The sequence below is a fragment of the Bradyrhizobium viridifuturi genome (assembly GCF_001238275.1).
In the GTDB taxonomy this organism is placed as follows: Bacteria; Pseudomonadota; Alphaproteobacteria; order Rhizobiales; family Xanthobacteraceae; genus Bradyrhizobium; species Bradyrhizobium viridifuturi.
On record NZ_LGTB01000012.1, the window covers coordinates 1 to 113420 of the forward strand.

The 113420-nt window shown below is 65.1% G+C and carries 102 protein-coding genes and 12 pseudogenes (1 of these 114 running past the window's edge); 57 read left to right on the forward strand and 57 right to left on the reverse strand.

Annotated features, from left to right (window positions below; translation table 11 throughout):
* The first annotated feature begins 2 nt into the window (after positions 1-2).
* Together ALC15_RS12590 and ALC15_RS12595 are read left to right on the forward strand one after the other, a co-directional pair.
* Positions 3-929, forward strand: coding sequence for a GlxA family transcriptional regulator (locus tag ALC15_RS12590; protein ID WP_094193851.1), 927 nt, complete (start codon positions 3-5; stop codon positions 927-929).
* 88 nt (positions 930-1017) lie between these two features.
* A complete protein-coding gene (locus ALC15_RS12595) occupies positions 1018-1584 on the forward strand; it encodes a hypothetical protein (RefSeq protein WP_050627495.1) in 567 nt (188 codons plus the stop codon).
* 21 nt (positions 1585-1605) lie between these two features.
* On the opposite strand, the gene ALC15_RS12600 is transcribed toward ALC15_RS12595, so the two are convergent.
* Positions 1606-1959, reverse strand: a complete 354-nt coding sequence (locus tag ALC15_RS12600; protein WP_050627496.1) for an MmcQ/YjbR family DNA-binding protein — start codon at positions 1957-1959, stop codon at positions 1606-1608.
* Between the two features lie 190 nt (positions 1960-2149).
* On the opposite strand from ALC15_RS12600, the gene ALC15_RS12605 reads away from it, so the two are divergent.
* The 3 genes from ALC15_RS12605 to ALC15_RS12615 all read left to right on the forward strand — a co-directional run bounded on the left by ALC15_RS12605 (position 2150) and on the right by ALC15_RS12615 (position 4961).
* Positions 2150-2779: a PadR family transcriptional regulator gene (locus ALC15_RS12605; protein WP_244486045.1), complete on the forward strand. Its 630-nt coding sequence runs from the start codon at positions 2150-2152 to the stop codon at positions 2777-2779.
* 196 nt (positions 2780-2975) lie between these two features.
* The gene (locus tag ALC15_RS12610; protein ID WP_050627498.1) at positions 2976-3671 is read left to right on the forward strand and encodes a GNAT family N-acetyltransferase; all 696 of its coding nucleotides are present in this window, start codon (positions 2976-2978) and stop codon (positions 3669-3671) included.
* A 135-nt stretch (positions 3672-3806) separates the two neighbouring features.
* Entirely contained in the window at positions 3807-4961 is a 1155-nt protein-coding gene (locus ALC15_RS12615) for a serine hydrolase domain-containing protein (RefSeq protein ID WP_050627499.1), read from the forward strand.
* A gap of 18 nt (positions 4962-4979) precedes the next feature.
* On the opposite strand, the gene ALC15_RS12620 is transcribed toward ALC15_RS12615, so the two are convergent.
* From ALC15_RS12620 to ALC15_RS12635, 3 genes are all read right to left on the reverse strand, one after another.
* Entirely contained in the window at positions 4980-6893 is a 1914-nt protein-coding gene (locus tag ALC15_RS12620) for a right-handed parallel beta-helix repeat-containing protein (protein ID WP_128089508.1), read from the reverse strand.
* 222 nt (positions 6894-7115) lie between these two features.
* Positions 7116-8441: a TROVE domain-containing protein gene (locus tag ALC15_RS12625; RefSeq protein WP_050627501.1), complete on the reverse strand. Its 1326-nt coding sequence runs from the start codon at positions 8439-8441 to the stop codon at positions 7116-7118.
* Between the two features lie 1144 nt (positions 8442-9585).
* Positions 9586-10527: a LysR family transcriptional regulator gene (locus tag ALC15_RS12635; protein ID WP_050627502.1), complete on the reverse strand. Its 942-nt coding sequence runs from the start codon at positions 10525-10527 to the stop codon at positions 9586-9588.
* 96 nt (positions 10528-10623) lie between these two features.
* Here ALC15_RS12635 and ALC15_RS12640 point away from each other — a divergent pair, with 96 nt between their 5' ends.
* Positions 10624-11847 carry an MFS transporter gene (locus tag ALC15_RS12640; RefSeq protein ID WP_050627503.1) on the forward strand — a complete coding sequence of 408 codons (1224 nt, stop codon included), beginning with the start codon at positions 10624-10626 and terminating at the stop codon, positions 11845-11847.
* Between the two features lie 64 nt (positions 11848-11911).
* Complete coding sequence (locus ALC15_RS12645) at positions 11912-12256, forward strand: Lin0512 family protein (protein ID WP_050627504.1); 345 nt, start codon at positions 11912-11914, stop codon at positions 12254-12256.
* A gap of 29 nt (positions 12257-12285) precedes the next feature.
* On the opposite strand, the gene ALC15_RS12650 is transcribed toward ALC15_RS12645, so the two are convergent.
* The gene (locus tag ALC15_RS12650; RefSeq protein ID WP_050627505.1) at positions 12286-13167 is read right to left on the reverse strand and encodes an SDR family oxidoreductase; all 882 of its coding nucleotides are present in this window, start codon (positions 13165-13167) and stop codon (positions 12286-12288) included.
* 79 nt (positions 13168-13246) lie between these two features.
* Between ALC15_RS12650 and ALC15_RS12655 the strand changes: the two genes are divergently transcribed.
* Positions 13247-13951, forward strand: coding sequence for a glutathione S-transferase family protein (locus ALC15_RS12655; RefSeq protein WP_050627506.1), 705 nt, complete (start codon positions 13247-13249; stop codon positions 13949-13951).
* Between the two features lie 4 nt (positions 13952-13955).
* On the opposite strand, the gene ALC15_RS12660 is transcribed toward ALC15_RS12655, so the two are convergent.
* Both ALC15_RS12660 and ALC15_RS44805 read right to left on the reverse strand, forming a co-directional pair.
* The gene (locus ALC15_RS12660; protein WP_050627507.1) at positions 13956-14501 is read right to left on the reverse strand and encodes a disulfide bond formation protein B; all 546 of its coding nucleotides are present in this window, start codon (positions 14499-14501) and stop codon (positions 13956-13958) included.
* Positions 14502-14509: 8 nt separating this feature from the next.
* A complete protein-coding gene (locus ALC15_RS44805; protein ID WP_167350143.1) occupies positions 14510-14668 on the reverse strand; it encodes a DUF5993 family protein in 159 nt (52 codons plus the stop codon).
* Positions 14669-14813: 145 nt separating this feature from the next.
* Here ALC15_RS44805 and ALC15_RS12665 point away from each other — a divergent pair, with 145 nt between their 5' ends.
* The 3 genes from ALC15_RS12665 to ALC15_RS12675 all read left to right on the forward strand — a co-directional run bounded on the left by ALC15_RS12665 (position 14814) and on the right by ALC15_RS12675 (position 18646).
* Positions 14814-16142, forward strand: a complete 1329-nt coding sequence (locus tag ALC15_RS12665; RefSeq protein WP_050627508.1) for a dicarboxylate/amino acid:cation symporter — start codon at positions 14814-14816, stop codon at positions 16140-16142.
* A gap of 215 nt (positions 16143-16357) precedes the next feature.
* Positions 16358-17374, forward strand: coding sequence for an AraC family transcriptional regulator (locus ALC15_RS12670; RefSeq protein ID WP_244486053.1), 1017 nt, complete (start codon positions 16358-16360; stop codon positions 17372-17374).
* 117 nt (positions 17375-17491) lie between these two features.
* A complete protein-coding gene (locus tag ALC15_RS12675; RefSeq protein ID WP_050627510.1) occupies positions 17492-18646 on the forward strand; it encodes an acyltransferase family protein in 1155 nt (384 codons plus the stop codon).
* 125 nt (positions 18647-18771) lie between these two features.
* On the opposite strand, the gene ALC15_RS12680 is transcribed toward ALC15_RS12675, so the two are convergent.
* Positions 18772-19527: an ArsR/SmtB family transcription factor gene (locus ALC15_RS12680; protein ID WP_050627511.1), complete on the reverse strand. Its 756-nt coding sequence runs from the start codon at positions 19525-19527 to the stop codon at positions 18772-18774.
* A 250-nt stretch (positions 19528-19777) separates the two neighbouring features.
* Between ALC15_RS12680 and ALC15_RS12685 the strand changes: the two are divergent.
* A pseudogene (locus ALC15_RS12685) lies at positions 19778-21195 on the forward strand (MFS transporter).
* Between the two features lie 214 nt (positions 21196-21409).
* The gene (locus ALC15_RS12690; RefSeq protein WP_050627512.1) at positions 21410-22051 is read left to right on the forward strand and encodes a glutathione S-transferase family protein; all 642 of its coding nucleotides are present in this window, start codon (positions 21410-21412) and stop codon (positions 22049-22051) included.
* A gap of 140 nt (positions 22052-22191) precedes the next feature.
* On the opposite strand, the gene ALC15_RS12695 is transcribed toward ALC15_RS12690, so the two are convergent.
* The 4 genes from ALC15_RS12695 to ALC15_RS12710 form a co-directional block, all read right to left on the reverse strand.
* Positions 22192-22509 (reverse strand): DoxX family protein, encoded by a 318-nt coding sequence (locus ALC15_RS12695; RefSeq protein ID WP_050627513.1) that lies wholly within the window; start codon positions 22507-22509, stop codon positions 22192-22194.
* Positions 22510-22512: 3 nt separating this feature from the next.
* Positions 22513-23451: an NAD-dependent epimerase/dehydratase family protein gene (locus tag ALC15_RS12700; protein ID WP_094193852.1), complete on the reverse strand. Its 939-nt coding sequence runs from the start codon at positions 23449-23451 to the stop codon at positions 22513-22515.
* Positions 23452-23504: 53 nt separating this feature from the next.
* Complete coding sequence (locus ALC15_RS12705) at positions 23505-24425, reverse strand: LysR family transcriptional regulator (protein WP_244486046.1); 921 nt, start codon at positions 24423-24425, stop codon at positions 23505-23507.
* Positions 24426-24516: 91 nt separating this feature from the next.
* Positions 24517-26070: a winged helix-turn-helix domain-containing protein gene (locus ALC15_RS12710; RefSeq protein ID WP_050627515.1), complete on the reverse strand. Its 1554-nt coding sequence runs from the start codon at positions 26068-26070 to the stop codon at positions 24517-24519.
* A gap of 164 nt (positions 26071-26234) precedes the next feature.
* Between ALC15_RS12710 and ALC15_RS12715 the strand changes: the two genes are divergently transcribed.
* From ALC15_RS12715 to ALC15_RS12725, 3 genes are all read left to right on the forward strand, one after another.
* Positions 26235-27275, forward strand: a complete 1041-nt coding sequence (locus tag ALC15_RS12715; RefSeq protein WP_050627516.1) for an alpha/beta fold hydrolase — start codon at positions 26235-26237, stop codon at positions 27273-27275.
* 77 nt (positions 27276-27352) lie between these two features.
* Entirely contained in the window at positions 27353-27862 is a 510-nt protein-coding gene (locus ALC15_RS12720) for a cytochrome P460 family protein (protein WP_050627517.1), read from the forward strand.
* Positions 27863-27961: 99 nt separating this feature from the next.
* Entirely contained in the window at positions 27962-28330 is a 369-nt protein-coding gene (locus ALC15_RS12725; protein WP_094193853.1) for an ArsC family reductase, read from the forward strand.
* Positions 28331-28364: 34 nt separating this feature from the next.
* On the opposite strand, the gene ALC15_RS12730 is transcribed toward ALC15_RS12725, so the two are convergent.
* Positions 28365-28982, reverse strand: coding sequence for a hypothetical protein (locus tag ALC15_RS12730; protein ID WP_050627519.1), 618 nt, complete (start codon positions 28980-28982; stop codon positions 28365-28367).
* Between the two features lie 455 nt (positions 28983-29437).
* Here ALC15_RS12730 and ALC15_RS12735 point away from each other — a divergent pair, with 455 nt between their 5' ends.
* From ALC15_RS12735 to ALC15_RS12765, 7 genes and pseudogenes are all read left to right on the forward strand, one after another.
* Entirely contained in the window at positions 29438-30193 is a 756-nt protein-coding gene (locus ALC15_RS12735) for an ABC transporter ATP-binding protein (protein ID WP_050419084.1), read from the forward strand.
* Positions 30186-30928, forward strand: a pseudogene (locus ALC15_RS12740) (ABC transporter ATP-binding protein). Before ALC15_RS12735 ends, ALC15_RS12740 begins: the two are co-directional and overlap by 8 nt.
* Before the next feature lie 41 nt (positions 30929-30969).
* Positions 30970-32190: an ABC transporter substrate-binding protein gene (locus ALC15_RS12745; protein WP_050627520.1), complete on the forward strand. Its 1221-nt coding sequence runs from the start codon at positions 30970-30972 to the stop codon at positions 32188-32190.
* A gap of 64 nt (positions 32191-32254) precedes the next feature.
* Complete coding sequence (locus tag ALC15_RS12750) at positions 32255-33118, forward strand: branched-chain amino acid ABC transporter permease (protein WP_021079811.1); 864 nt, start codon at positions 32255-32257, stop codon at positions 33116-33118.
* A 1-nt stretch (position 33119) separates the two neighbouring features.
* Positions 33120-34088 (forward strand): branched-chain amino acid ABC transporter permease, encoded by a 969-nt coding sequence (locus tag ALC15_RS12755; protein ID WP_050627521.1) that lies wholly within the window; start codon positions 33120-33122, stop codon positions 34086-34088.
* Between the two features lie 144 nt (positions 34089-34232).
* Complete coding sequence (locus tag ALC15_RS12760) at positions 34233-34877, forward strand: DUF47 domain-containing protein (RefSeq protein ID WP_050627522.1); 645 nt, start codon at positions 34233-34235, stop codon at positions 34875-34877.
* A gap of 14 nt (positions 34878-34891) precedes the next feature.
* Positions 34892-35896 carry an inorganic phosphate transporter gene (locus tag ALC15_RS12765; RefSeq protein ID WP_050627523.1) on the forward strand — a complete coding sequence of 335 codons (1005 nt, stop codon included), beginning with the start codon at positions 34892-34894 and terminating at the stop codon, positions 35894-35896.
* A gap of 59 nt (positions 35897-35955) precedes the next feature.
* Here ALC15_RS12765 and sugE read toward each other — a convergent pair whose 3' ends face one another.
* Positions 35956-36270: a quaternary ammonium compound efflux SMR transporter SugE gene (gene sugE, locus ALC15_RS12770; RefSeq protein ID WP_050627524.1), complete on the reverse strand. Its 315-nt coding sequence runs from the start codon at positions 36268-36270 to the stop codon at positions 35956-35958.
* A 153-nt stretch (positions 36271-36423) separates the two neighbouring features.
* Between sugE and ALC15_RS12775 the strand changes: the two are divergent.
* From ALC15_RS12775 to ALC15_RS12815, 9 genes and pseudogenes are all read left to right on the forward strand, one after another.
* Positions 36424-38042, forward strand: a pseudogene (locus tag ALC15_RS12775) (peptide chain release factor 3).
* A gap of 369 nt (positions 38043-38411) precedes the next feature.
* The gene (locus tag ALC15_RS12780; RefSeq protein WP_050627525.1) at positions 38412-39023 is read left to right on the forward strand and encodes a hypothetical protein; all 612 of its coding nucleotides are present in this window, start codon (positions 38412-38414) and stop codon (positions 39021-39023) included.
* Between the two features lie 79 nt (positions 39024-39102).
* Positions 39103-39687 (forward strand): NnrU family protein, encoded by a 585-nt coding sequence (locus ALC15_RS12785; protein ID WP_050627526.1) that lies wholly within the window; start codon positions 39103-39105, stop codon positions 39685-39687.
* Positions 39688-39689: 2 nt separating this feature from the next.
* Positions 39690-40511: a 3-methyl-2-oxobutanoate hydroxymethyltransferase gene (gene panB / locus ALC15_RS12790; protein ID WP_050627527.1), complete on the forward strand. Its 822-nt coding sequence runs from the start codon at positions 39690-39692 to the stop codon at positions 40509-40511.
* A 10-nt stretch (positions 40512-40521) separates the two neighbouring features.
* Positions 40522-42120 (forward strand): class I adenylate-forming enzyme family protein, encoded by a 1599-nt coding sequence (locus ALC15_RS12795; RefSeq protein ID WP_050627528.1) that lies wholly within the window; start codon positions 40522-40524, stop codon positions 42118-42120.
* 157 nt (positions 42121-42277) lie between these two features.
* Positions 42278-42934, forward strand: a complete 657-nt coding sequence (locus tag ALC15_RS12800) for a tetratricopeptide repeat protein (RefSeq protein WP_050627529.1) — start codon at positions 42278-42280, stop codon at positions 42932-42934.
* 37 nt (positions 42935-42971) lie between these two features.
* A pseudogene (locus tag ALC15_RS12805) lies at positions 42972-43528 on the forward strand (hypothetical protein).
* 153 nt (positions 43529-43681) lie between these two features.
* Positions 43682-45064, forward strand: coding sequence for a ribosome biogenesis GTPase Der (gene der, locus ALC15_RS12810; RefSeq protein WP_050627530.1), 1383 nt, complete (start codon positions 43682-43684; stop codon positions 45062-45064).
* Positions 45065-45104: 40 nt separating this feature from the next.
* Positions 45105-46373: a TCR/Tet family MFS transporter gene (locus tag ALC15_RS12815; RefSeq protein WP_050627531.1), complete on the forward strand. Its 1269-nt coding sequence runs from the start codon at positions 45105-45107 to the stop codon at positions 46371-46373.
* Between the two features lie 17 nt (positions 46374-46390).
* On the opposite strand, the gene ALC15_RS12820 is transcribed toward ALC15_RS12815, so the two are convergent.
* The 3 genes from ALC15_RS12820 to ALC15_RS12830 form a co-directional block, all read right to left on the reverse strand.
* Complete coding sequence (locus ALC15_RS12820) at positions 46391-46828, reverse strand: DUF2721 domain-containing protein (RefSeq protein WP_050627532.1); 438 nt, start codon at positions 46826-46828, stop codon at positions 46391-46393.
* A gap of 27 nt (positions 46829-46855) precedes the next feature.
* Positions 46856-48310, reverse strand: coding sequence for a DUF1254 domain-containing protein (locus ALC15_RS12825; protein ID WP_050627533.1), 1455 nt, complete (start codon positions 48308-48310; stop codon positions 46856-46858).
* Positions 48311-48415: 105 nt separating this feature from the next.
* The gene (locus tag ALC15_RS12830) at positions 48416-48808 is read right to left on the reverse strand and encodes a YybH family protein (protein WP_050627534.1); all 393 of its coding nucleotides are present in this window, start codon (positions 48806-48808) and stop codon (positions 48416-48418) included.
* A gap of 199 nt (positions 48809-49007) precedes the next feature.
* On the opposite strand from ALC15_RS12830, the gene ALC15_RS12835 reads away from it, so the two are divergent.
* From ALC15_RS12835 to ALC15_RS12850, 4 genes are all read left to right on the forward strand, one after another.
* Positions 49008-49265, forward strand: a complete 258-nt coding sequence (locus ALC15_RS12835; protein ID WP_128089509.1) for a hypothetical protein — start codon at positions 49008-49010, stop codon at positions 49263-49265.
* Positions 49266-49435: 170 nt separating this feature from the next.
* The gene (locus tag ALC15_RS12840) at positions 49436-50092 is read left to right on the forward strand and encodes a TetR/AcrR family transcriptional regulator (protein ID WP_050627536.1); all 657 of its coding nucleotides are present in this window, start codon (positions 49436-49438) and stop codon (positions 50090-50092) included.
* A 391-nt stretch (positions 50093-50483) separates the two neighbouring features.
* Positions 50484-51146: a DUF3313 domain-containing protein gene (locus ALC15_RS12845; RefSeq protein WP_050627537.1), complete on the forward strand. Its 663-nt coding sequence runs from the start codon at positions 50484-50486 to the stop codon at positions 51144-51146.
* A 52-nt stretch (positions 51147-51198) separates the two neighbouring features.
* Complete coding sequence (locus ALC15_RS12850; RefSeq protein WP_050627538.1) at positions 51199-51762, forward strand: DUF2147 domain-containing protein; 564 nt, start codon at positions 51199-51201, stop codon at positions 51760-51762.
* Positions 51763-51905: 143 nt separating this feature from the next.
* Here the strand turns inward: ALC15_RS12850 and ALC15_RS12855 are convergent, their stop codons facing one another.
* The 14 genes and pseudogenes from ALC15_RS12855 to ALC15_RS12915 form a co-directional block, all read right to left on the reverse strand.
* A complete protein-coding gene (locus tag ALC15_RS12855; RefSeq protein WP_050627539.1) occupies positions 51906-53132 on the reverse strand; it encodes an ABC transporter substrate-binding protein in 1227 nt (408 codons plus the stop codon).
* 151 nt (positions 53133-53283) lie between these two features.
* Positions 53284-54339, reverse strand: a complete 1056-nt coding sequence (locus ALC15_RS12860) for an NHL repeat-containing protein (RefSeq protein ID WP_430649159.1) — start codon at positions 54337-54339, stop codon at positions 53284-53286.
* A 266-nt stretch (positions 54340-54605) separates the two neighbouring features.
* Positions 54606-55346 (reverse strand): SDR family NAD(P)-dependent oxidoreductase, encoded by a 741-nt coding sequence (locus ALC15_RS12865; protein WP_050627541.1) that lies wholly within the window; start codon positions 55344-55346, stop codon positions 54606-54608.
* An 89-nt stretch (positions 55347-55435) separates the two neighbouring features.
* Positions 55436-55579: a hypothetical protein gene (locus ALC15_RS44560; protein ID WP_162240489.1), complete on the reverse strand. Its 144-nt coding sequence runs from the start codon at positions 55577-55579 to the stop codon at positions 55436-55438.
* Positions 55580-55591: 12 nt separating this feature from the next.
* Positions 55592-57132: pseudogene (gene purF, locus ALC15_RS12870) on the reverse strand (amidophosphoribosyltransferase).
* A 34-nt stretch (positions 57133-57166) separates the two neighbouring features.
* Positions 57167-57802, reverse strand: a complete 636-nt coding sequence (locus tag ALC15_RS12875; RefSeq protein WP_050425444.1) for a CvpA family protein — start codon at positions 57800-57802, stop codon at positions 57167-57169.
* A gap of 186 nt (positions 57803-57988) precedes the next feature.
* On the reverse strand, positions 57989-59470 hold the full coding sequence (gene radA, locus ALC15_RS12880) for a DNA repair protein RadA (RefSeq protein WP_050627542.1): 1482 nt from the start codon (positions 59468-59470) through the stop codon (positions 57989-57991).
* 78 nt (positions 59471-59548) lie between these two features.
* Positions 59549-60220, reverse strand: a complete 672-nt coding sequence (locus ALC15_RS12885; RefSeq protein WP_050627543.1) for an HAD family hydrolase — start codon at positions 60218-60220, stop codon at positions 59549-59551.
* A 97-nt stretch (positions 60221-60317) separates the two neighbouring features.
* Positions 60318-60923 (reverse strand): hypothetical protein, encoded by a 606-nt coding sequence (locus tag ALC15_RS12890; RefSeq protein ID WP_050627544.1) that lies wholly within the window; start codon positions 60921-60923, stop codon positions 60318-60320.
* A gap of 258 nt (positions 60924-61181) precedes the next feature.
* Positions 61182-61469 carry a hypothetical protein gene (locus ALC15_RS12895; RefSeq protein ID WP_050627545.1) on the reverse strand — a complete coding sequence of 96 codons (288 nt, stop codon included), beginning with the start codon at positions 61467-61469 and terminating at the stop codon, positions 61182-61184.
* Positions 61470-61827: 358 nt separating this feature from the next.
* Positions 61828-62553 (reverse strand): sulfite exporter TauE/SafE family protein, encoded by a 726-nt coding sequence (locus ALC15_RS12900; RefSeq protein WP_050627546.1) that lies wholly within the window; start codon positions 62551-62553, stop codon positions 61828-61830.
* Positions 62554-62959: 406 nt separating this feature from the next.
* Complete coding sequence (gene xth, locus ALC15_RS12905) at positions 62960-63730, reverse strand: exodeoxyribonuclease III (protein ID WP_050627547.1); 771 nt, start codon at positions 63728-63730, stop codon at positions 62960-62962.
* 18 nt (positions 63731-63748) lie between these two features.
* On the reverse strand, positions 63749-65059 hold the full coding sequence (gene alr / locus ALC15_RS12910) for an alanine racemase (protein WP_050627548.1): 1311 nt from the start codon (positions 65057-65059) through the stop codon (positions 63749-63751).
* A 48-nt stretch (positions 65060-65107) separates the two neighbouring features.
* The gene (locus ALC15_RS12915; protein WP_050627549.1) at positions 65108-66610 is read right to left on the reverse strand and encodes a replicative DNA helicase; all 1503 of its coding nucleotides are present in this window, start codon (positions 66608-66610) and stop codon (positions 65108-65110) included.
* Positions 66611-67058: 448 nt separating this feature from the next.
* Here ALC15_RS12915 and ALC15_RS43330 point away from each other — a divergent pair, with 448 nt between their 5' ends.
* Complete coding sequence (locus ALC15_RS43330) at positions 67059-67379, forward strand: hypothetical protein (RefSeq protein WP_128089510.1); 321 nt, start codon at positions 67059-67061, stop codon at positions 67377-67379.
* A gap of 20 nt (positions 67380-67399) precedes the next feature.
* On the opposite strand, the gene ALC15_RS12920 is transcribed toward ALC15_RS43330, so the two are convergent.
* The gene (locus ALC15_RS12920) at positions 67400-68653 is read right to left on the reverse strand and encodes a cyclopropane fatty acid synthase (protein ID WP_050627550.1); all 1254 of its coding nucleotides are present in this window, start codon (positions 68651-68653) and stop codon (positions 67400-67402) included.
* A gap of 259 nt (positions 68654-68912) precedes the next feature.
* Here ALC15_RS12920 and ALC15_RS12925 point away from each other — a divergent pair, with 259 nt between their 5' ends.
* Genes ALC15_RS12925 through ALC15_RS12935 form a run of 3 tightly spaced genes read left to right on the forward strand, consistent with a single transcriptional unit; the run spans position 68913 to position 71042 of the window.
* Positions 68913-69941 carry a prolipoprotein diacylglyceryl transferase gene (locus tag ALC15_RS12925; protein WP_050627551.1) on the forward strand — a complete coding sequence of 343 codons (1029 nt, stop codon included), beginning with the start codon at positions 68913-68915 and terminating at the stop codon, positions 69939-69941.
* Between the two features lie 37 nt (positions 69942-69978).
* Positions 69979-70584, forward strand: coding sequence for a TetR/AcrR family transcriptional regulator (locus ALC15_RS12930; protein WP_050627552.1), 606 nt, complete (start codon positions 69979-69981; stop codon positions 70582-70584).
* On the forward strand, positions 70581-71042 hold the full coding sequence (locus ALC15_RS12935; RefSeq protein WP_050627553.1) for a PaaI family thioesterase: 462 nt from the start codon (positions 70581-70583) through the stop codon (positions 71040-71042). The genes ALC15_RS12930 and ALC15_RS12935 overlap by 4 nt, the downstream gene beginning before the upstream one ends.
* A gap of 48 nt (positions 71043-71090) precedes the next feature.
* Here ALC15_RS12935 and rplI read toward each other — a convergent pair whose 3' ends face one another.
* From rplI to rpsF, 4 genes are all read right to left on the reverse strand, one after another.
* On the reverse strand, positions 71091-71693 hold the full coding sequence (gene rplI, locus ALC15_RS12940; protein ID WP_050627554.1) for a 50S ribosomal protein L9: 603 nt from the start codon (positions 71691-71693) through the stop codon (positions 71091-71093).
* Positions 71694-71745: 52 nt separating this feature from the next.
* A complete protein-coding gene (locus ALC15_RS12945) occupies positions 71746-72714 on the reverse strand; it encodes a DUF2232 domain-containing protein (protein ID WP_050627555.1) in 969 nt (322 codons plus the stop codon).
* Between the two features lie 126 nt (positions 72715-72840).
* Positions 72841-73080 (reverse strand): 30S ribosomal protein S18, encoded by a 240-nt coding sequence (gene rpsR, locus ALC15_RS12950; protein WP_016844287.1) that lies wholly within the window; start codon positions 73078-73080, stop codon positions 72841-72843.
* A gap of 6 nt (positions 73081-73086) precedes the next feature.
* Positions 73087-73554, reverse strand: a complete 468-nt coding sequence (gene rpsF, locus ALC15_RS12955) for a 30S ribosomal protein S6 (protein ID WP_021079846.1) — start codon at positions 73552-73554, stop codon at positions 73087-73089.
* A gap of 350 nt (positions 73555-73904) precedes the next feature.
* Here rpsF and ALC15_RS12960 point away from each other — a divergent pair, with 350 nt between their 5' ends.
* From ALC15_RS12960 to gmk, 9 genes and pseudogenes are all read left to right on the forward strand, one after another.
* Positions 73905-74615, forward strand: coding sequence for a TetR/AcrR family transcriptional regulator C-terminal domain-containing protein (locus ALC15_RS12960; RefSeq protein WP_050627556.1), 711 nt, complete (start codon positions 73905-73907; stop codon positions 74613-74615).
* On the forward strand, positions 74612-75637 hold the full coding sequence (locus ALC15_RS12965) for a fatty acid desaturase family protein (RefSeq protein WP_050627557.1): 1026 nt from the start codon (positions 74612-74614) through the stop codon (positions 75635-75637). The genes ALC15_RS12960 and ALC15_RS12965 overlap by 4 nt, the downstream gene beginning before the upstream one ends.
* A gap of 224 nt (positions 75638-75861) precedes the next feature.
* A pseudogene (gene fabD / locus ALC15_RS12970) lies at positions 75862-76844 on the forward strand (ACP S-malonyltransferase).
* Positions 76832-77569, forward strand: a complete 738-nt coding sequence (fabG, locus tag ALC15_RS12975; RefSeq protein WP_050627630.1) for a 3-oxoacyl-[acyl-carrier-protein] reductase — start codon at positions 76832-76834, stop codon at positions 77567-77569. The pseudogene fabD and the gene fabG overlap by 13 nt, the downstream one beginning before the upstream one ends.
* Before the next feature lie 290 nt (positions 77570-77859).
* Entirely contained in the window at positions 77860-78099 is a 240-nt protein-coding gene (locus ALC15_RS12980; protein WP_002716125.1) for an acyl carrier protein, read from the forward strand.
* A 96-nt stretch (positions 78100-78195) separates the two neighbouring features.
* Positions 78196-79460, forward strand: a pseudogene (gene fabF / locus ALC15_RS12985) (beta-ketoacyl-ACP synthase II).
* 127 nt (positions 79461-79587) lie between these two features.
* Entirely contained in the window at positions 79588-80847 is a 1260-nt protein-coding gene (mltG, locus tag ALC15_RS12990; RefSeq protein ID WP_050627558.1) for an endolytic transglycosylase MltG, read from the forward strand.
* A 214-nt stretch (positions 80848-81061) separates the two neighbouring features.
* Complete coding sequence (locus tag ALC15_RS12995; RefSeq protein WP_050627559.1) at positions 81062-81949, forward strand: YicC/YloC family endoribonuclease; 888 nt, start codon at positions 81062-81064, stop codon at positions 81947-81949.
* A 3-nt stretch (positions 81950-81952) separates the two neighbouring features.
* Complete coding sequence (gene gmk, locus ALC15_RS13000) at positions 81953-82606, forward strand: guanylate kinase (RefSeq protein ID WP_200914666.1); 654 nt, start codon at positions 81953-81955, stop codon at positions 82604-82606.
* Positions 82607-82669: 63 nt separating this feature from the next.
* Here gmk and ALC15_RS13005 read toward each other — a convergent pair whose 3' ends face one another.
* The 10 genes and pseudogenes from ALC15_RS13005 to lptF all read right to left on the reverse strand — a co-directional run bounded on the left by ALC15_RS13005 (position 82670) and on the right by lptF (position 93897).
* Positions 82670-83185: a hypothetical protein gene (locus tag ALC15_RS13005; protein ID WP_050627561.1), complete on the reverse strand. Its 516-nt coding sequence runs from the start codon at positions 83183-83185 to the stop codon at positions 82670-82672.
* 7 nt (positions 83186-83192) lie between these two features.
* Complete coding sequence (locus tag ALC15_RS13010; protein ID WP_050627562.1) at positions 83193-83720, reverse strand: hypothetical protein; 528 nt, start codon at positions 83718-83720, stop codon at positions 83193-83195.
* 180 nt (positions 83721-83900) lie between these two features.
* Entirely contained in the window at positions 83901-85112 is a 1212-nt protein-coding gene (locus ALC15_RS13015; RefSeq protein ID WP_050627563.1) for an ABC transporter substrate-binding protein, read from the reverse strand.
* A gap of 48 nt (positions 85113-85160) precedes the next feature.
* Positions 85161-86219, reverse strand: a complete 1059-nt coding sequence (locus ALC15_RS13020; protein WP_050627564.1) for an alcohol dehydrogenase — start codon at positions 86217-86219, stop codon at positions 85161-85163.
* 19 nt (positions 86220-86238) lie between these two features.
* Positions 86239-87092, reverse strand: a pseudogene (gene rsmA / locus ALC15_RS13025) (16S rRNA (adenine(1518)-N(6)/adenine(1519)-N(6))-dimethyltransferase RsmA).
* Positions 87093-88093, reverse strand: a pseudogene (gene pdxA, locus ALC15_RS13030) (4-hydroxythreonine-4-phosphate dehydrogenase PdxA). It lies immediately after the preceding pseudogene.
* A 17-nt stretch (positions 88094-88110) separates the two neighbouring features.
* Positions 88111-89067 carry a SurA N-terminal domain-containing protein gene (locus ALC15_RS13035; protein ID WP_050627565.1) on the reverse strand — a complete coding sequence of 319 codons (957 nt, stop codon included), beginning with the start codon at positions 89065-89067 and terminating at the stop codon, positions 88111-88113.
* A 75-nt stretch (positions 89068-89142) separates the two neighbouring features.
* Entirely contained in the window at positions 89143-91560 is a 2418-nt protein-coding gene (locus ALC15_RS13040; RefSeq protein ID WP_050627566.1) for an LPS-assembly protein LptD, read from the reverse strand.
* A 77-nt stretch (positions 91561-91637) separates the two neighbouring features.
* Positions 91638-92734: pseudogene (gene lptG, locus ALC15_RS13045) on the reverse strand (LPS export ABC transporter permease LptG).
* Positions 92731-93897: an LPS export ABC transporter permease LptF gene (gene lptF / locus ALC15_RS13050; RefSeq protein ID WP_050627567.1), complete on the reverse strand. Its 1167-nt coding sequence runs from the start codon at positions 93895-93897 to the stop codon at positions 92731-92733. Before lptF ends, lptG begins: the two are co-directional and overlap by 4 nt.
* A 371-nt stretch (positions 93898-94268) precedes the next feature.
* On the opposite strand from lptF, the gene ALC15_RS13055 reads away from it, so the two are divergent.
* The 3 genes from ALC15_RS13055 (at position 94269) to ALC15_RS13065 (ending at position 96915) form a co-directional block, all read left to right on the forward strand.
* Positions 94269-95771 (forward strand): leucyl aminopeptidase, encoded by a 1503-nt coding sequence (locus ALC15_RS13055; RefSeq protein WP_050627568.1) that lies wholly within the window; start codon positions 94269-94271, stop codon positions 95769-95771.
* A gap of 18 nt (positions 95772-95789) precedes the next feature.
* Positions 95790-96242: a DNA polymerase III subunit chi gene (locus ALC15_RS13060; RefSeq protein WP_050627569.1), complete on the forward strand. Its 453-nt coding sequence runs from the start codon at positions 95790-95792 to the stop codon at positions 96240-96242.
* A gap of 103 nt (positions 96243-96345) precedes the next feature.
* Positions 96346-96915, forward strand: a complete 570-nt coding sequence (locus tag ALC15_RS13065) for a hypothetical protein (protein WP_094193856.1) — start codon at positions 96346-96348, stop codon at positions 96913-96915.
* Positions 96916-97174: 259 nt separating this feature from the next.
* On the opposite strand, the pseudogene ALC15_RS13070 reads toward ALC15_RS13065, so the two are convergent.
* From ALC15_RS13070 to ALC15_RS13080, 3 genes and pseudogenes are all read right to left on the reverse strand, one after another.
* Positions 97175-99038 (reverse strand): annotated as a pseudogene (locus ALC15_RS13070) (ABC-F family ATP-binding cassette domain-containing protein).
* 108 nt (positions 99039-99146) lie between these two features.
* Entirely contained in the window at positions 99147-99317 is a 171-nt protein-coding gene (locus tag ALC15_RS13075; protein ID WP_167350144.1) for a hypothetical protein, read from the reverse strand.
* 248 nt (positions 99318-99565) lie between these two features.
* A complete protein-coding gene (locus ALC15_RS13080) occupies positions 99566-99832 on the reverse strand; it encodes a hypothetical protein (protein ID WP_050627571.1) in 267 nt (88 codons plus the stop codon).
* Between the two features lie 350 nt (positions 99833-100182).
* On the opposite strand from ALC15_RS13080, the gene ndk reads away from it, so the two are divergent.
* Complete coding sequence (gene ndk, locus ALC15_RS13085) at positions 100183-100605, forward strand: nucleoside-diphosphate kinase (protein ID WP_016847423.1); 423 nt, start codon at positions 100183-100185, stop codon at positions 100603-100605.
* 112 nt (positions 100606-100717) lie between these two features.
* Positions 100718-101557, forward strand: a complete 840-nt coding sequence (locus ALC15_RS13090) for a TerC family protein (protein ID WP_050627572.1) — start codon at positions 100718-100720, stop codon at positions 101555-101557.
* A 42-nt stretch (positions 101558-101599) separates the two neighbouring features.
* Here ALC15_RS13090 and ALC15_RS13095 read toward each other — a convergent pair whose 3' ends face one another.
* The gene (locus tag ALC15_RS13095) at positions 101600-102838 is read right to left on the reverse strand and encodes an acyl-CoA dehydrogenase family protein (RefSeq protein WP_094193857.1); all 1239 of its coding nucleotides are present in this window, start codon (positions 102836-102838) and stop codon (positions 101600-101602) included.
* A 138-nt stretch (positions 102839-102976) separates the two neighbouring features.
* Positions 102977-103822, reverse strand: a complete 846-nt coding sequence (locus tag ALC15_RS13100) for a LysR family transcriptional regulator (protein ID WP_050627573.1) — start codon at positions 103820-103822, stop codon at positions 102977-102979.
* Positions 103823-103914: 92 nt separating this feature from the next.
* Between ALC15_RS13100 and ALC15_RS13105 the strand changes: the two genes are divergently transcribed.
* A complete protein-coding gene (locus ALC15_RS13105; RefSeq protein ID WP_244486047.1) occupies positions 103915-104787 on the forward strand; it encodes a quinone oxidoreductase family protein in 873 nt (290 codons plus the stop codon).
* A 176-nt stretch (positions 104788-104963) separates the two neighbouring features.
* On the opposite strand, the gene ppx is transcribed toward ALC15_RS13105, so the two are convergent.
* From ppx to ALC15_RS13125, 4 genes are all read right to left on the reverse strand, one after another.
* The gene (ppx, locus tag ALC15_RS13110) at positions 104964-106466 is read right to left on the reverse strand and encodes an exopolyphosphatase (RefSeq protein ID WP_050627574.1); all 1503 of its coding nucleotides are present in this window, start codon (positions 106464-106466) and stop codon (positions 104964-104966) included.
* A gap of 12 nt (positions 106467-106478) precedes the next feature.
* Positions 106479-108683, reverse strand: coding sequence for an RNA degradosome polyphosphate kinase (locus ALC15_RS13115; protein WP_050627575.1), 2205 nt, complete (start codon positions 108681-108683; stop codon positions 106479-106481).
* A gap of 132 nt (positions 108684-108815) precedes the next feature.
* Complete coding sequence (locus tag ALC15_RS13120) at positions 108816-109493, reverse strand: P-loop NTPase family protein (protein ID WP_050627576.1); 678 nt, start codon at positions 109491-109493, stop codon at positions 108816-108818.
* Positions 109494-109587: 94 nt separating this feature from the next.
* Positions 109588-110130 (reverse strand): CDP-alcohol phosphatidyltransferase family protein, encoded by a 543-nt coding sequence (locus ALC15_RS13125; protein WP_050425943.1) that lies wholly within the window; start codon positions 110128-110130, stop codon positions 109588-109590.
* Between the two features lie 160 nt (positions 110131-110290).
* On the opposite strand from ALC15_RS13125, the pseudogene purM reads away from it, so the two are divergent.
* Together purM and purN are read left to right on the forward strand one after the other, a co-directional pair.
* Positions 110291-111363: pseudogene (gene purM, locus ALC15_RS13130) on the forward strand (phosphoribosylformylglycinamidine cyclo-ligase).
* On the forward strand, positions 111360-112010 hold the full coding sequence (gene purN, locus ALC15_RS13135; RefSeq protein ID WP_050627577.1) for a phosphoribosylglycinamide formyltransferase: 651 nt from the start codon (positions 111360-111362) through the stop codon (positions 112008-112010). The pseudogene purM and the gene purN overlap by 4 nt, the downstream one beginning before the upstream one ends.
* A gap of 80 nt (positions 112011-112090) precedes the next feature.
* On the opposite strand, the gene ALC15_RS13140 is transcribed toward purN, so the two are convergent.
* Both ALC15_RS13140 and rnd read right to left on the reverse strand, forming a co-directional pair.
* Positions 112091-112294: a cold-shock protein gene (locus ALC15_RS13140; protein WP_021079877.1), complete on the reverse strand. Its 204-nt coding sequence runs from the start codon at positions 112292-112294 to the stop codon at positions 112091-112093.
* 356 nt (positions 112295-112650) lie between these two features.
* Positions 112651-113420 carry the 3' portion of a ribonuclease D gene (rnd, locus tag ALC15_RS13145; RefSeq protein WP_050627578.1) on the reverse strand. Its footprint extends 379 nt past the window's final position, so only the last 770 of its 1149 coding nucleotides appear in the window; the start codon falls outside the window, past its right edge; its stop codon occupies positions 112651-112653.

Sequence of the window (113420 nt, forward strand, 5' to 3'; positions counted from 1 at the left end):
GGGTGCAGGCGCTCGACGTCGCAGGCCCGGTCGACGTGTTCGCGGAGACCAACGGTTTCGTCGCTGATGGCGATGGCTATGAGATCGTGCTGGTCGGCGCCAGCCGCGAACCGCTGCGCGCATCGAACGGCATGAGGATCTCCGCCGACCTCAGTTTCAACGAGGCGGATGCCAAATTCGACATCCTGCTCGTTGCCGGCGGCCCGGCTTTGCCCGACGCCGAGCCTGATCCCGAACTGACGCAGTGGCTGCGCCGTGCGCCCGAGCGCGCCGAACTCTACGGTTCGATCTGCACCGGCGCATTCGCGCTCGGCCATGCCGGACTGCTCGACGGCCATAAGGTGACGACGCATTGGCAGAACGCGCAGCTTCTGGCGGCGCGGTTTCCGGCTGCCGAGGTGATCTTCGACCGGATCTACATTCGTGACGGCAGACTGATGACGTCGGCCGGCGTGACCGCAGGCATCGATCTCGGCCTTGCGCTGGTCGCCGAGCGGCACGGGCCGCAGGTCGCGGTCGCGGTGGCCAAGCGGCTGGTCGTGGTGGCGCAGCGCCAGGGCGGGCAGTCGCAGTTCAGCCCCTATCTCACCGCGCCGGTCGACGAGGATTCACCGATTGCGCGTGCGCAAGCGCATATCATGCAGCACGTCGGCGAGCGCCACACGCTGCAATCGCTGGCCGAGGCCGTCGGCATGAGCGTGCGCAATTTCGGCCGCGCCTTCGCGCAGGAGACCGGCATCACGCCGCATGAATTCGTCGAGCGCGCCCGCGTCGACGCTGCACGCCGGCTGCTCGAAGGCTCGGACCGCCCGCTGAAGGCGGTTGCCTTCGACTGCGGCTTCGGCTCGGCCGATCGGATGCGCATCGTGTTCACCGAACGGCTCGGCGTGTCGCCGGCGCAGTACCGGTCGAGTTTTCGCAAACTGTGATGCCGTTCATCAAGCGGAGGCCCGATCGGGGATAGTGTCAACCTATCAGAATTGCTCCAATATCATGCAACTTTTCCGCGAGGCTGCCATGGACGCGCTCACGCTCTTCATCATCCGCCACGCCGAGAAGCCGGGCGAGTCCTGGCCGGGGCCCGGCTTCACCGCGAACGGCGTGTCCGATAACGAGTCGCTGGTGCTCCGCGGCTGGCAGCGCGCCGGCGCCTGGACGGCCTTGTTCGGTACCGATCTTACCGGCGGCGACTATGCCAAGCCTGATGCGATCTATGCCGCGACACCGGGAACCGAGCCCAATCAGCCACCGTCGAGCCGTCCCGCCGAGACGATCTCGGCGCTAGCAGCGCGGCGCGGCCTGACGCCGAACGAAGGGTTCGGCAAGGGTGACGAGCCGGCCTTGATGAAGGCGGTGCTCGCGTCGAAGGGCATCGTGCTCTTGTGCTGGGAGCACAAGGCGATCATCTCCGACATCCTGCCGCTGATCCCGGTCAGCAAGGGCACGCCGCCGACCAAATGGGAGGGCAGCCGGTTCGACGTCGTGCTGCGCTTCGAGCGCGCCAAGGGCGACGACAAGTTCGCCTTCAAGGAGCTGTTTCCAAAATTGCTGTCGGGCGATTCCGACAAGCCACTCGGCGGCTGAGCCGCGCCGCAACTGCGCCGATCAATCCAGCCCGAGCGCCTTGCGCGATTTCCGCGTCAGCTTCGCGGAGATCAGCGCGTGCGCCTGATCGAGATAGGCCTTGAGTTCGGCGTCGGGGAGGGCGTCGTTCCTCACTAGCTGCACCCATGTGGCGCGCGCCAGATATGGCGCCGGCCGCGCAAAGCCCTGCTCGATCAGAAGCTGGTAGGCCATGTTCGATGTCTTGAACATGAAGCCGCCGGTGCTCTCGATGTAACCGCCGGCGAGCGCGAACATCTTGCCGCCGACCTTGAACACCGACGTGCCCTCCCATTGCACCACCTTGGTGGCGGCGGGCAGGCGCAGGCAATGGGTTTCGAAGGTCTTTGGGCGCATGAATCGAGCGGGCCGGGAGTGCTCTAAGCCATAAGCCGGCGACGCTACGGTCGACAAGCCCGGTGAGGGCCGCCGATCCCCAGGCTCGTTCCGATCCCCGCTCTATCCTCACGACCTCACGAAATCGTGGGTTGTCGTCAGTCCATCTATAGATATATCGTAAGATATGTTTTGAGTAAGGAATTACACAATGAGACGATCGATGTTTCGCGACCGGGGCGACGAGGGTTTTGGATTTGGCTTCTTCGTGGGCCGGCACGGCAGGGGCGGCCACCGCTTTGGCCGCGGCGGCCATGGCTTCTTCGGGCGGGGCGGCGGCGGTGACTTTCCGGGATCGCGGCGGCTGTCGTCGCAGGACCTGCAACTCGTGATCCTGGCGCTGCTCGGCGAGCAGCCGGGGCACGGCTATGAGCTGATCAAGAAAATCGAGGAGCGGTCGGACGGCTTCTACAGCCCGAGCCCGGGCGTGATCTATCCGGCGCTGACCTTCCTCGAGGAGATCGGGCACGCCAGCGTCACCCAGGATGCGGCGCGCAAGCTCTACAGCATCACCGAGCAGGGCAAGGCGCATCTCGCCGAGAACCGCGCCACCGCCGACACCATTCTCGAAGCGCTATCGCGGATCGGCCGCCGCATGGAGGAGGTGCGCGAAGCCTTCGCCGGCGTCAGCGATCTCGATGGCGGAGCGTCCGACGATTTGCACCGCGCCCGTCACGCGCTGAAGAGCGCGCTGCGCCGGAAGCGCGGCTGCGATGCCGCCGAGGCACAGCGGATCGCAAAGATCCTGGACCGCGCCGCCGCTGAAATCCTGCAGCAGTGACGTTAGTCGCAGGCACGGAGTAACGCTGCCGCTCAAGGGCGGCAGCGAGCTCTGCCTGAAGGTGGCGCGAGGATCCGTTCCGCACGCAGGCGGAAAATCCCGCTGGCGTGATTGTGAGCCGCAACGGCCTCACGCCATGCTGGATTTTGTCGGCGCTTCTTGCTCTGCTCCCAAAAAACAGGGAGCGAAGCGCCGCATGTCCGAAGTCCCGCCTCATCATCCACTCGATCGCCCGATCTGGAGCGCGCTAACCACGAGACAGCGTGAGCTAGCGGAAGGTGGCACCAATGCCCGGCGCTTTCCGGTTGCGATCGCACCCTTCGCCGACATGCTCGACATGTCGCCGCAGAGCTTTGCGGCGCTCGGCGCGCTGCTGTCGGGACCTGAGATCGCGGTGCTGTTCACGCCTGAGCCGGTCACTGTACCGCCGGAGTTCAAGGTGCTGCTGGCCGAGACCGGCGAGCAGATGATCGGCACGCCGGCGGACTCTTCTCTGCCTGGCGTCGAGATCGCCAGGCTCGGGCTAGCTGACGTTCCCGCGATGGTGGCGCTGACGGAACTGACCAAGCCCGGACCGTTCAGCGCAAGGACGCATGAGCTCGGCAACTTCTTCGGCATCCGCGTCGGCCGCGAGCTGGTCGCAATGACCGGCGAACGGATGAAGCCGGGGAATTATACCGAAATGACCGCCGTGTGTGTGCATCCGGATCATCGCGGCCGCGGCTATGCGCAGGCGCTGCTGTCGGCGGTCGGCCGCCAGATCGCGGCGCGCGGCGAGATTCCGTTCCTGCATGTCTTCACCAGTAACGTCTCGGCGATCGCACTGTACCGGCGCCAGGGCATGGAAATCCGCCGCCGTCTGCACATCACAGTGTTGCAGAAGCAAGGATAGCGCTGGGCTGAAGGGGGACGTCTCTACCCAAATACATGGGAACGAAAGAGTTCAGTTCAAGAATTGCCAGGCGCCTGTCTCACCGCGTATGTCCCGCCTCCCTCAAAGCCGGGGGATGCAGCGGGGAGCAAGCCCATGGCAGTTGCGACGACAGACGGATTCGCCGACGCGCGGTTTTCGGCGGCGCGTGAGGCGTTCGAGGCCAATTTCGCTGACGGGGAGGAACTCGGCGCATCGTTCTGCGCCACGATCGACGGCGAGACCGTGGTCGATCTGTGGGGCGGCTTCGCCGACGAGGCGGAGCAGCTGCCCTGGACGCGCGACACCATCGTCAACGTCTATTCGATCACCAAGACCATGACCGCGCTGACCGCGTTGTGGCTCGCCGATCGCGGCGCGCTCGATTTCGCGGCGCCGGTTGCGCGCTACTGGCCGGAATTCGCCGCGAACGGCAAGGCCGGCATCACCGTGGCGCAGCTGATGAGCCACTCGGCCGGACTTTCCGGCTGGCATCCCGCGATCAGCGGCGAAGACTTTTATGACTGGGAGAAGGCGACATCGACGTTGGCTGCGCAAGCGCCGCTGTGGGCGCCAGGCACCGCGTCGGGCTATCATGTCTACACGTTCGGCTTCCTGATCGGCGAGGTTGTCAGGCGGATCACCGGCAGGACGCTCGGCACGGTGTTCCGCGAGGAGATCGCAGCTCCGTTGAACGCGGATTTCTGGATCGGCCTGCCGGCCAGTGAGGACCATCGCGTCGCCGACCTCGTGCCGTTCCTGCCGTCGTCTGCCGCGACCGGCGTGGAAATGACGACGATCCAGCAGATCACCTTCAGCGACACCCGCACCGACGTGCCCTCGACCCGCACCCGTGCCTGGCGCGGCGCCGAGATCCCGGCGGTGAACGGCCACGGCAACGCCCGTTCGATCGCCGCGATCCAGACCATCCTGGCGACAGGCGGCACCGCGAAGGGGCAGCGCATCATGTCGGAAGCGGGCTGCCGCAGGGCGCTGGAGGTGCAGATCGATGGGCCGGATCTCGTGATGCGCGGCATCTCGGTCCGCTTCGGCCTCGGCTACGGTTTGCCGAGCCCGATCCTCAGCCTGGTGCCGCCGAACCCGAACACGCTGTTCTGGTCGGGCGGCGGTGGGTCGTTCGTGCTCATTGATACCGACGCGCGCATGACGTTTGCCTATGCGATGAACCGGATGCAGCGCGGGCTCGTCGGCGACGCCCGCTCGTTCCGGATCATCCGTGCGATGTGGCGGGCGCTCGGGATGACGCCCTGAGCGGAGAGCGTGGCGCGCTCAGGCCAGCCTGTTGCCGGCGAGATGCACCGTGCGCTTGTCGCAGCTCGGGTCGATCGCGACGGCAGTCGTCGTGATGTGCCCGCGTGCGGCGATGTTGTTGCTGATCTCGACGTTCCTGGCGCGGCCGACGAAGATCGCGCTGTGGGGCTTGATGTGGAACAACTCGCCGGCGCCGAACACATTGCCGCGCAGAAACGTCTGGCCGATCACATTGCCGGCGATCTTCGCACCGTCGGCATTGCTGACGAAGATCGCGTAGATGTAGGAATCGTCGATGTGGTTGCCTTCGATGATGACGCGCCGGTTCTCGAAATTGTCCTGGAATCCCTTGGCCCCTTCCGGCGGCACCATGCCGACATAGATCGCGCCGAGCGTTCCGCTGCCGCTGGTCAGCTCATTGGCGCCGTTGACGCAGTGGCTGAAGCGGTTGTTGCGGAATACCAGGTTGTCGGCAAACCCGGACTCCGACCAGAAGCCGATGTCGCTGCCCGCCTGCAGCGCCACCCCGGTCGAGAAGGTGAACTGGCAGTTCTCGACGATGGCGTTCGGTGCCTTCATCAGCGCGCGGCCGCAGGCGTGGAAATTGCATCGCAGCACGGTGGCGCCGGACCCGATATGTGTCAGCGAGGTGACGGCGTCGCCGACCTTGAGCGGCAGGTCCTGTTGCAGGACCACGTCGTAGATCAAATCCGGCTGGGTGGTCGGGCTCCGGTCCTTCCAGAGCTGGGCGATCTTCGCCTTCAGCTCCGGTGCGTGACGCTTGGTCAATTGCGCGACCTTGCCGCGTCCGAGTGAGCGAAACGTCGCGTGGTCGCAGCTCTCGATGTCGTCGCCCGCCTCAAGGCCGATGTCCCATTTCGGGCTGAGCAGGAACCGGCGCGGCGCGGACTTCGCCACGACGTAGTAATAGAAGCCATGCACGTTGATGGCGTCGTCGGAGGTATTGGCGAAGCTGCAATCCTCCATGGTCGGACCGTGCGCGACCGCGGTGAAGTGCGAGCCGTCGGAATTGGTCGAGATCAGGCGGTCTGACGTCGCGCCCTTCGGCCGCGGTCCCGGGACGACCGAAACCTTCTGCAGCAGCATCGAGCCTTCGCCGCCATTTTCGATGATGCCCATCCCCGGAGAGGCGAGGAGCTTGAGATCGATCAGGCTGGTGGCGACGCTGGAGTCGACGGCGATGGCATGTGTGCCGCTATTTGCGATGGTGACGACGTCGCCGATGGTGATCGGCAGCTGGCTTGGGAAACGGTCATTCGCGCTCCACCGCAACTGCACCTTGATCGCGCCGTCGCTGAGGCGCGTGGCTCGGGCCGGCGACAGGAAATCCCTGGCGCCGGTCTTCAGCGCCCGGTTGCGGCGGTCCATCACCTTGAAGAAGCCGTCCGTGAAGGCGGCGAGCAGTACGGCATCATCGGGGAAGCCGGGGTCGACCTTCACCGTGATCTCGACCGCCTGCTTGTCGAAAGCGGTGATCGTCCCTTGCGTGAAGGGCAGCGGGTCGTAATCGATGGTGAGATCGCGAACGGTGAGGCGGTTGCAGCCGGAGATCACCAAGGTCCCGCTGCGCGTGGTGTTGATCAGTTCCGCGCCGTTGCCGTTGAGCTCGAAGCCGTGCAACTGCCGAAACGCGAGCGGCCGCTTGATCCGGTAGCTGGCGTTCTTCTCCAGGTTGAGTACGATGTGAACCGGCCCCGCCTTGCTGGCATCGCCCGCTGCCTTGGCGATTGCGGCCAGCGCCTTGGCAAAGGCCGCGTCGGCGTCACCGCCTGATGTCGCGGTGAAGGTGGCCATGTCGAAGCTGGCCGCGCCCGGGACCGACGTCTGCTCGGCGCGGCTTTCCGTGCCGAACAGCGGGCCCGCGACAAATAGCGAAGCAAGCGTCAGCGCCCGCCGGCGGCTGATCGACATCGAGTGCGTCTCCTTGCAGGACTGCGACCGGTCGCGCGCATGGTCGGTCCGCGAAGATGAATTGGAGCCAAACAGGGTGGAGCTGGCGCAGCCGCTCTCGAGATTGTGAATGACGTTGCCGCCGGTCGTGCGCTGCGCGAGCGGTGCGCTCGTCCATCGCACCAAAATGTATTGAGCCCGGGCGCGCAGGCGCGTCCGGGCCCCATTGTTGTCGAGCAGGCGTCAGTGCATCGTCTGTTCCGACGCTGCGATCCAGGCGATCACGGCCTCGGAGAAGCCGTCGACCCGCGTCCACGGGCCGTGTCCGACACCGTGCTGGTAGGACGCCACGTTGACCATGTATCCGCGTCCCTTGGGAGCGGGCACCTGGTCGTGGCTCTGCTCGTCGGTGAAGACGATCAGGCGATCGCCCTTGCGGTCGATCTCCGTCACCGCCTTGCCGAGATACGTCCCGCCATGCGGCTGCGAGCCGATGATCGCATCGCGCAGCGCGAAGCCGCGGCGCGGCGGCAGCTTCACGACCTCATTGCTGAACGTGAAGATCTCCACCTCGTCGCAAACCTCGCGGGCGAGGATCGCAAGACCGCAGGCCGCCTCCGCCCGCGTCATTTCGGATTGGGCCGAGAGCGGCGTGAACATCGATCCCGACACGTCGATCAGGAGCCGCGTGCGGCCGTCGAGCCGCGCGTAGTCCTTGATCGACTTCAGCATCGCGGCCTCGAGCTCCGGCTCGAAGTCCGGTGCATAACGCGCCGCGGTGATGAAGCGGTAGGGAAGGATGCGGTCCGTCCGCATCGCGTCGATCGCCTCCGCGATGGTCCGGCGCGGCACCTCCGCCTTCTGCATCAGGCGCAGGTTGCGGAGCAGCGCCAGCCCGCCGAGCTTGTTCTCGCCGATCAGCCGCTCGAAAGTCTCGCGCTCGTCCTTGCCGGACGAGAGCGAAACCTCCCAGGTGTCGGGCGAGGCGAGCTCGCCATCGACGAGCTGCTTCCACACCTTCTCCTGCGCGGTGTCCTTCGGCTTGGCGTGGACCAGGAACAGCACGTCCTTGATCCGCACCGCGCCATCGCGATCGTATTTCGCGAGCTGGTAGGCGTCGAACTTGGTGAGCGCCCGCGCCAGCCCCTTCTTGATCTGCGCCGAGACGGGTTGACGCTTGCGCTGCTGCTGAGGACCGAGCGCATCAGCCCAGTAGATCGCAAGCAGCTCGGTCATCTCGTCCGGCCGCTGGATCACGCGGGCGAGCGTATCGGCAACGAGGCCGCGATGGGTCGCGTGCCGGGCCATCTCGCGGACCACGAGCAGCGGCGCATGCCGCAGCTTCATGGTCTCGCGCGCAGCGATGGCGAGTTCGGCCGTCCGCTCCGGATCGACCTTCGGCACCAGCGCCTTGATGCGATCGGCGATCGCAATCCCGTCCTCGTAGAACTGGTTCTCCCAGAGGAGGCAGTTCAGCAGCGCGCGCCGCAGCTCCATCTCGGGCGTAAAGCGCTTTCCGCGCGCTCCCTCACGGGTGAAGGCGCGCATGATCTTGTTGATCGTGGCCATGATGGCCTCCTTTCTGGGTGAGTATGGATTGGATAGTGGTGCCGGGGAACAGGCGAGGCTGACTGCCCTTGCGGGCTTCGCATGCTCTTCCATCGAGCCACGGACTTCTCGTCCGGAAGGAATCGAACCTTCTGCCTTGCGATCCGATGTAACAGCGCTCTTCACCACCGGCATTGACGGACCACGTCCCGGGAACAGGCGATTGCTGAGACCCCGGCCAGCCAAGGCCGGACGGGTAGCGCTCTATCCGCTGAGCTACCGGTGCACATGACACCGGGCGGGATTCGAACCCGCGACCTCTCGTTTCACAGACGATGTAACAGCGATCTTCACCACGGGGCGTGGAAGGGGTCGGCGGGGAACAAGCGATGCTGTTGCTGCCCTTGCGGGCACCGTGGTTCAGACGAAGTAACAGACATCTTCACCACCGCCGCGCCGATGCTTGCGCATCGGCGAATGGGTCCGCTGGGGAACGGGCGATATCGGCTTGAGCAGTGACGCAACACGGCATCCATCCTTGCGGAGGAAAACCGTGCCGGGCCGCGTGCGGATCCCCTCGCGAGGGCCGCATCCCGGTGCGTGCGCCAAAGGCGGGGATCGAACCCGCTTTCACCAGACGAAGTATCCGACATCTTCACCACCAGCGGCGGTCGGACCACAGCGATGCGGCCGACCGTTTCGTGAATAGTTGATGGCGGCGCTGTCGACGCGCCGCCCATTGCGAACTCCTCGGAGTTCGCTCTGCCATCGGTATCCGGCTCATCGCCTCGTTCCCTCCGGCAGGCCCCGCGCGCTTGGGCACGCGCGTCTCCGCGCGAGCCCCGGGATCCGGGTCTCCCGTTCCGGCTTGCGCCGGGCAGTTCAGATGAGCCGTGCTGCGGACAACAAAAAACCCTCCGGAGCACTTGGCTCGGGAGGGTCCGTTTAGGCGGACTGTCGACCTCGCATTATGCGAGGTCGCTCCCATGAGCCGGGCACGCGCTATCGATCGGCCGCAGGCCGTTCGACAGTTGGCGGGATATTTCAAATCCGTAGTGCATCATCTGGCTCATGTTTGATCGCGAACGGTGGTGCTCGCGAAGGTTGCGGGACATACGCCTCGTCGATGTTGATGTCAACAACCGAAATGATAGCGACGGAAAATTCAGCGCTGCTTGCGCGGCTTCGCTTTGTTCGCGGGCTTGCTGCCGCGCGCAGCGATCCGCGTCAGCGCATCTGCAAACGCGCGTGCGGCGGGACCGAGCGGCTCGTCGAGCCGGTGCGCGAAATAGGCCTCCATTGCAAGCGCCGCGTTGCGACCAAGCGCGCCGGTCTCGATCCGCACCAGGCGGCGTTCGCTCAAGTCGCGCGCCACCTGCCAGCGCGGCAGCCGGCCCCAACCGAGTCCGGCCAGGATCATGGCGTGCTTGGTGTCCTGATTGCTGACCCTGCAAATCTGCGGCGAGAGGACGCCGAAGGTGCGGCCTTCCGATAACGGCGTCGGGTCCGACAGCACGATCTGCAGATGATCGGCGAGGTCGGCGACGCTCTTGCGGCCGCGGCGCGCGAGCGGATGGCTTGCGGAGGCGACGGCGATTATCTGCACGGAGCAGATCGCGTCGAGCGCGAGGCGGGGATCGCGAAAATCCTCACCGACGGTGACCGCGAGCGCGCTGCGCCGTTCGGTCAGGGCGGCGATCGGACCGCCCATCGGTTCGACCGCGAGCCGCACGCTCACCGATGGATAGGCCGCCCGCATCTCGGTCAGCGCCGCGCCGACGGCGGCGATCGGAAACAGCGTGTCGACGACGACAGCGAGTTCCGACTCCACCCCGTCGCCAAGACCGTGCGCCCGTGCCCGCATCGCATCGACCCGGAGCAGCAGGTCGCGCGCGTTGCCGAGCAGCGCCTTGCCCTCGGCCGTCAGCGCCGGGCGATGGCTGGTGCGGTCGAACAGCATGATGCCGAGTTCGGCCTCGAGGTTGGCGATGGCGTGGCTGACCGCGGACTGCACCCGCGCCAGCTTCGCCGCGGCGGCACGGAAGCTGCCGCTGTCGGCGATGGAGACGAAGACGCGGATCTGGTCGAGCGTGAGGTTGTCGAGCATGATCTATTGAATCGATCAACAGGATGCAAAACATATCACTCCTGTCGATGATCGGGAAACGCTATTTGTGGTGACTTCAATAGGGTGGGTGCACGCATGACGATCGAGACGACCTTGGCGCGGCAGAGCGAGGCGAAGCGATGGGCGACGGTCGCCGTCGTGATCGGTTGCGGGATCGGCGCCGCGCTGCAGGTCGGCAAGGTGCCGATCGCCGCGGCGATGCTGCAGCAGAACCTCGGCATCGACCTCGCCGCGGTCGGCTCGGTCGGCGGTATCTTTGCGGTGCTCGGGCTGGTCGGCAGCGTGCCGGCGGGCGTCATGATCGCAGCGGTCGGCGCGCGCCGGGTAATGCTGTGCGGCCTTGCCGCCATCACGCTCGGTGCGGCGTCCGGCGCGCTCGCGCCGTCACTTGCGGTGCTGCTGGCATCGCGTCTGCTGGAAGGGCTCGGCTTCCTGCTGGTGATGGTCGCAGCTCCCGCACTGCTCGATCGCGTCGTTGCTGTCGGTGCGCGCGACGTCACGATGGCGGTTTGGAGTTGCGTGATGCCGTTCGGGATCGCGCTGGCGCTGGTTGCGGGGCCGATGTTCGATGGCTGGCGCGCGATCTGGTGGGCCAGTGCCGCGTTTGTGGCGTTGCTGTTCATTCTCGCCAGCGTCTTCGTCCCTGAAGTCGCATCGCGGAGCGGCCCGGCGCGTGCCGGCCTGATGCAGGAAGCAACCGCGCTGGCGCGGCGCCGCACTCCGGCGCTGCTGATGGTGCTGTTTGCGCTCTACAGCCTGATGTTCTTTGCGCTGTTCAGCTTCCTGCCGATCCTGCTCACCGCGCGGCTCGGAGTCTCCGGCCAAGCCGCAGGCGGTCTCAGTGCACTGGCGGCGGCGGCCAACGTGGTCGGCAATCTCGCTGCCGGCAGTTTGCTGGCGCGTGGCGTCAACCGCAATGTGCTGATTGCCGTGGCGGCGTTCGTGATGGGCGTCTCCGCGCTCGGGATATTCCTGCCGGTGCTCGGCGGCTGGGGTGCATTCTGGCTGTGCCTGCTGTTCTCGGCTGTCGGCGGCCTGATCCCGGCGACGCTGCTCGCAACCGCGCCGGCGGCGGCGCGTTCGGCGGCGATGGTGCCGGTCATGATGGGGCTGTTGATGACCGGCAGCAATTTCGGCCAGGTCACCGGACCGATCGCGGTCGGCGCGGTCGTCTCGGCCTGGGGCTGGGGCGCCGCCAGCGTGATGGTGGTCGTGGCGGCGATCCTTGCCGGTCTTGCTGCTTGGCTGCTCGCGCGCGGCGATCACAACCGCGTGGGTGAGGCAAGGGGCCCGGCTTGACGGCGCCGACGCGGAGGGCGAAGGAGGGATCCGTCTCTCACGCCAACGACAACAGGAAAGTTTCATGACACGCGTGCGCTGTATCACCGAAATGGGCATGGGCGTCGACGTACACGGCCGCGATGCCACCAAGGCCGCCAAGCGGGCGGTGTCGGATGCGATCCGCCATTCCAGCCTCGGCTTCTTCCGCATGCTCGGCAAGACCGCCAACGACATGTTCGTCGACGTCACGATCGCCGTGCCGAATCCCGAAGCGGTCGATACCGAAGCCGTCGCCAAGGAACTGCCCTATGGCACCAAGACCGTGAAGGCGATCGCCGGCGGGCTCGAGATTCCGTCCGATCTCGGCAACGACCCGATCCTGATCGCGAACGCCGCCGTCATCGTCAGCTTCGACGACGGGAAATGAAAGCGGAGGCGGCGACCGGTATGCGTGCGTTACTCGCCGCCCTTGAAATAGTCCGGCTTGCCGGTCGTCCAGGTCTCGCCCCAATGCTGGCCGCCGCCGTCGACGGTCAGCGTCTCGCCGGTGATGAACTTGCCGGAGGGCGCGGCGAGATAGACGGCGGCTTCCGCGATGTCCCAGGGCGTGCCCGGGCGCATCATCGGGTTGGAGCGTGGATAGGCGGCGCGCGCCGCCTCGCTGTAGACGTTCCAGCCATCGGTCTCGATCGCGCCGGGCGCGATGCAGTTGATGCGGATGTGCAGCGGCGCCCATTCGACCGCAAGCGCACGCGACAGCCCGATCACGCCGGAGCGTGCCGCGATCGAGTGCGCGATGCCGTAGAGGCCGTGCGTCGTGACCACGACGATGTTGACGATGCTGCCCTGATGTTTGCGGTCGCGCCAGCGCTGCGCCGCCGCCTGCATCATGTACCAGGTGCCGTTGAGGTTGGTGTTGATGACCGCGTTCCAGCCCTTGATCGAGACATCGATCGCGGCCTGCGGGAACTGGCCACCGGCGCTGTTGACGAGATGATCGATGCGGCCGTGCTCGGCCCACAGCGCGTCGAACATCATGTTGACCGCATCGGCATCCCTGATGTCGGCGACATGCGCGGACGCCTTCAGCCCGCGATGGCCGAGATGATCGACCAGCGCGTCGAGTTTGTCGGCATTGCGTCCCGCGACGACGACATGCGCGCCGAGCCGGGCGAACAGCCAGGCGATGGCGCGGCCGATGCCGCCGGCGCCGCCGGACACCACGGCCACCTGACCGGCCAGCGCGTCGGCCGCGAACACGGTCGGGTGTGTAGCGAGCTCGTCGTCGGAGAGGCCGAGCGCTGCGCCTGTCTGTTGATCGTGCCCTTGATCGTTCATGGCCGGTTGCGGACCTTGCGGCTTTCACTGAGCTCCGTACATTAGCCACCCAACAACAACCCTGCAAAGAATGTCTGATATGACCGATCTGTCGGCTTTTCCCATCACAAAACGCTGGCCCGCCCAGCATCCGGACCGTCTGCAGCTCTATTCGCTGCCGACGCCGAACGGCGTGAAGGTCTCGATCATGCTTGAGGAGATCGGGCTGCCGTACGAGGTCCATCTCGTCGACTTCAACAAGGACGACCAGAAGTCGGCCGAGTTCCTGTCATTGAACCCGAACGGCAAGATCCCGGCGATCCTCGATCCCAACGGCCCCGGCGGCAAGCCGCTGGCGCTGTTCGAGTCCGGTGCCATCCTGCAATATCTCGCGGAGAAGACCGGCAAGCTGTTGCCGGCGGATGCAGCGCGCCGCTACCAGGCGATCCAGTGGGTGCACTTCCAGATGGGCGGCATCGGGCCGATGTTCGGCCAGGTCGGCTTCTTCCACAAATTCGCCGGCAAGGATTATGAGGACAAGCGGCCGTTGCAGCGCTACGTCGCGGAGTCCGCGCGCCTGCTCGGTGTGATGGAGAGCCATCTCGTCGGACGGCAGTGGTTCATGGACGATGAATATACCATTGCCGACATCTCGATGCTCGGCTGGGTGCGCAATCTGATCGGCTTCTACGGCGCGCGCGAGCTCGTCGAGTTCGACCGGTTCAAGAACGTCGCTGCGTGGCTCGAACGCGGTCTGAAGCGCCCGGCCGTGGAACGCGGGTTGAATATTCCGAAGCGTCCGTGAGCAGCTATTTCAGCAACTCATAGACGATCGGATTGTCGGCGCAGGCACGCAGACCGCACTCGAGCAGGGTCGAGACCACGTTCAGCGCCGTCAGCCCGATCACCAGCCAAACGGCGCCTTGCGCCAATCCGCCGGGCACGGTGGCTTGTGCTGCGCGGTGGTCGAACTGGCGGTCGAACAGCAGCATGGCGGCGAGCAGGACGATCGCCGCGATGAAGCCGATCAGCGCCCACGTATAATAGTGATAGCCGAGCAGTGCCGAGCCGTAGCCGGCATCGCCGGGGAGGATGTGCAGCAGCACCTGCCGGGTCGAGACCGAGGCGCCGAGCACGGCCGTTAGCAGCGACAGGGCATAATGGCTCGGCCGTGGTCCGAAGCGGATGTTCAGGATCGGCCCGATCGCCAGCAGGGCGAACAGGATGCGCTGCAGCAAACACAGCGGGCAGGGCAGCTCGTGCAGCAGCAGTTGCGCCGCAAAAGCAGCACTCAGCAGGAGCGCGAGGGCATAGAGCGCGAGCGCATTCAGGATCACGGCCCTTGTATCGGTCATCGCCGGCCTCAGAACGACAAGGTGAGACGGTCGGTGGCGTGATGCAGCAAGGTCGCGACGCAGGCGACCAGGATCACCGCGAACAGGCCGATCGCCAGCCGACGCGGACCACGCCAGGCCACCAGCATGGCGATGGTGATGGCGAGAAACAGTGCGGTGAATTCCATCCTCAGCCTCCGGGTGCGAGCCGGCCGCAGTCTATGACAGATTCGTGTGTGCCGGCGGCGGCGCGAATGGGCATTGTCGCTTGCGCGTTGCTCCGCCAAGATGGCACCACTCGTTGTGTCAAATCTTAGCCTTCCGGGACATCTCATGACCACAGACGCGATCAAGCCGGTTGCCCATCCCCATCATCAGCCCTGGTACAAGATCCTCTACATCCAGGTGCTGATCGCGATCGCGGCAGGCGTCTTGATCGGGCATTTCTATCCCGGCCTCGGCAAGCAACTGAAGCCGCTCGGCGACGGCTTCATCGCGCTGATCAAGATGATGATCGCGCCGGTGATCTTCTGCACCGTGGTGCACGGCATCTCATCGATGGGCGACCTCAAGCGCGTCGGCCGGGTCGGGCTGAAGGCGCTGATCTATTTCGAGGCAGTGTCGACCGTCGCGCTCGCGGTCGGCCTTCTGATCGGCGAGCTGCTGCAGCCCGGCCGCGGCTTCAACATCGATCCCTCGACGATCGATCCGAAGGCCGTCTCGAACTACGTGACGCAGGCGAAGGAGCAGGGCATCGTCGCCCATCTGATGGCGATCATTCCGGACAGCTTCTTCGGCGCGTTGGCGCGCGGCGACCTGCTGCAGGTGCTGCTGATCTCGATCCTGTCGGGGTTCGCCATCGCCTTGATGGGCAAGCCCGGCGAGCCGATCGCCGAGGCGATCGACAAGGCGTCCAAGATGTTCTTCGGCATCATCCGCATGATCGTCCGGGTCGCGCCGCTCGGCGCGTTCGGCGCGATGGCCTTCACGGTCGGTGCCTACGGCCTCGGCTCGCTGGTCAACCTGGCGGCGCTGATCGCGACCTTCTATCTCACCAGCATCCTGTTCGTGCTGATCGTGCTCGGCGCGATCGCGCGGTTGGCGGGTTTCTCGATCATCCGCTTCATCGCCTATATCAAGGACGAGCTCCTGATCGTGCTCGGCACCTCGTCGTCGGAGACCGTGCTGCCGCAGATGATCCAGAAGATGGAGCATCTCGGCGCCTCGCGCTCGGTGGTCGGTCTCGTGGTGCCGACCGGCTACAGCTTCAATCTCGACGGCACCAACATCTACATGACGCTGGCGACGCTGTTCCTGGCGCAGGCCACCAACACGCATCTGACGATCTGGCAGGAGCTCGGCATTCTCGGCGTCGCCATGATCACCTCGAAGGGCGCGTCCGGCGTCACCGGCGCCGGCTTCATCACGCTCGCCGCGACGCTGTCGATCGTGCCCGATATCCCGATCCAGTCGATCGCGATCCTGGTCGGCATCGACAAGTTCATGAGCGAATGCCGCGCGCTGACCAACCTGATCGGCAACGGCGTCGCCTGCGTCGTGATCAGCCTCTCCGAAGGCGAGCTCGACAAGGACGCGCTGCACGAGACGATGGCGCATCCGCTCCAGCTCGGCGAGGCGCTGGAGCCGGGCGCCTCCGGGTAGGCAGCATGACGTCGTGGGGTCGTCGCAGGGGGCGCTGCCAAAATATCGAAAACAACCCCATGCAAAGGGGCCGGCGGCGGCCGGCGTTCGGCCGGGCAACTTGACACGTCGGGCAATTCAGGGGTATTTTCTAATATTCCGAAATGGCGCGGGTGTCCCTTCGCCCCGCCGCGCCCACATCGCTGGCGAGCCCGTCGACCAGCTTGGTGAAGAAGATGCTCCTGGATATAGGTCTTCGCGGCGGGGCGCTCGCTTTGCTGGTGCTTCTCGCGCTCGACGCGCTGCTGCAGTTGCGCAACAGCAGGCTCGGCCGCATCACCCTGGTTTTCGACCTGTGCGGAATTGCGTTTCTCATTGAGACGGCTCCGCAATTTCGCGACAGCCAGGCAGTGTGGGTCCTCGTCCTGCGGCTGGCGAGCAATATGGCGGCGGGCGTCTTCGTGCTCTGGAGCGAGGAGGTTTTCGACGACACGGCGAGGCCGCCGTTGATCGGTTGGACAGCGGTGGGCTTGATGGCCTTGCTTGCCGTCTGGGCCGTGGTCACCGACTCTTCATGGGCCTGGCTCGCAACCCATGTCTGCGCCCTCATGCTTGTGGTGATCGCGATCGGTCGCGTGCTGCTGGGCCGAGCCGACGACCTGATCGAGATGCGCCGCCGGGATCGGATCGTGTTCGCGTGGGGTTTGGGCCTCGCGATCGCGGGCTGCACGCTGATCGGGTCGACCAATCTCGCGATGACGCCTGCGCTCCCCGGTGTGCTGGGCATCGCGCTTGCGGCTGCCTTGTTCCGCCTGCATCGGGCAAGCCCGATCTCCGCGGTCGCTGCCGCGCCACCGGCATCGGGCCCGGCCGCATCAACATCTGAAATGACCGAGCCGGAAGCGGCCCTCTATCGGCGTCTGCTGACGGTCATGGAGGTGGAGCGGGCCTACCGCGACGGCAGCATGACGATCGCCAGCCTGGCCAAGCGGCTCGACGCGCCGGAGTACCGCGTGCGCCTGCTCATCAATCAGCGGCTCGGCCACGGCAACTTCGCCCGCTTCGTCAACTCATACCGGCTGGCGGAAGCGCGCTCGGCCCTGGCCGATGCCGGCCAGGCGCGTGTCCCGATCCTGACCATTGCACTGGATGCCGGCTTCGAGTCGATCGGCCCGTTCAATCGCGCGTTCAAGGCGGTGACCGGAGAAACGCCGAGCACATTCCGCAAGCGGGCCCTGGCCGGGCCGGTGTGACGCACCGATTGTCGCAAACGGCCAGGTTTTGCGGGTTTCGGCGACCCTGAGTGCGACTTTCGGCGCGACCGGCCAGGCCTTGGCCACCATGTTCGGCGTCCCGCAAAGGAGACGCACATGGAACGCCCCGTTCGACCGACGCCCCACAGGCTCCTGTATATCGACAATCTGCGCTGGTCGGCGATCAGCATGGTCGTGGTCATGCATGCCGCCGTCACCTACTCGCCGTTTGGAAGCTGGTACTATCGCGAACATCCACCGTTGGGCCTCGGCACTCGGGTGGCGTTTGCGGCCTATCAGGCATTTCAGCACGCCGTCTCGATGGGGCTGCTGTTCGGCATAGCCGGATACTTTGCCGCCGGCATGGTGGCCCGCCGCGGCGTCGTCGGCTTCTTGAAGGAACGGCTGTATCGGCTCGGCATACCTCTGCTGCTTTACATCGGGCTTATTGGACCGCTGACCGAATACTACGTGGCGGGATCATGGTGGTCGCAGCCGCGCCGGAGCTTCACTGAGGACTGGTTGCACCACGCCTCCAACGGCCAGCTTCTTGACGGCTCCGGCCCGCTCTGGTTCTGCCTCGTGCTGTTGCTGTTTTCCGGCTGCTTTGCCTTGCTGTGCAGATTCCGGCCGATCGGCCAGCCCTCCGCCCGGCCGGTGCCGAGCCTCGCCGCCGTGCTCGGCTTTGTCCTGGCGATGAGCGCCGTGACGTTCGCGGTGGGGCAGCTGGCGCCGGAAGGCCGCACCATCCTCAACATCGCCATTCACGACGCGCCGCAGTACCCCTTCATGTTCGCCGCCGGGGTGGCGGCGTGGCGGGGGGATTGGCTGCGACAGATTTCGAGCGGCGCAGGACGGCGCTGGCTGGTCTGCGGGCTGGTGGGGAGCGTCACGCTGTGGGCCGCGATTGTCGTGTTCGGGGGAGCCCTCGAGGGCCGGCTGGCCGACTATGGCGGCGGTTGGCATTGGCAGGCGGCAGGCATGGACTTTTGGCGGTCGGCGACGTGCGCCTCGCTCAGCCTGGGGTTGGTGGTGCTGTATCGTGACCTGTTCGACTGGCAGGGTCCGGTGACAGGGTTCCTCAGCCGCAATGCTTTCGGCGTCTACGTGCTGCATGCCCCTGTGCTGATCGCAGTGACGCGCGTCATGCACGATTGGTCCGTTGCCCCGCAATGGAAGTTCCTGTTGGCAAGCCTCATTGGCGTGGTCGCCAGCTTTCTGGTCGTCGGATTGCTGGCTCGGCGCGTTCCGGGGCTGCGCGCAGTGCTGTAAACGTTGGCGCGCGCCCATGAGATTTGCGGGCAAACGGCAGCCATGCGCTATTTGGTTGCGCACTAGGATGCGGACTCATTGAGGCGCAGCCTGATTGACATCGGTTGAACGAAGGCAAGGGCTGCCTAAACCGAATTAACCGCCGCCCGGCCTCGGGACAGTGATGCAACAGGCCCCTTGCAGGCGTCCGTTGGTGGTGCGCCCTCAATGCCGAACGTTGCGGCAAGCTCTCTCACGCCAACGGGAGTCACGAGGAGCGCGCGGCTATCCCGGATATGCTCGACCCAAGCGTGATCGAGGGCGTGACGAAGAATGGCAGCGCCGACCGCCCCGGCCAGATGCGGCCGGCGCTCGCTCCAGTCGAGACAAGGTCGGCAGAACACTCGGCGCTTGGAGGCGAGGCAAAGATCGACGCCCAATCCATCGAAGAATGACTGACCGGCATCGGTCAGTTGGCCGCCATCCTCGTCGAGCAGAATAAACGACTGTTGGACCAGCCGGTCGGCGATTGCAACGGCGATGCGGCCGGCCATGTGGTCATAGCACGTGCGCGCGTGTCGAAGCGTCTCTCCTCCACGCCAGAGATTGCGCTGCCGTGCGGGGCCTTCCTGTGCCACGACCATGAGACCTTCCAGCATGCGTGCGACAAGCGGAGAGGCCAGACGGAAATATCGTCGTCGGCCCCGCCTTTCAAGCGCGAGCAGTCCGGCGTCGCTGAGTTTCGCGAGATGGCCACTCGCTGTCTGCGGCGCCACGCCGGACAGATAGGCGAGCTCCGTTGCGGTCAATGTTCGGCCATCCATCAGCGCACTAAGCATGTTGGCGCGCGCGGGATCGCCGACGAGTGCCGCGACCTGTGCGATCTTGGGTCCCGTGTCCATGTCTTTGTCCTACGCCGACCAGGACGCAGCGCCAAGCACAAACACTTCGGCGAAGATCGTAGTGTTTTTGCGAGACCGGCGCGATCGCGGGACATAGGTTGCGCGGACACTGATACGTCCCGTCGAAGGAAGTGCTGCCACGAAGCATAGATCATCCTGCGGCGTCGAATATTCGATCGGTATCGAATGATCATCGCAAAACGGGGCTTATCCGAGCCGACAAATTCTCACGGACAACTGAGTGTGATCAATGCAACCAACTTTGCTCGACACAAGGCATCGGAAACAAGCCCGCTCCGACAACACGTCATTGCATTCGCATCTCGCGAAGCCGCTGGCGCTTGCGGCCATGAGCCTCGGCCTTGGCGTGGTGCAGCTCGACATCACCATCGTCAACACCGCGCTGAGCAGCATCGGGACCTCGCTCGGCGGCAGCGTCGCCGAGCTGCAATGGGTGGTGACCGCCTATACCATCGCGTTCGCTGCCTTCATTTTGACCGCCGGCGCGCTCGGTGACCGCGTTGGTGCCAAACGGATATTCATCGGGGGCTTTGCAATCTTCACGTTGGCTTCGCTCGCCTGTGCACTGGCCTCGTCGGCGGTGTTCCTGATCGCCGCGCGCTCCGTGCAGGGCCTGGCGGCGGCGATCCTGGTGCCGAACTCGCTGACGTTGCTCAATCACGCCTATGCCGATCCGAAGGCGCGCGGCCGCGCGGTCGGCTTCTGGGCTGCAGGTGCGAGCGTCGCACTGACTGCAGGGCCGTTCGTCGGCGGCACGCTGATCGCGCTGGTCGGCTGGCGCTCGATCTTCCTAGTCAACCTGCCGATTGGCGCCGCCGGCCTCTGGCTCGCATGGCGCTATGCGGAGGAGACGCCGCGACTAGTGCAGCGCGAGATCGATCTGCCGGGCCAGATCGCGGCGATCGCAGCGCTCGGCACGCTGGCCGGCGCTCTGATCGAGGGCGGCGTGCTCGGCTGGAGCCATCCGCTCGTCATCATGGGCTTCGCAGCGGCGGCCGTGATCGGTTTCCTGTTCGTGTGGCGCGAGGCATGCGCGCCACAACCGATGCTGCCGCTCTCGCTGTTTGGCCATCGCATGTTCGCGCTGACCGCCCTGGTCGGGCTTCTCTTCAACATCGCCTTCTACGGCTGATCTTCGTGCTGAGCCTCTATTTCCAGAAGGTCAGCGGCTGGTCGCCGTTCGCAACGGGCCTCGCCTTTGTGCCCATGATGGGCATGGTGCTGCCCGCCAACCTCGTCGCCGCGTCGGTCAGCGAGCGCCTGGGCGCGCCGCAAACCATCGCGCTGGCTTCGTTGATCACCGCCGCGGGCTGCATTGCGCTGCTGCTGCCCATGACCTCAGGCACGAGCTACTGGGCGATCGGCGCGCAACTCGTCGTCCTCGGCGGCGGCCTCGGCCTGCTCGTGCCGCCTTTGACCTCGACACTGCTCGGCAGTGTCGAGAAGTCGCGATCCGGCATCGCCGCAGGCGTGCTGAATGCGACGCGACAGACAGGCAGCGTGCTTGGTGTTGCCCTGTTCGGCTCGCTGGTCCAGGGGGACAATGGGTTCATTGCAGGCGCACATGCCTCGCTGGTGATATCGGCTGTCGTGTTGCTCGCAGCTGCGGTCGTGATCTGGCTCGGCCGACCAAGGAAGGGACGATGAAGAGGAGATGTGCAGACCGAGTTCGTCTGATGCCCGGAGGCAATTCCAGACCAACGAAGCATTCCGTTCGAACGCGGTGCAACAACTCGGATATCGAACTCATACCCGACATGGCGATGCGAAGATTTGGCGATGCGAAGATTTAATGGGTACATGGCCTAATGAGGCCGCCGTCCTAGTCCATCCAGCCCAGTCCAGTCCAGGAGCGCCAATCATGCTCACCGTCTATGGCGAAGGTCGCGGTTTCCGCGTTGTCTGGCTGCTCGAGGAATTGGGATTGGCCTATCGGCTTCGTCCGGTCGACCTGCTCGCGGTCGAGATTGATCGCGATTTCCTCGCGATCAATCCCGCCGGTTACATTCCGGCATTGCAGGACGGCGAGACGATCATGGTCGAATCGATCGCGATTCTTGAGTACCTGCTCGCCCGATACGGCGCGGGTACGCTTGCCGTCGCCCCTGATGATCCCGCCTTCGCGTCGTACCTGCAATTTCTCCACTTGGGCGAGGCCGGGCTCGCCGGGCCGATGAATGCCGTCTTCGTCGGTCGCGAACTGGCGCCCGAAGCCGAGCGAGATGCCCGGGTGACCCGCTGGGCATTGGAGACCTTCGAGAGCCGGCTCGGGTTGGTGATCCGCCGCCTCGCGGACTGCCCTTATCTAGCCCGCGACCACTTCACGGCCGCCGATATCTCGGTGAGCTACGCCCTGCTGCTGGGCCTGCGAACCGGCAACTACGTTCCCGGTCCGACCGAGCGGGACTATCTCGCCCGCACGACGGCACGCCCTGCCTACATCAGGGCGATGGAAAGCTGCCAGGCCACCAAGGCCTGGGCGGCGCGATCACCGGGATTGTAGTGCCTGTTTTAGTGTACCCATTGAGCGGCTCACGGCCGATGTCCGCTTAAACACCAACAGCGGCGGAAGGGGAGCGCGTTCTCCTTCGGCATTCCAAGCCGATCGGCAGCTTCCCCAAGTGCCGGGAAGCCACCGATCTTTCAAGAAATCCGACACGCCATCAGGAGCAAGGCAGCAAAGCAACCGATCGGTGCGAGGTGGGAGAACTCCCGATGTCGCGAGATGGTCAAAGCTGCCGCCGCGAGAATGACGGCGCAGAGGATCAAACCTGGTGCCCGGGTTGCCGGTATAGCGACCAGGATTGCAGCCGATATTTCCAATCCGCCGGTGACCCGGCACCACCACGCAGGATACCCCCACCGAACAAAGTTGCTCCGCGTCGTCGATGTTGCGATCGCGTTGAACAGACCTGCACTGGCGAAGGCGGCGGCAAGCAGCCCAATGAATATCATGTGCATGGCTTAAGCGACCGCCAACGCATAAGCGCGCAACTCGTCGATGATCGATACCCGCGAGGGATTCCAGCCGAGTTCGCGCTTCGCTTTCTCGCCCGAGATGATCTGATCGGAGGCGATCGCATCGGCGAAGCCCCAGAGGACCTTGCGCGCTTCGTCGAGCGGCCACGCCGCCACTCGGCCGCCGGCACCGCCTAACTCGCTCGCTGCGCGTGCGATCTCGACGAGCCGCGGCGCCGAACCGTGCACGCCATTGAAGACGGATCCCGCTGGTGCCCGTTCGAGCGCGAGCGCATAGAGATCGGCGAGGTCGTCGGCATGCACGGTCGACCAGCGATTTTGACCGTCACCGACATGAAGCGCCGCCCCATGTTGCTTGGCCGCAGCGACCATCATCATCGCGGCGCCGCCCCAGTTGCCATAGACCCAGGCAGGCCGGATAACGACCGGATGGACGCTCTCGGCTGCGGCCGCGAGGATCTCGCGTTCCAGCCCCTCGCGCCAACGGACCATCTCGACCGGGTTCAGTGGAGTGTCCTCGGTCGCGGGCGTGTCGCCCGTGGAGCCGTAGACCAAGCTGCCACTGGTATAGATGAAGCGCTGACCCGTTCCGCGCTGGGCTTCAAGGATTGCACGTGTCGCAATCTCATCGAGAGAAGAAGCGTTCTGGTCGTTGGGCGAGGCGGCATGGACGACGGCGTCCACGCCCCGCACCGCCGAGGCCAAGCTCGCCGTGTCGGCAAGCTCACCTAGCTCCACCACGAAGCCTCGGTCGAGCAGCTTGGCCGCGCTCGCTTCCGACCGGGCTAGCGCTACGATTTCATGACCTCTCTCCTTCAATCGATGCGCTACCGCACCGCCGATCAAGCCAGTAGCGCCCGTTACCAAAACTCGCATGTCGATCACCTCGTCAATTTCGGTGAATCCAACAAAGCGGAACGGCAACGCGGATGGAAATCGCGAGTCCTGATGTGGCGCTATCGATCTCGCCGATAGCGTCAAGCGGAGCCGGCGATTTTGGTGATGATGCCGCGCAGCCAGGCGATCGCCCCATGCGTATCGGCCCGCCGGTGCCACATCAAATGGAGCGGCCAGGTGGGCAGTTCGAGCGGCGGATCATACATGGCGATGCCAACTCCGGTATCAGCGAACCTTCGCGCGACCCGGGAGGCCAGCGTCCCGACGAGGTCGGTTCCGGCGATCACGAACGGTGCGGCCAGAAATTGCGGCAAGCTCAGCACGACGCGCCGTTCGAGGCCGAGATCGGCAAGCCTTCGATCGACGATCCCGGAATGGTCGCCTTCCGGGGAGACCAGAAGATGCGGCGCCGCTGCGAAGGCCTTGAGGTTTGGACCGCCTGCGAACGCCGGGTGTCCCTCTCGCGCGACGCAGGCAAAGTTCTCAAAAAACAGCGGGCTGCTGATGATGCGCGCCGACGTCTCGACGGGAAAACCGATTGCGAGGTTCGCTTCGCCGCTGTCGAGCAGCGCGATCGCTTCGTCTCGTCCGAACATTCCGCAGACGCGCACGTTGATGTGCGGGGCATCGATGCTGAGGCGGGCCATGAGCGGCGGCAACAGGACGAACGCCGCATAGTCGCTCATCGCGAGTGTGACGGTATTGTCGGATGTCGCGGGGTCGAAGCTATCGGCCTGTAGCGCGCTTCGGAGAAGCCGGAGCGCATCCGAGACGGGACCAGCAAGGTCATGGGCGCGGGGCGTCGGCTGCATGCCTGAGGGCGTTCGCACGAAGAGCTCATCCCCAAGAAGCTCTCGCAAGCGCGTGAGTGCTCCGCTCATCGCCGACTGGCTGAGGCCGATCCGCGATCCGGCACGCGTCACGTGACGCTCCGCGTACAACGCATCAAAGGCCTTCATCAAGTTGAGGTCGAAACCGGCTATATCCATGCGGCCGATCATAAGCGGATGCGCTGAACGGGGATAGCGGCCATACGCCAAGCGCACACCCTTCGACCGCGCCGGTCGGGATCGTCGCGTTCGCAGAGCGGCGTTAGTCCGGGACGCCGGCAGCCTTGAGCGTATCACGATAGGTCGCGGACATCGCTTGCACCGGAAACGGAATGCGCGACATGAATCCGGAAATCGAAAATTCCGGATCGACCTTGAGCAGTTCGCGCGCGATCTGGGTTGCGCGCGCGGTCTCGCCGGTCTTGACCAGCGCCACGATCAGGACGCGCAGGGCGACTGCGAAGCGGCGGTTCTGCGCCAGCGCCTTGTCGGCCCATGTCACCGCTTCGGCGAAATTGTCGTCGAGCACCGCGCAGATCGCGAGCGCTGCGGAGGCGAACCAGCCGCGCGGGTCGCGCGGGTTCAGCCGCTGCGCGCGCTCGATCATGGCGCGGCCGGCCTGCTGGTTGCCGCGCATCGCCTCGACCCAGCCGCCGAGCACCAGCGCCATCGCCGAGTTCGGATTGATCGCAAGCGAGCGCTCGAACAATTCGCGCGCGGGCTCGATCTCGTCGGCCATGTTCCAGATCGCGAACGCCGCCATCCACAGCACCTGCGGATCGCCGGACGTAAGCTCGACCGCGCGCCAGGCCTGCGCGACCGCGCGCTCCCGGTAGGAGTCATCAGGCTTCAGCCAGCCCTGGACATGGCGCATCGCATGGCAATAGGCCGACGCAGCAAGCGCCGGCGCGTAGTTCGGATCGAGCGCCAGCGCCTGGTCGAGGCAGTCGAGCGCGGCTTCCATGCTCTCGGGCGTGAACTCGTAGCGAAGACTGTAGGCGCGCAGCAGCAGATCGTAGGCGTCGAGCTTGTCGGGCGGCGCGGCCCGCACCCGCTCGGCCTCGGCGACCAGCATGGTCGGCTCGATCGCGCCGACCACGTTCTCGGTGATGCGGTCCTGCAGGTCGAACACGTCGTTCGCTGCGCCGTCGAACCGGTCGGCCCACAGATGCGCGCCGGAGGTTGCGTCGATCAACTGTCCGGTGATGCGCAGGCGGTCGCCGCCACGGCGGACGCTGCCTTCGAGCACGTAGCCGACGCCGAGCTCGCGGCCGACCTGGCGGATATCGACTGCCTTGCCCTTGTAGGTGAAGGCCGAGTTGCGCGCGATCACGGTGAGGCGGCTGCACCGGGCGAGTGCGGTGGTGATGTCCTCGGCGATCCCGTCGGCGAAATAATCCTGCTCGGCGTCGCCGCTCATGTTGGTGAACGGCAGCACCGCGATCGACGGGCCCTCGCTCGGCCGTGGCGGGGTGGCGTTATCAGCGGCCGGATGCGTGGGCGCGCTGTCCTCCCTGACTTCGCCGACAAAGCGGAGACCTTTGCGGGGCAGGGTGCGGATCAGCCGTTGCTCCTCGCCATTGTCGCCGATCGCTGTGCGCGCGGCGTTGACCCGGCTGCTCAGGGTCGCCTCCGAGACGATCCGCCCGTGCCAGACCGCGGCCAGCACCTGGTCGCGGCTGACGACGCGGTCGCGGGTACGGATCAGGAATTCCAGGAGGTCGAAGACCTGCGGCTCGACGGCCACCAGGGCATCGCCGCGGCGCAGCTCCCGGCGCTCGGAATCGAGGGTCAAGTCGTTGAAATGATAGGTCAAATCGAAGAGTCCGGCGGCCGGCGGCTGAGTCCGCGGCGGAACCTAGCACAGGCCGGGCGGAGCCAAAATCACGACGGTCTGAAGGACAAATCCACGTCCTCTGAAAGCGGACGGGTTCGGTCTCTGCGATATTCAGCCCCGACACCAGACTTAAGGAGATCGCCATGTCCCAATCGATCAATCAACAACGCCGCCGCTTCCTCGGTATCGCCGGCGGGATCCTCGCCGTTTCCCGGTTCGGCTTGATCGGATCGGCCAGTGCGCAGGCCAAGGCGGCAGCGCCCGCGGTCAAGGTCGGCGCCCATACCTCGATCGGTCCGGTCAAGCAGATCAATGCCGGCGTGCTCGACACCGGCTATGTCGAGATGGGTCCGGCGTCCGGTCCCGCCGTCATCCTGCTGCACGGCTGGCCCTACGACATCCATAGCTATGCCGACGTCGCGCCGGCGCTGGCGGAGGCCGGTTACCGCGTGATCGTGCCGCATCTGCGCGGCTACGGCAGCACGCGCTTCCTCTCCAGCGATACCAAGCGTAGCGGCCAGCCGGTCGCGGTCGCCGCCGACATCATTGCCTTGATGGATGCCCTGAAGATCGAGAAGGCCGTGCTCGGCGGCTATGACTGGGGTGCGCGCACCGCCAACATCATGGCGGTGCTCTGGCCCGAGCGCTGCAAGGCGATGGTCTCGGTCAGCGGCTATTTGATCGGCAGCCAGGCGGCCGGCAAGGTGCCGCTGCCGCCGAAGGCCGAGCTGCAATGGTGGTACCAGTTCTATTTCGCGACCGAGCGCGGCCGCGAGGGCTATGCCAAGAACCGGCACGACTTCAACAAGCTGATCTGGCAGCTCGCTTCGCCGCAGTGGAAGTTCGATGACGCCACTTACGACCGCAGCGCCGTTGCCTTCGAGAACCCCGACCATGTCGATGTCGTGATCCACAATTACCGCTGGCGGCTCGGGCTCGCCGAGGGCGAGGCGAAGTACGACGCCTTCGAGAAGACGCTGGCCCAGGCGCCCGTGATCGCGATCCCGACCATCACGATGGAGGGCGATGCCAACGGCGCGCCGCACCCGGAGCCCGCGGCCTATGCCAAGAAGTTCTCCGGGCATTACGAGCATCGCCAACTGCCCGGCGGCATCGGCCACAATTTGCCGCAGGAGGCGCCGCAGGCCTTCGTGCAGGCGATCATCGACGTCAGCAAGGTCTAGAGCGTTTTCGAGCGAAGTGGGTATCGGTTCGCGTGAAGAAACGCGTCAAACAAGAGCGGGCGGGCAGACGACATATCATGAGACAGGTTATGAAATGGGCAGCTGCCGCGATCGCGGCAGCCTGCATCAGCGCGTCATTGCCGTTTGCCCTCGGGCATGCCGACGACGCGGCACTGGCATCGCCGATCTTCGGCGTGAAAATCCCCGACGGCTATCGCGACTGGAAGCTGATCGCGGTCGGTGAGGAGACCGGGCTCGACGAGCTGCGCAGCGTGCTCGGCAACGCCACTGCCGTGAAGGCCTATCAGGACGGCGCCGCGCGTTTCCCCGACGGCACCGTGCTGGTCAAGCTCGCCTGGAAGCGCAAGCCGGTCGCGGGCCTCGACGGCGCCTTCATCACGGGGCCGGCGACCACCGTGCAGGTCATGGTCAAGGACTCCGCCAAATATGCCGCGACCGGCGGCTGGGGCTTTGGCCGCTTCATCGACGGCAAGCCGGTCGATGCCGCCCAGCACGAGACCTGCTTCGCCTGCCACGAGGCCCATGCCAGCGATCACGATTTCGTCTTCACGCACTACGCGCGTTGAGTGCCGGCAATATCGGTGTGGAGACCTGATGGCTCCGATCTGGCGCTGTGATTAGAGCAGGGCTAGTTTCCCCGCTGCAATCGCATGCGGGGAACGGCTTTGACCATCACCATCTACGGCATCAAGAACTGCGATACCATGAAGAAGGCGCGCACCTGGCTCGACGATCACGGCGTCGCCTACGACTTCCACGACTACAAGACGGCCGGGATCGCCAAGGACAAGCTCAAGCAGTGGAGCGAGGAGGTCGGCTGGGAGACGCTGCTCAACCGCGCCGGCACCACCTTCAAGAAGCTGCCCGATGCCGACAAGGAAGGCCTGAACGAGCGCAAGGCCCTGGCGCTGATGGCCGAGCAGCCCTCGATGATCAAGCGTCCGGTGCTCGACCTCGGACCGAAGCGCGTGGTCGGCTTCAAGCCGGATATCTATGCCAAGGAAGTGCCGGCGAAAGTGCGCAACAAGGGCTGACGCGTTCTGTGTGACACGATGCCGGTTCGTGGAGCTAGATCAGCTCGACCGTATCCTGGCTCGCCGTATGATCCGCCGGCACGAACCTGCGGTCGATCACCGCGCGCACCGTGACGACCGGGACCGACTTCGCCTTCACGCCCATCAGATTGTGCAGCCGGAAGCCGCCCTCGATACTGATCGCCTTGTAGGAGCCGATGATGTGCTCGACGCGCTCGCCGCGTCCGAACGGCAGCAGCAATCGCTCATAGGACACGTCCTTGCCATCGGCGTCGGTGACTTCCGCGACGGTGTAGGTCGGACGCTTGCGCGCGAGGCAGGCGCGATACGACAGGATCACGCCGGCATAGCGCTCCGGGCCGATCGCGTCGTCGAGATAACGGTCGGTGCGCTGCTGCGGCTCGACGTGCTCGTTGCCGTAGGCCGTGGTCAGCCGCGCGCCTTCCTGCGTGATCAGGAAGCGCGCGTCGTCACCGCTGCCGACCACGTCGAAGCCCATCATGTCGGCGCGCTCGTCGGCGCTGCCTTCGGTGTGGAAGTCGCATAGCAAGGGAAGGGTGTCCGGCGTGCGCACCGCGCGCAGCCAGGCGTTCAACTGCACCCGTTGCGTGATCGATTTGACCACCGATGGATCGGCACTCTGGAATGGCATCGGCTAGCCGAAGCGTGGGGTGGTTGGGCCGCGGTCATAAAGCCGCAGCCACGCGTTCAGGACATCGCGCTGTCGGATCGACTTGATGACCGGGGAATTGGCGTTCTCGAAATGCAAGGCTCTAGCCGTTCATAATCCAATGGCGGAAGCTTCGGCGAGAGGCGGAAATATTCTATGAAAAGGAAAGTCCGGAGCAAAACAGCCTTAATGGCGGCTTTCCGAGGCGCAAAGCCCGTTCAAATACCATTCGACTAAGGATCAACCGGAACTGGTCGCATCGATACTGCACTGCACAGCTTTCCACCTTGCGTAACCGCCGCATATGACGGCATATTCCGGCCCGGAGGCGACAGGCCCCGGACGGTTTCCAAGACGTACGGACAACCTGTCGGACATGAAAAAAGCTGGCCACGCGGGCGACGGGCTTCGCGGCGATGGCGTATGGGGGAATCTATTTGGCCGATGAGTTCATTCTCGAAACCAGCGGATTGACCAAGGAATTCGCGGGTTTCTTCGCCGTTCGCGACGTTGCGCTCAAGGTGCGTCGCGGCAGTATCCATGCGTTGATCGGGCCGAACGGCGCCGGCAAGACCACCTGTTTCAATCTGCTCACCAAATTCCTGAAGCCGACCGGCGGGCAGATTCGCTACAAGGGCCAGGACATCACCGCGATGCCGCCGGCCGACGTGGCGCGGCTCGGGCTGGTCCGCTCGTTCCAGATTTCGGCGGTATTTCCGCATCTGACCGCGCTCGAAAACGTGCGCGTCGCGCTGCAGCGCCAGCACGGGTCGTCATTCGATTTCTGGCGCTCGAAGAGCGTGCTCGATCGCTTCAATCCGCGCGCCCATGAGCTCTTGAACGACGTCGGCTTGAGCGAGTTCGCCAACACGCCGGCGGTCGAGATGCCGTACGGCCGCAAGCGCGCACTTGAAATTGCAACGACGCTCGCGCTCGACCCCGAGATGATGCTGCTCGACGAGCCGATGGCCGGCATGGGCCATGAGGACATCGACAAGATCGCGGCGCTGATCAAGCGGATCTCGGCCAAATACACCATCCTGATGGTCGAACATAACCTCTCGGTGGTAGCCAACCTCTCCGACATCATCACCGTGCTGACGCGCGGGCAGGTGCTGGCGGAGGGCAATTACGCCGACCTCTCCAAGGACGAGCGCGTGAAGGAAGCCTATCTGGGAGCGGGTCATGGCTGAGGCAAAACTGGCGGAGAGGCCCGCGGCTGCGGCCGGCGCGAGGTGCTGACGATTCAGGACCTGCAGGCCTGGTACGGTGAATCGCACATCCTTCACGGCATCAATTTCAACGTCAGGGCAGGCGAGGTGGTGACATTGCTCGGCCGCAACGGCGCCGGCAAGACCACCACGCTGAAGTCGATCATGGGCGTCATCAACAAGCGCACCGGCTCGATCCGCTTCGACAACAAGGAGATCATCCGCGCCACCTCGGACAAGATCGCGCGGCTCGGCATCGCCTTCTGTCCCGAGGAGCGCGGCATCTTCTCGAGCCTCGACGTGCGCGAGAACCTGATGCTGCCGCCGGTGGTGCGTCCGGGCGGCCTGCCGCTCGACCAGATATTCACGCTGTTTCCGAACCTGAAGGAACGTCTCACCAGCCAGGGCACCAAGCTGTCGGGCGGCGAGCAGCAGATGCTGGCGATCGCGCGCATCCTGCGCACCGGCGCGCGTTTCCTGATGCTGGACGAGCCGACCGAAGGTTTGGCGCCGGTCATCATTCAGCAGATCGGGCACACCATTGCGCGCCTGAAGTCGCAGGGCTTCACCATCCTGTTGGTCGAGCAGAATTTCCGTTTCGCCTCGACCGTTGCCGACCGCTACTACATCGTCGAGCACGGCAAGGTGATCGACGGCTTCGCCAATTCCGAGCTGTCCGCCAACATGGACAAGCTGCATACCTATCTCGGCGTCTGAACTCGCCCGAGCCAGAAAATTTAAGAACTGAGGAAATACCCATGAAGAACACGATTTCTGCGCTTCTGCTCGGCACCGCGATGGCGCTCAGCGCTGTCGGCGTTGCCTCCGCCGACGACAAGGTCGTCAAGATCGGCGTGTTGTCGGATCAGTCCGGCCTCTATGCGGACCTCGCCGGCCCCGGCTCGACGCTGGCGGCCCAGATGGCGATCGAGGATTCCGGCCTCAAGGCCAAGGGCTGGACCATCGATTTGATCTCGGGCGATCACCAGAACAAGCCCGACATCGGTACCACCATCGCGCGCCAGTGGTTCGACGTCGACAAGGTCGACACCATCGTCGACGTGCCGAATTCCGGCGTCGCGCTCGCGGTCAACAACGTCGTCAAGGAAAAGAACGGCGTCTACATCAATTCGGGCGCCGCGACCTCGGATCTCACCAACGCGCAGTGCACGCCGAACACGGTGCACTGGACCTACGACACCTACATGCTGGCGCACGCCACCGGTCAGGCGCTGGTGAAGGCGGGCGGGGACACCTGGTTCTTCCTGACCGCGGACTACGCGTTCGGCGCGGCGCTGGAGCGCGATACCACCGCGGTCATCACCGCCAATGGCGGCAAGGTGGTCGGCGGCGTGAAGCACCCGCTCAACACCGCTGACTTCTCCTCCTTCCTGCTGCAGGCGCAGGCCTCCAAGGCCAAGATCATCGGTCTGGCCAATGCCGGCGGCGACACCACCAACTCGATCAAGCAGGCTGCCGAGTTCGGCATCGTCAAGGGCGGCCAGAAGCTCGCCGCGCTGCTGCTGTTCCTCACCGACGTCAAGGCGATTGGCCTCGAGACCGCACAGGGCCTCAACTTCACCGAGACGTTCTACTGGGACCTCAACGACAACACCCGGGCGTTCTCGAAGCGCTTCGCGGAGAAGATGAAGAACGGTGCGCCCCCGACCATGGTGCAGGCCGGCGTCTATGCGGGCCTGTTGCATTACTTCAAGGCGCTGGAAGCGCTCGGCGGCAATCCGCACGACGGCGCCAAGGTGGTCGCGAAGATGAAGACGATCCCGACCGACGATCCCCTGTTCGGCAAGGGCGAGGTCGAGGCCAACGGCCGCGTCACCCACGACGCCTATCTGTTCGAAGTCAAGAAGCCCTCGGAGTCCAAGGGCCCGTGGGACTTCTACAAGCTGGTCGGCACCGTGCCGGGCAACCAGGCCTTCACGCCGCTCGACAAGAGCACCTGTGCGCTTCTGAAGAAGTGACGATCACGCCCGCCGGCCATGGGCGTGGCCGGCGGGCTTCATCTATCCAGCGAAAGCTCATTCGATGCAGGCTCTCTACGCACAGCTTCTGGTGGGACTGATCAACGGCTCGTTCTACGCGCTGCTCAGTCTGGGGCTCGCCGTCATCTTCGGCATGCTCAACATCATCAATTTCGCGCACGGCGCGCTCTACATGATGGGCGCCTTCGTGGCGTACTTCCTGCTCAATCTGGGCGGTATCAATTACTGGTGGGCGCTGATCATCGCACCAGTCATCGTCGGCATCTTCGGCATGATCCTCGAACGGACCATGCTGCAATGGCTCGCCGGGCTCGACCATCTCTACGGACTGCTGCTGACGTTCGGCATCGCTCTGATCGTGCAGGGCGTGTTCCAGAACTATTTCGGCTCCTCGGGCCTGCCTTACTCGATCCCCGATCAGCTCAAGGGCGGCGTCAACCTCGGCTTCATGTTCCTGCCGATCTATCGCGGCTGGGTCGTCATTTTCTCGCTGGTGGTGTGCCTTGCCACCTGGTTCCTGATCGAGAAGACGCAGCTCGGCGCCTACCTGCGCGCCGCCACCGAGAATCCGACGCTGGTGCGCGCCTTCGGCATCAACGTGCCGCGCATGATCACGCTGACCTACGGGCTCGGCGTCGGCCTTGCCGCGCTCGCCGGCGTCTTGTCGGCGCCAATCAACCAGGTCCGCCCGCTGATGGGCGCCGACCTCATCATCGTTGTGTTCGCGGTGGTCGTGATCGGCGGCATGGGCTCGATCATGGGCTCGATCATCACCGGCTTCGCGCTCGGCGTGATCGAGGGACTGACCAAGTTTTTTTATCCCGAAGCCTCCAACACCGTGGTGTTTGTCCTGATGGTGGTGGTGTTGCTGGTGAAGCCAACGGGACTGACGGGACGGGCGGCCTGATATGTCAGCATTGACCGACGATACACTTCCGGTGACGCCGCGCGCGATGCGCGACGAGATGATCGTATTCGCCGTGATGGCCGCACTGCTGGCGGTGGTGCCGTTCACGGGGATCTATCCGTTCTTCGTGATGCAGGCGCTGTGCTTTGCGCTGCTGGCCTGCGCCTTCAACCTGCTGATCGGCTATGGCGGCCTGCTGTCGTTCGGCCATGCCATGTTCCTCGGCACCGCCGGCTACGTCTCGGCGCATGCGCTGAAGGTCTGGGGGCTGCCGCCGGAGCTCGGCATCGTGGTCGGCACGGCTGCTGCGGCCTTGCTCGGACTCGTCACCGGCTACATCTCGATCAAGCGCCAGGGCATCTACTTCTCGATGATCACGCTGGCGCTGTCGCAGCTGCTTTACTTCCTTTATCTGCAGGCGCCGTTCACCCACGGTGAGGACGGCATCCAGGGCATCCCGCAGGGCCATCTGCTCGGGATCTTCGATCTGTCGAAGCCGATCGTGCTGTACTACGTCGTGCTGGTCGGCTTCCTGGCGGGCTTCCTGCTGATCTACCGGACCATCAACTCGCCGTTCGGCGAGGTGTTGAAGTCGATCCGCGAAAACGAGCCGCGCGCGATCTCGCTCGGCTACAAGACCGACCAGTACAAGCTGCTGGCCTTCATCCTGTCGGGCACGCTGGCGGGCTTCGCCGGCTCACTGAAGGTGTTCGTGGCGCAGAACGCCTCGCTGACCGACGTGCACTGGTCGATGTCCGGTGAAATCGTGCTGATGACGCTGGTCGGCGGCCTCGGCACCATCTTCGGTCCGGTGGTCGGCGCCTTCGTGATCATCGCCATGCAGCAATATCTTGCCGGTTTCGGCCAGTGGGTGACGGTGATCCAGGGCGTGATCTTCGTCTCCTGCGTGCTGCTGTTCCGGCGCGGCCTTGTCGGCGAGCTGGCCCACCTGTTGCGGCGGTCGCTGTAGGGCAGGCCGGGCGAATTTCGGCCGATATAGCGGTGGACGACCGCCCGTTCGGGCGGTCGTGTCAGGTATTTTCCCCGCCGGATGCTCTATGACAGTTCTGTGACAGTCGTTAAAAGGGCTGTCCCGGAACGATGGAACTGAGACATGCTGCGCTGGTTTCGCGCCTTTCTGCCCAAGGAAGAGCGCTTTTTCGACCTGTTCGCCCGCCACGCCCAGACCTCGGTGCAGTGCTCGTTGGCGCTGCAGGACATGCTGAAGGGCGGGGATGAGACCCCGGTCTTCTGCCAGCGGGTCAATCAGTTCGAGAACGACGCCGACAGTGTCACCCGCGAGGTGCTGACTGCGGTTCGCCGTACCTTCATCACCCCGTTCGACCGCGGCGACATCAAGAACCTGATCACGTCGATGGATGACGCGGTCGACCAGATGCAGGCGACCGCGAAGGCGGTCATGCTGTTCGAGGTGCGCGAGTTCGAGCCGCCGATGCGCGAGATCGGCACCCTTATCGTGGAATGCGCCAACCTGGTCGTCCGCGCGCTGCCCTTGTTGCAGGGCATCGGCCAGAACGTCTCGATGCTGACCCAGATCACCGAGGAACTGACCAAGCTCGAGGGCCGGGTCGACGATCTCCATGACATCGGGCTCAAGGAATTGTTCCTGAAGCACCGCGATGCCAACACGATGGACTTCATCGTCGGTGCGGAGATCTACGATCACCTCGAGAAGGTGGCCGACCGTTTCGACGACGTCGCCAACGAGATCAATTCGATCGTGATCGAACAGGTTTAGGGCAGGGCCATCTCGTGGACGCCACGCTGGGTCTTCCGGTCCTGACCATCCTGATCGCGGTCGCGCTGCTGTTCGACTTCCTGAACGGCCTGCACGACGCCGCCAACTCGATCGCGACCATCGTCTCGACCCGGGTGCTGCGGCCGCAATACGCGGTGTTCTGGGCGGCCTTTTTCAACTTCGTCGCGTTCGCGGTGTTCGGCCTTCACGTCGCCAACACGATCGGCACCGGGATCATCGACCCTGCGGTGGTGGACGCGACGGTGATCTTCGCCGCGCTGGTCGGCGCGATCGTCTGGAACGTGATCACCTGGGCGCTGGGCATTCCGTCGTCGAGCTCGCACGCGCTGATCGGCGGCCTGGTCGGTGCCGGCATGGCCAAGGCAGGCCTTTCGGCCGCGGTGTGGAGCGGGCTCACCAAGACCTTGCTCGCGATCGTGCTGTCGCCGCTGGTCGGCTTTCTGCTGGCGCTGGTGCTGGTTGCGATCGTGTCCTGGCTGTCGGTGCGCTCGACGCCGTTCGCGGTCGATCGCGCCTTCCGGATCCTGCAATTCGCCTCGGCCTCGCTCTATTCGCTCGGCCATGGCGGCAATGACGCGCAGAAGACCATGGGCATCATCGCCGTGCTGCTGTACTCGCAGGGCCATCTCGGCGACACCTTCGAGATTCCGTTCTGGGTCGTGCTGGCCTGCCAGAGCGCGATGGCGCTGGGCACCCTGATGGGCGGCTGGCGGATCGTCCGCACCATGGGGCTGCGGATCACCAAGCTGACGCCGATGCAGGGGTTCTGCGCCGAGACCGGCGGCGCCGCGACGCTGTTCATCGCGACCTATCTCGGGGTTCCGGTGTCGACCACCCACACCATCACCGGCGCCATCGTCGGCGTCGGCGCCGCACGGCGGCTCTCCGCCGTGCGCTGGAACGTGGCGAGTTCGATCGTCTACGCCTGGGTGATCACGATCCCGGCGTCGGCGGCGGTCGCCGCCGCAACCTATTGGATCGTGCAGATATTGAAGTAGCGTTTTCGAGCGAAGTGAAAGCCGGTTCGCGTCAAAGGAAACGCGTCCAAAATGCGTGATTAACCGACCAGCTTCAGCCCGACGATGCCGGACACGATCAGCCCGATGCTGGCAAGCCGCATCGCGGTCGCGGGTTCGCCGAGCAGGATGATGCCGAGCGCCGCGGTGCCGACCGCGCCGATCCCGGTCCAGACCGCATAGGCGGTTCCAATCGGCAGCGTCTTCAGCGCAAGGCCGAGCAGGATGATGCTGCCGGCCATTGCGGCGAGCGTCAGGACCGACGGCACCAGCCGCGAGAACCCCTCGGTATATTTCAGCCCGATCGCCCAGCCGATCTCGAGCAGGCCTGCGATGAACAGAATGGCCCAAGCCATGACGAACCCTCCGGATAAGGCAGGGTCGTCCCCGCAGATGGGATGGTGAGGAGAAGGTCGTCCTTCCCGTGCCTATATGGGAATGGTGCGGCCACGCCGCATTGCGACAAAACGCCCTTGATTGCGCCCGTTTTCCCTGCCAAATGCCCCGCCATGTCCGATACCGCTGCAACCACCGAATCGCCGTCCCGCTCGCCGCTATCAGAGGAAGTGGCGCGACGGCGCACCTTTGCGATCATCTCGCACCCAGACGCCGGCAAGACCACGCTGACGGAAAAGCTGCTGCTGTTCGGCGGCGCCATCAACCTCGCGGGTCAGGTCAAGGCCAAGGGCGAGCGGCGCAACACGCGCTCGGACTGGATGAAGATCGAGCGCGAGCGCGGCATCTCGGTCGTCACCTCGGTGATGACCTTCGAGTTCAACGACCTCGTGTTCAACTTGCTGGACACGCCGGGTCACGAGGACTTTTCGGAAGACACCTATCGCACGCTGACTGCGGTCGACTCCGCGGTCATGGTGATCGACGCCGCCAAGGGCATCGAGGCGCGCACGCGAAAGCTGTTCGAGGTGTGCCGGCTGCGCGACATCCCGATCATCACCTTCATCAACAAGATGGACCGCGAGAGCCGCGACACCTTCGAGCTCCTCGACGAGATCGAGAAGACGCTGGCGCTCGACACCACGCCGATGACCTGGCCGGTCGGCCGCGGCCGCGACTTCCTCGGCACCTATGACGTCGTCAATGGCGGCGTGCGGCTGCTCGAGGGCGGCGGCGCCAAGACCGGCGCCACCGAGCAGATCGACATCGCCGATCTCGGCAAGCGCAACCCCAATCTCGACGTCGCCGAGGTCAAGGACGAGCTCGCGCTGGCGTCCGAAGCCTGCAAGCCGTTCGAGCTCGGCGCGTTCCGCGAGGGCCATCTGACGCCGGTCTATTTCGGCAGCGCGCTACGCAATTTCGGCGTCGGCGATCTGCTCGAAGGTCTCGGCAAGTTCGCGCCGGCACCGCGCGCGCAGGATTCCGATCTGCGCAAGGTCGAGGCGGCGGAGCCACGCATGAGCGCGTTCGTGTTCAAGATCCAGGCCAACATGGATCCGAACCACCGCGACCGCATCGCGTTCGCCCGGCTGTGCTCGGGCAAGCTCAGCCGCGGCATGAAGGCCAAGCTGGTGCGCACCGGCAAGAACATGAGCCTGTCGAGCCCGCAATTCTTCTTCGCGCAGGACCGCTCGGTGGCGGACGAGGCCTTTGCCGGCGACGTCGTCGGCATTCCCAATCACGGCACTCTGCGGATCGGCGACACGCTCACCGAGGGTGAGGATCTGACCTTCGTCGGCGTGCCGAGCTTCGCGCCGGAAATCGTCCGCCGCGTTCGCCTCACCGATGCGATGAAGGCGAAGAAGCTGAAGGAAGCCTTGCAGCAGATGTCGGAGGAGGGCGTCGTGCAGGTGTTCCGCCCGCGTGACGGTGCGCCGGCGCTGGTCGGCGTGGTCGGCCCGCTGCAGCTCGACGTGCTGAAGGCACGGCTCGATGCGGAATACTCGCTGCCGGTTGAGTTCGAGGTCTCCGAATTCTCGCTGGCGCGCTGGATCTCGTCCGACGACCGCAAGGCGCTCGACGCTTTCATCTCCGCCAACAATTCCGGCATCGCGACGACGTCGACGGCGATCCGGTGTTCATGGCCAAGAACGAGTTCTATCTCGGCTACACCCGCGAGCGCGCCGAGGGCATCACCTTCTCCAACGTCAAGGACGTGAAGAAGAAGGCGTAAGGCCCAGTACTCGGTGTCGTCCCGGCGAAAGCCGGGACCCATAACCACCGATGGTCATTGTTGCACGATGGTGGAACGACGAGTCCCTTCAACAGCATCGGCCGCGGCGTATGGGTCCCGGCCTTCGCCGGGACGACGCGTGGAAAAGAGCAGTACACTATCCACTCGTCGCCCCGGCTCGACCGGGGGATCCAGTACGCCGCGGCTCCTCCGTGATTCACAACCGTCTCTGGAATACTGCATCGCCCGGTCGAGCCGGGCTATGACAGTTGTGGTTGCGGCGCGCGCGCAAGGAATTGAACGCCAGCCCGCTTGCTCCGGTCCGGCCACGGTACCATGTTCCCCGGAGCGCAATCCGGGTCCGTCTGCATGCTCCGACGCGTCGCCATCTGTCTCGCTTATGCCGTGCTGGCCTTTGCGCTCGCAGGCGCCGCCTCGGCGCAGCAGCGCCAGCAGACTGACCCGGCGCCGTTCGCACACACGCCTTGCAGCGTGCTCGACGAAGGGCCTTGCATCCCGTCCTATTGCAGCGTGTTCAATCACGGGCCGTGCTTTCCCGAGATGGATTATCCGTACGGCGAAAATCTCCAGCTCACGATCCTGACCGTGCCGCCCGAGGGGCAGGCCGAGAAGTACCGCAAGCCCGATCATGATCTCAATACCATCGGCGACCTCTTTGCCGCGCTGCGCGCCTGCTGGGCGCCGCCGCCACCAGACGACGCGCGCGCGGGCATGCAGATGTCGGTGCGCTTCAGCTTCAAGCGATCAGGCGAAATGATCGGCGCGCCGCGCCTGACGTTTTCGACGCGGGGCGTCCCGGCCGATACCCGCACCGCCTACCTCAACGCGATCAACGCCTCGCTCGGCGCCTGCCTGCCGCTGAAATTCACCGGCGGGCTCGGCGGAGCGCTCGCCGGCCGGCCGATCATGATCCGCTATGTCGACAACCGCGAACTGGGCAAGCCGACCGGTAATCCATGATCCGCACCCCGGCGTGACGCATTGCCACCCGCCCGGCGAAGATGTTACGCGAAGGCACTAACAATCAGGGAGGAACATCGTGGGACTGCTCGTCATGATCCTGGGTCTCGTGCTGTTCCTCGGCATCCACGTGTTGACCAGCCTGCGCGAGATGCGCGCCGGGATCGTCAAAACGATGGGCGAGGGGGCCTACAAGGGCGTCTATTCGCTGGTGTCGTTCGCTGGCCTTGCGTTGATCATCTGGGGCTTCGGGCACTACCGTGCGACCGGCTGGATCGATGTCTGGACGCCGCCGACCGCGTTCAAGCACATCACGGTGGCGCTGATGCTGCCCGCCGTCATCCTCGTCGTCGCCTCCTATATCCGCGGCCGCATCTACACCACGCTGAAGCATCCGATGCTGGCGGGCGTGAAGCTGTGGGCGTTCGCGCATCTGCTCGCCAATGGCGATCTCGGCTCGATCATCCTGTTCGGCTCGTTTCTCGGCTGGGCGGTCTATGACCGCATCTCGCTGAAGCGCCGCGCGGATGCCGGCGCGCCGCCGATCCCGGTGGGCGGCCCAACCAACGACCTGATCGCGATCGCGGTCGGGGTCATCGCATATCTGGCGCTGGCGTTTGCGTTCCACCCGGTCGTGATCGGCGTGCCTGTCATGGGAGCCTGACTATGTCTGTTCAATCCGCCATCAAGCGCAAGACCGCGCCGGATCTGCGCGCCCGCAAGAATGGCGAACCGATCGTGATGCTGACCTCGTATCACGCACACACCGCGGCGCTGGTCGACCGCCACTGCGATGCCATCCTGGTCGGCGACTCCCTTGGCAACGTCATGCACGGCTTCGAGACCACCGTGCCGGTCACGCTCGACATGATGATCCTGCAGGGCCGCGCGGTGATGCGCGGCTCGCAGGCCGCGCTTGTTGTCGTGGATATGCCGTTCGGCTCCTATGAGGGCTCGAAGGAGCAGGCGTTCCAGTCCGCGGTGCGGATCATGAAGGAAACGCTGTGCGGCGCGGTCAAGCTCGAGGGCGGTGCGCGGATGGCGGAGACGGTGGCGTTCCTGTCGGAGCGCGGCATTCCCGTGATGGGGCATATCGGCCTGACGCCGCAGTCGATCAACACGCTCGGCTCGTTCCGCGCGCAGGGCCGCGAGGAGGAGACCTGGGCTCCGATCGAGAACGACGCCAAGGCAATCGCGGAGGCCGGCGCCTTCTCGATCGTGGTCGAGGCGGTCGCCGAGCCGCTGGCGCGCAAGATCACGCAATCGATCGCCGTGCCGACGATCGGCATCGGCGCAAGTGCTGCCTGCGACGGCCAGGTGCTGGTGCTGGAGGACATGCTCGGCCTGTCGCCGCGCGCGCCGAAATTCGTCCGCCGCTACGGCAATCTCGGACCGGCGATCGAGGAAGCGATCGCGGGCTATGCGCGCGACGTCAAGAGCCGTGCCTTCCCGGGGCCGGAGCATGTCTACGGAATGAAGAAGAGCTGACGAGGCACGCATGGACTGGTCGCAACACGCACTGCCGCCGATGCGGCTCGAGCCAAGGTTCGGCGACCGCGTCGTGCCGGCATTCGCCGAGCGGCCGGCCAGCCTGTGGGCGATGATCGCGGACGCGGTCGCAGCGAATGGCGACGGCGAAGCGCTGGTCTGCGGCGGGACGCGCCTATCCTGGCGTGAGGTCGCCGAGCAATCGGCGAAGGTCGCGGCAGGCTTTTCAAAACTCGGCCTGGCACCCGGCGACCGCGTCGCGATCCTGCTCGGCAACCGCATCGAGTTCGTGCTGACGATGTTCGCCGCCGCCCATGCCGGGCTGGTGACGGTGCTGCTCTCGACGCGTCAGCAGAAGCCCGAGATCGCCTATGTGCTGAACGATTGCGGCGCGAAGTGTCTGGTCCATGAGGCCACGCTCAGCGATCGCATTCCTGACGCCGCCGATATTCCGGGCCTTGCGCATCGCATCCCGGTCAGCGACGACGGCGCGTCGCAGTTCGCTCGTCTGCGCGACAATGCAAGGGCGCAAGCGCCGGCTGAGGTGAGAGAAGAGGACACCGCGATGATCCTCTACACCTCGGGCACTACGGGCCGGCCGAAGGGCGCGATGCTCGCCCATTGCAACATCATCCATTCCTCGATGGTGTTCGCATCCTGTCTCAGGCTGACGAAAGCCGATCGCTCGATCGCCGCGGTGCCACTCGCGCATGTCACCGGTGCGGTCGCCAACGTCACCACCATGGCGCGCTGCGCCGGCGCGCTGATCATCATGCCGGAGTTCAAGGCGGCGGAGTATCTGAAGGTCGCGGCACGCGAGCGCGTCAGCTACACGGTGATGGTGCCGGCGATGTACAATCTCTGCCTAATGCAGCCGGATTTCGACAGCTACGATCTGTCGAGCTGGCGCATTGGCGGCTTCGGCGGCGCGCCGATGCCGGTTGCGACCATCGAAAAGCTCGACGCCAAGATTCCCGGGCTGAAGCTCGCCAATTGCTACGGCGCGACCGAGACCACATCGCCCTCGACCCTGATGCCGGGCGAACTGACCGCCGCCCATATCGACAGCGTCGGCCTGCCGTGTCCCGGCGCCGAGATCGTCGTGATGGGCGCCGAGGGCCGCGAGGTGCTGCGTGGCGAAATCGGCGAGCTGTGGATCCGCAGCGCCTCCGTGATCAAGGGCTACTGGAACAATCCGAAGGCGACCGCGGAGAGCTTCACCGCAGGCTTCTGGCATTCCGGCGATCTCGGCTCGGTCGATGCCGACAATTTCGTCCGCGTGTTCGATCGCCAGAAGGACATGATCAACCGCGGCGGGCTGAAGATCTATTCCGCCGAGGTCGAGTCCGTGTTGGCGGGCCATCCGGCCGTGGTCGAGAGCGCGATCATCGCAAAGCCCTGTCCGGTGCTCGGCGAACGCGTCCACGCCGTGATCGTGACGCGCGCTGAGGTGAATGCCGAGAGCCTGCGCGCCTGGTGCGCCGAGCGCCTGTCCGACTACAAGGTGCCGGAGACGATGGCGCTGACCTCACAGCCGTTGCCACGCAACGCCAACGGCAAGGTGATCAAGCGCCAGCTCAGGGAGAGCCTGACTGCGGCCGGAGCGTGAACCGGGGCAGGGCAAACTTCCCCCGTTAACGCTTTGATCCGCCTCGCTTTGCCTTGCCTCCGCCACACCGTTAGGGTAACGCCGCCGCGATGTGGGGATCGGGGAGGGGCCAGGCTCCACCGAGATTCGCGGTCCCGAGGGGATGGGATAGCTTTAAGTGTCTGAATTATTTGACGAAGTAGACGAGGAAGTCCGTCGCGATCAGCTCAAGAAGCTGTGGGACAAGTACTCGATCTTTATCATCGCGCTGGCGGTCCTGGTGGTCGCCGGCGTCGGTGGCTGGCGCGGCTACCAATATCTCGAGGCCAAGAAGGCCGCCGAGGCCGGTGCGGCGTTCGACCGCGCCGTCGAGCTGTCGGACCAGAACAAGCATGCCGAGGCCGAGGCCGCCTTTGCCGATTTGATCGCCAAGGCGCCGTCCGGTTACCGCAACCTTGCGCGGCTGCGCATGGCTGCCGAGGTCGCGACCCGCGATCAGCCGGCCGCCGCGAAGCTCTATGACGAGATTGCAGCCGACCGCAGCGTCGGCGGTCCCGACCAGGACCTGGCACGGATCCGTGCCGCGCAGCTCGTGATGGACACCACGACCTATCCGAACATGCAGCAACGGCTCGAGGCGATGGCAACGTCGAAGGACTCGACGTTCCGCCATTCCGCGCGCGAGTTGCTGGCGCTGTCGGCCTGGCACGCCAACGATGCCACCGCCGCGCGGCAGTGGCTGGACCAGATTGCCAATGACGGCGAGACGCCGCCGAGCCTGCGTTCGCGCGCCGAAGCGCTGCAGGCCTTGTTGCCGCCAGTTGCGAAAAGCTGAGCTGGCGCGAAACCCGAGTTTGAGTGAGAGATCGACTATGCGCCGCTCGCAACGCCTGATCGCAGCCGCAGTTCTGACCGCGCTTTGCAGCGCGTTGGCGGGCTGCGGCGGTGGCGGCATGGCCAATTTCGATCCGAGCGATCTGCTCGACTTCCTCGACACCAAGAAGAAGCTGGCCGGCGACCGCAAGCCGGTCTTCCCCGAAGCGTGCCCGGCCTCGAGCAGGGCGTGCCGAAGGAATTGTACAAGGGCTCGCAGCAGGAGCAGCTCGACCAGCAGAACGCCGCGGCAGCCGCCGCTGCCCAGCCGGCTCCGCCGCCGGAGCCGCCGAAGGGCGCCAAGAAGCACACCAAGCGGGCCGCGCCGGCAGCGGATCAGGCGGCTGCTCCCGACGCCGCCGCGCCGGAAGAGGGCGCGCCCGCTGCGCTGCCGCCAGAGCCGAAGCCGAAGAAGATCGTCCGTCGCCGCACCACTGCGCCGCCCGCCGACGACCAGCAGGCGCAGCCTGCGGCCCCGGCCCAGCAGACCCAGACCACGCAGCAATCCGGCGGCGCGTTCCCCGCGCCGCTACCGAGCGGCGGATTTAGCCGCTAAATCATGATCCGGAAAAGTGCGAAGCGGTTTTCCGAAAAGATCATGCTAAAACAAGAATCTGGAGCGCGATGACGGTTCAACCCAACCTCGTTGCGCGTTAGGCTTCTCTCTCAATTCATTGACGCGCGCCGCGCCGCGGCGTCTGGATCATCCATGTCTTTCACCATCGCCATCATCGGCCGGCCCAATGTCGGAAAGTCGACGCTGTTCAACCGGCTGGTCGGCCAGAAGCTCGCGCTGGTCGATGACGAGCCCGGCGTGACGCGCGACCGCCGCGAGGGCCAGGCCAAGCTCTACGACCTCGACTTCACCATCATCGACACCGCGGGGCTCGACGAGGGCGCCAAGGGTTCGCTGACGGCGCGGATGCAGGAGCAGACCGAAACCGCGATCGAGCTTGCCGACGCGCTGATGTTCGTGATCGACGCCCGCGTCGGCCTGACCCCGACCGATCGTGCCTTCGCCGACTTCGCCCGCAAGGCCAACAAGCCGGTGGTGCTGGTCGCCAACAAGGCCGAGGGCAAGCATGGCGAGATCGGCGCGATGGAATCCTACGCGCTCGGACTCGGCGATCCCGTGCAGATCTCGGCCGAGCATGGCGAGGGCATGGGCGACCTGCACGAGGCGCTGAGCGCGCTGGTGCCGGAGACATCGGAGCAAGACGACGAGGTCGAGGACGACGAGGATATTTCGGAGGAGGAGGCCGCGCAGCGCCCGATCCGCGTCGCCATCGTCGGCCGGCCCAATGCCGGCAAATCGACGCTGATCAATCATCTGCTCGGCGAGGAGCGGCTGCTGACCAGCCCCGAGGCCGGCACCACGCGCGATTCCATCGCGGTCGAGATCACCTGGCAGGGCCGCCAGTTCCGGGTGTTCGACACCGCCGGCCTGCGCCGCCGCTCGCGGATCGAGGAGAAGCTGGAAAAGCTTTCGGTTGCCGACGCCTTGCGCGCGGTGCGCTTTGCCGAAGTCGTCGTCATGATGATGGACGCGCAGAACAAGTTCGAGGAACAGGACCTGCGCATCGCCGACCTGGTCGAGCGCGAGGGCCGGGCCATCGTGCTCGCGGTCAACAAATGGGACCTGGTCGAGCGCAAGCCCAACCAGATCTCGCAGCTGCGCATCGATGCCGACCACTGGCTGCCGCAGGTCAAGGGCGCGCCGATCGTTGCCGTCTCCGGCCTGATGGGCGAGGGCATCGACCGCCTGATGACGGCGATCCAGGAGGCCTATGCGGTCTGGAACCGGCGCCTGCCGACCTCGGCGCTCAATCGCTGGTTCGAACAGGCGATCCAGGCCAACCCGCCGCCGGCGGTGTCGGGCCGCCGGTTGAAGCTGAACTACATCACGCAGGTGAAGGCGCGCCCGCCGAGCTTCGTGCTGTTCTGCTCGCGTGCGGATGCGATCCCGCGATCTTATCTGCGCTACCTCATCAACTCGCTGCGCGAGACCTTCGATCTGCCAGGCACGCCCATTCGTATTACGCTCCGGGAAAAGGCCAATCCGTTCGCCCACAAGCGCAAGCGGCCGTCGTGAGCGGACATAGCGTTTTCGAGCGAAGTGGGTCCCGGTTCGCGTGAAGAAAACGCGTCAAAACGAGAATCATACAGCGGCGAGTGACACGGCTGCCGCAGCCCCGGCGCGCAGCGGCGCGGTGGTCTTCATCTTCATCACTCTGCTGCTCGACATGCTGGCGCTCGGGATCATCGTCCCGATCCTGCCGAAACTGATCGAAGGCTTCGTCAGCAACGACACCGCGAGCGCGGCGCGCATCTTCGGCGTGTTCGGCTCGATCTGGGCGTTGATGCAGTTCGTCTGCTCGCCGATCCTTGGCGCATTGTCGGATCGCTTCGGCCGCCGGCCGGTGGTGCTGCTGTCGAATTTTGGCCTCGCCGCCGACTATGTGTTGATGGCGCTGGCGCCGAACCTGATCTGGCTGTTCATCGGGCGGGCGATCTCGGGCATCACCTCGTCGAGCATCTCGACCGTATTCGCCTACATCGCCGACGTCACTGCACCGGAGCAGCGTGCCGCGATGTTCGGCAAGATCGGCGTCGCGTTCGGTGCGGGCTTCATCATGGGGCCGGCGCTGGGCGGCCTGCTCGGCGAGATCGATCCGCGGCTGCCGTTCTGGGCAGCGGCGGGCCTGAGCTTCGTCAACGGGCTCTACGGCCTGTTCATCCTGCCGGAATCGCTGCCGCCGGAGCGGCGTGCGCCATTCAAATGGAAAAGCGCCAATCCGATCGGCGCGCTGCAATTCCTGCGTTCGAACTCGACGCTGGCCGGCCTGTCGCTGGCGACGTTCTTCGGCCAGCTCGCGCATGTCGTGCTGCCCTCGGTGTTCGTGCTTTATGCCACCTATCGCTATGGCTGGGACACCGGCACCGTCGGTGCGACGCTGGCGCTGGTCGGCCTCTGCGGCATGGTCGTGCAGGGCGCGGCGATCGGCCCGATCGTACGGCGTCTCGGCGAGCGCAACGCGCTGTTCCTCGGCCTCGTCTGCGGCGCCTTGGGCTTTGCGATCTTCGGCGCGGCGCCATCAGGCCAGCTGTTCTGGATCGGCATTCCCGTGATGGCGCTGTGGGGCATCTCGGGCGCTGCGACGCAGGCGCTGACGACGCAAATCGTCGCCGCCGACCAGCAGGGCCAGCTGCAGGGCGCGACCTCGAGCGTGCAAAGCATGTCGGAATTGCTCGGCCCGTTCCTGTTCACGCTGACGTTCGCCTATTTCATCGGCGACAACGCGCCGCTCAAGCTGCCCGGCGCGCCGTTCTATCTGGCCGGCGCGCTGCTGCTGCTCGCACTCGCGATCGCCGCGCGCGCGACGGCGGCGAAGGATTCGTAACTGCGCGGGCCGCGGCTCTAGCGATCGAGCGTGTACTCGTGCACGGAAAGCCAGGTCTCACGGACAAGATTGACCAACGCCGCCATGAAGAAGCCGAGAGCGACGATAAAGAGTACGGCTACACCAAATTCGTGCCGGAGCCGGTAATATGCGCTGACGAACGCCACGATCACGAGCAGGCAGGTCAGTATTGCGCTCACCGCGGAGAACACGATCGCCCGGTTGAGCAATTCGGCGCGACGCCTCAGCTGGGGCATGTCCCGCTTCGACCCGATCTTTTCAGCGCTGCTGTCCGCGATTGCAGTGAGCGCCTGGATCCGGTCGCTCACCCGGTTCATGCGGGCGATCAGCAGCGAGACGAACCCGGCAACAGCTCCGAGCAGGAACGAAGGAGCAGTGACCTGGACGATCACCTGCGATAATTGTTCGACGGACGGAGTGTCGGGATACAGCATCGGGCCCACCTCCGTCCATCGACCGGGTCAACGCGACACTTCCTTCATGCGTGTCACCTTGCGTGCCGGAGGCGGTTTCCAGCTCCCGTTGATGATCGACGGCGCCTTCTCGTTCGGCCAGTACATCCGCAACATCAGGATGAACTTGCCCGCAGGGGCGGGAAGCCAGTTGCTCTCCTTGTCAGGACCCGGACTATCCTTCTGGATGTAGAGATCGATCGAACCATCCGGGTTGGGTTTGAGGTTCTGGCGGGCGCTGATCGACTGGCGGTTGATCGGATTGGCGACGAAGAAGTAGTTCTCGTCATACATCGTCAGCGACCAGAAGCCTGCGACCGGAGGAAGTTGTCCCTTCGGAAAATGCATGACGTATTTGTTGCTGCCGAGATAGTCCTGGTCGTCGACGTCCTTCTGCGATGTCGGATAGCACGCATCCTGAATGCGATTGGCACCAAGTCCGATCGCAGTGACAAAGGCACGGTTGAAATAGTTGGTGCCATAGATGCCGGCTTCGCTGTCGAAAGCCCAGCCGTTCACGTTCCGGATCGCCTTGTTGACCTTGAACTGCAACATGATCCGGTCGAATGCCACCTGCGGGACGCGCTTGGCGAACGCGACATCGAATTTGCGCGGATCAAAATCCTGGCCCGGGACAAGACCGATCTTCGCGAACCTGGCGACCTCGGATGCATCGGCGGCCGCGGGCGGATTGCGCTTCATCAGTTGCGCGAGCAGGGTGAAATAGGCCGCGGCATCCAGACGGTTGACCTGCTCGCGAACCGCCGTCTTCATGTCGATCGACGCATCGACCTTGCCTGGCGGGGGTGTATACGATTTGCCGTAAGCGCTGAGGGGCACGAGCTTGAACTCGTCCTGCGCGGCGTGCACGGCTGCATAATCCTCCGGCGTACCGGTGCAGTAGATGCGGCCCAGGATCCAGACCATGCTCGTCGGCGATTTGTACTCCTTGACCCCCGCGGGAAGTGCTCCCTTCCAGCCCGGTCCGGTGATCGCGTAGGTCTGCGCCCTGGTGCCGGTCGTGCGCTTGCCCGGCACCTGGAACACGTTGGTCCAACCATCCAGCATCGGAAAAAGGAAGTAGCGGTCCTTCATGTCCGGCATGCTGAGGACCCAAGGCTCGTCGCCCACGTCGATCCAGGCCGTCGTGTAGAGGGTATCGGCGTTAGGCGCGGTGACGTCCCTGAAGCTGGCATCGGGGTATTTGCGGAGCTTGACGAATTGCCCCATCGGCCCCCGCGTGCCTTCCACGGCGGCGACGTTCGTCATGACCCGGCGGGTCATTTCCATCGTCACCAGCGGATAGCCGTAGACATAGGCATCCTGGGCGAGCCAGAAATCGTCGCCGCCCTCCCATGCCCGGACCACCGGACCATCGAAATCGGCGCGTGCCACCCGCGAAAGCGCGAGCGGCGAGGCTGCGGCGCTGAGCAGTGCAAGCATTTGACGACGGCTGATCGACATGGCGAACCCTCCTGGCCTCCTTGGACGATAGGGGGACGAGTTCCACCGCTCTTGATCTGTATCAATGCGTCTTGTCGCGACCTCGTCGAGGTCGGCTTCTCTCCTCTAGTCCGTCGCCGGCACCGAATGATGCTCGTGCGTGATGCGCCAACTGCCGCCAACCTTGCGCAATCCGATCGTCAGTCGGAACTGGAACGTGGCGTCGGGCGGGCCGCACCGCATCACCATCACCGCGAACGCCACGTCGTCGCCGGCGGTGATCGCGATCTCCTCGATATTGAAGGCGTGGGAGGGGCGGTAGCACGTGTAGAACAGGTCCCACGTCTTCCGGTACTCGTCCAAACCGCGCGACTGTAACGGCGGCGGCACGTCGAACATCACGATGTCCTGATCGTGATGGGCGAGAACGCCGGGATAGTCCTGTCGGCGGACGGCGTCGGCCCAGGCGTCGATCAGTGACCTGATTTCGGCTTCCGCCGTCTGTTTCTGCTGTGTCATCGGTCGGGGTTTCCAAATTTGTTTTCGATGCTTCGAGGACGAATGCGGCTGCGCCCGTCCGACACAGGCCGACCGGCCGCCTCGATGACGATTGCGTCATTTTGGCTATTTACAAACCATCCGGTTGGTTTGTATAAAACCGGATGCTGGTTGAAGATGCGTGCATCGCCCCGGAGGCCGCGCCGCCAGGAGGAGCATGGTGACCGACGAGGCCATTGAAATCTGCGATGAGTTGACCCGCTTCAGCGACGCGCAGGCGGCGCTGCTGACGTCGCGCAGCCTCGTCTATCTGACCGACCTGAAGCTCGAAGGCGGCAGGCACGGCACGATCGTCGCCGCCAGTTATGCCGACGCCCAGGCTGTCGCCCGCGGGCGCGGTCGAGGCGAAAGGGTGATCGGCCGGATGGCTCGCGGTTTCCTTCACGGCCTGCTGCAGAAGGTTCGCTTGTGCGCGTGAGTTATTGGATAGCGCGATGATTGATTGCTGAAACTGATGCGTTCCCTTGAGGCCGGCACCGGCATTTCGGGGACGTCGTTCGCGCTGCCGGCGGACTTCGATGCAGCGCTTGAGATTGACCGGAGCCGCTGAGATACTGCCGTTTCAAGCGACTCTCTGCTGAGTAAACCATGGATAATCCTTCCCGCTCGGAACGCTCCCGCAACGCCGCACTCGACGCTGCGACCACCATCCTGACACGCGACGGTCCGGGACGCCTGACGCTGGACGCAATTGCGCGCGAGAGCGGTCTCAGCAAGGGCGGCGTGATGCATCAGTTCCGCACCAAGGAAGCGGTGCTGCGTGCTCTGCTCGAACAGCAGATGGCGTATTTCGAGGAGTTCTCGAACCGCTACATCGCCAAGGCGCGCGAGACCACGGACCAGCCGGAGCTGGCGGCGCAGATCGCAACGCTGCGCGAGGCGATCTCGACGCCGCGGTCGGGCGCGTTCGCACTGCTCGCCGCGATGAACGAGAATCCGGAATTGATGGCGATGCCGCGTGATGTCGATATCGAGAAGGTCGCGCGCATGAAGGCCGAGGCGCGCGATCCGGATCTCGCGTTGCTGCGCTGGGCCGCGGCGAGGGGACTGCTGCTCAGCTCGCTGTTCGGCCTGTCGTCGCTGTCGGACGCCGAGCGCGACCGGCTGTTCGAGCGGTTGCTCGACGACAGCAAGTGGACGACGCTGGAGCAGGGCGCGAAGGCAAAGCCAGCCAGGACGACGGCATCGCCGCAGCCTGCCGCCGCGCGCGCCGCAAAGCCGGCATCGGCGCGCAAGCGCAGCTGATTTCCGGCGCTGCTCGAAAACACAACGCCGCCCAAGCGGAATATGGATCGCTTGGCGGCGTTGGATCGGCACCGGGCCCCTGAAATCCCCCGGCGAGCTGTGCGGTAGCACAGGAGATGTCGCAGGTTTGTGACAAGGCACGACCGCTGTTTGCGAAGCTGCCTCACTCATTTCCCCAGCGCTTCGACCGCTGAAATTTTCCATCCGTTTCCTGCGATTGCAACTTTACAAACCAACTGGTCGGTTTTATAGTTCATCGCACTGAGGCAAGGTCTGGCGGCGCGCTCACAGCGAGCCAGATCGGCAGTGACGGCCGCAGCCGTAACTTTAGCCCCGGACGCGGCTGCGGCCGAGCTGCTCTTCCGCCTTAGGATCGGATGAGGAGATTGGAATGGAGAGCTCGATCGCCGTGCGCGGTCTGGGAGCGATGGCGCTTTGCGTCCTCGCGGGAGGATGTGCCGCCGTCACGCCGGTGGCTTATTCGGAGGTGGCCTCATCGGCCTACATGACGCCGGACACGTCGGATTCCTCAGGCCGCGTGCCGTATCGCTATGCGCCGCCGGTCGACTGGCGGAGCTACAACAAGGTGATGCTCGATCCGGTCGTGATCTATCGCGGCGCCGATCATCAGTTCGGCAACATGTCCGAGAAGGACAAGGAGACACTCGCCGCCTATATGCAGACCCGCTTCGCCGACAAATTGCGCGGCCGCTTCACGCTGGTGAATACGCGCGGGCCGAACACGTTTCGCGTGCGGCTGACCTTGACCGGCGCGGTCGCCAACACGCCGGTGCTCGGCACGCTGTCGCGCTTCGACATGGCCGGCGCGATCTACAACGGCGTACAGGCCGCGCGTGACGGCGAGGGCACGATGACCGGCTCGGTGATCTATGCGGTCGAGATGTTCGACAGCTCGACCGCGCGGCTGCTCGGCGCCTATGTCAGCAAGCAGTATCCCAACGCCTACGACATCAAGGCGAGCGTCGGCGATCTCGCCGCCGCCACCACCGGTATCGACAAGGGTGCCGACGCCTTCATGGCGCAACTGAAGTGAGGCGCGTCGCGCGTGTCCTGCAAATCATCCCGACACTGAAAGGTCCTGGACAATGAACTTTCTGGTTCGCATGTTTCTGCGCAGCCTCGTCGCCGCCTTACTGATGAGCTCGACCGGCCGCGCCGAGACGATCCCCACAGATCCCAGCGGCACCTGGCTGACCGAAAACGGACAGGCGCGCATTCGCCTCGAGCGCTGCGGCAGCGCGCGCGACCGCATCTGCGGCTTCATCGTGTGGATGAAGGAGCCGCTCGATCCGCGCGGCCAGCCGCTCCGCGACAGCCTCAATTCCGATCCCGACAAGCGCACGCGCGCGCTGCTCGGCCATCAGCTGATCCTCGGATTAAAGCTGTCGCCGGAGGGCCGGTTCGACGGCGACATCTACAATGCCGAGGACGGCAAGTCCTATTCGGTCTCGCTGTGGCGCGACAAATCCGACCGGCTGAAGCTGAAGGGATGTCTGATGAAATTCCTGTGCCAGACCCAGACCTGGACGCAGACGCTCGACGTGCAGCCCGGACAACTCGTCGGCCTGACCGGCGACCTCGGCGGCCCGCGCGCCGACCGGGAGTGGGCCTCATTGCCGCCGCCGGCAAGGAAGTCGGCGGCGAAGTGATGGAGCGTCGGGTGCGCTAGTGGGCTGGCTCGCTGTGGAACGTCATTGCGAGGAGCGAAGCGACGAAGCAATCCATCGTGCCGCGTTTGCGGTGCTATGGATTGCTTCGCTTCGCTCGCAATGACGAAGGAATGGTGTGCTGCCTATTTCTTCACCAGCGGACAATCGCTGGCCTCGAGCGGCTTGGCGGCGTCTTCCGGCGAGATGGTGGCGATCAGCTTGTAATAGTCCCAGGGATATTTGGATTCCTCGGGCTTCTTCACTTCGAACAGATAGGCCGGGATGATGCGGCGGCCGTCGATCCGCAGCGGACCCTTGCCGAACAAGGGATCGTCGGTCGGGATCTCCTTCATCTTGGCAACGACCTTGGCGCCGTCATGCGGATTGCCGCCCATCGCGTCCAGCGCCTTCAGGTAATGCAGCACGCCGGCATAGACGCCGGCCACCGTCATCGAGGGCATCGAGCCCTTCGGCGAGACCTTCTGGAAGCGCTTCGACCAGGCGCGGGTCTGGTCGTTCATGTCCCAATAGAACGACTCGGTGAAGGTGAGGCCCTGCGCGATCTTGAGGCCCAGCGCGTGCACGTCGTTGACGAACAGCAGCAGCGCCGCGAGCTTCTGCCCGCCCGCGGTGATGCCGAATTCGGACGCCTGCTTGATCGCGTTGGTGGTGTCGCCGCCGGCATTGGCGAGGCCGATGATCTTGGCCTTGGACGCCTGCGCCTGCAGCAGGAACGAGGAGAAGTCGGCGGTGTTGAGCGGGTGCTTGACGCCGCCGAGCACCTTGCCGCCGTTGGCGGTGACAACCGCGGAGGTGTCGCGTTCCAGCGCATGGCCGAAGGCGTAGTCTGCGGTGAGGAAGAACCAGGTGTCGCCGCCCGCCTTGGTCAGCGCCTTGCCGGTGCCGTTGGCGAGCATGTAGGTGTCGAACGTGTAGGAGATCGTGTTGGCGTTGCAGGCCTTGCCGGTGAGATCGGCGGTCGCCGCGCCCGAATTGAGCACGATCGAGTTCTTCTCCTTGGCGAGGTTGCTCACCGCCAGCGCGACGCCGGAGTTCGGTGTGTCGGTGATGATGTCGACCTTCTCATTGTCGATCCAGTTGCGCGCGATGTTGACGCCGACGTCGGGCTTGTTCTGGTGGTCGCCGCTGACCACCTCGATCTTCCAGCCCTTGGCGCGCAGGCCGGAATCTTCCACCGCCATGTTGGCCGCAGCCACTGAATTGGGGCCGCCGATGTCGGCATAGAGGCCCGACATGTCGTTCAGCACGCCGATCTTGACGTTCTTGTCCTGCGCAAGGGCAGGGGTTGCAAGGCCGAGTGCAGCGCAAGCAAGAAGCACGGCGTGGCGCCGTGCGAGCGTCGTCGTCATCAGACATTCCCTCCACTGTGATTTTTTCCGGACGGCCCTCTTGGGGAGCCTTGTGCCGGTCGTTCGGGTTCCCGCTTACCCTGTCCGGGTGGAGGCGGCAATCCGCATAAAGCCGGATGAGCTGCGTCGAAGCGTCATCCTTTGGTCATCTCTACTTCAGCGCGTCCGAGGTCAGCTTGAACTTCTGGACCCGCTTGCCCTCGACCTCGCCGGTGTAGACATTGCCCTTCTGATCGACCGCCATGACGTGGAGCAGGGCGAATTGCCCGGCATTGCGGCCGCTATGGCCGAAGGTGCCGACCACGCTGCCGTCGTCGCGCTTCAGCACGCGGATCTCGTTGTTGGCGCCGTCGGCGTTGAGCAGATAGGTCTGTTTCGGATCGGGCCACAGCGCGAGATCGAACACCGCGCCGTCGCCGCGGGTGTTCTTCTCGTAGAACCATTCCCGCACGAAGGTGCCGTTCTTCTGGAATACCTGGATGCGGTCCTGGCTGCGGTCGCAGACATAGACCAGCCCGTCATTGGCGATCTTGATGCAATGCACGGGATTGCCGAACTGCTCCTGCACCGCGGCGCTCGGATCGTAAGGCGGCTGCTTGTCGTCGGTCGGCAGCTTGCCGTAGCCGCCCCAGTGCCGCTTGTAGGCGAGCGTGGTGGCGTCGAACACGATGACGCGGCGGTTGCCGTAGCCGTCGGCGATGTAGAGCTCGTTGGCATCCTTGTCGATCGCCATTTCGGCGGGGCGGCCGAGCTGGGTGGTGTCGTTGCTGTTGGTGCGGGCTGCGATCTTGCCGATCTGGCCGAGATACTTGCCGTCGAGCGAGAACTTCAGGATTTCGCTGTCGTCATCGGCATTGCCGCCGATCCAGACGAAGCCGCGCTCGTCGACCTCGATGCCGTGCTCGCGGCCGACCCATTGATAGCCGTCACCGGGGCCGCCCCAGGCGCGCAGCAGATTGCCGTCGACGTCGAACTCCAGCACCGGCGGCGCGGCCACGCAGCATTTCGCGCGCGGCGGGGTCAGGCTCGCCGCCTTCTCGCCGTCGGTCAGCGAGCGCGGCCGGTGCACCACCCAGATATGCCCCTGCCAGTCGACGGTGATGCCGCCGACCTGGCCGATGATCCAGTTGTTGGGCAGCTGCTTCGGCCAGGACGGATCGACCGCGAAGGTCGGGACCTCGCCGGCCCGGGCGGGCGCGGGCGGCATGAGAAGCGCTGATGATGCGATGCCGGCGGAGAGAAACAATCCAGTGAGAATGGAGTGCGCGCGATTGAACGTCGGCGTCATGATGCCTCCCGAGATTTTTCTTGGCGGTCGTCCCGCTGGGGGGGCAGTCAATCGTGAGGCGGGGGGCGAGTCAACGGGGACAACCGTCATCGCGAGCGCAGCGAAGCAATCCATCCTTCCGCGGATGCGGGCGCGTGGATTGCTTCGTCGCTTCGCTCCTCGCAATGACGGCGGAGGGATTGCCGTCAGAGCGGCGGCTGGAAAGTCCGCAGCGTGCGCGCCTTGTAGTCGTAGAGCTTGCCGGTTTCGGTCCACTCGGGCGCACACATCGGCACGATGAATTCGGCCGCCATGTCGGGCGTATCCAGCGTCATCGGGTCTTCGCCGGGAAACACCTGCGCGCGCATCCGGGTGCGGATCGGGCCGGGGCTGAACAGATTGACGCGCAGCGGTGTGTTGGCGGTCTCGTTGGCCCAGGAGCGCACCAGTGCGTCCAGCGCGGCCTTCGAGGCGGCATAGGGGCCGAGATAGGCGCTGGCCTTGTGCGCCACGCCCGAGGTCACGAACACCGCACGGCCGGCGTCGGACTGGCGCAGCAGCGGGTCCATGCAACGGATCAGCTGGAAGTTGGCGGTGACGTTGATCGCCATCACGTCGTTCCACGGCTTCAGCTCGATATGGCCGAGCGGCGAGGACGGGCCGGCGGTGCCGGCATTGCCGACGAGGATGTCGAGCTTGCTGTGGCGCTCATGCAGCGCGAGCCCGAGCCGCGCGATGCCCTCGTAATCGGTCAGTGAGAGCGGCACCAGCGTGGCGCTGCCGCCGTGCTTGCGGATCTCGTCGTCGAGCTCTTCCAGCCCGCCCTGCGTGCGCGCCACCGCGACGACATGCGCGCCGGCTTTTGCAAGGGCGACTGATGTCGCGTAGCCGATGCCGCGCGAGGCGCCGGTCACGAGGGCGATACGGGAGGCGAGGGGTTTTGTCATGTCTGTCTGTCCGCGTCTTTGCCGGGGGTATTACAGACAGAAATGGCCGGGACAAGCCCGGCCATGATGAATTCCTGCACTACCGAAGCTCACAAACTGCCGCCTTGGTCCATATTGGCGCTGTTGGTCCCGTTGCCCGAATTGTCGGGTGTCACCTTCATGCCCTGGCGGAAGGCAAATACGATGAAGCCAACCAGCAGCACCCCATAGAGAATGCCGATGATTGGCTGCATGGCCTCGTTCCGTCAGCTCGCCTCCGCCAGCAGCGAGAGCTGGCGCGGCGCGGGCTCGGTCTCGCTCTGGTCGGTGAGGTGGGTCGGATAGCGCCGGTGAAGCAGTGGTCGGCGAATTTCGGGCTGGCGGGATCGCGGCCCTCATAGCCCATCGCGCGGTACATGCCGTCGATCGACAGGAAGGCGAGCGAGTCGGCGCCGATGATGTCGCGCATCTCCTCGAGCGAATGGGTTGCGGCCAGCAGACCGCCGCGATCGGGCAGGTCGATGCCGTAATAGTCGGGATAGAGGATCGGCGGCGAGGCGAGGCGGAAATGCACCTCGCGGGCGCCGGCGTCGCGCATCATGCGCACGATCTTCTTCGAGGTGGTGCCGCGCACCAGGCTGTCGTCGATCAGGATGATGCGCTTGCCCTCGATCGCGGCGCGGTTGGCCGAATGCTTCATGCGCACGCCGAGCTCGCGCACGGTCTGGGTCGGCTGGATGAAGGTGCGGCCGACATAGTGGTTGCGGATGATGCCGAGCTCGAACGGCACGCCGGAATACTGGCTGTAGCCGACCGCGGCGGGCACGCCGGAATCCGGCACCGGCACCACGACGTCGACCTCGGGATGGCTCTCGCGCGCGAGCTGCGCGCCGAAGGCCTTGCGCACGTCATAGACCGAGCGGCCGCCGACGATCGAATCCGGCCGCGCGAAATAGATGTACTCGAAGATGCAGGGCCGCGCCGGCTTCGGCGGGAACGGCTTGTGGCTGTGCGCGCCCTTCTCGTCGAACACGATGATCTCGCCGGGCTCGATGTCGCGGACATATTTGGCGCCGATCATGTCGAGCGCGCAGGTCTCCGAGGTCAGGATCGGATGGCCGTCGAGATCGCCGAGCACCAGGGGGCGGATGCCGAGCGGATCGCGTGCGCCGACCAGCTTCTTGTTGGTCATTGCGACCAGCGCATAGGCGCCCTCGATGGTGCGCAGCGCTTCGATGAAACGGTCGATGAAACGGGTGCGCTTCGACTGCGCGACGAGATGCAGGATCACCTCGGTGTCGGTGGTCGACTGCATCATGGCGCCGCCCTTGACCAGCTCGCGGCGCAGGGTCAGGCCGTTGGTCAAATTGCCGTTGTGGCCGACCGCGAAGCCGCCGGCGCTGAGCTCGGCGAACAGCGGCTGCACGTTGCGCAGGATGGTGCCGCCGGTCGTGGAGTAGCGGACATGGCCGACCGCGGCGTTGCCGGGCAGGCGGTCGATCACCTCGCGGCGGGAGAAGGCGTCGCCGACCAGGCCGAGGCGGCGTTCACTGTGGAAGCGGCCACCGTCGAAGGAGACGATGCCGGCGGCTTCCTGGCCGCGGTGCTGCAAGGCGTGCAGGCCGAGCGCGGTGATCGCGGCGGCCTCGGAGTGGCCGAAGATGCCGAACACGCCGCATTCCTCGCGAAGCGTGTCGCCATCCAGGTCGGGGTGGTACCGGAGATCGTCTTCCCGGAGATGTTCCTGCAATTCCGTCGGGCCGAGGTCGAGATCCAGTTGGTCGGCGTGATCGGAAGGGGTTTGCATCTCGTTCATCGCCTCTCGTAAGGGCCCAAACAGTTTATCGGCCCGCGGGTTTCTCGATCAGCTTTTTCAAGCTGTCACGCGCAGGTTTGCTATAGCCATCACCCGACGCCGGCGTCGCCTGATCGTTGGTATCAGCCGCAGAATCGTCGTCTGGCTTATTCTTCTTGAACTTCTTTAAGATGGTGTTCTCGGGGTCGTCAGGCAAGAGCGACATCAGCCAATCCCCGGTTCCCTGCAGCACCACCCGGGACTTCGCGCCGGTCACCCAATCGGGCCGCTGCTTGTCCGGAACCAGCCAGGTGAAGAACATGAACGCCACGACCACGATCAGCAGGCCGCGGGCGAGCCCGAACAGGAAGCCGAGGGTGCGGTCGAGCGCGCCGATCCGGGAATCCAGGATCATGTCCGAGATCCGCACCGTGATCACCGAGACCACGATCAGCGTGCCGATGAAGGTGCCGGCGACCACGACCACGGCCGCGACCGTGTCGTTATTGAAGTAAGTTTTGGCGGTCGGCAGCAGCTTGGAGAAAGCATACAGCGTGACCAGCGCGGCGGCGCCCCAGGCCGCGATCGACAGGATCTCGCGCATGAAGCCGCGCACCATGGCAAGCAGGCCCGAAATCAGCATCACGCCGAGCAGGACGAGATCGAGGATCGTTATGGGCATCGGCTGGTCAGGTCCGCTGGTACGTTTCGGTACGCTGTTAAGGGCTTACGTCGTTAAGGCTCTCGCGAATCGGCGTCTCGGTGCCGTCCTAACTGAGGCGCATCAGGGGCATCCGGCAAGGCCGGAGCGCCACCTGTCCCGCGCGGCGGATGTATAGCGGCGGGGGGCTGTTACGTCACGCCTGCATTAGCTCGTCTCGCGACGGAATCGGGCCGGTGTGGCATTTTTCTCAGCCGCATCAGTGCCCCCGGAGCCGCTTTGGTCGTTCCTCGGCGCAACCCGGCCGCCTCTGGGCGTGCCGCGCGCCGCAATTTCCGCGACCAGCGTGGTCAGATTGCCGACGCTGTTGAACGAGAGCCCCATATCGCCACCCGGTTCGCCGCGGGCCGATTCGGGCAGGATGGCGCGGCCGAAGCCGAGCTTGAGCGCCTCCTTGAGCCGGGCCGGGGTCTGCGCGACGGGGCGGATCGCACCCGACAGCGAAATCTCGCCGAAATAGACCGCATCCGTCGGCAAGGGCGCATTCACCAGCGAGGACACCAGTGCGGCGGCCGCGGCGAGGTCCGCGGCCGGCTCCTGAATGCGCAGCCCGCCGGCGACGTTGAGATAGACGTCATGTCCGGACAATTTGACGCCGCAATGCGCCTCGAGCACCGCCAGCACCATCGACAGCCGGCTCGGGTCCCAGCCCACCACGGCGCGGCGCGGCGTGCCGAGCGAGGTCGGCGCCACCAGCGCCTGCAATTCGACCAGCACCGGGCGGGTGCCCTCGATGCCGGCGAACACGGCCGTGCCGGGGCTGCCGAGCTCGCGTTCGCTGAGGAACAATTCGGAGGGGTTGGTGACCTCGCGCAGGCCGAGCCCGGTCATCTCGAACACGCCGATCTCGTCGGTGGCGCCAAAACGGTTCTTCACCGAGCGGAGGATGCGGAACTGCTGCGAGCCTTCGCCCTCGAACGACAGCACCGCATCGACCATGTGCTCGACCACGCGGGGGCCGGCGATCTGGCCATCTTTTGTGACATGGCCGACCAGGATGATCGCGGCCCCGGTCTTCTTGGCGAAACGAATGAGGGCCTGCGCCGAGGCGCGGACCTGGGTCACCGTGCCGGGCGCGGATTCCACCGTGTCGGTCCACATGGTCTGGATCGAATCGATCACGATCAGGCGCGGCACCGCGCCTTCGGACAGCGTCGAGACGATGTCCTCGACCGAGGTCTCGGACGCCAGCTGCACCGGCGCATCGGCGAGCCCGAGCCGCTCGGCGCGCAGCCGCACTTGCGCCACCGCCTCTTCGCCGGAGATATAGACCGCGCGGTGGCCGGCGCGCGCCATCATGGAGGTGGCCTGCGTGAGCAGCGTCGATTTGCCGATGCCGGGATCGCCGCCGACCAGCAGCACCGAGCCGCGGACGAAGCCGCCGCCGGTGACGCGGTCGAGCTCGGTCATGCCGGACGACAGCCGCGGCGCGTCCTGGGTCTTGCCGGACAGCGATTCCAGCGCGAACGTCCGTCCCTTGCGCTTGCTGCGGATCGAGACCGGCACCGAGCCCGTGGTGTCTTCCTCGGCCAGCGTGTTCCACTCGCCGCAGGAGTCGCATTTGCCCTGCCAGCGATTATACGCCGCGCCGCAGTTCTGGCAGACGAAGGAGAGGGTGGATTTGGCCATGGAGCAGATGAGTCGCGTGGTCGACGATGCACGGCTGCTTAGCACGGAAAGCCTGATGCGAGCGACATGCTCGATGGATCACCCAGCCATCCGGAAGAAATGCCGGGCGATCTGCTCCACTTCGCGCCACGAGGTCGCCAGATGTACCGCGCCTGCGTTGCGCAGGACTTCGTCGTGCCCGTCGCGGATGTGGCTCGCGGCGCACAGGCCGATCGCGGTCATGCCGGCCGCTACCGCTCCCCTGATGCCGCCGGCGCTGTCCTCGATGACGAGGCACGCACTGGGCTTTGCGCCGAGCTGCTCGGCGGCAAGCAGGAAGATATCGGGATGCGGTTTGCCGCGCGCGACCATGTCGGCGCTGAAGACGCGGCCGTCGAATTCCGCTTCCAGTCCAAGCACCGAGAGGCACAATTGCAGGCGCTCCATCGAGCTGGACGAGGCGATGCAGCGCGGGATGTCGGAGAATTTCCGGATGAAGTCGGTGGCGCCGCTGACCTCCTTGAGGTCAGAGCGAAGCCGGTCCAGCGTGGCGCGGCTGAACGCGCTCAGGAAATCGGCCGGCACCGGTCTTCCGATCGCGGCTTCGATCTCGGCGACGACGTCGGCCCATCGTTTGCCCGAATAGCGACCGAGTGCCTGATCGAGCGTGGTTGGTTGTCCGAGGTCACTGACGGTCTGCGCAAGTACAGCGTTGGCGATGGCCTCGCTGTCGGCGATCACACCGTCGAAGTCGAAGATCAATGCGCCCACGCGCAGCCCCCAAAGCAGACGACGCCGTCCTAGCAGAACCGGGCCACCATGCGTGCAACACGTTCTGTTGCAGACTATCTCAGCGCCGCGCGCCGAATCAGCGGGAGAAGACCCGTGTTCCGGCCGGCCATCGCGGCCGCTCGCTCACCGGGCTTGCGCCGATCTCCCACCCGACACCGCCCCAGAGCACGTCGACGGCACCAAGCTCTCCCGCGACATCGCGGACGTAAAACACATTCGGCTTGGCGCTGATCTCGAGGGAGCCGCCGCTGCCGTTCGGCTGTTGCTGCAACATGCACCAGACGTCGGCCAGCCGGCTCTCGTGGCTCTGGCCCAGTCTGGCCAGGATCTCGTTGTCGCTCGAGGCTGCGTTCATGACGAAGGTTTGCAACGATGCGCCGCCGACATCGTCCTCGACCTTGTTCGCGAAGCGCTTTGCGAATGTCGCGCCCAGCCAGGAGATCTTCACCGAAGCGCTCGACGCAACGTCTTCCTTGAAATGCTCTTTCGCGATGAATTTTTCGACGTGCGGGATCGCCGAGGTCGACGATGGATCGGACGGTTCCGTGGCTTTCGGCTGCAGGGAACATGCGACGCGGCCGGCGGCGGCAGCCGATTGGGGTTTCGTATCGTCCGCGGCGACGCCAAAACCTTGTGCTGCCAGAAGGAAGATCAGCGACAGGGTAAGGCTTGGCTGACGCATCTTGTTGTCCCTGTCTCCGCTGTGTTCGCGGAGACAAGGTAAACCACACCTTGTAGATGTAAATTAAAGATCGTGTTTCTGGTTAAGGATAAAAAGTAAGTTCAACTAAAACGAGAATTTGAATCAAATGCTCTCCGGCGCGTGGAACCCGAATGTTGCTCTCGGCCGCTGCGTCCAAAGCGCGATGAGATCGTGCTTTGGACTCTTCTCTGAGCATGATCTTTCGGAAAGCCGCTTCGCACTTTTCCGGATCATGCTCTAGGCGCGGATGTCTCGCGCGGACAGCAGCAGCTGCGGATTCCCGCGCAGCACCGAACCCGTCGGCAAAGCCCGGCAGCATCTTGCCTGCGCGCGCAGCGGATCGCTCCAGCTCCAGCGAACACGCCACGACGGATTGTTCGCGTAGGCTGGAATGCGCCAGACCCAGATCGTTTCGTAGACGCTGTCTCCGAACTGCTCGACGTCGGGCTTCGCTGTCGGCCACAAGGCCGAGCCGGCAACAGCGAGCGTTACGGTCACCGCAGTCGTGATCATCATCTTGCGCATCGCGCGTCTGCCTTTCTCGCCTGTCGGGGTTCCGACAAGCCGCTAGTCCCAATGCTTCGACTTGCGATCCCGAATCCATCAGGCCGACATCAGACGCTGAGGTGCGCGCGCGATTGCGCACCATGTGCTGCCTGACTCCTGGGGATTCGCATCCGGGTCGTCGATCAATCCCGTGATGCCTGCTAGAGCAAAGTGCTTGTCCGCAAACGATCGAGTGCAAGTAATGAGATCGTCATAAACGCAGTCGCCGGATGGAGGCAATCCGGATAACACCGGGAGCCAGGCGCTCGGCAGGGCTCTTTCGGAGTACAACGTCCAGGCGCGTCGACCCCCGTAAAATCACGACATCGCCGCGAGCCTACGCCGCCATTGCCGACCACAATAGCGACACGCCCGCCGCCAGCATGATGCCGTCCATGATCAGGCGGAACGCCTCCGGCTTCATCTGCAGCACGAAGCGCTTGGCGATGAAGGCGCCGGCCATCAGCGAGGCGCCGGCGATCAGGCCTTTCAACGCGATGTCAGGCGTCAGCGCGCCGAACCGTTCGAACGTCACCGACTTGCTGACATAGAGCCCGAGCGAGCTCGCCGCTTCGGTGGCGAGGAACGCGCCCTTGGTGAGGCCGTAGAACAAAAACAGCGGCACGCTGAGCGGACCGGTCGACACCACGATGCCGGTGAGATAGCCGATGACGGCGCCACCGATTGCGAGATGCCAGAGATTGGCCTTCAGCTCGTGCCGCGCCAGCCAGTGCCGCACCGGCACCATCGCGATCAGGAACACGCCGATCGCAACATCGACCGCATGAGAGGGCAGCGCAAGCAAGGTGCGCGCACCGAGTGCGGCGGCCGGGATGCCCGTGATCGAGTAGGCGAGGCAGGCGCGCCAGTCGACCTCGCGCCACCACGCCAGGATGCGCGACAGGTTGGCCATTACGGCGGCGACCGCCATGATCGGCACTGCCTGCTTCGGTCCGTACTGATAGACCAAGACCGGCATCAGCATGATCGACGAGCCGGTGCCGACGATGCCGGAAATGGTGCCGGCGACCAGGCCGACGATCAGGACGAAGAGGAAGCCCACCTGCGCGCTCCGGGAGTGGGACTTACTGTGACCTCATCGTTCGCGACAGCGCAAGGGCGCCGCTGATCCACGGATGCGCCGTCGCCCGCAGCGACAGTACGAATGCCGGCGTGATGTCATCACCCGGCTTGACCGGGCGATCCGGTACGCCGCGGGCTATCGGCTCAAGCATTGCCGTCGCTGGAATACTGGATCACCTGCTTTCGCGGGTGATGACACCGAACCAGTTGTTTGACGAGTGAATCGGATTCCCACCGTCGTCGTCCCTGCGAAAGCAGGGACCCATACTCCGCAGCGGATATTGTTGGTGGGACTCGTCGTTCGGGCGTCGTTCAACAATGACGACCTGTGGTTATGGGTCCCTGCTTTCGCAGGGACGACAGCAGTGGTGTGGGGCAACCACCGATCACTTCAACACCATCCATGCCGGCGCGTGATCGCTCGCGCCTTCCTCGCCGCGGATGTTGCGATCGACGCCGGCTTTCTGAAGTCGCGCCGCGACCTGTGGGCTGAGCAGGAGATGATCGAGCCGCAGGCCGGCATCGCGCGGCCAGCGCCGGCGCTTGTAGTCCCAGAAGGTGAACATCGGATCATCCGGATGCAGCGTGCGGATCGCATCGCACCAGCCCTGGTCGACCAGCGCCTTGAACGCGGCGCGGCTCTTCGGCTGGATCAGCGCGTCCTTATCCCAGGAACGGGTCGGATAGATGTCGAACGGCGCCGGCGCGACATTGTAGTCGCCGGCGAGCACGACCGGCACGTCCTGCTTGAGCAGCTTGGCGGCGTGCGCGCGCAGCCGCTTGAACCAGGCCAGCTTGTAGTCGAATTTCGGACCGGGCTGCGGATTGCCGTTCGGCAGATAGAGGCTGGTGACGACGACGCCGCGCACCGCGGCCTCGATGTAGCGCGCCTCATGATCGCCGGCGTCGCCGGGCAGGGCGGTGCGGATCAGCACGGGATCGGTCTTGCGCGCCAGGATCGCGACGCCGTTCCAGGTCTTCTGCCCCTGCCACACCGCGCCGTAGCCGGCCTGCTCGATCGCGGCCTGGGGAAACTCGGCGTCGCTTGCCTTCAGCTCCTGCAGGCTGACGACGTCGGGCTTGGCCGATTTCAGCCAGCGCAACAGGTTCGGCAGCCGCCGGTTGACATTGTTGATGTTGAAGGTCGCGATCTTCATGCGCGACGATCGATCGGGTCAGCTGGCCGGTGTGGACGGCTCGGCAGGCAATGGCGGCGGTGCAGCCGTCGGCAAGGCGGGAGGCGCCGCCGGCGTGGCGGCAGGCTCGCTCTTCTCGGCGACTGCATCGCTCTTCGCGGCGACGGTGTCGCTCGCGGCGACGGCATCGCCGCCCTTGTAGATGCGCACGAAGCGGCGGCCGAGGCTGGTCAGCACCTCGTAGCCGATGGTGCCGAAATGATGCGCGAGCTCGTCGACGGTGATGCCTTCGCCGATCAGCGTCACCATGTGGCCGCGCCGCACCGCGTTCTTGTCGAGGTCGGTGACGTCGACCGCGATCAGGTCCATCGAGACGCGGCCGGCGATCGGGCAGCGCTTGCCGGCGACCACGACCTCGGCGCCGCGGGTGCCGTCATTGGCGCTGGCGGCGCGGAAATAGCCGTCGGCATAGCCGGCGGCGACGATCGCAAGCCGGGTCGGCCGCCGCGCGGTCCAGGTGCCGCCATAGCCGACGGTCTCGCCGCGATCGATGTTGCGGATCTGCACGATGCGCGCCTTGAGGTCGACCACAGGCTGCATCGGGTTATCGGCCTCCGGCGTCGGATTGACGCCGTAGAGCGCGCACCCGGGCCGCACCATCTCGAACTGGAATTGGGCGCCGAGGAACACGCCGGATGAATTCGCCAGCGAGGCCGGCACGCCGGTGAACAGGCTCGCGATCTCGCGGAAGCTCGCAAGCTGCTTGGCGTTGGCGGGACTGTTGAGCAATTCGGCGGAGACGAGGTGGCTCATCACAAGCGTGATGCCGTGGTCGCCAGCATTGATCCGCGGGATGATGCCCTGCGCTTCGCTGACCGTGAGCCCGAGCCGGTTCATGCCGGTATCGATATGGATGGCGGCGCCGCCGGACCAGCCGGAGCGGCGGCAGAACACGTCCCATTCGGCGAGCTCATTGAGATCGCCGATCACGGGCTTGCAGTCGATTTTGGCATAGGCATCGCCGGTCTGCTGGAAGAAGCCGCCGAGCGCGTACACGGTCGCCTGCGGAACGGCCGCGCGGACCACGGCGGCCTCCTCGACGGTGGCGACGAAGAAGGTCTTGCAGCCGGCCTTGGCCAGCGCCCGCGACACCTGCTCGGCGCCGCAGCCATAGGCGTTGGCCTTGACCACGGCGGCGCATTCCGCCGGGACAGCGGTCTTCTCGAGCTTGCGCCAGTTGGCGATGATGGCGTCGAGGTCGACGGTCAGGATACCGGTGGCGGTCGGATGGGCCGCCAGCAGATTGGCGTCGGGCGTCAGCTGCGATTTCGCGTCGGTCACGATGTTCATGGCGCAGTTGTACGCGTCGCGCTTCTACCGTTCAACCGCGCCGCGGAATCAATGGGAGTGATCCGGAATCTGACCGTCGGGGGCGAGATCGCCGAACCGGGTGACGCTGGCCTCGAAGTGCAGTTCGACGGTGCCGGTCGGGCCGTGGCGCTGTTTGCCGATGATGACTTCGGCCTTGCCATGGGCCAGTTCCAGCTCCATCTGCCATTTCTCGTGCTCGGGGGTGCCGGGGCGCGGCTCCTTGTTGGCAAGGTAGTATTCCTCGCGATACACGAACATCACGACGTCGGCGTCCTGCTCGATGGAGCCGGATTCACGAAGGTCGGAAAGCTGGGGGCGTTTGTCGTCGCGGTTTTCGACCTGACGCGAGAGCTGCGACAGCGCGATCACGGGTACGTTCAGTTCCTTCGCCAGCGCCTTCAGATTGGTGGTGATCTCGGTGATTTCCTGGACGCGGTTGTCATTGCCTTTCTTGCCCGAGCCCTGCAGCAGCTGGATGTAGTCGATCACGATCAGGTCGAGGCCCTTCTGCCGCTTGAGGCGGCGGGCGCGGGCAGTGAGCTGCGAGATCGAGAGGCCGCCGGTTTCGTCGACGTAGAACGGCAATGACTGCAACTCGATCGAGCAGTCGCGGATCTTCTCGAAATCCAGTTCGGAAATGCCGCCGCGCCGGATATGGCTCGACGGGATGCCGGTGCGTTCGGCGAGAATACGGGTGGCGAGCTGCTCGCCGCTCATTTCGCAGGAGAAGAACCCGACACAGCCGCCGTGGATCGCCTTGGTGGTGCCGTCCGGCTGGACCTCGCCCTCATAGGCCTTGGCAATGTTGTAGGCGATGTTGGTGGCGAGCGACGTCTTGCCCATGCCGGGACGGCCGGCGAGCACGATGAGGTCGGACGGTTGCAGGCCGCCCATCCGGGCGTCGAGGTCGCGCAGGCCGGTCGAGATGCCGGACAGCTTGCCGTCGCGCTGGAACGCCTTCGCCGCCATGTCGACGGCAATCGTGAGGGCCTGCGAAAAGCGCTGGAAGCCGCCGTCATAGCGGCCGGTTTCGGCGAGGCTGTAGAGTTGCCGCTCGGCATCCTCGATCTGCGCGCGCGGGGCAAAGTCGACCGGCGCGTCATAGGCGACGTTGACGATCTCCTCGCCGATCTGGATCAGATTGCGCCGCAGGCTGAGGTCGTAAACGGTACGGCCGTAGTCCTGTGCGTTGATGATGGTGGTCGCTTCGGCGGCGAGGCGCGCGAGGTATTGGCTGATCGTCATGCCGCCGATGTCGGTATCGGCTGGCAGGAAGGTCTTCAGGGTGACGGGGGTCGCGACCTTGCCCATCCGGATCAGGGAGCTCGCGGTCTCGTAGATCGTCTGGTGCAGCGGCTCGAAGAAATGCTTCGGCTCGAGGAAATCGGAGACGCGATAGAACGCGTCATTGTTGACCAGGATCGCCCCCAGGAGGCCCTGTTCCGCTTCGATGTTGTGCGGCGCGCTCCGGTAGGCCGGGGATGCGGCGTCGGGCGCGAGCTTGTGAACGTTCGAATCAATCAAGGCCATGGACGAGCTTATTCTTCTGATTTCGTCGTAACTGAGATTTTCGGCTGTGGGGCGGCGATCAAGCGCCAGCCCGGCACGAAGCGAAAGGACGGATGTTTCTTATGCACGATTCACACAACGCGATGTGTGAATCCGGGACGGCCGGACGCATTCCGCTTGACGGGGTTTTGCCCGGAATCGGGCGGAGGCCGCCCGGTCAGCGATGTCATTGGCGAAAATTCGGCGCAGCCTGAACCTTTTTGCGGGCTGCCGCGCCCAACCAGCAGCGAGGTCGGTGCTGGCGTTCCTGGCTCAGATCAAGATGAGGAAAGCCAGCGCGATCAAGGCGGCCGCTACGCCAGTTGCGATCAAGGCGTAGTCGGTCACGAGGTCGCGCTGCGGGTCCAACATCGTCTGATGCGTTTCTGGGGTCATTCTGGACCACTACGACAGCCCGGAGCGGACCTCTGTGAAGCAGATCACATCTGTCGCATTTTCTTTGCGGCAGCTTCGCGGGAACGACCCGGCGGATTCCGGGTTGTCCTTGCTCAGGGAAGATACGGCGTCGATGGCTCGAGAGTTTCAGACCGCGCGATCAGGACTTGGCAGGGCAGGCGGCATGGACCGCCGCTGGCTGGTGGCGCTTGTCGATGCGATGGAGCAGGCGGCGCGTCCGGAGGTCCGGAATGTTCCCTGCGATCCCAGGCTGGTGTCCGCCGCCGTCGCGCATTTGGCGCGTCCGGCCCCAACCTTCGCCCATTGCGGGTCGGCTTACAGCCTGCGCAACTAGCAGCACCTCATATAGCGCATTCACTCGCCGGCGAGTTGCAGCCGGGGCCTTGCGGCGCCGGCTTCCTTGAGGCGCAGCCGGCCTTCCTCGCGCCCGATATAATCGCGGGTCATCGGCACGATGCCCTGGCGCTTGGTGAGCTGCAGCTGGAAGTTCATCATGTTCTGGACGCGGAACGACATCTCCGAGGCCGCCAGGTAGAATTCCCACATCCGGGCAAAGGTCTCGTCGTAGAGCCGGACGGCCTCCTCGCGCCGCGCCATGAAGCGATCGCGCCATGCCTTCAGGGTCTCGGCGTAGTGCAGGCGCAGGATCTCCATGTCGCAGATCAGCAATCCGGCCTTCTCGATCGCCGGCATGACCTCCGAGAGCGCCGGAATGTAGCCGCCGGGAAAGATGTATTTCCGGATCCACGGGCTGGTGACGTCGGGACCGGTCGAGCGGCCGATCGAGTGCAGCATCATGACACCGTCATCGCTCAGGAGCTCGGCGCAGCGCTTGAAGAAGGTCTCGTAATAGGCGACCCCGACATGCTCGAACATGCCGACCGACACGATGCGGTCGAACGGGCCGGGAATGTCGCGGTAGTCCTGCATCAGGAAACGCGCCGATTGCGCCAGGTTGCGCTCGGCCGCCCGGGCGTTGGAGATCTGCAACTGCTCGGTCGACAGCGTGACGCCGGTGACGTCGGCGCCGCTCATCTCGGCAAGATAGAGCCCGAGGCCGCCCCAGCCGGAACCGATGTCGAGCACGCGTTGGCCTGGTTTGATCAGGAGCTTTGCGGCGAGGTGGCGCTTCTTGGCGAGCTGGGCGTCGTCCAGCGTCGCGTCCGGCGTCTCGAAATAGGCGCAGCTGTATTGCTTGTCCGCATCGAGGAAGAGCGAATAGAGGCGGCCGTCGAGATCGTAATGGCGGGCGACGTTACTTCTGGAGCGGCCGCGCACATTGATCTGCTGGGCGCGCCGACCGAGGAAGCGCAGCCAGGCCTGTAACCTGGCAAAGTTCGGCAACATGGCTGCCTGGCCCATCAGCACAGCCAGGACGTCGGCGATGGTGCCTTGCTCCACCACGAACGTGCCGTCCATGAAGGCTTCGCCGAGGTAAAGTTCTGGGTCGACCAGAATGCGGATTTCGGCCGCCCTGGACATGAAGCGCGCGGCAACCGGAACGCCGGTTCCGTCACCACAGCTGAATTGAGCGCCGCTCGCGGTCGTGAACGTGATCGAACCGCGGCGGATGAAGCGCCCCAAGAAGTATCGCAACAATCGGTCCATCGAAACACCAACGGAACGGCAAGCTGCACACCGACACCACCGGAGTTGATCACTCCAATGTGTCCCCAAACCAAAACATAGGCAGGGAATTGGATCGCGCTATTGCGTTGTGCTCAAAGCCGATATTCCAAAATGTGACAATTGCGTGGATGCGTCACGCGCGCGCTTCCATTCGCGCGATAATCGTCTAAAAGGTGACCGCCGCGGCCGATCCATCAGGCACAGGCGGCGAATTTTCCGGAATCTGGAGACTTAAGGAATGTTGAGCCGAGCCCTCAGTCTGGCGACGGTGACGCTGCTGGTTGGCCTGTCGGCCGGGTCAGCGCGCGCGCAAAACCTCGAGGCCGGCAAAAGCCCCTCCCAGATTTTCGCAAACACTTGCACAGCGTGCCACAAGAGCCCGCGCGGCCTGCTGAAGACCGTGCCCGCCGGTTCGTTGCCGGGCTTTCTGCGTCAGCACTACACGACTTCCAGCGACATGGCCGGGGTGCTCGCGTCCTATCTGATTTCGAACGGCGCCAACGACCCGCGCTACCAGGCCAAGGATCAGCCCAAGGGAGCCAAGGGCAGGGAGAGCAGGCAGGAGGCAAACCAGCCTCCGGAGCAGGCCTCCGAGCGCCCGTCGCGCCGGCAGCACCAGGGTGCAGCGGCGCAGGAGGGTGCCAGGGAAGGTACAAAGCCCGATGCCGACGGTTTGACCCAGGCGCCGGCCGAGGGACGTCATGGCCACCGCGGCCGGCGGATGGCCCGCCCGACCGAAACGCCCGAGGGCGCCAAGCCGGAGGACGGTCAGACGCCGCAGGCCGCAGGCGAGGGCAAGCCGTCGCGCCAGAAGCATGGCCGCCGCGGCAAGCCGGTCGAGGAGCCGAAGTCGGGCGAGGCGGCGAAGGGCGAGACCTCCGGCGACGAGCCGAAGGCCCAGACGGCCGTGAAGCACGAGGACAACGGTGAGGCCGAGAAGCCGGCGAAACCCGCCAGCCAGCCCGACGCGGCCAAGCTCGATGCGCCCAAGATCGATGCGCCCAAGAGCAGCGAGCCTTCTGCCGTGCGTTCCGACCCGGTGGTGCCGCAGGTCGCTCCGGCGCCAGCCGCGCCCGAGCCGGCCGCTGCGGCTTCTCCCACACCGGCGCCCGCCGCGCCGGTGACCGCGACGCACCTCCGCCGCCGCCTCCACCCCCGACGACGTCAGGCTCCGGCACGCCGGAAGCGCCAAGCTCGAAGTAACTGCCGACGCCGGGCCCATGAGGTCCGGCGTTTTCATTTGACCGTCGCTAGAGTAAAACTCTAGAGTAATGATCTAGCCAAGGAGATACCGGGGAGGCGAAGTGAGCACGGCACGGGAAGATCTGCTGGCCGCGGGGCTGGCGGTGTTCGACCGCGATGGCTTCGAGGGCGCGACGGTGGCCGAGATCCGCGCCCGCGCCCGTGCGTCCAACGGCAGCTTCTTCCACTTCTTCACCTCGAAGAAGGCGCTCGCCGGAACCCTGTTCCTCGAGATCCTGCAGGCCTATCACGCCGCGATCATCACCGCGGTCGACGAGACATGCGGCGCCAGCGAGGGCGTCGCGCGGCTGATCCACGCCCATCTCGACTGGGTCGTGACCTCCAGGCGCGAGGCGCGCTTCCTGTTCGAGATTTCACGCAGCGAGTGGGGCGAGGAGGTGCGCGGCGCACAGCGCACCGAGAATGCGCGGCTTGCCGACGGCATCGAGCGCTGGCGCGCACCGTTGCTCGCGCGCGGCGAATTGCTGCCGATGAGCGCGGTGCTGTTCTTCAGCCAGATCATCGGGCCGGCGCAGATCTTCTGCCGCGCCTATCTGTCGGGCCGCCAGCCCGGCGATCCGCGCGAACAGGCCGAGACGTTGATCGCCTGCGCGATCCGCGCGGTGGTGGCGCCGGGAGCGCCGGAGCGAACAGGAGGGACGTCATGAACGAGACTGATCCGGACTTTGCGCCGATCGAAACACGGATCCGCGACAATGTCGGCCGTCAGGGCTTCATGGGACTTGTCGGTGCTGAAGTGGCCGAACTGTCGCGCGGAACGTGCACGCTCGCGGTCGACCGCCGGCCCGAACTGTTGCAGCAGCACGGCCTGTTTCACGGCGGGGTGACGGCGTTTCTGGTCGACAACGCCACCACGATTGCGGCCGCGACGTCGCGCGGCCAGCCGGCGCTGACGGCCGAGTACAAACTCAACCTGCTGTCGCCGGCGTCGGGGGATCGGCTGATCTGCCGGGCGCGCGTGATCAAGCCGGGGCGTCAGGTCGCCGTCGTCGCAGCCGACGTGTTCTGCGTCATCGACGGCAAGGAGAAGCACACCGCGACCGCGCTGGCATCGATCGCGATGCTCGACGATCAGGCGGCGGCACGAATCCAAAGCCCGGCCTGATGGGGCCGGGCTTGGTCGCATGTGGTCGGTTCGACGATCGCGAGAAGCTTACTTCTCTTCGGCGGCCGGAGCCGGTGCGGCTTCGTCGTCGTGCTGGGCTTCCGGATCGAAGAATTCGCCGGCGGCGGCGAGCGCCTCGGCGGCAGCGTCCTGGTCTTCCTGGCGGGTCGAGATGTCCTCGCCGCGCTTGATGCGCTCGGCCTCTTCGGCGGAGCGGGCGACCGTGACGGTGACGCTGGTCTCGACCTCGGGGTGAACCGCAATCGTGACCTTCTGCTTGCCGATCACCTTGATCGGCGAGTCGAGCCAGACCTGCGGACGGGCGACGGTCACGCCGTCGGCGGCGAGCGCGGTGACGATGTCGCGCACCGTGACCGAGCCGAACAACTGGCCGGATTCGGAGGCCTGGCGGATGATGACGATGTCGCGGCCGTCGATCTTCTCGGCGACCACGCTGGCTTCACCCTTGGCCTTGATGTTGTTGGCCTCGAGCTCGGCCTTCATGCCGTCATACTTGGCGCGGTTCGCCTCGGTGGCGCGCAGCGCCTTGCCGCGCTTCAGCAGGAAATTGCGGGCGAACCCGTCCTTGACGCGCACGACTTCGCCCATCTGGCCAAGCTTGGCAACGCGTTCCAGCAGAATGACTTCCATTTTCGTTCTCCTTTAGAGTCTAAGTATCGGGTTTAAGTGGTTGGATCGAATGTCAGGCCGCGGGCAGCGGCGGCGGTCTGGTTTGCAGATAGCGCTGGCGCAGTCCGAATACGGCGTCGGCAATGCCGAGCGCGAAGATCGCAACGACCGGCCAGCCGAACATGACGACGACGGCGTAGATGCCGCCGAGCCAGAAGCCGCGGCTGTTGAGCGACAGCGTCAGCGTGTGTAGGACCGCGAAGCCGACCAGCGCATAGCCGGTCACGAGCGCCGTGGTGACGATCTGGGCGAGCAGCGCAAGCATGCCGCCGACGAAGCTGAGCGCCGCCGCCACCAGCAGCGCAACCAGCGTCATGGCGGGAAGCGCGGTGCTGCGCAGTTCCGGCCAGGGCCGGTTGAGCCGTCCGGAGGTTTGCGTGATCTTGCCGGCCAGCCACAGATTCAGCGTCACCGTGACCATCGAGAGGATCGTCGCGGCCAGCGGCGCGAGGATCACCAGCATGTCGACCAGCCGTTCGATCTCGCCGCCGCCTTGTCCTTCGCCGCTGCTGAGCACCTTCAGCAGCCCGCGTCGCAAAGCGCCGGTAATCGCATCGCTATCCGAGCCGAGCGTGAGCAGCGTTGCCGTCGTGGTGATCACCGCAAAGACCGCGATCCAGAGCAGGATCCGGCCGACGGGATACCATTCCAGCGCGGGTGGCTGCTGGGTGGCGCCATCGCCGGCCGCGCCTGCGATCGGCCGTCCGAGCAGGGCGAGGTGGCCGAGCCACCAGCCGGGCACGGCGACCATCATGGCAAAAGCGATGCAGTAGGGAAGCCCGAAGATCGCGCCGAGCGCGGATGCCGCACCGATGCCGCCAATGGTGGCGGCGAGCGGGCCCCAGCCGAGCGCCGTGACCATCACGGGCAGTGGGGCCAGGTAGAACAGCACGATCGAGATCGCCGCGCCCGAAACGATCGAGGCGAACATCAGCGCCGACGCGGCGCCGGCTGCAAGTGCAACGATGAATATCGCGATCATCAGCTGTCCCGCCCCCTTTGAGCGGTTAGGGGTCCTCAGTCGAGAACCCCAACCATCGGCGACCGGAACGACCCGGAAGCCTTATGAGAGTAAGCGGCCGGCGGCTTATGCCGCCGGCGTCGTCAATTACCTGATAACGTAAGGCAGCAGGCCGAGGAAGCGCGCGCGCTTGATGGCGCGGGCGAGCTCACGCTGCTTCTTGGCGGACACGGCCGTGATGCGGCTCGGCACGATCTTGCCGCGCTCGGAGACGTAACGCATCAGCAGCTTGGAATCCTTGTAGTCGATCTTCGGCGCATTCGCGCCCGTGAACGGGCAGGACTTGCGACGACGGAAAAACGGACGGCGGGCACCAGCATCAGCCATGATTCATTACTCCTCGGTCGCAGCTTCTTCGTCGCGCGGACGGCGCGGACCACGGTCGCCACGGAAACCACCCTCGCGATCGCCACGGAAGCCACCGCCTTCACGGTCGCCACGGAAGCCACCACCACGGTCATCGCGCTCGCGATCACGGTCGGCCTTGCGCATCATCGCGGACGGGCCTTCCTCGTGCTCTTCGACGCGCACGGTGAGGTAACGGATGACGTCTTCGTTGATCCGCTCCTGGCGCTCGATCTCGGTGACGACAGCCGACGGAGCGTCGATGTTCATCAGCACGAAATGCGCTTTGCGGTTCTTGTTCATGCGGTAGGTGAGGGAGCGCACGCCCCAGCTCTCGGTCTTGGTGACCTTGCCGCCGCCCTGTTCGACGATACCCGTCATCTGGGCCGTCAGTTCATCCACCTGCTGGGTGCTCGCATCCTGACGCGCGAGAAAAACATGCTCATAAAGAGGCATGGTTGTCCTTTCCTGTGTTGGCGCGGGTTTCCGGCGACAAGCCCTTCGAGACCTTCGGAAAGGACTCGAGCTGCTCAGAAGGCGGGAGCACGGGACGACGGGCCGACTGGCCCTGCCACATCAAAATCAACGGGTGAGTTTGCTGAGACCGTCCGTTCAGCTCCCGGCCGGAGCCCACGAATGGCGCGCTTTATACGGATTTTGGCTGCGAAGGCAAGGGTCCAGACAGGCGCCGGGCCCCGGGATTTGCAAGGCGACGTAGCCCGTCAGGCCCTTCCGCGCAACTTTCGGCCGTTTTCGGTTGATTTCTTTGTTTGTATATCATACAAATAACTCCGGGAGGATGATCGATGGGTTCGGAGACCGCCAGCGGCATGTCTGCGTCCGATCCGAAACACGCGGTCCGCGCGACGCGGTCGGCGGGGCGCAAGATGCGCTCGCTGCTGCTCGATGCCGCGAGCCGCCTGTTCAAGGAGCGTGGGCTCTCCGGCACCTCGATCTCCGACATCGCCGCCGCGGCGGACGCCTTTCCAAGCCAGATCACCTATTACTTCCGCACCAAGGAGGCGCTGTTCGTCGAAGCCGCCAGCCGCGACATGCTTTATCTCGCGCGCGCGACCGAGCAGGCTGCCCTGAAGGCCCACACGCCGCGCGAATACACCCACGCTTTGGCCGAGACCGTGACCGCGACCGACACGGTCGCCTTCTTCGCCGAAGCCCTGACCCTGACACGGCGCCGGCAGGACCTCGCGCCTCTGGTCGAGCGCACCATCGAGCGCCTGCACAGCGAAGGCGCGCGTGCCTATGCAGGCCAGGTCGAGCGCCACGGCTGGCGTTCGCTGCGCGCCCCCGAAGAGAGTTCGCGGCGGTTCTGGGCGATTGCGATCGGCGTGATCGTCGAAGGTTTTGCGATGGGCCGCGGCGCCGAGGAGATGTGCCGCGAATTGCTGCGCGCGCTCGGCGAGCAGGCAACATCGACATCGGCTGCTGACACGACGCGCCTGCGCCTGGTTGGCGACCGCGACAGTTCATCCGCTCCGGACGGGGAGACCAGCTCATGACCGCGCTTCGCATGCGTGCCCGCGATTTCCTCACCGAAGACGAACTCGTGGCGGTGCGCGAGCGCACGACGTGGAAGGGTGTCGCGTTGATCGCGCATGCCTGGGTGCTGATCCTGGGCGCGATCGCGCTGGTGGCGTGGTGGCCGAATCCGCTCACCTATCTGCTCGCCGTCGCAATCATCGGCTCGCGCCAGCTCGGCCTTGCCATCCTGATGCATGACGGCGCGCATGGCTGTCTGTCGGCGGACGAGAGGACCAATCTGACGCTGAGCCAATGGTTCTGCGCCTATCCGATCTTCGCCGAAACCCGTGGCTATCGCCGTTATCATCTGCAGCATCATGCGCGGACGCAGCAGGAGGATGATCCGGATCTCGTGCTGTCGGCGCCGTTTCCGATCACGAAGCTGAGCTACCGCCGGAAATTCCTTCGCGACATCACCGGGCAGACCGGCTACCAGCAGCGCAAGGCGCAGCTGCTCAACGCGATCGGGCCGAAGGAGTGGCCGCTGTCGCAGCGCGCCGCCAACTTCCGGCAGAAGCTCGGGCCGCAATGCGTCACCAACGCGGTGCTGTTCGCAGGCCTTGCCGCCGCCGGCGTGTGGTGGGCCTATCCGCTGTTGTGGCTGGTGCCGCTCCTGACCTGGATGATGGTGATCACGCGCATCCGCAACATCGCCGAGCATGCCGTCGTGCCCGACAGCGCCGATCCCTTGCGCAACACCCGCACGACGCGGGCCAACCTCCTTGAGCGGCTGTTCATCGCGCCGTACTACGTGAACTATCACCTCGAGCATCATCTGCTGTTCTACGTGCCGTGCTACAACCTGCCGCGCGTCCACCGCATCCTGAGCGGAAGCCGCTTTGCCGACAGGATGGAGGTGCAGCCGGGCTACGCCGCCGTGCTGCGGCTGGCGACGGCGAGGCCTGTCCACGAGGACCGGCCGGGGCAATTGGTCAACAGCGCCCGCCGGGCGCGGGCCGGTGCCAAGGTTAACGCTGACCAGAATGCCGGCGGATTCTAGGGCCGAACCGGTTCGGCATCCCCAGGGGTTCCGCCCACGCGGCTTGACATCGCGCCCCCCAACGGTGTCTTACGGCCCGGTCTGAGGCCGGTTGCATGACTTGGTTGCAAGGGATTGGCCCGGACCCGCTGTGGCGCGTTTCGCGCAACGCGGATACCGTTTTCCCCTGCGGCAGGCGCGAGGCGCCTGCGCGGAGATCACGCTCAACAAGGTAGGGATCGCCGATGACGGCAGCATTTACGTTTCCCGGGCAGGGCTCGCAGGCGGTTGGCATGGGCAAGGCGCTGGCCGATGCCTTTCCGGTCGCCAAGGCGGTGTTCGACGAGGTCGATGCCGCGCTGGGCGAGAAGCTGACCGCGATCATCTGGGATGGTCCGGCGGAAACGCTGCAGCTCACCCAAAATGCCCAGCCGGCGCTGATGGCGGTCTCGATCGCCACCTTGCGCGTGCTCGAGAGCGAAGCCGGCTTCTCGGTCGGCCGCAACGCGGCGTTCGTTGCCGGGCATTCGCTCGGCGAGTATTCGGCGCTGGCCGCCGCCGGTAGCCTGACCGTCAGCGACACCGCGCGGCTGCTGCGCACCCGCGGGCTCGCGATGCAGAAGGCGGTGCCGGTCGCGCCGGTGCGATGGCCGCGCTGCTCGGCCTGGATTACGAGGCGGCCGTCGCGGTCGCCAATGAGGCGGCGCAGGGCCAGGTCTGCCAGGCCGCCAACGACAATGGAGGCGGCCAGGTGGTGGTCTCCGGCGACAAGGCGGCGGTCGACCGCGCCGTCGAGATCGCCAAGACCAAGGGTGCCAAGCGCGCGATGCTGCTGCCGGTCTCGGCGCCGTTCCACTGCAAGCTGATGCAGCCGGCGGCCGATGCGATGGCGGAGGCGCTGGCTGGCGTCACCATCAAGGCGCCCGCAGCGCCGCTCGTTTCCAACGTACTGGCCTCCGCCATCACCGATCCCGACGAGCTCCGCCGCCGTCTGGTCGAACAGGTCACCGGCACCGTTCGCTGGCGCGAGTCGGTTGCCTATATGGCAGCGCAGGGCGTGACGCGGTTCTTCGAGATCGGCGCCGGCAAGGTGCTGAGCGGCCTCGTCAAGCGCATTGCAGATGGCGCGGTTGGCGTGTCCGTCGGCGGTCCGAACGATATTGCTGCGGCCAAGGATGCGCTGGCAGCGTCGCTTGAAGCCGGGAGGGGAATTCGATGTTTGATCTGACTGGCAAGACCGCGCTCGTGACGGGCGCGACCGGCGGCATCGGCGGCGCGATTGCGCAGGCGCTGCACTCGCAGGGCGCGACGGTCGCGATCTCGGGGACCCGGCGCGAGGTGCTGGACGGCTTCGCGGCCAAGCTCGGCGAGCGCGTTCACGTGCTGCCGTGCAACCTCTCGAGCAAGGATGATGTCGAGGCGCTGGTGCCGGCAGCGGAAGCGGCGATGGGGCAGGTCGATATCCTGATCGCCAACGCCGGCATCACCCGTGACAATCTGTTCGTGCAATTGCGCGATGAGGATTGGGACGACGTCATCGCGGTCAACCTGACCGCGACCTTCCGGCTGGCACGCGCGGCGACCAAACTGATGATGCGCAAGCGCTTCGGCCGCATCATCGCGATCACCTCGATCGTCGGCGTCACCGGCAATCCGGGGCAGGGCAACTACACCGCGTCGAAGGCCGGCATCATCGGCCTGATCAAGACGTTGGGCGCCGAATACGCCAAGCGCGGCGTCACCGCCAACTGCATCGCGCCGGGTTTCATCAAGACGCCGATGACCGATGCGCTGAACGACAAGCAGCGCGAAACCATCCTGGCGAAGGTTCCTGCGGCGCGGCTCGGGACGCCCGAGGATATCGCTGCGGCAGCGGTCTATCTGGCCTCGAACGAGGCCGCCTACGTCACCGGACAGACGATTCACGTCAACGGTGGGATGGCTATGATTTGAGCTACTTACCGGCCTCTCGCAGTGCGGCGAAAAGCCGTTTTCGGGAGCCGGTTCAGGCGTGTAGTCAAGGCTTTGGAAGTATGGTAGCTGAACCCCCCGTGGATGGGCGAAGAACGCCATTGCAGGATTTTGAAACCCTGTATATTGGCGTGGCGACGCCTGCCGTTCGCCGGGGCTTTAGTCGGCTACGACCGGGCCGAATCAAGACTATGCGCGACTGAGTAATCGAGACGACCACGATGGCTCGTATCGTCTTGGGGTCGGGTCCAATGGAACAACGAGGTTGAACGATGAGTGAGATTGGCGAGCGGGTTAAGAAGATTGTGGTCGAGCACCTTGGTGTCGAGCCCGAGAAGGTGGTCGATAGCGCGAGCTTCATCGATGACCTCGGCGCCGACAGCCTCGACACCGTCGAGCTCGTGATGGCTTTCGAAGAAGAATTCGGTTGCGAGATTCCGGACGACGCGGCGGAGACGATCCTGACCGTGGGCGACGCGACCAAGTTTCTTGAGAAGAACGCGAAGAGCTGACGCCGATCGCGACGTTGACGGGGCCGGACGGACCGTGATCGAGCGGTCCCCCGGCTTCTTACTATCAGCCGCGCATTGCTGGCCGGAGACGTGGAAATGAGACGGGTTGTCGTCACGGGGCTGGGCATGCTTACACCGCTCGGCTGCGGCGTTGACGCAACCTGGACGCGCATCCTCGCCGGAGACAGCGGCGGCAAGAAGATCGACACCTTCGAGGTGTCCGACCTGCCGAGCCAGGTCGCCTGCTACATTCCGCGCGGCGACGGCTCGAACGGTACCTTCAATCCCGATCAGTGATGGAGCCGAAGGACCAGCGCAAGGTCGACGACTTCATCGTATATGCGATGTGCGCGGCCAAGCAGGCGCTCGACGATGCCGACTGGCATCCGAAGTCCGACGAGGACCAATTCGCGACCGGCACGATGATCGGCTCCGGCATCGGCGGCCTCACCGGCATTGCCGAGACCGCGGTGCTGCTGAAAGAGCGTGGCCCGCGCAGGATCTCTCCGTTCTTCATTCCGGGCCGCCTGATCAATCTGGCGTCCGGTTATGTTTCGATCGAGCACGGATTGAAGGGCCCCAATCATGCGGTCGTCACCGCGTGCTCGACCGGCGCGCATGCGGTCGGCGATGCGGCGCGGCTGATCGCACTCGGCGATGCCGAGGTGATGGTTGCGGGCGGCGCCGAATCGCCGATCTCGCGCATCGGCATTGCCGGCTTCTGCGCGGCACGTGCGCTGTCCACCGGCTTCAACGACACCCCGGAAAAGGCATCGCGGCCCTACGACAAGGATCGCGACGGCTTCGTGATGGGCGAGGGCGCCGGCGTTCTCGTGCTCGAGGAGTATGAGCACGCCAAGCGGCGCGGTGCGAAGATCTACGCCGAGGTCACCGGTTACGGCCTGTCGGGCGACGCTTTCCACATCACCTCGCCGCCGCCGGACGGCAATGGCGGCTTCCGCAGCATGAGCATGGCGCTGAAGCGCGCCGGCCTTGCGGCGTCCGATCTCGACTACATCAACGCGCACGGCACCTCGACGCTGGTCGGCGACGAGATCGAGCTCGGCGCGGTCGAGCGTCTGCTCGGCAATGCGGCCTCGAAGGTGTCGATGTCGTCGACCAAGTCTGCGACCGGACATCTGCTCGGTGCGGCCGGCGCGATCGAGGCGATTTTCGCGATCCTGGCGATTCGCGATAACGTGGTGCCGCCGACCATCAATCTCGACAATCCGTCGGTGCAAACGGCGATTGATCTCGTGCCGCACACGTCGCGCAAGCGTGACGTCAATGTGGCGCTGTCCAATTCCTTCGGTTTCGGCGGCACCAACGCCTCCGTGATCGTGCAGCGCGTGACCAATTAGTAGGTCTTTAGAACTAGTCCACCGTTTTGCCGTATTCCGCGGTGACTCCTAATAGCGGGCGTATGCTATTGGCAGGGCAGGGGTTTGTCCGGCCACGATTCAACCGGCAGGATATTGGTTTGCATCGATGAGTGAGAGGCCGCCCATTTCACCGAGGAGTCCACGTGCCGCGCTGGAGCCTGAACAGGTTCCGCCGCCGCCCAAGCGCTCGGATCGCGCCCGCAATCCTTTCGTGATCGTCGGCAATGCCATCTTCACGATCCTGATCATCCTGATGCTCGGCGCCGGCGCGACGTACTACTACGGCAAGCAGGCGCTGGAATCGCCGGGACCGCTGCAGGAAGACAAGATCGTCAACATCCCCGCGCGCGCCGGCAAGCGCGACATCGCCGACGTGCTGTTGCGAGAGGGCGTGATCAACGTCAATCCGTGGGTCTTCATCGGCGGCGTGTTTGCGCTGAAGGCGAGCTCCGATCTCAAGCCCGGCGAATATTCGTTCCAGAAGAATGCCAGCCTGCGCGACGTCATCGCCACCATCGTCGACGGCAAGGTGGTGCAGCACGCAATCACGATCCCGGAAGGCCTGACCTCGGAGCAGATCGTGGCGCGGCTCTCCGACAACGACATCTTCACCGGCTCGGTGCGCGAGATTCCGCGCGAGGGCACGCTGCTGCCGGAGACCTACAAATTCCCGCGCGGCACCACGCGCGACCAGGTGATCCAGCGCCTGCAGCAGGCGCAGAAGCGCGTGCTCGCCGAGATCTGGGAACGTCGCAACACCGACACGCCGCTGAAATCGCCGGACCAGCTGGTGACGCTGGCCTCGATCGTCGAGAAGGAAACCGGCCGCGCCGACGAGCGCAGCCGGGTCGCCGCCGTGTTCGTCAACCGCCTGCGGCAGCGGATGAAGCTGCAGTCAGATCCGACCATCATCTACGGGCTGGTGGGCGGCAAGGGCACGCTGGGGCGTCCGATCAAGCGCAGCGAGATCACGCAGCCGTCGCCCTACAACACCTATGTGATCGACGGCCTGCCGCCCGGACCGATCGCAAATCCCGGCCGCGCCTCGCTGGAGGCTACCGCCAATCCGGCGCGTACGCGCGACCTATTCTTCGTTGCCGACGGAACCGGCGGCCACGCCTTCACCGAAACCTACGACCAGCACGCCAAGAACGTCGCCAAGCTGCGCGCGTCGGAGAAGCAGATCCAGAACGACACCGTCGAGCCCGCGGATGATCCGGCGCCTGCCGCCGCGGCCCCCGGAGCGGCCGACACCAATCCCACGGCGGCCACGCCGCCGAAGCCCACCAATCAGAAGAAGCCGCCGCGCGGCGGTCGCCAGGGCGCAGCCCAGCAGACCAATTCGCCGCCCGTCGTGCAGCGCTGAGGCGCGGTGCGATCATCGCGCTTTGGCTTCTGTTTGGGCATGATCTTCCGGAAGACTGCTTCACAGTCGCCCGGATCATGCCTCAGCTCTGCGTTTCCGGAAGGTGGACGTAATTCCACTTTCACGGAATCCGTTTTAAGGTCGTCACGGCTGCCCACGAGTCTCGGAAGGCTCCGGGTTGGTCCCATATCCTTCTGTTGGAGAGTTTTACGCGATGGCGCTGTCGAGCATGACTGGCTTTGCCCGGAGCCATGGCGCGAGCGGTCCCTATACGTTCGAGTGGGAGCTGAAATCGGTCAACGCCAAGGGCTTTGACCTGCGGTTGCGGCTGCCACCGGGCTGGGACGAGCTGGAAGCCCTGGCCAAGAAGCGCGCCGGCGAGCTGCTGTCGCGCGGCACGGTCTACGCCAATCTCACCGTCAAGCGCACCGATGCGGCGCAGACCATCCGGATCAACGAGGACGTGCTCGCCGCCGTGGTGAAGGTCGCGGGTGAGCTCGCGCAACGGATCGACGCGGTGGCGCCGAGCATCGACGGGCTGCTCGGCATCAAGGGCGTCATCGAGGTGGTCGAGCCCGAGAGCAACGAGGACGAGGACAAGGCGGCGCGCGAGGCCGCGGCGAAGGCGTTCGAGCAGGCGCTCACGAGCCTTGTCGAGATGCGCCGCCGCGAGGGCGATGCGCTGGGCCGGATCCTGATGCAGCGCATGGACGAGATCGAGCGGCTCGCCAAGCGCGCCGAGACCGCGCCCGGCCGCAAGCCCGAAGCGATCAAGGCCCGGCTTGCCGAGCAGATCGCCGCGCTGCTCGAGACCTCCGACCGCTTCGATGCCGACCGGCTGAGCCAGGAGGCGATCCTGATCGCCACGAAGGCCGATATCCGCGAGGAGCTCGATCGCATCGCCTCGCACATCGGCCAGGCCCGCGAGATGATCGGCAAGGGCGGCCCGGTCGGGCGGCGGCTCGACTTCCTCGCCCAGGAGTTCAATCGCGAGGTCAACACCTGCTGCTCGAAGTCGAACGACGTCGAGCTGACCAACACCGGGCTTGAGATGAAGAACGTGGTCGAGCAGTTCCGCGAACAGGTCCAGAATCTGGAGTGAATGATGACGGCGCAGGGTTCTGACGGCGTTGAGCGGCGCGGACTGATGTTCGTCCTGTCGTCGCCCTCTGGCGCCGGCAAGACGACGCTGTCGCGCATGCTGCTTGAGCGCGAGCCGGGCCTGAAAATGTCGGTGTCGGCGACCACGCGCCCGAAGCGGCCGGGCGAGGTCGAAGCCCGTGACTATTTCTTCGTCGACAAGAAGAAGTTCGAGAACATGGTCGAGCAGGGTGAACTGCTCGAATGGGCGACCGTGTTCGACAATCTCTACGGCACGCCGCGCGCGCCGGTCGAGGCGGCGCTATCGGTCGGGCAGGACGTCCTGTTCGACATCGATTGGCAGGGCACGCAGCAGCTTCACCAGAAGGCCAGCGTCGACGTGGTGCGGGTCTTCATCCTGCCGCCGTCGGCCGTCGATCTCGAAAGGCGCTTGCACACCCGTGCGCAGGATTCGGAAGAGGTGATCCGCGGGCGGATGAACCGCGCCAGTCACGAGCTGAGCCACTGGGCCGAATACGACTACATCGTCGTCAACCAGAACGTCGACGACGCCTTTGCCGAGGTGCAGTCGATCCTGAAAGCCGAGCGTCTCAAGCGGGAGCGTCGCACCGGCCTCACCGAATTCGTGCGTGGCCTGCAGCGTCAGCTCGAGAAGTAGCTGACCTCGATCGTGATGCGATCGCATGGATCGCATCACGAGTCATTGCTTCCAGCGCGCGGTCTAGTTCGCCGCGCTGCGCGCCAGCCGCTGCAGCATCGCCGCGATCTGCTTGTTGTCTTGTTCGGTCTGCGCCGGATCACGTGCCGTCCCGCGGCGCGGCGCCGACGTCTCGGCGCGGCGCGGAACCGGTGTCTCGGCGCGGCGCGGCGCTGCCTCCGACAGCCGCAGCGGACGGTCGCGACTGACGACGGCCATCGGCGGCGCCGGCTCGGTGTGCAGCGAATCCCAGGGGGCCCGCCACTCGTCGCTGATCTGGTAGGGCTTCGTCCGCGTGCGGGTCAGGCGGAACACCAGCGCGCTGACCAGGCCGGCGAGCGCCAGCGCGCCGACCATCACGACCAGCAGCATTTGCGTCGAGGACGCGGACTTCTCGACGGACGCCTCGGCCGAAACGGGAGCGGCAGGTGCTGGCGCGGCCGCCTGTTGCGGCGTCGCGTCGGCCTGCGCGACACGGTCGGTTGATCTGCCGCGTGCCGGGTGCCATTGGTTCCGGCCATGCTCGATGCATCCAGCCATCGGGTGTTCACGTCCGACGGCGGGGCGCGGTACCGGCGGGCGTCGCTGTCGCGACCGGATCGGCCGGCGCCGCCGTGGTGCCGGCTTGACCGGCATCGGGGCTCGCGGCTGGCGCGGCAGGGGCCTGCGGCGAGGGCCACTCGGCGTGGGCATTGGCGACGGATTTACGCATCGCAGGTGGCGGTACCACGGTCGCCGGCTGGCTCTGTGGCGGCGCCGCGTCGGCCGTCGCGGTGTCCGGCGCGGCTGCCGCAGGCTGTTGCTGCGCGGTGGCGGCGGGCTTGGCGACAACCTTGTTCCTGGCGTCACCGAGATACCAGCACTTCTTCTGGGTGCTGCGGTCGAGGTGATAGAACCAGTGGCTTCCCGCCGGCGCGGTACCCTTCGGCGCGGCCTGACAGGTGTCCGCCGTCTTGGCACTCGCCGTATTGGTGCTCGCGGTATTGGCGGCGGTCTGCGCCATGGCGCCGAAGCTGGCGCCCCCCAAGATGCTGGCGGCAAGCGCCGCAGCGAATTTCGCTGAACGATTTGACATACACGTCCCCGGTATTTCTTTTTTTACGCAAACGCTGGTGCAGCCAATCTCGGTAAAGAGTTGGGTCGCAATGCGCCGCAAATCCGGAGCGGGTAGGGCTTAATTGGGGCTCGCGGCGTGTCGCAATTGCGGCGAGCCGGAGGCCGAGGAACCGGTCTGTTGGTTGCGCCCGGCGAACGTCTAGTTGCTCTCGAGCACGTCGCTGAACAGCACGTAGCGCTGGCCGTTGAAGCGGACCAGACGCATCTGCTTGATCGGCCGCAGGTCGGTCGGCGAGGTCCGCAGGCGGATACCAGGCAGCAGCAGCGGCAGCTCCATGTCGAGGTGAGAGGCCTGCTTCATGACGTTCTCGCGCGTCAGGTCGTTGCCGCACTGCTTGAGGATCTGCACCACCGCGTAGCCGATGTTGTAGCCGTAGGGCGCGTAGTAGTCGCTCTTGTCGACATGCGGGTTGTACTTGTCCATCCACGCGTTCCAGGCCTGCATGGCCGGATCGTCCTTCCACTGCGGATCAGCAGGGTCTTTCTGATAGGCCGCGGAGATCACGCCCTTGGCTGCCTCGAAGCCGGCGGGACGGATCGCGCCCGCGATCGAAGAGCCGATGCTGGAGAGGAATTCCTGCGGGTGCCAGTCGATATCGTAGGCCTTGCGGATCGCCTGCGCCGCGAATTTCGGCACCGCGGCGATGAACAGCACGTTGGCGCCCGCGGCCCTCAGCGACACGATCTGCGAATCCACGGTGGGATCGCTGGTGTTGTAGGCCTGCTGTGACACGATCATCGACGCGGCCTTGTCGCCGAGCCCGCGCTTGAAGCCGAGTATGTAGTCGCGACCAAGATCGTCGTTCTGCGCGAGGATGCCGATCCTGGCGTCCGGCAGTGTCGACAGGATGTACCTGGCGTAGATCTCGCCTTCGGATGCGTAATGCGGCGTCCAGCTCATCGTCCACGGATAATGCTCGGGATCATTGAAGATCGTAGCGCCGGATCCGACGAACAGATGCGGCACTTGCTTCTGGTTGATGTATTTGACCACCGCCATGTTGGGCGCGGTGCCGACCGGGTTGACGAGGAACAGCACCTCGTCGCTCTCGATCAGGCGGCGGATCTGCTCGACCGTCTTCGGCGGGCTGTAGGCATCGTCGAGGCTGATGAAGTTGATCTTGCGGCCGTTGACGCCGCCCTGATCGTTGATCATCGCGAAATAGGCGGTGATGGAGATCGCGCCGGCCGAATAGGCCGACGCCGGACCGCTATAGGGCGTCGTGGTGCCGATCTTGATCTCGCTGTCGGTGACGCCGGGCCCGTAACGTTTCTGCGCAAGGGCCGGCGTCACGGCAAGGGCGAGCGCGAGCGTCGCCCATGCCCGGATCGTCGAACGTTTCTTCCTCATTCGCGTCCTCCCCCATCTTTGTCGGGCGAGGCCGGAGGGACGTCCTGGCTAATTCTTCAGAACGATGCGTCCCACGACCTTGCCGGCGCGCAACTCGTCGATCCATTTCTGGACGTCGGCCATCGGCTCTTCCTTCATCGGCGTCGGCTTGATCTTGCCGGCGCGGGCGAGCGCCATCAACTCCTGGCCTTCGGCCAGCGTGCCGACCATGAAGCCTTCGATGGTCATGCGCTTGTAGACCCACTGCACCATCGGCAGCGTGAACTGGCCGCCCATCAGTCCGGACACTACGATCTTGCCGCCGCGTGCGACGGTCGAGACCGCGAATGCCATCGACTTCTCGTTGCCGGCAAAGTCGACGACGCCGTCGAAGCCGCCGTCACTCTCCTTCAGCATGCGCTTGACGACATCCGGCTCCGCCGGGTCATAGGCGGCTGCGGCGCCGTTCTTCAGCGCGGTCTCGCGGGCCGCGGGGCTGAGATCGGCAACCGTGATCGGCTGCTTGAACATCGCCTGCGCGAACGACAGGCCCATCATGCCGACGCCGCCGAGGCCGATCAGCAGCAGATTGCGCTGACGCGGACGATCCACCAGGCGCTTCAGCGCGCCATAGGCGGTGACGCCGGAGCACATCAGCGTGGCGGCCTGATTGACCGGAAGCGGATCGTAGTCGAGCAGGTACTTTGCGTCGGGCACCAGCACGTGGGTCGCGAAGCCGCCGTCGATCGAGACGCCGAGGAAGCGTTGCTTGGCGCAGAGATTCTCGTCGCCGGCGAGGCAGTCGCGGCACTGGCCGCAGCCGATCCAGGGGAAGACCGCCTTCTTCGTCCCGACCAGATCCTTCGGCGCCTCCGGACCGACCTCGTCGACCACGCCTGCGATCTCATGGCCGAGCGTGAAGGGCAGCGTCATGCCGCGGGTGGTGTCGAGCTTCTTGCCGCCGCCGAGATCGGCGTAGCCGTCCTGGATGTGGAGGTCGGAATGGCACAGGCCGCAGCGCTCGATGCGCACGAGCACTTCGCGTCCCTGGGGCTTCGGCGTGTCCACGATGGTTTCGCACAGCGGTGCATCGAATTTGACGAGGGATTGGCGAACCATACGCGCCATTACGTTTTCTCCTGATGTTCTATTTTGTGGACCGTATATCGGCCAATTCACGCGCCATGGCAACAAAGCCCGCGACCGGAATGGTCTCGGCGCGGCGTGTCGCGTCGATACCGGCTGCGGCAGCAAGCCGCGCCGGATCGACCGACAGCGATTTCAGGCTCTGGCGCAGCATCTTGCGGCGCTGGCCGAAGGCCGCGGCGGCGACCTGCTCGAGCATGCGGCGGTCGCACGGCTCGGGCGCGGCGCGCGGGATCAGGCGGACCACCGAGGACGTGCCTTCGGTTGCGGCACGAAGGCCGCGGGCGAAATGTCGAACAGGATCTTGGTCTCGGCGCGCCAGTTGGCGAGCACCGCGAGCCGGCCATAGGCCTCCTCGTCTTCTTGGGCGACGATGCGCTCGGCGACCTCGCGCTGGAACATCAGCACCATGGTGTCGTACCAGGGCGGCCACGGCTCGATCGACAGCCAGTCGACCAAAAGCTGGGTTGCGATGTTGTAGGGCAGGTTGGCGACGATCTTGGCCTTGCCGCCATCGAGCAAGGGACGCGGATCGAAATGCTGCGCATCGCCATGCACGATCTCGATGCGGCCGGGATAGCGCTTGACGATGTAGTCGAGCGCAGCAAGGGCCCGTTCGTCGCGCTCGATCGCGATCACGCGCCTGGCGCCCATCGCAAGCAGCGCGCGGGTCAGTCCACCGGGGCCGGGCCCGACCTCGATCACGGTGCAGTCTTCCAGCGGACCCGCGGCGCGGGCGATCCGTGCGGTGAGATTGAGATCGAGCAGGAAGTTTTGCCCGAGCGATTTGCGCGCCGACAGCGAATGCTCGCGAATGATGTCGCGCAGCGGCGGCAGATCGTCGATCGTGCTCACTCAGCTTGAAGCCGCGGCCATCCGCGCGGCGAGCCGCAGCGCGGCGATCAGGCTCGAGGGATTGGCCTTGCCGGTGCCGGCGATGTCGAAGGCGGTGCCGTGATCGGGCGACGTCCGGACGAAGGGCAGGCCGAGCGTGACGTTGACGGCGTCCTCGAACGCGACGGTCTTGATCGGGATCAGCGCCTGGTCGTGATACATGCAGAGCGCGCAGTCATAGGTCTTTCGCGCCGCGGCGTGGAACATGGTGTCGGCCGGCAGCGGACCCCGGACGGCAATGCCGTCGCGGCGCAGGATCTCGACCGCGGGCGCGACGATCTCGACATCTTCCATGCCGAGCGTGCCGTCTTCGCCGGCATGCGGATTGAGGCCGGCGACAGCAAGCCGCGGCGAGGCGAGGCCGAACCGCGCCTTCATGTCGGCGACCACGATCGCGCGGTCGAGACGATCAGGTCGGTCGATAATTGTGCCAGCGCCTCGCGCACCGAAACGTGGATCGTCACCGGGACGACGGCGAGCGCCGGCGACCACAGCATCATCACCGGCTGCGGTGCGGCTCCGCCGCGCGCGGCAAGCTCGGCGAGGAATTCAGTGTGGCCGGGATGACGGAAGCCGGCGCGGTACAGCACGTTCTTGGCGATCGGGTTGGTGACGACGGCGCTGGCCTTGCCGGCGGCGACATCGGCGACGGCCTGACGGATCGATGCCAGCGCGGCGTCGGCGCTGGTCGCGTCCGGCTGGCCCGGTCGCGCCGTCGCCGCCTTGCCGGTCGCAACCACGGGGAGGGCCCGTTCAAACGTCGCGGAGGCCTCCTCGGCCTTGACCTCGGCAAGCTCCACCGCAACTCCGAGCGCCTTGGCGCGTTCGGCCAGCGAGGCGCGGTCACCAAGCAGGTAGAACGGCGGCAGATCGAGTTCGCGGCGGCGCAGCCATGCGGCGAGCGTGATGTCGGGGCCGATGCCTGCGGGCTCGCCGGATGTCAGTGCGAGAGGTTGAGCCATGCGTCAACGATAGTCGATCACCGCCCGCCTGGATATTCGATCATCGCGGCTTTCCGGACTTCCTGCAGGTAGGCCTTCGACTTCGCCTCGTACTTCTGCACGTACATCTTGTCCCGCATTTCACGCTTCTTGGGCGTGTCCACGGTGGTCGCCTTCCGGCCGCAAAGGGCGACCATCTCGATGCCCTGCTTGGTGAGCTCGGGCGGGGTGAGGTGGCCGACCGGGGTCTTGTCCAGGATGTCGCGCAGCGCCTGCGGCAGATCCGCCGACGTCTTCACGACGATCTCGCGGATCGCGGCGTTGCGCATCGACTTGAAGAACGTGTTGGCTTCCTCGCAACTGGTCACGCGCTCGCGCAGGGAATCCGCTTCCTTGCGACGGGCCTCGAACTCGGATTGCGGCGAGCCGCGGGGCACAATCAGAACGACCGGCTGCATCCTGTACTCGAATGCTTCGGCGTCGGGGGCGTCGCCGGTCTCCTTGACCGCGGTGGCGACGTCCTTTTCGCCAACCTGCAGGCTTTCCTTGAAACGGCCACGGACAAGGCTGGTCCAGACCATGTCGGCCCTGATGCGCTGCTTGAGCGTATCGGGGCGGATGCCTTTGCTCTCGAGGACCTTGGTCAGCTGATCGTTGTTCAGCCGCATCCGCTGCGCCATGCCGCCATAGGACTGTTCGATGTCGTTGGCAGTGGGGTCGACGCCGAACTTCTTGGCTTCCTTGATCTTCAGCTTCTCGTCGATCAGCTCGTCGAGGATGACCTTTCGATCGGGCGCCTTGCCGCCGGTCAGGGCGTTCAGCTTGGCGCGCTGCTCGATGTCGTAATTGGTAATGGGTTCGCCATTGACCATCACGGCGATGGTCTGGGCGTGCAGGCGCGCACCGCCCCCGAGCAGAAGGAAAAGAGCCAGCAGGGAACTCAACACGAAAGAATGGAGGCGCGTTGGCGAGCTAGCGGTCGTTGGTATGGTCATGTCAGCCGTTTAAACCAATTCAAGCCGGGGCCACAGGCCCGCGGCAATACAAGCCCCCCTGATAGGCCCTCACTGCTACTGCATGCCAGCCGAACTGCTGGTCGTGGAGGTCTGGGCGATCGTCCGCAGCCCGATCTGGAACATGATCGCGTGGCTGAGGACGGGCGGCTGCGAACCGGCCTGGTAGGTATAGGACGTGACATAGTTGGCAGCCAACACGAAGCAGTCGTCCACATAGCCCGCGCCCAAGGCATACTGGTTGATCTTGTTCGCTTCAAGGTCCCAGCGCGCCGCACCCTGGACCACCCAGTTCGACGCCACCTTGATCGAGCCGCTGGTAAGGATGCCCTCGCGGCGCGTCAGGTAGCCGAGTTCCGGCTGCGCTGCGTAGTCGCCATACGTCACGGCCACCGACCAGCGGTCGAAATTCGCGGCCGCCGTGGCCTCGAACCGATTGATGTTCCAGGTCGCCTCATCCATCCGCGTGCGGACGCTGAACGTATAGGTGCGGTTGGGCGAATAGGCGAGGCTCGCGACATAGTCCGAGCGCGGGTTCTGCAGACCGGAATCGACGCCGGTGTTGGTGACGTCGGCGACCGCGAACGAGTTCAGCCCGAACATCTGGTAGGACTGTCCGAACATCGCCTTGATGCTGCCGCCGCGATCGAACTGCGTGGTGGCCTGCACGCCGACATTGGCGCGGCTACCGCCTTCGACGCGGTCGTAGCCGGAGAACTTGTCGACCGAGAACAGGTTCGATGTGTCGAACACCAGGCTCTGCGCGTCCTCGTTCGGAAGCTTGCCGGCATTGGGTTCGTTCGGCCGGATGATGACCTGCGCAATCGGCTCGACGGTGGTCGTGCCCCACGGCTGCACATTGATGAACGGGTAGCGGTATTCGAGGCCGACGGTCGGCATCAGGCGAACCGTCTGGGTGTCGCCGACCGGCAGGTAGTTGGAAACGCCCGGCTGGTTCGAGACGTCGGCGTTGATCGCATCGGCACGGATGCTGGCGAACGGCGTCCAAATCTGGCCCAACGGGTCGGTGTAGGACTTACGCCACTGCGCCTCGGCCGTCAGTCGGGTGTAGGTGCCCGGCATGCCGCGCAGCAGGCACTGCGACGGTGTGCGCGCCATCGGATCGGCCGATGTCGTCAGGCACAGGCTGTTGGTGTTGGCAGTCGTCGTGATCGGATCGAACACCGCGGTTTCGCGGGTCAGGTTGACGAAGTTCATCTTGTAGCTGAACTCGCCGCCCAGGATATTGCTGTTGATCACGTTGTTGTAGTCGATGACGGGCGCGACCACCGGGACCTGGTTCTGGTTACCCGAGTAGCTGAGATAATAGATCGCGCGCGCATCGAAGAAGCTGCGGTTGCCGACCCCGGTCAGATAGAGCTGCGAGATCGCTTCCGTCGGCAGCGACAGGAACGAACCGAACGGGTCCTTGTACTGGGCGAGCCGGTAGTCGGACATGAAGAAGTAGTCGGACAGCAGGACGCCGTCCCAGCCCCAGACCCATTTGTCGTTCAGCGCGAACTGGCCCTTGGTGTCGACGCCCCAGCGGAACTGGCGGTCGCCCGGCTGGCCGGCAAATTGTTTCTGGTCGAGCTGGTCGATGCCATAGAGCCGGATCTGATAGGAGCCGTCCGCAAAGCGTTGGCGGAATTCGGTCTGCATCAGCACGCCCTGCTTGGACGTGATGCGCGGATTGAAGGTCGCGTCCATGTCAGGCGCGATCGCCCAATAATAGGGGATTTCGACGCCGTAGCCGAACGCCGTGTAGCTGGTGAAGCCCGGCATCAGGAAGCCGCTCTTGCGCTTCACGGTCGGATCGGGCGTCGAGAAGTAGGGCAGATACGCCATCGGAACGCCGAAGAACTCGAGCTGGGCGTTCTCGAAATAGAGCATCTTCTCGGTCTGGTCATGGATGATGCGCGCGCCCTTGACCTGCCAGAGCGGCGGCTTCTTCGGATCATCCTTACAGGGTGCGCAGGCGGTATAAACGCCGTTGTCGAACACCGTGTAATTGCCGCTCGACCGATCGGCGCGAGTCGCCGCCATGCGAGTCTGGTCCTCGGTGTCGACGCGCAGCGAATCGACGAAGCCGTCGCGGTAGTCGTCGCTGAGATCCAGGATGTTGGCGTAGGTGATCTTGCCTTCCGCATCGGTCATGCGGATGTTGCCTTCGGCATGAAGACGCTTGGTCTTCTGGTCGTAGATGACCTTGTCGGCCTCGACGCTGGTGCCGTTGTAGAACATCTGGACGTTGCCGACGGCCGAGATGCGCGAGTTGTTGTAGTCGTAATCGACCTCGGTCGCCTGAACGAGCATCTGCCCGTCATTCTTGGCCGGCGGGCGGGGCGGCTTCGGCGGACGCGGATTGTAGGTGAACGCCTGCGCGGCGGCCGGCGTCGACGCGACGACGTCGAGCGCGCTGACCACGACGAACGCGGCGAGGAGAGCGGAAATCGAAACGCCAAACGCGGCCATGCGGCTCCGTTGACGGCGCAGGGCACTGCGCCGCCCGAATGCAGGCGACATCAACTGGCGGGCGGCGACACTAGCCACTACCCGTCCTCCTGGTACAGCAAGGCTAAGAAACCGGTGAGGCTACCCACGACGACGGGCAACCACGCCGCAGCGATGGGATGCATCAACTCAGCCTTGCTCAAATCTTCAGTTACTTTCGACAGCACGTAGAGCAGAAAGCCTGCGCCCACGCCACTCAAAACCATCTTCTGCACGCCGCCCATCCGAAAGAAGCGGAGGCTCACAGAAGCCGCCAACATCACCATCGCAGCCAGCAAAAACGGCTGTGCGATGAGCTTGTGATACTGCAAGCGATAGCCAGCGTCGCGAACCCTGAGCTCTCCGACGAGCGGATGTAGTTCGGCAGTTGCCAAAAGGACACAGTTTCGGGGGTGGAGAAACTGTTGCGCACCTGTGCCGGGGTGAGAGTCGTGGTCAGATAGAAGGTGTCCTGATCCACCGGAGCCTTGTCGAGGGTGTATCGGCGTACTCCCGTGAACACCCAGCGGCCTTCTTCGAGCGTCGCTTCGCGCGCCTCGATTCGCTCCTTGAACTGCAACGCCGTATCGAATCGGAACACCGTCAGGCCGGTCAGCCGCACGCCCTGCTGCTCGCTGCGGGCCGCATTGATGATCGCCTGGCCCTCGTCATTGATCTGGTTGAGCCAGAAGCCCGACGCGTCCTGAATGCCGCCGCCCGGCGCCGAGCCGAACAGTTCTGCTTCCATCCGTTTCGAGAGCTCGCGCAGATTGGCCGACATCGGATTGTAGGCGGTGGTCGCAAAGATGCCGAGCACGATCGCGCTGGCCAGTGCCGGCGAGATGAATTGCCAGGCCGAGACGCCGGCGGCGCGCGCCACGACGAGCTCCAGCCGCCGCGACAACGCGAGATAGCAGGTCATCGCGCCGATCAGCACGCAGAACGGCATCAGCTTTTCGAGCAGTTGCGGCACGCGGAACAGCGAGGTCTCGGCGACGGTGATGGCGGAGGCGCCGACGAGGCCGGACGTCTTGCGCACCATCTCGATGTAATCGACCAGCACGAGCAGCACGAAGATGCCCGCGAACACGCCGACCGCCGCGATCACGAATCGGCCGGCGAAATAGCGCCCGAGCGTATTTGTGACCATGCTCATGCGGTTGCCGGCCTCCGGAACAGCCGCGCAATGCGCTCGTTGTTCCTGTTGATGGCTTCCAGCAGCCGCGGCGGCGGCTCGACGACGACGCCGCCGATAATCATCCAGAGGCCGATGCCGATGCCGGCGAACAGCATCAGATATTGCACCAGTGCCGCGATCGGCGTCTTCACCGCCATCACCGAGCAGGCGAATCCGACCATGCGCAGGCCGAACACCGCAAACACCGAGCCACCGATCGAGAAGTTGCGGCTTTGCCGCGTGGTGCGCGGCGCGCCGAGGAAGGCAAAGGTGAGGGCCGCGAACGCAAACGGATAGATCGGCGCCATGAAGCGATCATGCAGCTCCGCGAAGAACTGGCCTGACAGCTGCTGATAGGTCTGATCGTGCTCGTCCGGCCACATCAGCTCCCACAGGTAGCGCTCGCGAATTCCGAGCGTGACGTCGCGCCCTTGCGAGAATTTCGACATGTCGAACGCATAGCGCTGAAACACCACCAGCGTCGGATCGCGCTTGCCGACCTCGAATCGCTCGAGATTGCCGTCCTCCAGCACCAGATATGAGCCGCTTTCGTTCTTCAGCACGGTGCCGTGGTCGGCGACGATAGTGACGCGCTGCTGCGGATCGCGGCGATCGTCGACGAAGACGCCGCCGAGTACGCCACCGGGCAGGCGCTCGCGGATTCGAATCGTCAGGTTCTGGTCGAGCTGGGCGAAGCGGCCGGGCTGCAGGATGTTGGTCAGGACGTCGGCGGTGATCTCGGCATCCCACTGCTTGATCCGGCGCATGCCGTCGGGGGCGAGATAGGCGCCGATGAAGGCGACCAGCGCCGCGACCACACAGGTGGCATAGAAGAACGGGTAGAACAGCCGGAACGGCGAGAAGCCGGCAGCGTTCATCACGATGATCTCGGAATCGGTCGCGAGCTTGTTCAGTGTGTGCGAGATCGCGATCATCAGCGCGATCGGGGCGATGATCAGCACGAGGGCAGGGATCACGAGCCCGGTGATGCCGAGGAAGGTGAGGATGGTCTGACCCTGGCTGGTCATCAGGTCGATGCCGCGCAACGCCTGGGTAATCCAGATCACCCCGGTGAGGCTGACCAGGACAAGCGCAAACGACGCCAGCGTCGTTTTGAAGATGTACTTGTCGACCGACCCCATCGCTACCGCACGACCCCTACGTCCCCCTTCGCGCAACCAAACGCACGGCTTTCGACCAATCCCGTCAACCCGGGTTCCCCTATGGTCGAGCCGCGGATCCGTCCGGCTCACTCACTGTTCACAGTCTCACTACCATCCCTTTGATCCGTCAACAAAATGGCCGCGCCAAGGCGCGCTTAATTTATGGTTAATTAATCGCTTTTGTGGCCTTCCGGCCACTCCGGCGCTTGGCAGCGGCGCAGCCGGCAGGTCATAGTGTGTCACAAGCCCGGTCCGGGGACGTTCCGGACCGCCATCGCAATGCTCACCCCCGCGTGCCGAAAGGACCGCCTCAGGTCCGAGCAACACCCTGAGTTCTGGAGGATTTTCCTATGTCCGACGCCGTCAAGGTCGGCTTTGTCCCGTTCTCCGCGTCCGCTCGCGGCATCCTGGTCGCCTTTTGCGACGAGCAATTGAAGTTGGGGACTGCCACAAAGAAGGTGCTGGGAGCCGCCGCGGAGACGGTCAAGCGGGCTGCCGCCGCCAACCAGTTCAAGGGCAAGAGTGGGGCAGCCCTGGACATCCTGGCGCCGGAGGGAATCAAGGTCGATCGGCTGATCGTGATCGGCACCGGAAAGGCGGCCGACCTCAAGGAGAAGGATCTTCTCAAATTCGGCGGCGTGGCGGCCGGCAAGCTCAATGCCGGCAGCGCCGCGATGACCGTCCTCGCGGAACTGCCCGATGCTGCAATGACCGGCGCCCAGGCTGCCACGATTGCCACCGGCATCCGCCTGCGCGCCTACAAGTTCGATCGTTACAAGACCAAGAAGAAGGACGGCGATGACGGCACCGTGCGGGCCGAGGTCTCGATCGCGGTCGACGACGTCGCGTCTGCAAAGAAGGCGTTCGCGCCGGAATCGTCGATCGTCGACGGCGTCAATCTCGCGCGTGAGCTCGTCAACGAGCCGCCGAACGTGCTGTACCCCGAGGAGTTCGCGCGCCGCGCCAGCCAGCTCCGCAAGCTCGGCGTCACCGTCGAGGTCCTTGACGTCAAGGCGATGACCAAGCTCGGCATGGGCGCGCTGCTCGGCGTCGGGCAGGGCTCGGTACGGCCCAGCCGCACCGTGATCATGCGCTGGAACGGCGGAAAGAAGAGCGAGGCGCCGGTCGCGTTCGTTGGCAAGGGCGTCTGCTTCGACACCGGCGGTATCTCGATCAAGTCGGCCGGCGGCATGGAGGATATGAAGGGCGACATGGGCGGCGCGGCCTGCGTGGTCGGGCTGATGCACGCGCTTGCCGCGCGCAAGGCCCGCGTCAACGCGGTCGGCGCCATCGGTGTTGTCGAGAACATGCCCGACGGCAATGCGCAGCGTCCCGGCGACATCGTCACCTCGATGTCCGGCCAGACCATCGAGATCATCAACACCGACGCCGAGGGGCGTCTCGTGCTCGCCGACGTGCTCTGGTACGTCGCCAAGAAGTGCAAGCCGAAGTTCATGGTCGATCTCGCGACGCTGACCGGCGCGATCATGGTCGCGCTCGGCACTGATCACGCCGGCCTGTTCTCCAACAATGACGAGCTCGCCGAGCGCCTCGCGAAGGTCGGCCTGGAGACCGGGGAGAAGGTGTGGCGTATGCCGCTCGGTCCCGAATACGACAAGCAGATCGACTCGCAATTCGCCGACATGAAGAACACCGGCGGCCGCAACGGCGGCTCGATCACCGCAGCGCAATTCCTGCAGCGCTTCGTCGACGGCACGCCCTGGGCCCATCTCGACATCGCCGGCACCGCGATGGGCGCGCCGAAGACCGAGATCAATCAGAGCTGGGGTTCGGGTTACGGCGTCCGGCTGCTCGATCGGCTGGTTTCCGAGTATTACGAAGCCAGGAAGTAAGAGAGTGTCGGCCCGCGCATGACCGAGGTTCTGTTCTACCATCTGCAGAACATGACGCTGGAGAGCGTGTTGCCGCCGCTGCTCGAGAAATCGCTCGAGCGCGGCTGGCGGGTGGTCGTGCAATCGACGTCACAGGAGCGCGCCGAGGCGCTCGACGCGCATCTGTGGACCTACAGCGACGATTCGTTCCTGCCGCACGCCAGTGCGCGCGTTGCCGATGCGCAGGACCAGCCCATCCTCCTGTCGATCGAGGAAGATAATCCGAACCGGGCCAACGTCCGTTTCCTGGTCGACAACGCGGCGCTGCCGGCCGACTGCGACAGCTACGAGCGGGTGGTCCTCGTGTTCAACGGCGACGATCCCGACGCCGTGGCCGCGGCGAGGGCGAGCTGGACCGCCTGCAAGTCACGGGGCTTCGAGGTCACCTATTGGCAGACCGACGAGCGGGGACGTTGGCAGCGGCGCCAATAGCGATATCGACTAATTAATGATAATTCGACGTTTCCCGGGGCGGGTCACGGTCATGCCGCAAAGTGATGTTCGGACAACCCCTTAGGTAGAGGGGTTAGGAGCCTTGTCGATCGTGCGAGACGGAACATTCAGTCGGAAGTCGTTGCTGGCCTTGCTGGTGCTTGCACCTGGCCTTGCCGGTTGCTCGAGCGCGTCCGACATTTTCTCGCGCGACGCCGACTGGTTCTCGCGGCCCGGACGGGTGTTCATCCGCAACATCTCGATCGAATCGCCGCCGCTCACGCCGGACAAGCCGGTCACCAATGACGACCTCGTCAGCGCCGACGGCAGCTGTCCAGGCATGGCGCCCCCACCGGGCGCTGCCGATGCGAATGCACAGGCCGGCGGTGCACCGCCGCCGCAGCCGACCGGCGGCAGTGTCGCGCTTGGTCACACCGAATGCGACGTCGTGCGCGGCATCGGCGCCCCCGATAGCGTGAACCTGTCGAACGGACCTGGCGGCGAACGCGTCGCGGTCGTGACCTGGTCGCGTGGCGCACGCGCCGGCATCTATACGTTCTCCGGCGGGCGCCTTACGTCCGTCGAACGCGGCCCCGATGCTGCGCCGGAGCCGAAGGTCGCGAAGCCGGCGAAGAAGAAGCCGAAGAAGCCGGCGCCAACCTCGAACGGTTGAGCCGTTTTTGCCGCAGCGGCAGGTCGATGCTTGCATGCGCGGGCGTGACACCGGAAGGATGAGAGCCCACGCTTTTCACCACACGTCGTCCCAGCCTAGTGCGCAATTACGCACGGGAGCAGGGACCCATACCCCGCGGCGGATGCGGCTGACGGGACTCGTCGTTCGACGATCGCGCAACAGTGACCATCGGTGATTATGGGTCCCTGCTTTCGCAGGGACGACACCGAACATGCGGCTCCGCCCGGTGGATCATGCTCTAGTTCGCGGCCTGGTCGAGTTCGGCGCTGGCCTCCAGCCACTCTTCCTCGGCGCGTTGCAGCGCGCTCTCGGCACCGGCGCGCGCTTGGTCAGCTGCGCAGCCTGCTTGGGATCGCGGGTAAAGATATCGGGCAGCGCGAGCGCGGTATCGATCTTGGCGATGATGCCGTTGATGCGCTCGATCTCGGACTCGGCTTGCGTCACCCGCTGGCGGGGTGAGGCGCGCCTTTCATTGCGAATGCGCTCGGGCTTTGCGGCGATCTCCTTGGCGCGCTCGCGCGAGGCGGTCCGTCCGTCATTGGCCGACAGGATCATGCGGCGATACTCGTCGAGATCGCCGTCATAGGCCGTCACGGTCTGGTTCGCCACGACCCACAACCGGTCGGCGCAGGCTTCGATCAGATAGCGATCGTGCGAGACCATGATGATGGCGCCGGGGAATTCGTTGATCGCCTCCGCCAGCGCCGCGCGGCTGTCGATATCGAGATGGTTGGTCGGCTCGTCGAGGATGATCATGTTCGGGCCGTAGAACGTGGCAAGCCCGAGCAGCAGCCGCGCCTTCTCGCCGCCCGACAGGCTCCGCACCAGCGTGTCGCCGGCCTTGCCGGAGAAGCCGATCGCGCCGACCCGGCCGCGCACCTTGCTCTCCGGCGCCTCGGGCATCAGCTTGCGGATGTGATCATAGGGCGAGCCGTCGAGATTGAGCTCGTCGACCTGGTGCTGGGCGAAATAGCCGACCGAGAGCTTGTCGGCCTTGGTGATCCTGCCCGAGAACGGCGCGAGCTTGCCCGCCAACAGCTTGACCAGCGTCGACTTGCCGTTGCCGTTGGAGCCGAGCAGCGCGATGCGGTCGTCGCTATCGACGCGCAGCGTCACGCGATTGAGCACCGGCTTGCCCGGCTCGTAGCCGACCGAGACGTCATCGACCGCGATGATCGGCGGCGACAGCAGCTTCTCGGGCGCCGGGAACGAGATCTCGTGACGTCCTGGGTCACCAGTGCGGTGATCGGCTTCATCCGTTCCAGCATCTTCACGCGCGACTGCGCCTGGCGGGCCTTGGAGGCCTTGGCCTTGAAGCGGTCGACGAAATCCTGCAGGCGCTTGCGCTCATCGGCCTGCCGCTTGGCGTGCTTCGCGTCGAGCAGCTCGCGCGCGGCGCGCTGTTCCTCGAACGAGGAGTAGGTGCCCTTGTAGAGCGTCAGCTTGCCGCGATCGAGATGCAGGATCTGATCGACCGAGGTGTCGAGCAGATCGCGGTCGTGGCTAATCACGATCACTGTGCGCGGATAGTTGGCGAGATGGTTCTCGAGCCACAGCGTGCCTTCGAGATCGAGATAGTTGGTCGGTTCGTCCAGCAGCAGGAGATCGGGCGCGGAGAACAGCGTCGCCGCCAGCGCCACGCGCATGCGCCAGCCGCCGGAAAATTCCGCGCAGGGCCGCGCCTGGTCTGACGTCGAGAAGCCGAGGCCGGAGAGGATCGCCGCGGCGCGGGCGGGAGCGGAGTGGGCGTCGATGTCGACCAGCCGGGTCTGGATCTCGGCGATCCGATGCGGATCGTGCGCGGTCTCGGCCTCGCGCAACAGCGCGTCGCGCTCGAGATCGGCCTTCAGGACGACGTTGATCAGACTTTCCGGCCCGTCCGGCGCTTCCTGCGCGAGGCTGCCGATCCGCCAGCGCGGCGGCAGCGTGATGCTGCCGCTCTCGGTCGGGAGGTCGCCGCGGATGGCATGAAACAGCGTCGATTTGCCGACGCCGTTGCGGCCGACAAATCCGACGCGGGCTCCGGGCACAATTTGCACAGAACTGTGATCAATCAGCAGCCGTCCGGCGATCCGGACCGAGATGTCAGTGATGGAGAGCATGCAGCGTTGTCACCGGACCCGCTGCCAAACGCAACCCGTCTGTTGGTAAAATCTGTCCGGGCGACGGCCCCGAAAGAGCGTTTGGGCTGCCGGTCAGCCCAAAGCCAACTAGTGATGATCGCCTTCCCGTCGTTGCATCTCGTCGAGAAGCTGTTGCAGGCGGGACGACAGCGCGGGCTCCGGCCGCATGCTCTGCTGAAGCCGTTCACCCACGGCATCGCAGATGTAACGGCAGGTCTTGTGGTCGATCTGATCGGCGTCGTTGTCGATCTTGGTCATTGTCATCGTCATGGCTGGTCTCTCGGCAGATCTCTTGGATGTTTCTTGGCGAGTTCCACCTCGCGTGTTCGGCCAATGCTCGCCATGACAAGTCGCGACCCCGAATTTGGTTTCCGTTCTGCCTTACTCTCGCCTTCAGGTGGTGGGGCGCGTGGCGCCGCCGGGTTCCCAGGTGGACACGAAAAAAGCCCCGGCGCGAGGCCGGGGCTGAGGTCAGTCAGGGGAGCAGGCGATAGAGACCAGATGGATCAGTAGCAGCGGTTGACCAGGCGCCAGCGGGGACCCCACGGGGTCGGCACCACGCGGCGCACGTAGCAGCCGCCGTAGCCATATCCGTAACCGCCGTAATAGGCCGGACCACCGACGATGACGCGCGGGCCACCCCACCAGCCGTGGTGCCATCCACCGTGCCAGCCGCCATGCCAACCGCCCCATGCCGAGGCGGAGGTCGGGGCGAGCGCGGCGGCGCCGAGCGAAATTGCGGCAATGGCGGCCAGCGAAATCTTGCGTAACATGATCGTCTCCTCGAGCTATGGGCGCGCGCGGCGCGCCCGCGGTGACATCGTTTCCCGAGACGTCCTGTGAGGCTTGCGGATGGGGGGCCAGCAAGGCGTCCGATCGGTGGAGAGCCTATGCGGGTGGAGCTGAACGGCAGCGGCACGGCGCTGACAGAATGGGTTCACCTAGGTGAAATCGCGGTAAGCCGGGCGAGCCGGTCGCGGCCCCAAGGCCGAGCGAATGGCGGTTTTCGTCTTGAAAATCCATCAAAACTAAAGGCTAACGCGTCACAGGGTCGCTTGCCGTTACCCCATCGCGCCGATATAAGCCCCCGCAACTCCCAGCCACCGTTTACAAGGACGAAATCATGGCGATTGAACGCACCTTTTCGATCATCAAGCCCGATGCCACCGAGCGCAACCTGACCGGCGCGGTCAATGCGGTGATCGAGAAGGCGGGCCTGCGGGTCGTCGCGCAGAAGCGCATCCGCATGACCCGCGGCCAGGCCGAGACCTTCTACGCCGTCCACAAGGCGCGCCCGTTCTTCGGCGAGCTGGTCGACTTCATGACCTCGGGCCCGGTGGTGGTCCAGGTGCTGGAAGGCGAGGGCGCCATCCTGAAGTATCGCGACGTGATGGGCGCGACCGATCCGTCGAAGGCGGCCGAAGGCACCATCCGCAAGCTCTATGCGAAGTCGATCGGCGAGAACTCGGTGCACGGTTCGGATGCGCCGGAGACCGCGGTGATCGAGATCGCGCAGTTCTTCGCTGGTAACGAGATCGTCGGCTAACGACGTACAACTGAAAGTGACACGGTCTCCTTGAGGAGACCGTGTCGAAATAGACTGGGGAGCGGCGGACGACCGCCGCCAGGGGCGGCCGCAAGGCCGAATAGGACTCGCTGTGGACTGGCTGTGGCAGATCTTTGATCCGGCGTACATCGGCGCGTTCTTCACCGAGTTCAAGAACGAGATGGCGACGCCGACCTTCTGGGTCGCCGTCGGCAAGATCATCTGGATCAATGTCCTGCTGTCGGGCGACAACGCGCTCGTGATCGCGCTCGCCTGCCGCGGGCTCGCGCCGCGCCAGCGCCTGTGGGGCATGATTCTCGGTGCCGCCGCGGCGGTGCTGCTGCGCGTCATCTTCACCGGCATCGTCGCCAGCCTGATGGAGCTGCCCTTCCTGAAACTGGTCGGCGGACTGGCGCTGATCGTGATCGCCGCCAAGCTGCTGGTACCGGAGCAGGAGGACGAGGACGGCGTGCAGGCGGCCTCGCATCTGTGGGCCGCGGTGCAGATCGTCGTCGTCGCCGACATCGTGATGAGCCTCGACAATGTGATCGCGGTGGCGGCTGCCGCCAATGGCAGCGTGCCGCTGCTGGTGCTCGGCCTTGCGATCAGCGTTCCCTTGATCGTTGCCGGCGCGGCGCTGATCATGGCGCTGCTCACCAAGTTGCCGATCCTGGTCTGGGCAGGCGCCGCGCTGCTCGGCTGGATCGCCGGCGACGTGATCGCGACCGATCCGGCGGTGCATCCGAAGCTCGATGCGCTGTTCGCCGGCTCGCTCGGCGCCAGGCTCGATTCCTGGCTGACGTCGCTCGGGATGTCGCCGCAATTCGCCCATGGCGGCAGCGGCGGCGAAATCACGCTCGCCGTGCTCGGCATCATCGTGGTGCTGGTGATCGGATCGCTCTGGCGCCGTCACGCGCTCCGCAAGGCCAAGCACGCCGCCAAGGCGGCGTGACCGGCTCCTGCGATCGCTCGCTTCGGGCGGGCCACGGAATCGTCAACGGAACGCATCGATCCCGGTCAGCGCGCGTCCGACGGCAAGCGTATGAATTTCATGCGTGCCTTCGTATGTCGAGACAGCCTCGAGATTGATCATGTGGCGGATCGGCGCAAATTCCAAAGTAATGCCGTCACCGCCATGCAGGGCGCGGGCTTCACGTGCGACCTCAAGACCTGCCTGAACGTTCTGAAGCTTGCCCAGGCTGAGCTGCGCGGCCGTCACGCACCCCTGTTCTCTCAGGCGGCCGAGATGAATGGCGAGCATGGTGGCGTGGCCGACCTTCGAACACATCACCGCAAGGCGCTGCTGTGTGAGCTGGAAGTTCGCCAGCGGACGGCCGAACTGTGTTCGCGCGAGCGATCGCTCCAGTGCCGCGAGGAAGCAGTCGCGCGCTGCTCCCGCCGCGCCCCAGAGAATCCCGTAGCGCGCTTCGCTGGTGCAGGAGAGGGGCGCGCGTGGGCCAAGCGCAAGGGGAAGCAACGCCGATGCCGGCAGCCGAACGTCGGAGAGGCTGAGTTCCGTGGAAGAGGAATGGCGCATCGCGACCTTGTCGCCGATGTCGACGGCGCTGAAGCCGGTGGTTCGGGTCGGGACGACGAAGCCACGAATCCCATCGTCGGTCTTCGCCCAGACGATCGCAATGTCTGCATCTACGCCATTGGTGATCCAGCGCTTGCTGCCATTCAGCACCCAGTCGGGACCGTCCCGCCGGGCCACCGTCTGCATGCCGGCGATATCGCTGCCGGCATTGGGCTCGGTCAACGCGAAGCAGCCGACAGCCTCGCCTGTGGCAAGCTGCGGCAACCATTCCGAACGTTGGTCCGGCGAACCGTACTCGGCCAGCGCGAACATCACGAGGTTGTCTTGCGTTGAAACGAGCTGCCGAAAGGCGGTGTCGCCTGCTTCGAGCTCGAGCATCTGCAAGCCGAACGAGACTGCAGGCGGGATCCGGGCGGCAGATTCCCCGATCAATCTGCCGAACATCCGGTGCCGGCCGAACAGCTTCGTCAGTTCGCGAAGGGGCGGCCTTGTCTTGAACCAATCCCGTGTATGGGGCTTCAGCTCTGTTTCGACGAACTGCCTCACGGCATCGCGTTCGCTGCGCTCCGCAGGTGTGAGCAGCAGGTCGAGTGCCAGGAAGTCCGCCGGGCTCGAAGTGTCCTTGCCATGCAGTACTTCCGGCAGCAGCCATACCTGTTCGGCGGCGTCATGTTCCACAAGCGATACGTTCGCCATTTCGAATCGTCCTCCTTTGCGAGACCGGCATTTGCCTGCGAGCGACCTGTGCATCGCGGTGGTGCGGAGGAGAACTGCCGATCTGTGCGCAGTTCCTGTGCGCAAACGCGCAGAAGTGTGGCTACGAGATGTCCCGGCTCACCTCAGGCACTGGGTTATGGTCACGAGGTGATCGATCACGACGCGGATCCGTGCCGAGCGGCCGATGTCGGGGTGATAGACGAGCCACAATTGGCGCGTGGCTTCCTCGCTTTCAGCCACGCAGCGGAGCTCCTTGCAGTCCGCCGCGAGTACGTGGGGTACGGCGGCGAGCCCCATCCCGGCGCGGGCACCCGAAATCAGGGACACCAGATCGTTGGCAAGCATCACGATGGGCCGATCTCCGGCGAACTTGCGCAACCAGCGTTGCTGCGGAGAAGCGTCAAGCGCTTCGTCATAGGCGAGAAAGACCCGATCTGGCTCGGCGACCTCGTCGAGATAAGCGTGCGCACCGTAGATGCCGTATCGCAGGTGGCCCAGGTTCCGGATCGTCAAGCCGCTGTCCTCGGGGCGTGACAGCCGCAACGCAATATCGGCTTCGCGGCGGGCGAGGCTCGCTGCGGCGGTAGCACCGAGAACGTCGAGAACGAGACCGGGATGATCCCGGCCCAGAGCCGCAAGCCGAGGAACCAGCCAGAGGCTTGCGAACGCAGGCGGCGCGCTGATCCTAACCCGGCCATTGATCGCAGCCTCACCGCCTTCGAGGCGTTGAATCGAGAAGACAGCTTCTTCGAGTGAGCCGACGCGTTCGGCGATACGTTCGCCTTCGGCCGTCAGCACATATCCGCGTGGCAAGCGATCGAACAGCTTGATCTTGAGCGCGCGCTCCAGGCTGTCGATACGCCGGGCGACCGTCGAATGGTCAGCGCGAAGCCGGCGGGCGGTGGCCGAGAGATTACCTTGGCGCACAAGTTCGGCAAAGAAACGCAGGTCATCCCAATCCATGTGCGAATTTTTGCACAGAAACTGCGCGGAGATAAGGAATTCTTGCGCGCAGGCGGTCGCCCTAGGTTGGCCTCACCATCTGGAGACCACCAATGACCCTGAGCATTGCCATGACCGCGCCCGGCGGCGTCGACGTCTTCGCGCCCGTTCGTGCGGACCTTCCACATCCGGCCGCCGATGAGGTGCGGCTGCGTCAAACCGCGATCGGCGTTAACTTTGTCGATATCTACCAGCGCATGGGGCTTTATCCCGTACCCAGCATGCCCGCCGTCCTCGGAGTCGAGGGTGCCGGCATCGTGGAAGCTGTCGGGACTGAGGTCGAGGCGTTTCGCATCGGCGATCGTGTCGCCTATGCCGGCCTGCCGCTCGGCGGCTATGCCGAAGCGCGCAACCTGCCGGCCAGCAGGCTGGTGCGCATTCCCGACGGGATCGATGACCAGACCGCAGCGGCCGCCATGTTGCGCGGCATCACTGCGCACATGTTGCTCGATCGCGTCTGCCCGGTCCGTCAGGGCATGGTGGTGCTCGTGCACGCCGCCGCGGGAGGACTCGGGTTGATCCTCACGCAGTGGGCAAAGCGGCTCGGCGCAACCGTGATCGGTACGGTCGGCTCCCCCGACAAGGCAGAGCTTGCGCGCAGCCACGGGCTCGATCACGCGATCCAGTATCGCGAGACGGATTTCGTCGCGGAGGTTCGGCGTCTAACCGATGGCGGCGGCGTCGACATCGCCTATGACGGGGTTGGCGGTGAAACGTTGATACGGACGCTCGATGCGATGAAGCCGTTCGGCAGCATCATCAGCGTCGGCCAGGCCAGCGGCTCTTTGCCGGCGATCGCGCTCGGCGAGTTGGGACCCCGTCGGTCATTGTCGCTCGCGCGGCCCAGCTTCTTTGCCTATGCCAGCGATCCAAATTCCTCGCCCGCGCTACGGCCGCCTTGTTTGAGCAACTCGGACGCGGCCTGAAGATCAAGATCGGCGCCGAGCTTCCACTGGGCGACGCTGCCAAAGCGCATCTCCGTCTCGAGCAAGGTGCAACCGTCGGGTCCATTTTGCTCAGGCCGTAACGACCGCCACAGCTCTCGAATTGAATCATCCGACAAGGGAAGCCCGGTTCGATCCTGGTGGTGTCGGGAACGCTCCTAGCGCCGTACGATCGAGCCGGCGCGCCCGACGAGCCGCGCCAACTGCCTGAAGCGGCTGCCGACGCGATCGGCGACCAGATCGACCATCCGATGCTCGAACACCAGCATCAGCTTGCGGCCCTGGGTGCGGAAATGGGTCGCCGGCAGCACGCCGGTGCGCGCCGCCGTGATCAGATGCGCGACCCGGAACGCGGCGCCGAGCACGCGCGCACGCTCGTCCATCGCCGGCGTCACCAGCGAGCGGATCTGCGGCGGCGGTTCGTTCTCCTCGCTGAGGCCGGCGTAGCGATAGAACACCGAGAGCGCGACGAAGGCGCGTCCCTGATGCGTGATCGAGCCGAAATTGCCGTTCATGATCAGGCTGAGGGTTTCCTCGCCGCGGTGATCGGGATGCACGCGCCAGCCGATGTCGGAGAGCAGGCAGGCGACGTGACGCAGCCTGCGGTCCTCCTCGGTCTCGCGCAGCCTGACGACGCGCACCAGGCGGTCGGTCCAGGCAGTCAGCTCCTTGGCGTGGCGGGCGGAGCGTGACAGCAGCTCGTTGAGGTTCTGCGCGGCGCAGGCGAGGCCGTCCTTGGCGCGTTCGGCCGGCGGCAGCATCTCGTAGAGCAGGCCCTCGCGCACGCCGAAGGTCGAGAACACAATGGTCTTCGGCTGGGCCACGCGGATGATGTATTCGAGCACGAGCGCGGCGTAGGCCAGCAGCGGCCGCCGCGCATCGGCAATCGATTCGATATTGGCCAGCATGTTGGTGGCCGCCAGCCGCCGCAGCCGCTGTGCGAAGTCGAGCGCGTCGGCGGCCGGGATCGAATAGCCGTGCATCACCTTGAGCGGGTAGCCGCTCTGGATGATGTGGATGCGCGCCAGCGCACGCCAGGTGCCGCCGACCGCGTAGAAGGTGCGGCCGCGGCCGGTCTTGAGCTGGGCGACGCCGAGCAGCTCGTTCTTGACGATGCGTTCGGCGCGCTTGAGCGATTTGTTCGAGAGGTCCTGCAGTGCGAGGCTGCCGAGCGGCAGCGTCACGCCGCTGCGCACGCGGTTGCCCTTGACGTCGATCAGTTCGAGTGAGCCGCCGCCGAGATCGCCGACGATGCCGTTCGGATTGTGCACGCCCGAGACGACGCCGAGCGCCGACAGCTTCGCTTCACGCGGTCCGGTGAGAATCTCGATCTTGGCGCCACAGATGCGCTCGGCCTTGGCGATGAAGTCCGGACCGTTCTTGGCGTCGCGGCAGGCCGCGGTCGCGATCGCATAGACGCGGCCGACCTGCTGGATCCGGCACAGCGCGCGGAAGCGGCGCAGCGCGGTCAGCGCCTTGTTGACCGCGTCGATTGCGAGCAGGCCGGTGCTCTGCACCTCGCGCCCGAGCCCGCACAGCGCCTTCTCGTTGAAGATCGTGATGAGGCTGCGCGCCATCGACTCGTAAACCACGAGACGAACCGAGTTCGAGCCGATATCGATCACAGCGACGCTGGAAGCGCGCTTCCGCGGCCGCTTCACCGGTAGGCCCCCTTAAGACGATGGCTGCTGACGCTCGTTGCGACGCGTGAGACGGCGCGGTGAAGATTCCTTGAGAGACTTACCACGGCCGGACAGACTCGGATTTGTCATAAAATAGTCATGCAGATTGAAGGGCTCTTCGCCCTTCGCGGCCTTCATACGCGTTGACGATCCGTCGGGCAACAATTGCCAGCTCTGCTCGGTGTCCTTCAGGTTCGCGACCATGATCTGTTCGAGAACCTGCTGATGCACCGTAGGATTTTGCAGCGGACAGAGAACCTCGACGCGGCGGTCGAGGTTGCGCGGCATCATGTCGGCGGACGAGATATACACAGCAGCTTTTGTGCTCGGCAGGCCCTGGCCCATGCCGAAGCAATAGATTCGGCCGTGTTCCAGGAACCGGCCGATCACCGATTTGACGCGGATGTTCTCCGACAATCCCGGGAGGCCGGGCCGCAGGCAGCAGATGCCGCGCACCACGAGTTCGACCGAGACGCCGGCCTGCGAGGCCTCGTACAGCGCGTCGATGATGTCGGGGTCGACCAGCGCATTCATCTTCATCCAGACCGCGCCCGGCCGTCCGTGCTTGACGTGGGCGATCTCGCCATGGATGTGCTCGATGATCCGCTTGCGCAGCGTCAGCGGCGACACCGCCATCTTCTCGATGTCGCTCGGCTCGGCATAGCCGGTGATGTAGTTGAAGACCCGCGCGACGTCGCGACCGATGATCGGATCCGAAGTGAAGTAGGAGAGGTCGGTGTAGATGCGCGCGGTGACCGGATGATAGTTGCCGGTGCCGGTGTGCACATAGGTCGTGAGGTTGCCGCCCTCGCGGCGCACCACCATCGACAGCTTGGCATGCGTCTTCAGTTCGATGAAGCCGTAGACCACCTGCACGCCGGCCCGCTCGAGGTCGCGCGCCCAGCGGATGTTGGCTTCCTCGTCGAAGCGCGCCTTGAGTTCGATCAGCGCGGTCACCGACTTGCCGGCTTCGGCGGCCTCGGCGAGCGCACGCACGATCGGCGAGTTGTTCGAGGTGCGATAGAGGGTCTGCTTGATCGCGACCACGTCGGGATCGCGCGCAGCCTGCTGCAGGAACTGGACGACGACGTCGAAGGATTCGTAGGGGTGGTGGACCACGAGGTCCTTCTGGCGGATGGCAGCGAAGATATCGCCGCCATGGTCGCGCACGCGCTCGGGGTGGCGCGGCACGTAGGGCGGGAATTCGAGGTCGGGGCGATTGAGGCGGGTGAGCTGCGACAGCTCGTTCATCGCCAGCACGCCGTCGACCAGGATCACTTCATCGTCGGCTGCCGACAATGCGTGCTGCACGAAAATGCGCAGCTCTTCGGGCATCGAGGCCTCGATCTCGAGCCGGATCACCGACCCGCGCCGGCGGCGCTTCAGCGCGGTCTCGAACAGGCGCACGAGGTCTTCGGCCTCTTCCTCGATTTCGAGCTCGGAGTCCCTGATGATGCGGAATGCACCCTGGCCCTTGACGGTGTAGCCGGGGAACAGGCGGCCGATGAACAGACCAGTGGCCTGCTCGAGCGTGATCAGCCGCGCCGGAGCTCCTTCCTTCGTGGTGGGAATACGGATGAAGCGGTCGATCTTGCCGGGCATGCGGATCAGCGCGTTCATCGCCTTGCCGTCGGAGATCCGCGACAGCTGCAGCGCGACCGTGAAGCCGAGGTTCGGGATGAACGGGAAGGGATGCGCCGGATCGATCGCCAGCGGGGTCAACAGCGGAAAGATGTTGTGGAGGAAGTGATCCTCGATCCAGGCGCGCTCGGACTTGGTGACGTCGCGCCCATCGACTAGCTGGATGCCGACCTTGGACAGGATGTCACGAAGGTCGCTCCAGATCGCCTGCTGGTCGGAGGCGAGCTGCGACACCGTCTTGTTGATCATGACGAGCTGCTCGGCCGGCAGCAGGCCGTCCGGGCTGCGCTCGGCGATACCCTCGCGGACCTGCGCCTTGATGCCGGCGACGCGCACCATGAAGAATTCGTCGAGATTGTTCGCCGAAATCGACAGGAAGCGGACCCGCTCCAGCACGGGATGGCCTGTGTTGACCGATTCCTCGAGCACCCGGCGGTTGAAGTGCAGCCAGGAGAGCTCCCGGTTGATGAAGCGCTCGGGGCTGCTCGCGATCGCCGGGACGGGCGGGAGCTCCGCCTCTTTCTCTTTGATTTCAGGTGCTTGTGCGGAGTCCATCAAGTGCTGGTCCAATTCGGGGCAGGGGGCCGGAGCGGTCTAGCCGAAGGCCGCAGAGACCATGTGATATTGCGATGACGTTTCGATGACATTGATGTTCCGCCCGCCCGCGCCGTCAAGCCGCAGGTCAAATCAGGCGTCCCGCAACAGCTCCGCCGCCAGCGCCCGGGTGACCGGCCGGCCGAGCCGCAGCGCCTCGGTATCGAGCAGCTCGACCGCCTGCCGGACGGCGGTATAGGAGCGCTCGATCCGGTTGGTCAGGTAGCTGACCAGCGGCTCGTCCACGCTCATCTGGCGGTCGGCACAGAATTTGACGATCAGGCCGCGGAACAGCTGGTCGTCGGGCGGCAGCAGCGTCACGGTCGGCACGGCGCGAAGCCGCGACCGCAGGTCGCGCAGCTCGATCTCGAATGCCGACGGCGGGACGCGCGCCGTGATCAAAACGAAGGCATCGTCCTGGCGCGCCAGATTCATCAGATGAAACATCGCGCGCTCGTCGAAATCCGACGGCCGCAGATCCTCGACCACCAGTGCGCCGGTCGTAAGCGCCGTCGGCACTGCCTCGGCGGTCAGTGCATGCGCCGCGGTCGAGCGGGCGCCGGCGCTCTCGGCCCAGATCGCGGCGAGGTGGCTCTTGCCGGAGCCGTCGGGCCCGACCAGCAGCATGATTCGGTTCGGCCAGTCGGGCCAGCTGTCGATCAGTGCCAGCGCGGCTTCGTTGGCGGGCCCCTCGAGGAAATCGTCGCGGGTCAGTTTCTCCTCGTGCGGCAGGGCCAAGGCCAATTGACGAGGTTGAACGCTACCGGCCACGCAAGTCTCCAAACCACTTCATTCTAGCATGATCCCTGCGCAAACGCTTCGCGTTTGTCGCGGGAAAACCGGCTTCCACTTTTCCGGATCGTGCCTAGCGAGCCTCGATCGTGCTCATGTGCCGCACCCACTCCACGAGATAGAGGGACACCGAACCCAAAGTAAAGATCGTGACCAGGGCCATCAGGATCCAGTCGTACGGATGCGGCTCGAAGCCGAAGCCGAGCGAGGCCAGCACCAACGCCGCGAAGCCGACCTGCGCCACCGTGTTCAGCTTCGACACCATCAGCGGCTTCATCTCGACCGGCTTGTCGAACAACCATGACACAATCACGGCGGAGACGATCATGATGTCGCGCGACACCACGAGAATCACGATCCAGCGCGGCACTGCGCCCCAGATTCCGAGCGCGACATAGATCGACACCAGAAGCGCCTTGTCGGCGAGCGGGTCGAGCAGGGCGCCGAGCTCGCTCGTCATGTTGAAGCGCTTGGCGAGGAAACCGTCGACCGCGTCCGACACGCCTGCGATCACGAAGAGCGCAAATGCGATCTCCATCTGGCTGGACACGATGGCCCAGACGATCACCGGCACCAGGATGATGCGGCCGAGGGTAATGATGTTCGGAATGCTCAACTTGAATCGCTTCCCGGCTAGGAGCCTGATTTTACTCGATATCCGGCTCTTTTCAGCTGCCGCCTTGTGTTATCTACATAGTATCGCGGCAGCATCGCCGCGAGCCATTGCGCGGGGGCGGAATTCCTCGTAACCAGCCCCTGATCATCTGGAATTGGGCATGACCGAGCGCAAAAACGGGCTCACTTACGCGGATTCGGGCGTCGATATCGACGCCGGCAATCGTCTGGTCGATCTGATCAAGCCGATGGTACGGGCCACCGCACGGCCCGGCGCGGACGCGAGATCGGCGGATTCGGCGGGCTGTTCGACCTCAAGGCTGCGGGCTTCAAGGATCCTGTGCTGGTGGCCGCGACCGATGGCGTCGGCACCAAGCTGAAGATCGCGATCGAGACCGGCATCCATAGCGGCATCGGCATCGACCTGGTCGCGATGTCGGTCAATGACCTCGTCGTGCAGGGCGCGGAACCGCTGTTCTTCCTCGACTATTTCGCCTGCGGCAAGCTGCACCCGGAGGCCACCGCGCAGATCGTCGCTGGGATCGCCGAGGGCTGCCGCGAATCCGGCTGCGCGCTGATCGGTGGCGAGACCGCCGAGATGCCGGGCCTCTACAAGGATGGCGATTACGACCTCGGCGGCTTCGCGGTCGGCGCGGCCGAGCGCGGCACCCTGCTGCCGACCGGGGACATCGCGGCGGGCGACGCCGTGATCGGGCTTGCGTCCTCGGGCGTGCACTCCAACGGCTATTCGTTGGTGCGCAAGCTCGTCGAGCTGTCCGGCGTGGCCTATGACGCGCCGGCGCCGTTCGCGCCGGTCATGACGCTCGGTGCGGCGCTGCTGACGCCCACGAAGCTTTACGTGAAATCCTGCCTGCGCGCGATCCGCGACACCGGTGCGGTGAAGGGCCTCGCCCACATCACCGGCGGCGGCTTCACCGACAACATTCCGCGCGTGCTGCCGAAGCATCTCGGCGTCGGCATCGACCTGGCGCGGCTGCCGGTGCTGCCGGTGTTCAAATGGCTGGCCGAGCAGGGCGGCATCGCCGAGCTTGAGCTGCTGCGCACTTTCAACTGCGGCATCGGCATGATCGCGATCGTCAAGGCCGATGCGGTCGATGCGGTGACCGAAGCCTTCACCGCCGGCGGCGAGACCGTGACGCTGCTCGGCGAGGTGATCGAGGCCAAGGGTGAGCATCGGGTGGTCTATAACGGTCATCTCGATCTCTCGCGATGAAGCGCCGTACAGCCATCCTGATCTCCGGCCGCGGCTCCAACATGGCCGCGCTGATTGAGGCTGCGAAGGCTGCGGACTTTCCGGCCGAGATCGCGGTCGTGATCTCCAACCGCGCCGACGCGCCCGGGCTGGAGAAGGCCGCCGCGAGCGGCATTCCGACCGTCGTCATCGCAAGCAAGCCGTTCGGCAAGGATCGCGCCGGTTTCGAGGCGGTGCTGCAACAGGCACTCGACGACAACAAGGTCGAGCTGATCTGCCTCGGCGGCTTCATGCGGCTGTTCACCGCCGACTTCGCCCGGCACTGGTATGGCCGGATGCTCAACATCCATCCCTCGCTGCTGCCGTGTTTTCCGGGCCTCGATCCGCACGGCCAGGCGCTGCGTGCAGGGGTCAAGCTGTCCGGCGCGACGGTGCATTTCGTGATCCCGGAGACCGATGCCGGACCGATCGTGATGCAGGGTGCGGTCATGGTGGCTGACGACGACACGCCCGAGACGCTCGCCGCACGCGTGATCACCATCGAGCACCGCATCTATCCGGAGGCGCTGCGGCTTTTGGCGAGCGGCCGGCTCAAGCTCGACGGCGATCGCTGCAGCACGGAAGGCAGCACTGCAACCGACGGAACGCTGATCGCGCCGGCGCCCTAGTCTACGCTCGTGCCGCTGGAAAATCCCCCGGGTGATGCGGCCGGGGGAGGCATCAGGATGAATTCCGCCGACAGACGCGTTCAGTGAACCTTGAGGTTCTCTGCCGACGCCTTGCCGCGGTTCTCCACCAGCTCGTACTCGACGGTCTGGTTCTCGTTGAGTGTGCTGAGGCCTGCGCGTTCGACCGCCGAGATGTGGACGAACACATCCTTGTCGCCGACGGCCGGCTTGATGAACCCGTAACCTTTGGTCGGGTTGAACCATTTGACGGTACCCTTCGGCATCGTCTCTCTCCCAGTCTAGACATAAAAAAGACGCGGCCACGTTTTCCACGTGCCACGCCACAAGCGCGCTTTCCGCTGTCTGTTCAATTCCCGGGTCTTCAGATCCAAAGTCTTCAAGTCCGAAGTTTCGCCTGTCGAAGCCTTGTACGTCGAAGGCTTGTGTATTGAAGCCTTGGATATCAACGTCGTGAAACGCACAGTCGAACGGCCGCAATCCGATTGTGAAGGGATTGCAACACGAAAATTGCGCCTTAGCAAGCGCGGTGGTTTTGCCTGACGCAACCTCAGCCTGTGCCGATCGAACTCAAGGGCCAGCTATTCGGCCATTGGCCGACGGTCGGATGGAACCCGGTGCGCTAGCCCCGATCCACCCGCACCACGCGGCCCTTGTCGATCGCGAGCGCGAGCTGGCCGTGCTTGAGCTTGAGTGCCGCCTCGCCGAACAATTCGCGCCGCCAGCCGTGCAGGGCGCCGACCTCGGCCTGATCGTTGGCTGCGATCTGCTCGAGATCGTCGACGGTGGCGATCACCTTGCTGGCGACGCCGTGGCGCTCCGAGGTCATGCGCAGCAGCACCTTGAGCAGTTCGACGGTGGCCGCGCCGTTGGAATTGTTTCTCGGCTTTTCCAGCTTGGGCAGCGTCGCCTGGTCGCGGGCCAGCCCGCGCTGCACCGCGGCGATGATGTCGGCGCCCCATTTCGAGCGCTCGAAGCCCTTCGGCAGCGAGCGCAGGTTGCCGAGCTTCTCCAGCGAGGTCGGCGCATGGGTGGCGATGTCGCCGACCGCATCGTCCTTGAGCACGCGGGAACGCGGCACGTCGCGGCTCTGCGCCTCCTGCTCGCGCCAGGCCGCGACCTCGATCAGCACCGCGAGCTCGCGCGGCTTGCGCACGCGGGTCTTGAGCCGCTCCCAGGCACGCTCGGGATGGAAGTCGTAGGTTTTCGGCGAGGTCAGGATCTCCATCTCCTCGCTGACCCAGTCGCTGCGGTCGCGCTTGCGCAAATCGGCATCGAGCGCTGCGAACACTTCGCGCAGATGGGTGACGTCGGAGACCGCGTAATGCAGCTGCTCCTCGCTCAGCGGACGGCGCGACCAGTCGGTGAAGCGATGGGTCTTGTCGGGGCGGT

Excerpts from the sequence above, each read along its gene's own strand:
- alr (WP_050627548.1), bottom strand. The coding sequence starts at position 65,059 with ATGAACATCGTGACCGACGCGAAATCGCAGCTGACGCCCGACGCCAAT.
- ALC15_RS13015 (WP_050627563.1), bottom strand. The coding sequence starts at position 85,112 with ATGAGGAAGAAACGTTCGACGATCCGGGCATGGGCGACGCTCGCGCTC.
- ALC15_RS12695 (WP_050627513.1), bottom strand. The coding sequence starts at position 22,509 with ATGCACATGATATTCATTGGGCTGCTTGCCGCCGCCTTCGCCAGTGCA.
- ALC15_RS12715 (WP_050627516.1), top strand. The coding sequence starts at position 26,235 with ATGTCCCAATCGATCAATCAACAACGCCGCCGCTTCCTCGGTATCGCC.
- ALC15_RS13020 (WP_050627564.1), bottom strand. The coding sequence starts at position 86,219 with ATGGCGCGTATGGTTCGCCAATCCCTCGTCAAATTCGATGCACCGCTG.
- ALC15_RS12820 (WP_050627532.1), bottom strand. The coding sequence starts at position 46,828 with ATGCTGTATCCCGACACTCCGTCCGTCGAACAATTATCGCAGGTGATC.
- ALC15_RS12830 (WP_050627534.1), bottom strand. The coding sequence starts at position 48,808 with ATGACACAGCAGAAACAGACGGCGGAAGCCGAAATCAGGTCACTGATC.
- ALC15_RS12960 (WP_050627556.1), top strand. The coding sequence starts at position 73,905 with ATGGGTTCGGAGACCGCCAGCGGCATGTCTGCGTCCGATCCGAAACAC.
- ALC15_RS12600 (WP_050627496.1), bottom strand. The coding sequence starts at position 1,959 with ATGCGCCCAAAGACCTTCGAAACCCATTGCCTGCGCCTGCCCGCCGCC.
- purN (WP_050627577.1), top strand. The coding sequence starts at position 111,360 with ATGAAGCGCCGTACAGCCATCCTGATCTCCGGCCGCGGCTCCAACATG.
- ALC15_RS13055 (WP_050627568.1), top strand. The coding sequence starts at position 94,269 with ATGTCCGACGCCGTCAAGGTCGGCTTTGTCCCGTTCTCCGCGTCCGCT.
- ALC15_RS12875 (WP_050425444.1), bottom strand. The coding sequence starts at position 57,802 with ATGCCCATAACGATCCTCGATCTCGTCCTGCTCGGCGTGATGCTGATT.
- ALC15_RS12730 (WP_050627519.1), bottom strand. The coding sequence starts at position 28,982 with ATGCCATTCCAGAGTGCCGATCCATCGGTGGTCAAATCGATCACGCAA.
- ALC15_RS13060 (WP_050627569.1), top strand. The coding sequence starts at position 95,790 with ATGACCGAGGTTCTGTTCTACCATCTGCAGAACATGACGCTGGAGAGC.
- ALC15_RS13080 (WP_050627571.1), bottom strand. The coding sequence starts at position 99,832 with ATGTTACGCAAGATTTCGCTGGCCGCCATTGCCGCAATTTCGCTCGGC.
- ALC15_RS12865 (WP_050627541.1), bottom strand. The coding sequence starts at position 55,346 with ATGACAAAACCCCTCGCCTCCCGTATCGCCCTCGTGACCGGCGCCTCG.
- ALC15_RS12665 (WP_050627508.1), top strand. The coding sequence starts at position 14,814 with ATGACCACAGACGCGATCAAGCCGGTTGCCCATCCCCATCATCAGCCC.
- ALC15_RS12645 (WP_050627504.1), top strand. The coding sequence starts at position 11,912 with ATGACACGCGTGCGCTGTATCACCGAAATGGGCATGGGCGTCGACGTA.
- ALC15_RS13100 (WP_050627573.1), bottom strand. The coding sequence starts at position 103,822 with ATGGATTGGGATGACCTGCGTTTCTTTGCCGAACTTGTGCGCCAAGGT.
- ALC15_RS12795 (WP_050627528.1), top strand. The coding sequence starts at position 40,522 with ATGGACTGGTCGCAACACGCACTGCCGCCGATGCGGCTCGAGCCAAGG.
- ALC15_RS12595 (WP_050627495.1), top strand. The coding sequence starts at position 1,018 with ATGGACGCGCTCACGCTCTTCATCATCCGCCACGCCGAGAAGCCGGGC.
- ALC15_RS12845 (WP_050627537.1), top strand. The coding sequence starts at position 50,484 with ATGGAGAGCTCGATCGCCGTGCGCGGTCTGGGAGCGATGGCGCTTTGC.
- lptF (WP_050627567.1), bottom strand. The coding sequence starts at position 93,897 with ATGGGGTCGGTCGACAAGTACATCTTCAAAACGACGCTGGCGTCGTTT.
- ALC15_RS12895 (WP_050627545.1), bottom strand. The coding sequence starts at position 61,469 with ATGCGCAAGATGATGATCACGACTGCGGTGACCGTAACGCTCGCTGTT.
- gmk (WP_200914666.1), top strand. The coding sequence starts at position 81,953 with ATGACGGCGCAGGGTTCTGACGGCGTTGAGCGGCGCGGACTGATGTTC.
- ALC15_RS12920 (WP_050627550.1), bottom strand. The coding sequence starts at position 68,653 with ATGGACCGATTGTTGCGATACTTCTTGGGGCGCTTCATCCGCCGCGGT.
- ALC15_RS12705 (WP_244486046.1), bottom strand. The coding sequence starts at position 24,425 with ATGATCGGCCGCATGGATATAGCCGGTTTCGACCTCAACTTGATGAAG.
- ALC15_RS12855 (WP_050627539.1), bottom strand. The coding sequence starts at position 53,132 with ATGACGACGACGCTCGCACGGCGCCACGCCGTGCTTCTTGCTTGCGCT.
- ALC15_RS12935 (WP_050627553.1), top strand. The coding sequence starts at position 70,581 with ATGAACGAGACTGATCCGGACTTTGCGCCGATCGAAACACGGATCCGC.
- ALC15_RS12660 (WP_050627507.1), bottom strand. The coding sequence starts at position 14,501 with ATGACCGATACAAGGGCCGTGATCCTGAATGCGCTCGCGCTCTATGCC.
- ALC15_RS12965 (WP_050627557.1), top strand. The coding sequence starts at position 74,612 with ATGACCGCGCTTCGCATGCGTGCCCGCGATTTCCTCACCGAAGACGAA.
- rplI (WP_050627554.1), bottom strand. The coding sequence starts at position 71,693 with ATGGAAGTCATTCTGCTGGAACGCGTTGCCAAGCTTGGCCAGATGGGC.
- xth (WP_050627547.1), bottom strand. The coding sequence starts at position 63,730 with ATGAAGATCGCGACCTTCAACATCAACAATGTCAACCGGCGGCTGCCG.
- ALC15_RS12675 (WP_050627510.1), top strand. The coding sequence starts at position 17,492 with ATGGAACGCCCCGTTCGACCGACGCCCCACAGGCTCCTGTATATCGAC.
- mltG (WP_050627558.1), top strand. The coding sequence starts at position 79,588 with ATGAGTGAGAGGCCGCCCATTTCACCGAGGAGTCCACGTGCCGCGCTG.
- ALC15_RS13140 (WP_021079877.1), bottom strand. The coding sequence starts at position 112,294 with ATGCCGAAGGGTACCGTCAAATGGTTCAACCCGACCAAAGGTTACGGG.
- ALC15_RS12780 (WP_050627525.1), top strand. The coding sequence starts at position 38,412 with ATGCTCCGACGCGTCGCCATCTGTCTCGCTTATGCCGTGCTGGCCTTT.
- radA (WP_050627542.1), bottom strand. The coding sequence starts at position 59,470 with ATGGCCAAATCCACCCTCTCCTTCGTCTGCCAGAACTGCGGCGCGGCG.
- ALC15_RS13115 (WP_050627575.1), bottom strand. The coding sequence starts at position 108,683 with ATGGACTCCGCACAAGCACCTGAAATCAAAGAGAAAGAGGCGGAGCTC.
- ALC15_RS12755 (WP_050627521.1), top strand. The coding sequence starts at position 33,120 with ATGTCAGCATTGACCGACGATACACTTCCGGTGACGCCGCGCGCGATG.
- ALC15_RS13095 (WP_094193857.1), bottom strand. The coding sequence starts at position 102,838 with ATGGCGAACGTATCGCTTGTGGAACATGACGCCGCCGAACAGGTATGG.
- ndk (WP_016847423.1), top strand. The coding sequence starts at position 100,183 with ATGGCGATTGAACGCACCTTTTCGATCATCAAGCCCGATGCCACCGAG.
- ALC15_RS12750 (WP_021079811.1), top strand. The coding sequence starts at position 32,255 with ATGCAGGCTCTCTACGCACAGCTTCTGGTGGGACTGATCAACGGCTCG.
- ALC15_RS12720 (WP_050627517.1), top strand. The coding sequence starts at position 27,353 with ATGAGACAGGTTATGAAATGGGCAGCTGCCGCGATCGCGGCAGCCTGC.
- ALC15_RS12890 (WP_050627544.1), bottom strand. The coding sequence starts at position 60,923 with ATGCGTCAGCCAAGCCTTACCCTGTCGCTGATCTTCCTTCTGGCAGCA.
- ALC15_RS12860 (WP_430649159.1), bottom strand. The coding sequence starts at position 54,339 with ATGCCGCCCGCGCCCGCCCGGGCCGGCGAGGTCCCGACCTTCGCGGTC.
- ALC15_RS12825 (WP_050627533.1), bottom strand. The coding sequence starts at position 48,310 with ATGTCGATCAGCCGTCGTCAAATGCTTGCACTGCTCAGCGCCGCAGCC.
- ALC15_RS12655 (WP_050627506.1), top strand. The coding sequence starts at position 13,247 with ATGACCGATCTGTCGGCTTTTCCCATCACAAAACGCTGGCCCGCCCAG.
- ALC15_RS44805 (WP_167350143.1), bottom strand. The coding sequence starts at position 14,668 with ATGGAATTCACCGCACTGTTTCTCGCCATCACCATCGCCATGCTGGTG.
- der (WP_050627530.1), top strand. The coding sequence starts at position 43,682 with ATGTCTTTCACCATCGCCATCATCGGCCGGCCCAATGTCGGAAAGTCG.
- ALC15_RS12850 (WP_050627538.1), top strand. The coding sequence starts at position 51,199 with ATGAACTTTCTGGTTCGCATGTTTCTGCGCAGCCTCGTCGCCGCCTTA.
- fabG (WP_050627630.1), top strand. The coding sequence starts at position 76,832 with ATGTTTGATCTGACTGGCAAGACCGCGCTCGTGACGGGCGCGACCGGC.
- ALC15_RS12925 (WP_050627551.1), top strand. The coding sequence starts at position 68,913 with ATGTTGAGCCGAGCCCTCAGTCTGGCGACGGTGACGCTGCTGGTTGGC.
- ALC15_RS12650 (WP_050627505.1), bottom strand. The coding sequence starts at position 13,167 with ATGAACGATCAAGGGCACGATCAACAGACAGGCGCAGCGCTCGGCCTC.
- ALC15_RS12625 (WP_050627501.1), bottom strand. The coding sequence starts at position 8,441 with ATGGCCACGATCAACAAGATCATGCGCGCCTTCACCCGTGAGGGAGCG.
- ALC15_RS44560 (WP_162240489.1), bottom strand. The coding sequence starts at position 55,579 with ATGCAGCCAATCATCGGCATTCTCTATGGGGTGCTGCTGGTTGGCTTC.
- ALC15_RS12615 (WP_050627499.1), top strand. The coding sequence starts at position 3,807 with ATGGCAGTTGCGACGACAGACGGATTCGCCGACGCGCGGTTTTCGGCG.
- ALC15_RS13005 (WP_050627561.1), bottom strand. The coding sequence starts at position 83,185 with ATGGCTGGATGCATCGAGCATGGCCGGAACCAATGGCACCCGGCACGC.
- ALC15_RS12840 (WP_050627536.1), top strand. The coding sequence starts at position 49,436 with ATGGATAATCCTTCCCGCTCGGAACGCTCCCGCAACGCCGCACTCGAC.
- panB (WP_050627527.1), top strand. The coding sequence starts at position 39,690 with ATGTCTGTTCAATCCGCCATCAAGCGCAAGACCGCGCCGGATCTGCGC.
- sugE (WP_050627524.1), bottom strand. The coding sequence starts at position 36,270 with ATGGCTTGGGCCATTCTGTTCATCGCAGGCCTGCTCGAGATCGGCTGG.
- ALC15_RS12760 (WP_050627522.1), top strand. The coding sequence starts at position 34,233 with ATGCTGCGCTGGTTTCGCGCCTTTCTGCCCAAGGAAGAGCGCTTTTTC.
- rpsF (WP_021079846.1), bottom strand. The coding sequence starts at position 73,554 with ATGCCTCTTTATGAGCATGTTTTTCTCGCGCGTCAGGATGCGAGCACC.
- ALC15_RS12995 (WP_050627559.1), top strand. The coding sequence starts at position 81,062 with ATGGCGCTGTCGAGCATGACTGGCTTTGCCCGGAGCCATGGCGCGAGC.
- ALC15_RS13040 (WP_050627566.1), bottom strand. The coding sequence starts at position 91,560 with ATGGCCGCGTTTGGCGTTTCGATTTCCGCTCTCCTCGCCGCGTTCGTC.
- ALC15_RS12745 (WP_050627520.1), top strand. The coding sequence starts at position 30,970 with ATGAAGAACACGATTTCTGCGCTTCTGCTCGGCACCGCGATGGCGCTC.
- ALC15_RS13010 (WP_050627562.1), bottom strand. The coding sequence starts at position 83,720 with ATGTCAAATCGTTCAGCGAAATTCGCTGCGGCGCTTGCCGCCAGCATC.
- ALC15_RS12635 (WP_050627502.1), bottom strand. The coding sequence starts at position 10,527 with ATGCTCGACAACCTCACGCTCGACCAGATCCGCGTCTTCGTCTCCATC.
- ALC15_RS12980 (WP_002716125.1), top strand. The coding sequence starts at position 77,860 with ATGAGTGAGATTGGCGAGCGGGTTAAGAAGATTGTGGTCGAGCACCTT.
- ALC15_RS13035 (WP_050627565.1), bottom strand. The coding sequence starts at position 89,067 with ATGACCATACCAACGACCGCTAGCTCGCCAACGCGCCTCCATTCTTTC.
- ALC15_RS12680 (WP_050627511.1), bottom strand. The coding sequence starts at position 19,527 with ATGGACACGGGACCCAAGATCGCACAGGTCGCGGCACTCGTCGGCGAT.
- ALC15_RS12640 (WP_050627503.1), top strand. The coding sequence starts at position 10,624 with ATGACGATCGAGACGACCTTGGCGCGGCAGAGCGAGGCGAAGCGATGG.
- ALC15_RS12620 (WP_128089508.1), bottom strand. The coding sequence starts at position 6,893 with ATGTCGATCAGCCGCCGGCGGGCGCTGACGCTTGCTTCGCTATTTGTC.
- ALC15_RS12915 (WP_050627549.1), bottom strand. The coding sequence starts at position 66,610 with ATGGCCTTGATTGATTCGAACGTTCACAAGCTCGCGCCCGACGCCGCA.
- ALC15_RS12945 (WP_050627555.1), bottom strand. The coding sequence starts at position 72,714 with ATGATCGCGATATTCATCGTTGCACTTGCAGCCGGCGCCGCGTCGGCG.
- ALC15_RS12670 (WP_244486053.1), top strand. The coding sequence starts at position 16,358 with ATGCTCCTGGATATAGGTCTTCGCGGCGGGGCGCTCGCTTTGCTGGTG.
- ALC15_RS12610 (WP_050627498.1), top strand. The coding sequence starts at position 2,976 with ATGTCCGAAGTCCCGCCTCATCATCCACTCGATCGCCCGATCTGGAGC.
- ALC15_RS12605 (WP_244486045.1), top strand. The coding sequence starts at position 2,150 with ATGAGACGATCGATGTTTCGCGACCGGGGCGACGAGGGTTTTGGATTT.
- ALC15_RS13075 (WP_167350144.1), bottom strand. The coding sequence starts at position 99,317 with ATGACCAAGATCGACAACGACGCCGATCAGATCGACCACAAGACCTGC.
- ALC15_RS12690 (WP_050627512.1), top strand. The coding sequence starts at position 21,410 with ATGCTCACCGTCTATGGCGAAGGTCGCGGTTTCCGCGTTGTCTGGCTG.
- ALC15_RS13105 (WP_244486047.1), top strand. The coding sequence starts at position 103,915 with ATGACCCTGAGCATTGCCATGACCGCGCCCGGCGGCGTCGACGTCTTC.
- rpsR (WP_016844287.1), bottom strand. The coding sequence starts at position 73,080 with ATGGCTGATGCTGGTGCCCGCCGTCCGTTTTTCCGTCGTCGCAAGTCC.